98 protein-coding genes (2 of these 98 cut by a window edge) are annotated in these 113,604 nt (G+C 68.3%); 51 read left to right on the plus strand and 47 right to left on the minus strand.

Annotated features, from left to right (window positions below):
• Positions 1–770, plus strand: the 3' portion of a protein-coding gene (locus tag ASC95_RS09185; protein WP_057297441.1) for an OmpA family protein. 262 nt of this gene lie to the left of the window's left edge; 770 of the gene's 1,032 nt are visible here — the last part of the coding sequence; its start codon lies off the left edge, out of view; it ends in the stop codon at positions 768–770.
• Positions 771–790: 20 nt separating this feature from the next.
• On the plus strand, positions 791–1,819 hold the full coding sequence (locus ASC95_RS09190; RefSeq protein WP_057297442.1) for an OmpA family protein: 1,029 nt from the start codon (positions 791–793) through the stop codon (positions 1,817–1,819).
• Positions 1,820–1,841: 22 nt separating this feature from the next.
• On the opposite strand, the gene ASC95_RS09195 is transcribed toward ASC95_RS09190, so the two are convergent.
• Positions 1,842–7,541 (minus strand): MG2 domain-containing protein, encoded by a 5,700-nt coding sequence (locus tag ASC95_RS09195; protein WP_082567653.1) that lies wholly within the window; start codon positions 7,539–7,541, stop codon positions 1,842–1,844.
• A gap of 156 nt (positions 7,542–7,697) precedes the next feature.
• On the opposite strand from ASC95_RS09195, the gene arsA reads away from it, so the two are divergent.
• The 4 genes from arsA to ASC95_RS09215 all read left to right on the plus strand — a co-directional run bounded on the left by arsA (position 7,698) and on the right by ASC95_RS09215 (position 17,519).
• Positions 7,698–9,740 carry an arsenical pump-driving ATPase gene (gene arsA, locus ASC95_RS09200; RefSeq protein ID WP_200960114.1) on the plus strand — a complete coding sequence of 681 codons (2,043 nt, stop codon included), beginning with the start codon at positions 7,698–7,700 and terminating at the stop codon, positions 9,738–9,740.
• A gap of 107 nt (positions 9,741–9,847) precedes the next feature.
• The gene (locus ASC95_RS09205) at positions 9,848–12,088 is read left to right on the plus strand and encodes a beta-glucosidase (RefSeq protein ID WP_057297444.1); all 2,241 of its coding nucleotides are present in this window, start codon (positions 9,848–9,850) and stop codon (positions 12,086–12,088) included.
• A gap of 158 nt (positions 12,089–12,246) precedes the next feature.
• Positions 12,247–14,637 (plus strand): glycoside hydrolase family 3 N-terminal domain-containing protein, encoded by a 2,391-nt coding sequence (locus ASC95_RS09210; protein ID WP_057297445.1) that lies wholly within the window; start codon positions 12,247–12,249, stop codon positions 14,635–14,637.
• Positions 14,638–14,642: 5 nt separating this feature from the next.
• The gene (locus ASC95_RS09215) at positions 14,643–17,519 is read left to right on the plus strand and encodes a TIM-barrel domain-containing protein (RefSeq protein WP_057297446.1); all 2,877 of its coding nucleotides are present in this window, start codon (positions 14,643–14,645) and stop codon (positions 17,517–17,519) included.
• Positions 17,520–17,545: 26 nt separating this feature from the next.
• On the opposite strand, the gene truD is transcribed toward ASC95_RS09215, so the two are convergent.
• A complete protein-coding gene (gene truD / locus ASC95_RS09220) occupies positions 17,546–18,559 on the minus strand; it encodes a tRNA pseudouridine(13) synthase TruD (protein ID WP_057297447.1) in 1,014 nt (337 codons plus the stop codon).
• A gap of 227 nt (positions 18,560–18,786) precedes the next feature.
• Positions 18,787–19,239, minus strand: a complete 453-nt coding sequence (locus tag ASC95_RS30485; RefSeq protein ID WP_157256040.1) for a hypothetical protein — start codon at positions 19,237–19,239, stop codon at positions 18,787–18,789.
• Between the two features lie 341 nt (positions 19,240–19,580).
• On the opposite strand from ASC95_RS30485, the gene ASC95_RS09225 reads away from it, so the two are divergent.
• Entirely contained in the window at positions 19,581–20,090 is a 510-nt protein-coding gene (locus tag ASC95_RS09225; protein ID WP_235537851.1) for a hypothetical protein, read from the plus strand.
• 356 nt (positions 20,091–20,446) lie between these two features.
• On the plus strand, positions 20,447–21,289 hold the full coding sequence (locus ASC95_RS30490; RefSeq protein WP_157256041.1) for a hypothetical protein: 843 nt from the start codon (positions 20,447–20,449) through the stop codon (positions 21,287–21,289).
• A 333-nt stretch (positions 21,290–21,622) separates the two neighbouring features.
• On the opposite strand, the gene ASC95_RS09235 is transcribed toward ASC95_RS30490, so the two are convergent.
• The 3 genes from ASC95_RS09235 to argC form a co-directional block, all read right to left on the minus strand.
• Positions 21,623–22,972 (minus strand): triacylglycerol lipase, encoded by a 1,350-nt coding sequence (locus ASC95_RS09235; protein WP_057297450.1) that lies wholly within the window; start codon positions 22,970–22,972, stop codon positions 21,623–21,625.
• Positions 22,969–25,380, minus strand: a complete 2,412-nt coding sequence (locus tag ASC95_RS09240) for a hypothetical protein (protein WP_057297451.1) — start codon at positions 25,378–25,380, stop codon at positions 22,969–22,971. The genes ASC95_RS09235 and ASC95_RS09240 overlap by 4 nt, the downstream gene beginning before the upstream one ends.
• Positions 25,381–25,451: 71 nt before the next feature.
• The gene (argC, locus tag ASC95_RS09245) at positions 25,452–26,399 is read right to left on the minus strand and encodes an N-acetyl-gamma-glutamyl-phosphate reductase (RefSeq protein ID WP_057297452.1); all 948 of its coding nucleotides are present in this window, start codon (positions 26,397–26,399) and stop codon (positions 25,452–25,454) included.
• A 137-nt stretch (positions 26,400–26,536) separates the two neighbouring features.
• Between argC and ASC95_RS30495 the strand changes: the two genes are divergently transcribed.
• Genes ASC95_RS30495 through ASC95_RS09260 form a run of 3 tightly spaced genes read left to right on the plus strand, consistent with a single transcriptional unit; the run spans position 26,537 to position 27,965 of the window.
• Complete coding sequence (locus tag ASC95_RS30495) at positions 26,537–26,932, plus strand: hypothetical protein (RefSeq protein ID WP_200960115.1); 396 nt, start codon at positions 26,537–26,539, stop codon at positions 26,930–26,932.
• Complete coding sequence (locus ASC95_RS30500) at positions 26,929–27,369, plus strand: DUF2846 domain-containing protein (RefSeq protein ID WP_369820602.1); 441 nt, start codon at positions 26,929–26,931, stop codon at positions 27,367–27,369. Before ASC95_RS30495 ends, ASC95_RS30500 begins: the two co-directional genes overlap by 4 nt.
• A gap of 56 nt (positions 27,370–27,425) precedes the next feature.
• Complete coding sequence (locus tag ASC95_RS09260) at positions 27,426–27,965, plus strand: alpha/beta hydrolase (RefSeq protein ID WP_057297453.1); 540 nt, start codon at positions 27,426–27,428, stop codon at positions 27,963–27,965.
• On the opposite strand, the gene ASC95_RS09265 is transcribed toward ASC95_RS09260, so the two are convergent.
• Positions 27,962–29,122 (minus strand): SEL1-like repeat protein, encoded by a 1,161-nt coding sequence (locus ASC95_RS09265; RefSeq protein ID WP_082567655.1) that lies wholly within the window; start codon positions 29,120–29,122, stop codon positions 27,962–27,964. The two genes, ASC95_RS09260 and ASC95_RS09265, sit on opposite strands and share 4 nt — an antisense overlap.
• Before the next feature lie 60 nt (positions 29,123–29,182).
• On the opposite strand from ASC95_RS09265, the gene ASC95_RS09270 reads away from it, so the two are divergent.
• The 6 genes from ASC95_RS09270 to ASC95_RS09295 all read left to right on the plus strand — a co-directional run bounded on the left by ASC95_RS09270 (position 29,183) and on the right by ASC95_RS09295 (position 37,306).
• Positions 29,183–30,076: a ParB/RepB/Spo0J family partition protein gene (locus ASC95_RS09270; RefSeq protein ID WP_057297455.1), complete on the plus strand. Its 894-nt coding sequence runs from the start codon at positions 29,183–29,185 to the stop codon at positions 30,074–30,076.
• Between the two features lie 451 nt (positions 30,077–30,527).
• Positions 30,528–32,450: a PrkA family serine protein kinase gene (locus ASC95_RS09275; protein ID WP_057298302.1), complete on the plus strand. Its 1,923-nt coding sequence runs from the start codon at positions 30,528–30,530 to the stop codon at positions 32,448–32,450.
• Between the two features lie 19 nt (positions 32,451–32,469).
• Positions 32,470–33,750: a YeaH/YhbH family protein gene (locus ASC95_RS09280; protein ID WP_057297456.1), complete on the plus strand. Its 1,281-nt coding sequence runs from the start codon at positions 32,470–32,472 to the stop codon at positions 33,748–33,750.
• A complete protein-coding gene (locus ASC95_RS09285; RefSeq protein ID WP_057297457.1) occupies positions 33,747–35,348 on the plus strand; it encodes a SpoVR family protein in 1,602 nt (533 codons plus the stop codon). Before ASC95_RS09280 ends, ASC95_RS09285 begins: the two co-directional genes overlap by 4 nt.
• Before the next feature lie 353 nt (positions 35,349–35,701).
• On the plus strand, positions 35,702–36,385 hold the full coding sequence (locus ASC95_RS09290; RefSeq protein ID WP_057297458.1) for a PEP-CTERM sorting domain-containing protein: 684 nt from the start codon (positions 35,702–35,704) through the stop codon (positions 36,383–36,385).
• A 582-nt stretch (positions 36,386–36,967) separates the two neighbouring features.
• Entirely contained in the window at positions 36,968–37,306 is a 339-nt protein-coding gene (locus ASC95_RS09295; RefSeq protein ID WP_057297459.1) for a hypothetical protein, read from the plus strand.
• Here ASC95_RS09295 and ASC95_RS31135 read toward each other — a convergent pair.
• Genes ASC95_RS31135 through ASC95_RS09325 form a run of 6 tightly spaced genes read right to left on the minus strand, consistent with a single transcriptional unit; the run spans position 37,303 to position 39,965 of the window.
• Positions 37,303–37,683 carry a VOC family protein gene (locus tag ASC95_RS31135; protein WP_057297460.1) on the minus strand — a complete coding sequence of 127 codons (381 nt, stop codon included), beginning with the start codon at positions 37,681–37,683 and terminating at the stop codon, positions 37,303–37,305. The genes ASC95_RS09295 and ASC95_RS31135 overlap by 4 nt on opposite strands.
• On the minus strand, positions 37,662–38,072 hold the full coding sequence (locus ASC95_RS31140; protein WP_057297461.1) for a hypothetical protein: 411 nt from the start codon (positions 38,070–38,072) through the stop codon (positions 37,662–37,664). The genes ASC95_RS31135 and ASC95_RS31140 overlap by 22 nt, the downstream gene beginning before the upstream one ends.
• A gap of 12 nt (positions 38,073–38,084) precedes the next feature.
• Positions 38,085–38,639 (minus strand): hypothetical protein, encoded by a 555-nt coding sequence (locus ASC95_RS29875; protein ID WP_082567657.1) that lies wholly within the window; start codon positions 38,637–38,639, stop codon positions 38,085–38,087.
• Positions 38,640–38,644: 5 nt separating this feature from the next.
• The gene (locus tag ASC95_RS09315; RefSeq protein WP_057297463.1) at positions 38,645–39,340 is read right to left on the minus strand and encodes a helix-turn-helix transcriptional regulator; all 696 of its coding nucleotides are present in this window, start codon (positions 39,338–39,340) and stop codon (positions 38,645–38,647) included.
• On the minus strand, positions 39,337–39,660 hold the full coding sequence (locus ASC95_RS09320) for an antibiotic biosynthesis monooxygenase (RefSeq protein WP_057297464.1): 324 nt from the start codon (positions 39,658–39,660) through the stop codon (positions 39,337–39,339). The genes ASC95_RS09315 and ASC95_RS09320 overlap by 4 nt, the downstream gene beginning before the upstream one ends.
• Positions 39,657–39,965 carry an NIPSNAP family protein gene (locus ASC95_RS09325; protein WP_057297465.1) on the minus strand — a complete coding sequence of 103 codons (309 nt, stop codon included), beginning with the start codon at positions 39,963–39,965 and terminating at the stop codon, positions 39,657–39,659. Before ASC95_RS09325 ends, ASC95_RS09320 begins: the two co-directional genes overlap by 4 nt.
• 142 nt (positions 39,966–40,107) lie before the next feature.
• On the opposite strand from ASC95_RS09325, the gene ASC95_RS09330 reads away from it, so the two are divergent.
• The gene (locus tag ASC95_RS09330) at positions 40,108–41,046 is read left to right on the plus strand and encodes an MBL fold metallo-hydrolase (protein WP_235537853.1); all 939 of its coding nucleotides are present in this window, start codon (positions 40,108–40,110) and stop codon (positions 41,044–41,046) included.
• Between the two features lie 74 nt (positions 41,047–41,120).
• Positions 41,121–42,266, plus strand: coding sequence for a GGDEF domain-containing protein (locus ASC95_RS09335; protein ID WP_157256043.1), 1,146 nt, complete (start codon positions 41,121–41,123; stop codon positions 42,264–42,266).
• A gap of 163 nt (positions 42,267–42,429) precedes the next feature.
• On the opposite strand, the gene ASC95_RS09340 is transcribed toward ASC95_RS09335, so the two are convergent.
• The gene (locus ASC95_RS09340; protein ID WP_057297467.1) at positions 42,430–43,326 is read right to left on the minus strand and encodes a GyrI-like domain-containing protein; all 897 of its coding nucleotides are present in this window, start codon (positions 43,324–43,326) and stop codon (positions 42,430–42,432) included.
• Entirely contained in the window at positions 43,323–44,183 is an 861-nt protein-coding gene (bla, locus tag ASC95_RS09345) for a class A beta-lactamase (RefSeq protein ID WP_057297468.1), read from the minus strand. Before bla ends, ASC95_RS09340 begins: the two co-directional genes overlap by 4 nt.
• A 189-nt stretch (positions 44,184–44,372) precedes the next feature.
• Between bla and ASC95_RS09350 the strand changes: the two genes are divergently transcribed.
• Positions 44,373–46,577, plus strand: coding sequence for a TonB-dependent receptor (locus tag ASC95_RS09350; protein WP_057297469.1), 2,205 nt, complete (start codon positions 44,373–44,375; stop codon positions 46,575–46,577).
• Positions 46,578–46,643: 66 nt separating this feature from the next.
• Here ASC95_RS09350 and ASC95_RS09355 read toward each other — a convergent pair whose 3' ends face one another.
• The 7 genes from ASC95_RS09355 to ASC95_RS09380 all read right to left on the minus strand — a co-directional run bounded on the left by ASC95_RS09355 (position 46,644) and on the right by ASC95_RS09380 (position 54,819).
• On the minus strand, positions 46,644–47,042 hold the full coding sequence (locus ASC95_RS09355) for a VOC family protein (RefSeq protein WP_057297470.1): 399 nt from the start codon (positions 47,040–47,042) through the stop codon (positions 46,644–46,646).
• 93 nt (positions 47,043–47,135) lie between these two features.
• On the minus strand, positions 47,136–47,582 hold the full coding sequence (locus tag ASC95_RS09360) for a nuclear transport factor 2 family protein (RefSeq protein WP_057297471.1): 447 nt from the start codon (positions 47,580–47,582) through the stop codon (positions 47,136–47,138).
• Positions 47,583–47,608: 26 nt separating this feature from the next.
• Positions 47,609–48,529: an alpha/beta hydrolase gene (locus ASC95_RS09365; RefSeq protein WP_057297472.1), complete on the minus strand. Its 921-nt coding sequence runs from the start codon at positions 48,527–48,529 to the stop codon at positions 47,609–47,611.
• A 25-nt stretch (positions 48,530–48,554) separates the two neighbouring features.
• A complete protein-coding gene (locus tag ASC95_RS09370) occupies positions 48,555–51,176 on the minus strand; it encodes a glycoside hydrolase family 3 C-terminal domain-containing protein (RefSeq protein ID WP_157256045.1) in 2,622 nt (873 codons plus the stop codon).
• A 192-nt stretch (positions 51,177–51,368) separates the two neighbouring features.
• Entirely contained in the window at positions 51,369–52,811 is a 1,443-nt protein-coding gene (locus ASC95_RS09375) for a cytochrome P450 (protein WP_057297474.1), read from the minus strand.
• A 100-nt stretch (positions 52,812–52,911) separates the two neighbouring features.
• Positions 52,912–53,223 carry a hypothetical protein gene (locus ASC95_RS30505; protein ID WP_157256047.1) on the minus strand — a complete coding sequence of 104 codons (312 nt, stop codon included), beginning with the start codon at positions 53,221–53,223 and terminating at the stop codon, positions 52,912–52,914.
• Positions 53,224–53,409: 186 nt separating this feature from the next.
• Positions 53,410–54,819 carry an FAD-binding oxidoreductase gene (locus ASC95_RS09380; protein WP_057297475.1) on the minus strand — a complete coding sequence of 470 codons (1,410 nt, stop codon included), beginning with the start codon at positions 54,817–54,819 and terminating at the stop codon, positions 53,410–53,412.
• Positions 54,820–54,911: 92 nt separating this feature from the next.
• On the opposite strand from ASC95_RS09380, the gene ASC95_RS09385 reads away from it, so the two are divergent.
• The gene (locus ASC95_RS09385; protein WP_057297476.1) at positions 54,912–55,148 is read left to right on the plus strand and encodes a hypothetical protein; all 237 of its coding nucleotides are present in this window, start codon (positions 54,912–54,914) and stop codon (positions 55,146–55,148) included.
• Positions 55,149–55,188: 40 nt separating this feature from the next.
• Positions 55,189–57,144, plus strand: a complete 1,956-nt coding sequence (locus ASC95_RS32345) for a methyl-accepting chemotaxis protein (RefSeq protein WP_057297477.1) — start codon at positions 55,189–55,191, stop codon at positions 57,142–57,144.
• A gap of 9 nt (positions 57,145–57,153) precedes the next feature.
• Here ASC95_RS32345 and ASC95_RS09395 read toward each other — a convergent pair whose 3' ends face one another.
• Positions 57,154–57,801, minus strand: a complete 648-nt coding sequence (locus ASC95_RS09395) for a TetR family transcriptional regulator (protein ID WP_057297478.1) — start codon at positions 57,799–57,801, stop codon at positions 57,154–57,156.
• 144 nt (positions 57,802–57,945) lie between these two features.
• Here ASC95_RS09395 and ASC95_RS09400 point away from each other — a divergent pair, with 144 nt between their 5' ends.
• The 4 genes from ASC95_RS09400 to ASC95_RS09415 are packed head-to-tail and all read left to right on the plus strand — an operon-like array spanning position 57,946 to position 61,164.
• Complete coding sequence (locus ASC95_RS09400; RefSeq protein ID WP_057297479.1) at positions 57,946–59,034, plus strand: ferredoxin reductase; 1,089 nt, start codon at positions 57,946–57,948, stop codon at positions 59,032–59,034.
• 2 nt (positions 59,035–59,036) lie between these two features.
• Positions 59,037–60,098, plus strand: coding sequence for an acyl-CoA desaturase (locus tag ASC95_RS09405; RefSeq protein WP_057297480.1), 1,062 nt, complete (start codon positions 59,037–59,039; stop codon positions 60,096–60,098).
• 49 nt (positions 60,099–60,147) lie between these two features.
• The gene (locus tag ASC95_RS09410; protein WP_057297481.1) at positions 60,148–60,732 is read left to right on the plus strand and encodes a cob(I)yrinic acid a,c-diamide adenosyltransferase; all 585 of its coding nucleotides are present in this window, start codon (positions 60,148–60,150) and stop codon (positions 60,730–60,732) included.
• 15 nt (positions 60,733–60,747) lie between these two features.
• Positions 60,748–61,164, plus strand: coding sequence for a GFA family protein (locus tag ASC95_RS09415; RefSeq protein WP_057297482.1), 417 nt, complete (start codon positions 60,748–60,750; stop codon positions 61,162–61,164).
• On the opposite strand, the gene ASC95_RS09420 is transcribed toward ASC95_RS09415, so the two are convergent.
• The 4 genes from ASC95_RS09420 to ASC95_RS09435 form a co-directional block, all read right to left on the minus strand.
• Positions 61,161–61,466 (minus strand): hypothetical protein, encoded by a 306-nt coding sequence (locus ASC95_RS09420; protein WP_057297483.1) that lies wholly within the window; start codon positions 61,464–61,466, stop codon positions 61,161–61,163. The genes ASC95_RS09415 and ASC95_RS09420 overlap by 4 nt on opposite strands.
• A complete protein-coding gene (locus tag ASC95_RS09425) occupies positions 61,463–61,849 on the minus strand; it encodes a phage holin family protein (protein ID WP_057297484.1) in 387 nt (128 codons plus the stop codon). The genes ASC95_RS09420 and ASC95_RS09425 overlap by 4 nt, the downstream gene beginning before the upstream one ends.
• 10 nt (positions 61,850–61,859) lie before the next feature.
• Positions 61,860–62,168 carry a YqjD family protein gene (locus tag ASC95_RS09430; RefSeq protein WP_057297485.1) on the minus strand — a complete coding sequence of 103 codons (309 nt, stop codon included), beginning with the start codon at positions 62,166–62,168 and terminating at the stop codon, positions 61,860–61,862.
• A 91-nt stretch (positions 62,169–62,259) separates the two neighbouring features.
• Entirely contained in the window at positions 62,260–63,228 is a 969-nt protein-coding gene (locus ASC95_RS09435) for a YafY family protein (protein WP_057297486.1), read from the minus strand.
• A 124-nt stretch (positions 63,229–63,352) separates the two neighbouring features.
• Here ASC95_RS09435 and ASC95_RS09440 point away from each other — a divergent pair, with 124 nt between their 5' ends.
• Together ASC95_RS09440 and ASC95_RS09445 are read left to right on the plus strand one after the other, a co-directional pair.
• Complete coding sequence (locus ASC95_RS09440) at positions 63,353–64,414, plus strand: hypothetical protein (protein ID WP_057297487.1); 1,062 nt, start codon at positions 63,353–63,355, stop codon at positions 64,412–64,414.
• Between the two features lie 89 nt (positions 64,415–64,503).
• Entirely contained in the window at positions 64,504–65,259 is a 756-nt protein-coding gene (locus tag ASC95_RS09445; RefSeq protein WP_057297488.1) for a PEP-CTERM sorting domain-containing protein, read from the plus strand.
• A 62-nt stretch (positions 65,260–65,321) separates the two neighbouring features.
• Here the strand turns inward: ASC95_RS09445 and ASC95_RS09450 are convergent, their stop codons facing one another.
• From ASC95_RS09450 to ASC95_RS09460, 3 genes are all read right to left on the minus strand, one after another.
• Positions 65,322–65,840, minus strand: a complete 519-nt coding sequence (locus tag ASC95_RS09450) for a GNAT family N-acetyltransferase (protein WP_056875792.1) — start codon at positions 65,838–65,840, stop codon at positions 65,322–65,324.
• Positions 65,841–65,923: 83 nt separating this feature from the next.
• The gene (locus ASC95_RS09455; protein WP_057298304.1) at positions 65,924–66,589 is read right to left on the minus strand and encodes a PolC-type DNA polymerase III; all 666 of its coding nucleotides are present in this window, start codon (positions 66,587–66,589) and stop codon (positions 65,924–65,926) included.
• Between the two features lie 5 nt (positions 66,590–66,594).
• Positions 66,595–66,909: a nucleotide pyrophosphohydrolase gene (locus ASC95_RS09460; RefSeq protein WP_057297489.1), complete on the minus strand. Its 315-nt coding sequence runs from the start codon at positions 66,907–66,909 to the stop codon at positions 66,595–66,597.
• Positions 66,910–67,357: 448 nt separating this feature from the next.
• Between ASC95_RS09460 and ASC95_RS09465 the strand changes: the two genes are divergently transcribed.
• The 4 genes from ASC95_RS09465 to ASC95_RS09480 all read left to right on the plus strand — a co-directional run bounded on the left by ASC95_RS09465 (position 67,358) and on the right by ASC95_RS09480 (position 70,499).
• Positions 67,358–68,527 carry an SGNH/GDSL hydrolase family protein gene (locus tag ASC95_RS09465; protein ID WP_057297490.1) on the plus strand — a complete coding sequence of 390 codons (1,170 nt, stop codon included), beginning with the start codon at positions 67,358–67,360 and terminating at the stop codon, positions 68,525–68,527.
• Between the two features lie 30 nt (positions 68,528–68,557).
• A complete protein-coding gene (locus tag ASC95_RS09470; RefSeq protein ID WP_057297491.1) occupies positions 68,558–69,226 on the plus strand; it encodes an OmpW family protein in 669 nt (222 codons plus the stop codon).
• Positions 69,227–69,319: 93 nt separating this feature from the next.
• Entirely contained in the window at positions 69,320–70,036 is a 717-nt protein-coding gene (locus ASC95_RS09475; protein ID WP_162250748.1) for a thioredoxin family protein, read from the plus strand.
• Between the two features lie 76 nt (positions 70,037–70,112).
• Positions 70,113–70,499, plus strand: a complete 387-nt coding sequence (locus ASC95_RS09480) for a hypothetical protein (protein WP_082567660.1) — start codon at positions 70,113–70,115, stop codon at positions 70,497–70,499.
• Here the strand turns inward: ASC95_RS09480 and queE are convergent, their stop codons facing one another.
• Positions 70,500–71,129 carry a 7-carboxy-7-deazaguanine synthase gene (gene queE, locus ASC95_RS09485; protein WP_057297493.1) on the minus strand — a complete coding sequence of 210 codons (630 nt, stop codon included), beginning with the start codon at positions 71,127–71,129 and terminating at the stop codon, positions 70,500–70,502.
• Positions 71,126–72,220, minus strand: coding sequence for a 6-carboxytetrahydropterin synthase (locus tag ASC95_RS09490; RefSeq protein ID WP_057297494.1), 1,095 nt, complete (start codon positions 72,218–72,220; stop codon positions 71,126–71,128). Before ASC95_RS09490 ends, queE begins: the two co-directional genes overlap by 4 nt.
• 73 nt (positions 72,221–72,293) lie before the next feature.
• Between ASC95_RS09490 and ASC95_RS09495 the strand changes: the two genes are divergently transcribed.
• Positions 72,294–73,652, plus strand: coding sequence for an MFS transporter (locus ASC95_RS09495; RefSeq protein WP_057297495.1), 1,359 nt, complete (start codon positions 72,294–72,296; stop codon positions 73,650–73,652).
• 28 nt (positions 73,653–73,680) lie between these two features.
• Here the strand turns inward: ASC95_RS09495 and ASC95_RS09500 are convergent, their stop codons facing one another.
• From ASC95_RS09500 to ASC95_RS09515, 4 genes are all read right to left on the minus strand, one after another.
• Positions 73,681–74,409, minus strand: a complete 729-nt coding sequence (locus ASC95_RS09500; protein WP_057297496.1) for a two-component system response regulator — start codon at positions 74,407–74,409, stop codon at positions 73,681–73,683.
• A gap of 113 nt (positions 74,410–74,522) precedes the next feature.
• Entirely contained in the window at positions 74,523–75,749 is a 1,227-nt protein-coding gene (locus ASC95_RS09505; protein WP_057297497.1) for a glycerophosphodiester phosphodiesterase, read from the minus strand.
• A gap of 290 nt (positions 75,750–76,039) precedes the next feature.
• On the minus strand, positions 76,040–77,200 hold the full coding sequence (locus ASC95_RS09510) for a PAS domain-containing sensor histidine kinase (protein ID WP_082567661.1): 1,161 nt from the start codon (positions 77,198–77,200) through the stop codon (positions 76,040–76,042).
• Complete coding sequence (locus tag ASC95_RS09515; protein ID WP_235537854.1) at positions 77,190–78,482, minus strand: sigma-54 dependent transcriptional regulator; 1,293 nt, start codon at positions 78,480–78,482, stop codon at positions 77,190–77,192. The genes ASC95_RS09510 and ASC95_RS09515 overlap by 11 nt, the downstream gene beginning before the upstream one ends.
• Before the next feature lie 152 nt (positions 78,483–78,634).
• Here ASC95_RS09515 and ASC95_RS09520 point away from each other — a divergent pair, with 152 nt between their 5' ends.
• The 7 genes from ASC95_RS09520 to ASC95_RS09550 all read left to right on the plus strand — a co-directional run bounded on the left by ASC95_RS09520 (position 78,635) and on the right by ASC95_RS09550 (position 88,739).
• Positions 78,635–81,112 (plus strand): ABC transporter permease, encoded by a 2,478-nt coding sequence (locus tag ASC95_RS09520; RefSeq protein WP_057297500.1) that lies wholly within the window; start codon positions 78,635–78,637, stop codon positions 81,110–81,112.
• A gap of 73 nt (positions 81,113–81,185) precedes the next feature.
• Complete coding sequence (locus ASC95_RS09525) at positions 81,186–82,418, plus strand: efflux RND transporter periplasmic adaptor subunit (RefSeq protein WP_057297501.1); 1,233 nt, start codon at positions 81,186–81,188, stop codon at positions 82,416–82,418.
• Between the two features lie 3 nt (positions 82,419–82,421).
• On the plus strand, positions 82,422–83,105 hold the full coding sequence (locus tag ASC95_RS09530) for an ABC transporter ATP-binding protein (protein ID WP_057297502.1): 684 nt from the start codon (positions 82,422–82,424) through the stop codon (positions 83,103–83,105).
• Between the two features lie 29 nt (positions 83,106–83,134).
• Complete coding sequence (locus tag ASC95_RS09535) at positions 83,135–83,806, plus strand: hypothetical protein (protein ID WP_057297503.1); 672 nt, start codon at positions 83,135–83,137, stop codon at positions 83,804–83,806.
• Positions 83,803–84,549, plus strand: a complete 747-nt coding sequence (locus tag ASC95_RS09540) for an AAA family ATPase (protein WP_057297504.1) — start codon at positions 83,803–83,805, stop codon at positions 84,547–84,549. Before ASC95_RS09535 ends, ASC95_RS09540 begins: the two co-directional genes overlap by 4 nt.
• Before the next feature lie 138 nt (positions 84,550–84,687).
• Entirely contained in the window at positions 84,688–85,521 is an 834-nt protein-coding gene (locus ASC95_RS09545) for a CPBP family intramembrane glutamic endopeptidase (RefSeq protein WP_057297505.1), read from the plus strand.
• A 125-nt stretch (positions 85,522–85,646) separates the two neighbouring features.
• The gene (locus tag ASC95_RS09550) at positions 85,647–88,739 is read left to right on the plus strand and encodes a ligand-binding sensor domain-containing diguanylate cyclase (RefSeq protein WP_057297506.1); all 3,093 of its coding nucleotides are present in this window, start codon (positions 85,647–85,649) and stop codon (positions 88,737–88,739) included.
• On the opposite strand, the gene ASC95_RS09555 is transcribed toward ASC95_RS09550, so the two are convergent.
• The gene (locus tag ASC95_RS09555) at positions 88,726–89,565 is read right to left on the minus strand and encodes an alpha/beta hydrolase (protein ID WP_235537855.1); all 840 of its coding nucleotides are present in this window, start codon (positions 89,563–89,565) and stop codon (positions 88,726–88,728) included. The genes ASC95_RS09550 and ASC95_RS09555 overlap by 14 nt on opposite strands.
• Before the next feature lie 7 nt (positions 89,566–89,572).
• On the opposite strand from ASC95_RS09555, the gene ASC95_RS09560 reads away from it, so the two are divergent.
• The 4 genes from ASC95_RS09560 to ASC95_RS09575 all read left to right on the plus strand — a co-directional run bounded on the left by ASC95_RS09560 (position 89,573) and on the right by ASC95_RS09575 (position 95,284).
• Positions 89,573–90,874, plus strand: coding sequence for a M20/M25/M40 family metallo-hydrolase (locus ASC95_RS09560; protein ID WP_057297508.1), 1,302 nt, complete (start codon positions 89,573–89,575; stop codon positions 90,872–90,874).
• A gap of 74 nt (positions 90,875–90,948) precedes the next feature.
• The gene (locus tag ASC95_RS09565) at positions 90,949–93,771 is read left to right on the plus strand and encodes a xanthine dehydrogenase family protein molybdopterin-binding subunit (RefSeq protein ID WP_057297509.1); all 2,823 of its coding nucleotides are present in this window, start codon (positions 90,949–90,951) and stop codon (positions 93,769–93,771) included.
• On the plus strand, positions 93,768–94,295 hold the full coding sequence (locus ASC95_RS09570; RefSeq protein ID WP_057297510.1) for a (2Fe-2S)-binding protein: 528 nt from the start codon (positions 93,768–93,770) through the stop codon (positions 94,293–94,295). The genes ASC95_RS09565 and ASC95_RS09570 overlap by 4 nt, the downstream gene beginning before the upstream one ends.
• Positions 94,292–95,284 (plus strand): hypothetical protein, encoded by a 993-nt coding sequence (locus tag ASC95_RS09575; protein ID WP_057297511.1) that lies wholly within the window; start codon positions 94,292–94,294, stop codon positions 95,282–95,284. The genes ASC95_RS09570 and ASC95_RS09575 overlap by 4 nt, the downstream gene beginning before the upstream one ends.
• A 10-nt stretch (positions 95,285–95,294) precedes the next feature.
• Here the strand turns inward: ASC95_RS09575 and ASC95_RS09580 are convergent, their stop codons facing one another.
• The 3 genes from ASC95_RS09580 to ASC95_RS09590 form a co-directional block, all read right to left on the minus strand.
• Positions 95,295–95,975, minus strand: a complete 681-nt coding sequence (locus tag ASC95_RS09580) for a methyltransferase (protein ID WP_057297512.1) — start codon at positions 95,973–95,975, stop codon at positions 95,295–95,297.
• Between the two features lie 154 nt (positions 95,976–96,129).
• On the minus strand, positions 96,130–96,795 hold the full coding sequence (locus ASC95_RS09585) for a glutathione S-transferase family protein (protein WP_057297513.1): 666 nt from the start codon (positions 96,793–96,795) through the stop codon (positions 96,130–96,132).
• A 21-nt stretch (positions 96,796–96,816) separates the two neighbouring features.
• Complete coding sequence (locus ASC95_RS09590; protein ID WP_057297514.1) at positions 96,817–97,275, minus strand: hypothetical protein; 459 nt, start codon at positions 97,273–97,275, stop codon at positions 96,817–96,819.
• An 88-nt stretch (positions 97,276–97,363) separates the two neighbouring features.
• Between ASC95_RS09590 and ASC95_RS09595 the strand changes: the two genes are divergently transcribed.
• Entirely contained in the window at positions 97,364–97,942 is a 579-nt protein-coding gene (locus ASC95_RS09595; protein ID WP_057298306.1) for a hypothetical protein, read from the plus strand.
• A gap of 6 nt (positions 97,943–97,948) precedes the next feature.
• On the opposite strand, the gene ASC95_RS09600 is transcribed toward ASC95_RS09595, so the two are convergent.
• On the minus strand, positions 97,949–99,361 hold the full coding sequence (locus tag ASC95_RS09600; RefSeq protein ID WP_057297515.1) for a peptide MFS transporter: 1,413 nt from the start codon (positions 99,359–99,361) through the stop codon (positions 97,949–97,951).
• A gap of 133 nt (positions 99,362–99,494) precedes the next feature.
• Between ASC95_RS09600 and ASC95_RS09605 the strand changes: the two genes are divergently transcribed.
• Positions 99,495–100,517, plus strand: coding sequence for an NAD-dependent epimerase/dehydratase family protein (locus ASC95_RS09605; RefSeq protein ID WP_057297516.1), 1,023 nt, complete (start codon positions 99,495–99,497; stop codon positions 100,515–100,517).
• Here ASC95_RS09605 and ASC95_RS09610 read toward each other — a convergent pair.
• Both ASC95_RS09610 and ASC95_RS09615 read right to left on the minus strand, forming a co-directional pair.
• A complete protein-coding gene (locus ASC95_RS09610) occupies positions 100,514–101,104 on the minus strand; it encodes an imm11 family protein (protein WP_157256051.1) in 591 nt (196 codons plus the stop codon). The genes ASC95_RS09605 and ASC95_RS09610 overlap by 4 nt on opposite strands.
• A gap of 3 nt (positions 101,105–101,107) precedes the next feature.
• Entirely contained in the window at positions 101,108–103,339 is a 2,232-nt protein-coding gene (locus ASC95_RS09615; protein ID WP_057297518.1) for a helicase-related protein, read from the minus strand.
• 116 nt (positions 103,340–103,455) lie between these two features.
• Between ASC95_RS09615 and ASC95_RS09620 the strand changes: the two genes are divergently transcribed.
• Positions 103,456–103,872, plus strand: coding sequence for an SRPBCC family protein (locus tag ASC95_RS09620; RefSeq protein WP_157256053.1), 417 nt, complete (start codon positions 103,456–103,458; stop codon positions 103,870–103,872).
• A 15-nt stretch (positions 103,873–103,887) separates the two neighbouring features.
• Here ASC95_RS09620 and ASC95_RS30510 read toward each other — a convergent pair whose 3' ends face one another.
• The gene (locus ASC95_RS30510; RefSeq protein WP_157256055.1) at positions 103,888–104,364 is read right to left on the minus strand and encodes a hypothetical protein; all 477 of its coding nucleotides are present in this window, start codon (positions 104,362–104,364) and stop codon (positions 103,888–103,890) included.
• Between the two features lie 26 nt (positions 104,365–104,390).
• On the minus strand, positions 104,391–107,126 hold the full coding sequence (locus ASC95_RS09630; protein WP_057297521.1) for a polysaccharide deacetylase family protein: 2,736 nt from the start codon (positions 107,124–107,126) through the stop codon (positions 104,391–104,393).
• Positions 107,127–107,233: 107 nt separating this feature from the next.
• Here ASC95_RS09630 and ASC95_RS09635 point away from each other — a divergent pair, with 107 nt between their 5' ends.
• Positions 107,234–108,997, plus strand: coding sequence for a DUF885 family protein (locus ASC95_RS09635; protein WP_057297522.1), 1,764 nt, complete (start codon positions 107,234–107,236; stop codon positions 108,995–108,997).
• Positions 108,998–109,131: 134 nt separating this feature from the next.
• Positions 109,132–109,554: an arsenate reductase (glutaredoxin) gene (gene arsC / locus ASC95_RS09640; protein ID WP_057297523.1), complete on the plus strand. Its 423-nt coding sequence runs from the start codon at positions 109,132–109,134 to the stop codon at positions 109,552–109,554.
• 3 nt (positions 109,555–109,557) lie between these two features.
• Here arsC and ASC95_RS09645 read toward each other — a convergent pair whose 3' ends face one another.
• The gene (locus ASC95_RS09645) at positions 109,558–110,409 is read right to left on the minus strand and encodes an oxidoreductase (protein ID WP_057297524.1); all 852 of its coding nucleotides are present in this window, start codon (positions 110,407–110,409) and stop codon (positions 109,558–109,560) included.
• 117 nt (positions 110,410–110,526) lie between these two features.
• Between ASC95_RS09645 and ASC95_RS09650 the strand changes: the two genes are divergently transcribed.
• The gene (locus tag ASC95_RS09650) at positions 110,527–111,480 is read left to right on the plus strand and encodes a LysR family transcriptional regulator (RefSeq protein ID WP_057297525.1); all 954 of its coding nucleotides are present in this window, start codon (positions 110,527–110,529) and stop codon (positions 111,478–111,480) included.
• Between the two features lie 91 nt (positions 111,481–111,571).
• The gene (locus ASC95_RS09655; RefSeq protein WP_057297526.1) at positions 111,572–112,759 is read left to right on the plus strand and encodes a DUF4382 domain-containing protein; all 1,188 of its coding nucleotides are present in this window, start codon (positions 111,572–111,574) and stop codon (positions 112,757–112,759) included.
• Here the strand turns inward: ASC95_RS09655 and ASC95_RS09660 are convergent.
• Positions 112,756–113,604 carry the 3' portion of an SDR family oxidoreductase gene (locus ASC95_RS09660; protein WP_057297527.1) on the minus strand. Its footprint extends 51 nt past the window's final position, so 849 of the gene's 900 nt are visible here — the last part of the coding sequence; its start codon lies beyond the right edge, outside the window; its stop codon occupies positions 112,756–112,758. The two genes, ASC95_RS09655 and ASC95_RS09660, sit on opposite strands and share 4 nt — an antisense overlap.

The raw sequence follows: 113,604 nt of genomic DNA on the forward strand, positions 1-113,604 counted from the left end.
TGGCCCCGCTGGGCAAGAGCCCGCTGGAGGTCTACCGCAACTATCAGCAGGCGCTGATCGCCGCCGGCTTCAAGACCACCTGGCAGTGCGAGAGCGAGGCCCAGGGCTGCACCAAGGCCTACTTCGCACTCGACGGCTACGAGCGCGCCAAGGGCATGCAATGGGCCGAGGGCGACGTGCCTGCGGCCGGCAGCGAGCACCGCGGCAGCACTTGGCCACTGGCCATGTCGATCAGCTACGACGGCGCCCGCATGATGGTGGGCACGCTTGCCAGCGGTGGCCGCACGCTGAACCTGCTGCTGTTCACGTCCATGGCCGCCAACGAGCACACCAACCGCGCCGCCACCTACATCGAGATCGTCGAGCCCAAGGCCATGCCCACCGGCCAGGTCACGGTCGACGCCAAGGCCATCGGCCAGGGCCTGCAGGCTGAAGGGCGCATCGCGCTGTACGGCCTGTTCTTCGACACCGGCAAGACCGACATCAAGCCCGACAGCAACGCGCAGCTGGACCAGATGGCCGCCGTGCTCAAGGCCCAGCCGGCGCTGAAGGTGCTGATCGTCGGCCACACGGACAACGTCGGCAGCATCGACGCCAACCTCACCCTCAGCGAAGGCCGCGCCAAGGCGGTCGTCGCGGCGCTGACTCAGCGCGGCATTGCGGCCAACCGGCTGCAGGCCCGCGGCATCGCCAACTTCGCGCCTGTGGCGCCCAACACCAGCGACGACGGCCGCGCGAAGAACCGCCGCGTCGAGATGGTCCTGCAATAACCACCCGCAACGACGACGCCATGAACGCCACCCTCCGCTTCACCGCCGCCCTGCTCGCCGCTGCCGTCCACCTCAGCGCGCCGGCCGCCGACGCGCCCTACACCGACGTGCCCGGCGCCGCAGATCACCCCCTCATCAAGCGCTTCGCGGGCTCCTGGCTGGCCGGCCAACGCGTCTCCAACTGGGACGCCGCCGTGCTGCCCGCCAGCCCCGAGCTGTCCAAGGCGGACAAGCGGCAGTTCAAGGACCCAATGCTCAACCTCGAAGGCAAGGTCACGCAGACGGTCTACATCGCGCCGCGCGGCAAGGCCAACTTGGAGGTGTGGCGCAACTACGAGCAGGCGCTCAACGCCGCCGGCTTCAAGAAGCGCTTCTCGTGCGAGCGCGACTGCTTCGACCTCTACTTCGCCTGGCTCAAGCAGAGCGATCCGACCAAGGGCTTCAACTGGGCCAAGGGCACGGTCGACACCCCCAGCAGCGGCCGCTACAGCCTGACCTCGGCCCTGTCCGGCGACGAAGGCCGCATGCTCGTCGGCACCCTGGGCAAGCCTGGCCAGGAAGCCACCGTGCTGCTCTACAACTCCCTGGCCGCCAACGCCACGACCGGCCTGGTGGCCACCTATCTGCAGGTCGTCGAGCCCAAGGCCATGGAGACCGGCCAGGTCACCGTGGACCCGGCCGCGCTGCAGGCCGGTCTGGCCGCGGAAGGCAAGGTCACGCTGACCGGCCTGTTCTTCGACACCGGCAAGACCGAACTCAAGCCCGAGTCCAAGGCCCAGCTCGACGCGATGGCCGAGCTGCTGAAGAATCAGCCGACGCTGAAGGCCTGGATCGTCGGCCACACCGACAACGTCGGCGGCTTCGAGGCCAACCAGGCGCTGAGCATGGAGCGCGCCCGCGCCGTCGTGCTGGCCCTGACCGCGGCGCCATACAAGGTCGACGCCAAGCGCCTGAGCGCCAAGGGCCTGGCCAGCCTGGCACCGGTGGCGGGCAATGGCGACGAGGCGGGGCGGGCGAGGAACCGGCGCGTGGAGCTGGTGGCGCAGTAGCCCGGCGGCGCCAGAGCCTGCCTCACGGCTCGATGCCGAACACCGCGTTCGGCGCTTCGCCAAACACCTCCGGCGCGTACATCGCCTCCACGCGGGTGGGAGACAAGGTGAACTGGCCAGGGTTGTTGAGTCGGATCGTGTATTCCAGGCTGAAATCGCCGCGCGGCACATGGCGGTAGAAGGACTTGAACGACGTGAAGTCGCGGGCCTGGTACAGCGGCCAGGCGTTGCCCGTGCGTTGCTCGCCGGCCTGGGCCGCGGCGGAATCGCGGCCCAGGCCGTTGCCCAGGATGCTGGCGCCGGCTGGCACCGGGTCGTCCACCACGACCCAACTCATGTCGGCCTGGGCGCGGATGCTCAGGTGCACGCGCGCGATGTCGCCCACATGCCATTGCCCCGGCACCTTCTGCTGCACGGGGGTGATGCTGCGGCTGATGCCGTAGCCGGCTGAGCGGGGCGCCGTCAACGGCACGGCGGCGCGCACCTCCACCGAAGCCCAGGGAGCGCCTGCACCGTCGTGCTGGATGTGCAGCGCGTCGGTGGCCTTGCTCAGGGGAGCGTCGAAGGACTTGCTGCCGGGCTCCTTCCAGCTCAGCGTCTTGCGTTGCTGGCCCAGCGTGACACGCGTCTCGCCGGCCACGGGCACCGGCTCCAGCAGTCGGGCGAAGGCATCGACGGCCAGCGTGCCCCAGGCGTTGGCGTTGGTGGTGGCCCAGGCGCCGTTCGTTTGCTGGCGGCTCAGCAGCCCCGTCAGCAGGCGTGGCAGGTCGGCTTTCCAATCGGGCAGGTCGGCAACGGCAAGCAGCAGGCGCGCGGCGTCCACGTCGCCATGGCTCATCAGCCACCACCAGTAGTCGCGGGCCTCGGTGGAAAAGACTATCCGGCGCCCCTGGTAGGTCAGCCGCGCGCGCAGCGCGTTCGCGGCCGAACCTTGCAGGGCCGGCGGCGCATCGGTTCTCCTCAGCACGGTCAGCCAGTCGATCAGCATGCGGGTGGTCCACTCATCGGGGTCGACGCGGATGGCGTCGAGCTGCCCGGGCGCCAGCCGTTGGTAGCGCGCGAGCGTCGCCAGCGCGCCGATCCTGCGCGCCAGGGCGTCTTCCCGGGGGGCCCAGAACGCGCGCTGGATGCGCCCGGCGGCGAAGCCTTCCAGCCCGGCCAGCATGCGCTTGCGCTCGGCCACGGGAATGGGCCAGCCCGACGTGTCGGCCACATCCAGCAGATGGCTGGTCAGCGTGTCGCTGCCCAGCCGCGCGAGGGTGGACTCGGGCGGGAAGTAGTTGGCCAGCCCGTCTTCGTCGAGGTAGCGCGGCAGCTCCGCCATGGCCGCATCCCAAGCCTTGCGGTCGTGCATGCCGACGGCGCGCGACACGCTCTGCTCCAGGCAGCGGTAGGGGTAGCTGGCCAGCCAGGCCTGCACGCCGCCCAGTTGGCCGGCCAGCGAGGGCAGCAACTGCACGCTCACACGGGCGGTGCCGGCTACGGCCCCGGCGCCGTCGAAGCCGAACGCCGGCACGTCGAAGCTGCCGTTGACCTGGGCCAGCGTGGCCGCCTGCACGGTGACGGGCACGGTGGGTTCGACCTGCTGCGTGGTCTCCAGCACGTCTTGCCGGCCGGCAGCGCCGCGCTCCTTCGCGGCGAAGCGCCAGTTCAGGGCCTTTGCACCCGTGGGCACGCGAACCTCCCAACTGAGCTGACGCGCCTCGCCCGCGGCCAGGCGCAGCGCCTGGGCCGGCAGCGCGGCCTGGCCGGCAAGGCCGGCGCTGGCGTCCAGCGTGATGGGGCCCGCGGACGTGTTGCGCACCGTCACCAGCGCCGCAAACCGGTCGCCCTCGCGGACACGCGGCGGCAGGCCGGCGGTGAGCTGCAGGTCCTTCATCACGTCCAGATGCGCCGCGCCGGTGCCGAACTCCTCGCTGCCGGCGCTGACCACCGCCACCAGCCGGAAGCGGCTCAGCCCGTCCTTGATGGGAAAGCTCACGACGGCGTCGCCGTTGTCGTCGATGGGCACGTCGGCCTGCCAATACAGCAGGGAATCGAGCAGGGTGCGGGCCGGAGGCGACGGTGCGTCGGCGGGGCCTGTGCCGGGGACCTCGCCGCCCTGGGCTGTGAGCACACGTTGCAATACCTCGGGATACACGCCGTCGTTCTGCTTGATCTTCTGGGCACTCTGCAACGCACTCCGCTCCCCAATGACGGTCACAATCCCGGCGGCCTTGTCAGCCGAGATCTTGAGGATGTCCATGAGCACGCCCTCCGCCGAGCGCAGCATGGCCCGCTCGTCCACCGCGGGGTTCATGACCACGCCGCTGGTCGTGTGCACCTTGTGCAGGCGGGGGGCCTGCATGCTGGCCAGCAGCTGCCAGCTCGGGTTGTCCTTCAGGCTCAGCAGCGCCTCGTCCACCGCCACAAAGCTGAGCTTGCGGGCCGCCGGCAGAGGCTTGCCGTCCGCCATCGCGACGTGGATGCGCACCCGGGCGGTGTCGCCAGGCTGGTAGCGCGCGCGGTCGGGCGTGAGGCTGACCCGCAGCGCATGGGCCTCGGTGGACACCATCAGCTCGGTGATGCCCGTGGCCACGGCCGCCGGCAGCGCCCCCGCCTCGGCATCCAGCGCCAGCAGCGAGACCGCCACATTGCCCGCCCACTCGCGGCGAATGGGCAGCGGGATACGGGCCTGCGCCGCGTCCAGCGTGAGCACGCGGGAGTCCAGGACGCCCCGGCGCTCCATCGTCAGCCACACGCGCGACCGCTTGAAGGGGCTGGAGACCGCGATGCTGGCCGTTTCACCCTCGCGATACAGGGCCTTGTCGGCGTTCACAAAGAGCGGGGCGGCCGGCAAGCGCTGCGCATCAGAAACCGTGGACACGCTGTAGGCGGTGGCCACCCTGCCATCCGCGTCCGCTGCGGTCGACTCGAACCGGTACACGCCAGCCTTGCGGGGCACGAAGCCGCACACCAGCTCGCCCTTGTCATCGGTCAGGCCCTTGCAGACCTCGCCCAGGTCCTCGAGGGGGCCGGAGGCGTACGGAGCCCGCCACCTGGCGCTGATGCTGACGGGCTGCCGGCTGCGCCGCGCCCCGCTGTCGTCGAGCACCAGGCTTTGCACTTCCAGCGGCCGCTGGACCGCGACCGAGCCTCTCGTGCGCACGCCGACCGTCAGCAGGCTGGGCAGCACGTCAAAGCGCTGCGACACGGTCTGGGCCTCGCCGTTGGGGTCCTGATAGCTCAGTTCGGCACGCAGCACATAGGGCAGCGCGCGCCTGGGCAGCGCCGGCAGCGTCGCCCGCGCATGGCCCTGGGCATCGAGTTGCAGCGCTTGCGTGTCCAGCAGCAGCTGAGCCGGCTCCGGTTCAGCTGCGGTCAGATCCTCGTTGAGGAAGCCCAGGACGTGGTCCGCATAGCCATCGAGCAGATCGGGCCTGCGGTATCCCTGCGCCTGGGCATAGGCCCGCAGCGTGACGGGCCAGTGCCGCGCCGCGCCGCCATCGGCATGATGCAGGTCCAGCTGCAGCGTCGGTGCCGCGCCGAAGGTCAGCCGTGGCGCCTGGATGGCGCCCAGCATGCCAGGCAGGCGAAAGGCTTCGACGGTGAATTGGGCCGTGTCGTAGTCGGCAAAACCCAGGGGCGAATCCTCGTCGAGCCTCAGATACACCACGTAGCTGCCCAGGGGCGCATCACCGGGCAGCTCAAAGCGGGAGAGGCCTTCGCCGCGCGCGATCTCCTCCAGCGGGACGGTCCATTTCTTGGATGATCCGAGATGAACAATCGTCGCGCTGCGGGGAAGCTCGCCTGCGGCCAGCCCGGCGGTGTTTTCCCGCCGGACCACATGCCGCATCGACACCGTCTCGCCCGACTTGAACAGGCTGCGGTCCAGCACGGTATGCGCCCGGGTGAATGAGCTGCCCCAGGTTTGGTGGACGCCGTAGCTGGCGGCGTCGAGCAGGCCGGTCCAGCGGCTGTTGGCGACCGAGACATCGCGCTCGCCGTCGGGCCAGGTGTGCCGGGCGATGACCGTCACGCCGGTACCGAGGGGGTCGCTGCAACGGGCGAGCGCGCTGCGGTCGATGGACGCCACGCCGTCTGCATCGCTGCGGCCCTGCCAGACGAGCGTGCCGCGGCAGTCATAGGCCCGGAGGTCCACTGCAGCGACCGGGGCGCCGCCGTCCAGCTGCGTCACCCACACGGCGCTGTTGGCCTCGGCAACCTTCAAGTGCACGGCCAGCCGCGTCAGCAACACGGCCACGCTGTCGTACGCGGGGTCGGCATCGCCCTGCACAGCGAACGCCTGCAGTTCCAGCAGATGCAGGCCCGCGCCCTTGAGCGCCACCCCCCCACGGCGGGCCTCGGGAGAGACCGCAGCCTCCACGGCCTGCAGCGGGATGGCGGCGGCGTCGCCCAGAAGGGGCGGATGGATCTGCCCGCGCGGGCGCCAGGCGTCGGGCATCGAGAAGTAGTGGCGCGGGCCCTCACCGACGCCGAGCAACCCCATCCTCTGCAGGATGAGCTTGTCTGCCGCCTCACCGCCGTCTCCCGCGCCGATGAGTTTTTCGCGGATGACCGGCTGCGTGGCCGCCCCCTGGAGGAAGACCGGGACCATGTTGTCGGTCTGAAGCGGCCGGATGGACACCGTGGGCGCCGGAAAGTACGCCAGCCCCAGCGCAGGCAGCGTCTTGATGCGGGCGGGCCGGCGGTCACTCGCCAACTTGCGGCCCGCGTCGTCCACGAAGTCCTGGTCCGGCCAGCGGATCTGATACTCGGCTCGGGGCTGGAAACCGCCTTCGAAGGTGACCGTGCTGTCGGCGCCCGAAAAGAACCTAGTCGGCTGGACCGTCACCGTGCCAGCGCGCAAGCCCTGCCCCGTGTCCAGGCGGATCTCGCCAAGCAGGGCTTCAGGCATCGCTGCGTTGAACTCCAGAGCGATGGGGAAGTTGGCGGCACAGTCGCCATCGGGCTGCAGGCGCAGGCACGCCACGGTCACGGCCGGCAGCGAGCGGACCGTGAAGTTCATCACGTAGGGCTTCAAGGTCGGGCGCACCAGCCGCAGCGTGACGAAGCTGTCCGGCGCCAGAGGAAAGGGGCAGCGCACTGCTTCCAGGCGGTCGGGTTTGTCCCACAGCCAATCGGCCTGCGTCTTCAGCGCGTCGCGGGCCTCGACCGGCAGGTGGATGGCCGGCATCTCGGGCTGGCCCGGTGCCTCGCAGCGCAGGTCGGTCGGGGTGCCGCCCAGGGGATGGGTGTAGCGCAGCAGAAAGACCTGGTCTTCCTTGATCCGGGTCATGCCGGGCCGGGGGAAAACGCCCTCGACTTTGCGCTTCATCTCATCGGTCAACGCCGGCAGCTGGAAGCGGAACACCAGCGGCTCGCCCACGGCATGACCGGCCAGGGACTTCAGCGCGGGCTTGATGCGGAACTCGCAGGCCCGGCCGTCGCGCGCCTGATCTTTCAGATCCATCACCCAGGTGCGGTCATCCACCCAGTGCGCCGCCCCGGCCAGCCCGCAGTCCACGTCAAACGGCCCTGGCGCGGCCACCTTGCCCAGAGGCACCATCGGCTCGCTGAACGTGGCCCGGACCTGCTCCGCACCCGGAACCCGCCCCTGCGGGCTGAAGCTGAGCACCCGCGCGGCGGGCTCAGCCGCGCTGGCAAGCACAGAGGCTATTGCCAGCGCGCCGGCGGCGAACATCCGTGCGGAAAAGGGCTGTGCTACCCAGGTGTGAGGCATGCCGCGTCTCCCCGTAGTTAGTTATTGGCGGCAATTGTGGGGGCCAAAACCGAGCCGCCACGGCGCGCCTGGGCTCCTGAAAACCCGCCGGCGCCCGGCTGGACCGGGCTTGATGACGATCAAGGCCTGCGCGCCGCCGCGGCGCACAGTGCAGGCATGAACCATCCCCTGAACGTCCAGGTGCTCGGCAGCGGCTGCAGCAAGTGCCGGAGCACCATCGGCCTCGTCGAGCGCGCCGCCGAGGAGCTCGGCATCGAGGTCGCGATCATCAAGGTCGAGAACCCCGACGACATCCGCGCGCACGGTGTGCACGCCACGCCGGCTGTCGTCATCGACGGCCAGGTCGTGCACAGCGGCGGCCTGCCCTCGCATGCGGCGGTGCGCGCCTGGCTGCAGGCGGCAGGCATCGGCTTGCTGAGCCGGCCGACGCGCCACCTCTTCTTCACTGGCAAGGGCGGCGTCGGCAAGACCTCGCTGTCCACCGCCGCCGCGCTGACGCTGGCCGACGCCGGCAAGCGGGTGCTGCTGGTCAGCACCGACGCGGCCTCCAACCTCGACGAGATGCTGGGCGTGCCGCTGCGCAACACGCCGGTGCCGGTGCCCGGCGCACCGGGCCTGTCGGTGCTCAACATCGACCCCGACAACGCCGCCGAGTCCTACCGTCAGCGCGTGCTTGCTCAGATGGATGCCCAGGCCAGCGCCGACGAGCTCGCGACCGTGCGCGAGCAGCTTTCCGGCGCCTGCACGACCGAGATTGCCGCCTTCGACGAGTTCTCGTCGCTGCTGGCCGACCGCGCCCAGCCCTGGGACCACATCGTCTTCGACACCGCGCCCACCGGCCACACCCTGCGCCTGCTCAGCCTGCCCAAGGCCTGGACCGGCTTCCTGCAGGGCAACGACCGGGGCGCCTCGTGCCTGGGCCCGCATTCGGGGCTGAAGATGCAGGAGGACCGCTTCAAGGCCGCGCTGCAGACCCTGAGCGATCCGGCGCGGACCACCGTCGTCCTCGTCACCCGCCCCGACCGCGGCGCCATCGCCGAGGCCGCACGCACCTGCGCCGACCTGCACGCCCTCGGCCTGCACAACCAGCGCCTGGCGATCAACGGCGTCTTCCATGCCAGCGACCGCGGCGATGCCGTCGCCCGCGCCATCGAGGACCTCGGCCAGCAGGCCCTCGCCGACATGCCCGCCGCGCTGCGCGAGCTGCCGCAGGACCACGTGCCGCTGCGCGCCTTCGACACCGTCGGCCTGCTCGCGCTGCGCGCCCTGCTGGCCCCCGGCGCAGCCGCCATCACCATGCCCGCCACGGCTGTCACGGCTGCAGCGCCCGCGCCGGCCGGCCCGCCGCTGCCCGGCCTCGCGGCCCTGGCCGACGACCTGGCCGCCGCCGGCCACGGCCTGATCATGGTCATGGGCAAGGGTGGCGTCGGCAAGACCACCATCGCCGCGGCCCTGGCCCTGGGCCTGGTGGCGCGCGGCAAGACCGTGCACCTGAGCACCACCGACCCCGCGGCGCACCTCGCCCGCACGCTGGACGGCGAAGTGCCCGGGCTGCAGCTCAGCCGCATCGACCCCAAGGCCGAGACGCAGCACTACATCGACAAGATAATGGCCGCCCGCTCGCCCGGGCTGGACGCGCAGGAGCGGGCCCTGCTGCTCGAAGATCTGCAGTCGCCCTGCACCGAGGAGGTGGCCGTGTTCCACGCCTTCTCGCGCATCGTCAGCGAGGCGCGCAGCGCCTTCGTCGTGCTCGACACCGCGCCCACCGGCCACTCCATGCTGCTGATGGACGCCACCGGCGCCTACCACCGGCAGATGACGCGCGCCTTCGAGGGGCAGACCGCGGCACGCGTCATCACGCCGCTGATGCGGCTGCAGGATGCCAGCTACACCAAGATCATCCTCGTCACCCTGCCCGAGGTGACGCCGGTGTCACAGGCCTCGGCGCTGCAGGACGACCTGCGCCGCGCGGGCATCGAGCCGCATGCCTGGGTGCTCAACAAGAGCGTGCTGGCCGCCGGCACGCGCGACCCGCTGCTCGCGGCCCGGCTGGCTGGCGAGCGGCGCCAGATCGAGCGCATGTCCGCCGGCCTGGCGCGGCAGCTGTTCGCGCTGCCATGGCTGCCGGTGCCCCCCGTCGGCGTCGGCGAGTTGTCCCGGCTGACCCTCCCCGCGGTGGCCACACCGGGCGCAGCCTGATACCGGTGCTAACGCCGGCACGCGCCGGCATGGCGCGACGCCTGTAGAGTCCAGCCGCCTCTTCGATCCTCGAAGGGCCCGACTCGACCCCCTGCAGGCTCAGCCCCATGAAATCCCTGAACGCTTCCCTGATGACCACGGCGGTGTGGCTCGCGCTGTGCAGCGCCTGCCCGTCGGCGCACGCGGCCGACGCCATTGCGTCCAGGCCCTGGATGAACGGCAGCAAGACATCAGTCCAGCGCACCGAGCTGCTGCTCAAGGCCATGACGCTGGACGAGAAGCTGCTGCTGGTGTTTGGATACGCCTCGGGCGACCAGCTGGCGCAGGTGGACAGCGCCGTGATCCCCGGCGTCAACACCAAGGAAGTCATCGCCACGGTGATTCCGGGCTCGGCCGGCTACATCCCCGGCATCCCCCGGCTGGGTATCCCGGCCCAGCACCAGGCCGACGCCTCCATCGGCGTGCGCAACCCCAACCTGGAGCGCACCTCCCTGCCGTCGTCGCTGGCCACTGCCGCCAGCTGGGACCCGCGCGTGGCAGAGGCCGGCGGCAAGATGATCGGCCTGGAGGCCCGGCAATCGGGCTTCAACGTCATGCTCGCGGGCGGCGTCAACCTGGCGCGTGAGCCGCAGAACGGCCGCAACTTCGAGTACACCGGCGAGGACCCGCTGTTGGCCGCCGACATGGCCGCCGGGCTGATCCGCGGCGTGCAGTCCAACCACATCATCTCGACGATCAAGCACTACCTGATCAACGCGCAGGAGACCGGCCGCAACATCGTCAGCGCACAGGTCTCGCCCGCCGCGCTGCGCATGAGCGACGCGCTGGCCTTCGAGCTCGCCATCGAGAAGTCCAGCCCGGGCTCGGTGATGTGCTCGTACAACCGCATCAACGACGTCTACGCCTGCCAGAACGCCTTCTGGCAGAACCAGGTGCTCAAGGGCGACTGGGGCTACAAGGGCTATGTCATGTCCGACTGGGGCGCCGTGCACTCGACGGTGCTCGCCGCCACGGCCGGCCTCGACCAGCAGTCCGGCTTTCCCTTCGACAAGGCCCCGTACTTTGCCAAGCCGCTGAAGGAGGCCGTCGAGGACGGCTCGGTGCCGCAGTCCCGTGTCGACGACATGGCGCGGCGCATCCTGTGGGCGATGTTCGACAAGGGCGTGATGGACCACACCGTCAAGGCCGGCCCCATCGACTTCGCGGCCCACGCCAAGGTCTCGCAGTCGGCCGCGGAGCAGTCCCTGGTGCTGCTGAAGAACGAGGCCGGCGTGCTGCCGCTGGTCGCACCCAAGCGCGTGGCCCTGATTGGCTCGTATGCCGACAAGGCGGTGCTCGCCGGCGGCGGCTCGGCATCGGTCACGCCCATCGGCGGCAACGCGGTGCCGGGCCTCGGGCCGGGTGGCTGGCTGACCCAGGTGTGGCAGCCCTCGTCGCCGATGAAGGCCTTGCAGCAACGCATGCCGTCGACGCAGTTCAGCTTCGACGCGGGCACCGACGTGGCGTCGGCAGCCAAGGCCGCGGCGGCAGCGGACGTCGCCATCGTCTTCGTCCACCAATGGACGGCCGAGTCGCTGGACGCGTCGCTGACGCTCGAAGGCAACCAGAACGACATCGTCAGCGCGGCCGCCAAGGCCAACCCGAACACGGTCGTCGTCGTCGAGAGCGGCGGCGCGATCCTGATGCCCTGGCAGCCGGACGTGAAGGCGATCCTTGCGGCCTTCTACCCGGGCGCCGCCGGCGGCGAAGCCATCGCCCGCATCCTCACCGGCGAGGTCAACCCGTCCGGCCGCCTGCCCATTACCTTCCCTGCGAGCACCGACCAACTGGTGCGCCGGCAGATCGCCGGCAAGTCGGACGGCCCGCTGTTCACGGTCCGCTACACCGAGGGCGCGGCGGTCGGCTACAAGTGGTTCGACCTGCACGGCCACAAGCCGCTGTACGCCTTTGGCCACGGCCTGTCGTACACCAGCTTCGAGTTGGGTGGCCTGCAGGCGAGCCAGGCCAAGGCGCAGGTGACCGTCAAGTTCTCGATCCGCAACGCCGGCAGCCGCGCGGGCGACTCGGTCGGCCAGGTCTATGTGCGTGCACCGCAGAGCGCGCATTGGGAGGCGCCCCGGCGACTGGTCGGCTTTGACAAGCTCAAGCTCAAGCCCGGCGAGACCGGCACCAGCGCGGTCACGATCGATCCCCGGCTGCTGGCCACCTTCGACGAGGCGACCGGCGAATGGGTCATCGCGCCAGGCACCTATGAAGTGCAGCTCGGTGCGGGCTCGGACGACATCCGTGCCACTGCCAAATTGGCGCTGGCGGGCCGCAGGTTCACTTCCGCCCAGCTGAGGCGCTAGCAGCTTCGCTCAAGCCTGGGTTGGTGCAGGCCTCTTCGACCTGATGCGCGTCCGGGTCGGGCCGCATGCGGGTACGCCCCTTTCCCGTCAGTATCTGCCGCCATGCGCCGCCCTGCGTTAGGGTGTGCGCCCAGACTGAAACGCCCACGAAAGAGACCATGAGGAATACCGGTGTGACGCGTCGCAACTTTGTCCAAGGTGTCGGTGCCGTCGGGCTTGCCGCGGCGGGCCATGCGGTGGCGGCACCCTCCGATCAGCCGCTCTACAAGCAGACTTCCGCAGGCGTTGAACCGCGCGTGAACGACCTGCTTTCCCGCATGACGCTGGAGGAGAAGGTGGCCCAGATGATGTGCATCTGGATCGGCAAGAACCGCGTGCAGAACGAACGCGGTGACTTCGACGCGGTACGGGCTGCGCAGGCGCTGCCGCACGGCTTGGGCATGCTGGGCCGCCCGAGCGACCGCAAGGGCGTGGCCAACCAGAACGCCGGTGCCGATGCCAACATGGCCAACCGCGCGGCGGCCGAGACGGCGGCCTACGTCAATGCCGCCCAGGCCTGGGCCGTGCAACACACGCGGCTGGGCATCCCGCTGTTCATGCATGAGGAAAGCCTGCATGGCTATGCGGCGCGCGACGCGACCTGCTTCCCGCAGGCGATTGGCCTGGCGTCGTCCTTCGACCCGGCGCTGATCGAGCGGATCTTTTCTGTCTGCGCCCGGGAGATGCGGGCGCGGGGTGCCCACATGGCCTTGGCGCCGGTCGTCGATGTCTGCCGCGACCCGCGTTGGGGCCGCGTGGAGGAAACCCTCGGCGAAGACCCCTACCTGACGGGCGTGCTGGGCAAGGCCGCCGTGATTGGTTTTTCCGGCACCGAGCGCAAGCTGGCGCCAGCCAAGGTGCTGGCGACGCTCAAGCACATGACGGGGCATGGCCAGCCCGAGCGCGGCATCAACACCGCGCCCGCGCAGATCTCCGAGCGGGTGCTGCGCGAAGTCTTCTTCCCGCCATTCGAGAAGATCATCCGCGAGACGCCGATCGCGGCCGTCATGCCCTCGTACAACGAGATCGACGGCGTGCCCTCACATGCCAACCCGTGGCTGCTGAAGACCATCCTGCGCGGTGAATGGGGCTTCAAGGGCCTGACGGTGTCGGACTACTTCGCGATTGGGGATCTGGTGTCGCGCCACCGGCTGGTGCCGGACATGAAGGAGGCGGCCTATCGCGCCTTCAGCGCCGGGGTCGACATCGAAACGCCTGACACCGGCGGCTTCCCCGAGCTCGTCAACCTGGTGAAGGCCGGCCGCATCAAGGAGGCAGAGATCGACGTCGTCGTGCGTCGCATCCTGGAGCTGAAGTTCCTCGCCGGACTGTTCGAAGACCCCTACGTCGACGCCGCCAAGGCCGATGGCCTGACCGCCACACCGGACGCGGTGGCCCTGGCGCGCGAAGCGGCGGTGCGATCGGTTGTGCTGCTGAAGAACGACGGGGTGCTGCCGCTCGACGGCAAAAAGGTCGGCAAGCTGCTGCTGCTGGGCACGCATGCCAAGGACACGCCCATCGGCGGCTACTCCGACATCCCTCGCCATGTGGTGTCCATCCACGACGCACTGGCCAGCGAAGCGAAGTCGCAAGGCTTCGCCTTCGAGTACCGCGAAGCGGTTCGGCTGACCGAGAAGCGCGAGTGGACGGAAGACGAGGTGCGGTTCATCTCCCCGGCGGTCAATGCCCGCCTCATCGCCGAGGCGGTCGAAGCGGCCAAGGCGGCGGACACCATCGTCATGGTGCTGGGTGACAACGAGCAGACCACCCGCGAGGCCTGGTCGGACACCCATCTGGGCGACCGGGATTCGCTGGAACTGATCGGCCAGCAGAACGACCTGGCAGCCGCCATCTTTGCGTTGAACAAGCCGACGGTCGTCTTCCTCCTCAACGGCAAGCCGCTGGCGATCAACCTGCTGCAGGCCAAGGCCAGCGCCATCATCGAAGGCTGGTACCTCGGCCAGGAAACCGGCCATGCGGCCGCCGACATCCTGTTCGGGCGCGCCAACCCGGGCGGCAAGTTGCCGATCAGCTTCCCGCGCAACGCGGGGCAGCTGCCCGTCTACTACAACGCCAAGCCGACGGCCAACCGCGGCTACCTCGGGGCAGACAACACGCCGCTCTACCCCTTCGGCTTCGGTCTCAGCTACACGACGTTCGCCCTGTCGGAGCCGCGGCTGTCCAAGGCCACCATCGGGCCGGCGGACAGCGTGACCGTCTCCGTGGACGTCACCAACACAGGCAAGCGCCCGGGCGACGAGGTCGTGCAGCTCTACATCCGCGATGACGTTTCCTCCGTGACCCGCCCCGTCAAGGAACTCAAGGGCTTCGCCCGCGTGACGCTGGCGCCCGGCGAGAAGCGGACCGTGACCCTGACGATCACACCGGCAGAACTCCAGTTCTACGGCATGGACATGAAGCGCGTCGTCGAGCCCGGCAGCTTCACCCTCATGACCGGCTCCAGCAGCGTCGACCTGAAGACCACCACGCTGACGGTCACCGCGGCCTGAACGACATGACGCCCTCCTTCTCGCTTTCCCTGCTCGCCGCCACGTTGCTGGCGACGACGACTTCCTTCGCCGGTACCTACCAGCAAACGCCCACGGGCGTGGTGGTGAAGCCCGATACGGGCAGCGTGAAGGAGCTTCGCCTCGATGCCATCACCGAGACGATCATCCACGTCACCGGCGTCGACGATCCGGCGCGTCCGCAGCTCGAGTCGCTGATGGCCGTTGCGAAGCCGAGCGGGCGCTTCACGGTGAAGGCCAGCCCCGAGGCCGTGACCCTCGATGCAGGCAAGGCGTCGGCCCGGGTGTCGCTGAAGGACGGCCGGGTCACCTTCCTCGACGCCAAGGGTGTCGCCGTGTTGACGACGGAGCGCGCCGACCTCCCGCCGGTCGTTGTCGAGGGCCGGCCCTATGTCGCCCCTTCCGCCCAGTTCAACCGGGGCACGAGCGAGGCGTTCTTCGGCCTGGGGCAGCACCAGAATGCGCAGATGGATTTGAATGGCGAGGACATCGAGCTGCGCCAGCACAACATGGACATCGCCATCCCGTTCGTCGTGTCCGACCGGAACTACGGCGTGCTCTGGGACAACAACGCCGTCACGCGCTTCGGCAATCCGCAGCGCTTCGGGCTGGCCAGTCGTGACCTGAAGCTCACCGCGCTGGACGGCGCCAGCGGCCTGACTGCGAAGTATTACGTCGACGATCAACTGATCCTGACCCGCGTGGAGCCCGACATCCGCTATCAGTTCCTCAGCGACGTCCGCAGCTACTGGCCCACCGACGCCGCGCTGAGCAAAGCAGCCACTCGAAGCAAGAAGGTCAGGGTCGTCTGGGAGGGCACGGCCACTTCCGACAAGCCCGGGCTGCACAAGATGCGCCTGTTCGCTTCAGACTACGTGACGCTGAAGGTCGAAGGAAAGACCCTTTTCGACCATGGCATCTGGCGCGCGAACTGGAACGGCTGGTACAACAATTTCGAGCAGCCGTTCAGCCCGGGCAAGCCGGTCAGCCTGCATGTCGAATGGCGGCCGACGAGCGGTCTCATCTCGCTGCACCACTCCGACCCCGAGCCGGCCGCCGACAAGCATTCGCTGCGCTTTGCGTCCGAAGCCGGCACCGGCCTGAACTACTACTTCATCGGCGCCGACTCGATGCAAGGCGTCATTCGCGGCTATCACCAGGTCACCGGCATCCCGCCGATGATGCCGAAATGGGCCTACGGCTTCTGGCAGTCCCGGCAGCGCTACCGCACCCAGGCCGAGTTGCTCGGCGTGCTCAAGACCTACCGCGCCAACCGCTGGCCCATCGACAACATCGTGCAGGACTGGTTCTACTGGCCGGAGGACCAGTGGGGCAGCCATGGGTTTGATGCCACACGCTTCCCCGATCCCAAGGGCATGGTCGATGAAGTGCATCGCCAGCATGCCAGGATCATGATTTCGGTCTGGGGCAAGTTCTATCCGAACACCGCCAACTACAAGGAGCTGGACGCCAAGGGCTATATGTGGCGCCGCAATGTCGAGCTCGGCATGAAGGACTGGGTCGGCGCGGGCCATCTCAACAGCCACTTTTCGCCCTACAACCAGGAAGCGCGGGACATCTTCTATCGCCAGATGAAGAAGCCCCTGGTCGACCTCGGCTTCGATGCCTGGTGGATGGACAACACCGAACCGGACGTGCGCTCCAACGCCAGCCCCGAAGAGATAGCCGAACTGATCACGCCGACGCAGTTGGGGCCGGGCGCGCTGGTGACCAACGCCTACGCCACCATGGCCACCCAGGCCGTTCACGACGGCCTGCAGCGGGACCGGCCCGACGTGCGCCCATTCATCCTGACCCGCTCCGGCTTCGCGGGCGTGCAGCGCAACGCGGCGGCCGTGTGGTCGGGCGACGTCGTCGGCACCTGGGACAGCCTGTACAAGCAGATCTCCGCGGGCGTTCAGACAGGGTTCTCGGGCGTGCCCAACTGGTCGCACGACATCGGCGGCTATTCGCAGGAAGCCCGGTTCCAGGACAAGTCGGTCGCGGGGCTCCAGGAGAACCGCGTGGGAGGCGGCGTGCGTACCGCCGAAGACCTGAAGGAGTGGCAGGAGCTGAACCAGCGCTGGTGGCAGTTCGGCGCCTTCTCACCGTTGATGCGCAGCCACGGTGAAGGCGTGAAGCGCGAGATCCATGAAATCGCGCCCGAGGGCTCCGCCATGCGGGCCAACATGGTGTGGTTCCTGGAGCTGCGCTACCGGCTGATGCCCTATATCTACACGGCCGCCGCGGACAGCCACTACGAGGGCGCGCCCATCATGCGCGGCCTGGCTCTCGACTTCCCGGCAGACGCCAAGGCCAAGAAGATCGCCGACCAGTACCTGTTCGGCCAATCGATGCTGGTGGCGCCGGTGACGCGGTACGGCGCGACGTCCCGCACGGTCTACTTCCCTGGCACGTCGACCTGGTACGACTTCTGGACGGGTGAGGCGGTCAAGGGCGGCCAGGCGCGAACCATGGCCGCACCGCTGGACCGGATGCCGCTTTTCGTCAGAGCGGGCGCCATCGTGCCGATGGGGCCCATCACGCAATATGTGGACGAGAAACCCGACGCGCCGCTCACCCTCCATGTCTATACCGGCGCCGACGGCAGCTACAGCCTCTACGAAGACGACGGCGTTTCGAACTCGTACCAGGCCGGCCAGTACACGCGCATCCCGTTTGTCTATGACGACAAGCGCGCCGAAGTCACCATCGGGCCGCGCTTCGGGGCTTATTCCGGCATGGTGCGCAGCAGAACCTTCAACATCCGCTTCCTCAAGCCCGGCGACCGCACCGTCGACTTCGATGCGCCCGCTGTTCCCGTGACCTATTCAGGGGACCGTATCGTCGTCAAGGCGCCGTAAGGGCACCGCCGGCGGTGAGGCCCCTGTCAATCGACAGCCGCAGGCTCGTTCTCCGTGTGCCGGTCAGGCTCCGTGGTGCGCAGGATTTCGTTCAGAACGGAAGTGGCGTAAGTCCCGGCGGGCAAGGTGAACGTGAGCACCAGTTGATCGGCTTGCGGCCATTCCCATGACATGTCCGCCGGGCTCGCCACCAGGGTGCGGCGCTCCTGATCCAGGCCGGCGTGTTCCATGCCGTCGCACAAGGTGGCGTGACGTTCCGCCACGCCGTTTTCCACGGCCTGCGCTTGGTCTGTGGTGCTCACGCGGCCCCGTCCCCACAGCGGCCCGGTGGGCCGGCCCGCCTCGTCCATCACATCACCGGCCAGGGCCTTGCCCCAGAGTCCCTGTTGAATTCGCAGCGCCAGCACTTCATTGAAGACGAAGGAGCGCACCGCCGACAGGTAGATGCCCTTCTTCTTCGGGTTGCGCACGCGGATTTCGCGCGCCAGCATGGCGCGGCCCTGCTCGACGTTGCCACCGTCGTGGCCGAAACGCTGAGCGCCGAAGTAGTTGGGCACGCCATGTGACGCAACGGCCTTGAGATTGGCCTCCATCGCGTCGCGGTCGCCGGTCACGTCACGCAGCACGATGCGGAATCGGTTGCCCTGCAAGTCACCGCGGCGCAGCTTCTTCACGTGACGGCTCTGACCCAGCACTTTGAATTCCGGGTGCTGAAGCAGAGTCAGGTCGGGCGTCTCTCCCTTCGGTAGATAGATGCTGAACCACTGTCGCGTGATGGCGTAGCGGTCCTTGAGGCCGGCATAGCCCACATCCATTTCCTGCACGCCGGCGGCCTCGGCCAGCTGCTGGGCGACGAAGGCGGTGTTGGCACCGTTCTTTTGGATGTCCAGCCAGATGTGTTCGCCCTCACCGGAGGGCAGCTGCAGCGGCAGTTCGGTGACGATGAAATCCTCGTTGAGGAGTTTCAGGGTGGCGCTGGCGCCGCTGGCCGGATAAGCGTTGGGCCACTGCGGCAAGGTCGAGTATTGAGCGTGGGTCATGAGCGGTCTGGCGGCACCAGCTGTAGATAGGGGCAGGGTGTCTAGCCGACCAGGGGCAGTGATTCTCTCCCTACGAGCGTCAACAGACCCGATTCGATGGGAACCGTTGCGCGCTACGACAGGCGGCCTTCGGGCGGCGACGTCAACCCACGGACCCGGGCGGGACGGAAGTGCGTTGGGTAGTGGCCAATGACTGTGCAAGGCTGGATGCAGTCATCGGCCATCTCTCACCAGAGAAAATCTCGCATTGACGCAACATTGAATGTTCGTGCCACTCCGGCCAGCACCCGCCACGCCTCATACAACTGCATGTGACGGGCAATTGCTTCCGGATCATCCGTCTCTTTGGCGTCCAGTTTGGCGCCCTCATCGACCAAATACGTTCGCGCACGTTCTAGTTCAGCCTCCCCTAAAGGTCGCAAGGAAGCATCATCCACGGACTGCTCCAACAAGTTTGCGGCCACCAACACGTTTGCCATCGCAAGGTGTTCGCCACGCACGAGTCGCAAGTGTTCTAGTGACTTCTTGCGGTTAAGCCGAAATCTTCCGGACTTCGATCTGGCTCCAACATCCTCCATGTAAAGCGAACCCAGTTGAAAATTCGCCCAATCGCTTGCCGCTTGGGCGGACCGTTCAAGCAATTCGCCACCGCCATCAATATCGGGGCACTTCGCAATCATTTGAAGGGCCAACCGTACTAGCGCCGGCGTGTCTAGACCGCGCGGGGGCGGTCCGCCATTACAAATCGATGGGTCATGGGAGGGATTTTTTTGGTCGCCGCCCTCCATAGCGCCTGCAGAAGTTTTCAGAAGCGAAATGGCTAGTAAGCAACCCAGAAGAACACGGTGCCGCAGAACCGCACACCAAGGTGGCCGTGTCATAGCGCGAGTCTAGGGTCTGAAACGTCCGCTTGCTCACCCATATCTGTCCTTGGTCGGCCTGAGCATCTCGAGCTCGTAGGTTGGGGTGAAGGTACTGGACTCTTAGTGCGTGGCTGGAGCGCCAAATTGCTCCGCGCAACTTGGCAACGGAGTCGGCCCTGGCGATGGTCGAGCGCGGCCTGACAGTCGACGTTCCCTTGATGAACTCATTGGGCTTGCTCCACGGCGATGCGCACCACGGGAACATCCTGACTGACGGGCAACGCCTGTACTTTGCTGACCTCGGCCTGGCCACATCAGCACGCTTTGCGCTTTCGACGGACGAATTGAGCTACCTGCATCACAACGCGAGCCTGGACCGCGGCTACGCACTGGCCAAATGGGTCAATTGGTTGGTCAAAGCTTTCGCGCCAGCGGTAGACAGACCGCTAGATCGTTACGACTTGGTGCGGGCCGCCGCACAGGGTCAAGCGATGCATCAACTTGTCCCCGGTATTCCTTCCAACGTGGCTGCGATCGTTCACCGCCATGCGTCAGTCGCCACAGTCATCAATGACTTCTACGTCAAGCTGCACAGTGAAGACAGACGTACACCATATCCACGCGATCAACTCGAAGCCTTGCTTTGGGGGACCGCATCGGCGACGTAGCAGATGATGCGAGCTGCTGGCGACGTGGTCGTTTTGTGCTTTGAAGCTTGAGCTCGTAGGTTGGGGTGAAGGTACTGAACCCCAGTTGATGCGGTCGGCCTGATCATGTTGGGGTTCGCAACGCTCACCCCAACCTACCGGGCTGGTTGAAGTAGAGCATCGCCTCAGGCGGAAACCCGTCGGCGGGAGGAGGTAGTGCCATGCGTCGACTATCGACACGCCGCTGCCAAGATTCGCGACATTCTGGAGCGGTTGCTCATCAATCCCAAACATGAAGTCGTATCAGCCTTTGCCGCAACTGCGTCACTCCCGATAGATTTGCGAAGCCGCACTGTTGTGGCGTTAGGGAGAGCATCATGATCGACACCATTCCTTCACCGTTTCGTTGGGCCGGTATCTGGTCGGCGGGTTCCGACTACCAAGCCGCCGAGTTGGTCTGGGTCCCAGCTGTTCACGCGGACGGCGTTCCGCTGCCCGGAGGGTTCTACGTCAGCAACGGGTCAACGACAGCCAACGGCATGCCGCCGAATGCCGACGGGGCGCTTCACTTGGAGCGTGTGCGCAATTGGGGCCTGCGCCAAGGACGGCTGCCCTTCATTAACGGGTCGTGGACCCGCTTGCCAGAAGGCGCATTCACGATCTCGGTACCTCGTGAAGAGTCCAGTCCTTTGAACTGGCGAAGCGATTGGTCATCCACCGGGCTGTACTCGCCTGGCGACGTTGTTCGGATCAAAGGGCAATTGTTCGTTGCCAGAAAGCTTGTGGTGCCCTCCGAATACGAGCCGGCACAGGGCGATCACTGGGACCGCTTGACCTCCCAGCCACAGCTTCAATTTAGAGGAGACTGGAACGCTGATACCACTTATCAGTCGGCCGATATCGTGTCGTATAACAATAGCTGGTACTCCGCGCTCACTGACAGCGTCAGGCAGACTGTCCCGACAGACAGCTCCAAGTGGAAGCTAATCGCCGAGTTCAGCAGTGCTGACGCCATGGCATGGGCATCACTGGGTATCTCCTCTATTGCGCTGCTTACAAGTGGTATTGGCGCTGCCAAGGACATCATGGAGATCCGGCAGATGAGAGATCTCGCTACGAGGGCCGCGGATGCAACCCGGCTAGCCGCGCAAGAAGAGGTAGTCAGGCTGGCGCAAGAGGTCGTGAACGCGCAGAACAAGAACAAGGCCAGAACGCCATAGGACTGCCGCAGCGGCGGGCATGTCGGCCCCGTTTTCACCGTTTCAGTGGTCCACTTCTATGCACCTTTGGTTCGCAAAAATTAAGCACATACACCCTTGGGCAGGGATGAATCAGGGCGAAACCGCGTCGCAAGGGATCAACGGCAAAAGGTGCGGTCTTTGCCGCAACCGAACTGCCCATCAGGGCTGTCGTGGGCTCCGGCTAGGTGCCTAGGCGAAGGTCCGTTTTATCGAAGGCTTCATCTTGGATGGCTTATTCCGCCAGCCGCCACGGTATCACCGCTTGCTGACTGACCACTATCGCTGGCGGATTCAACCGGTCACTACGGCGGCTCACCGCAACCGACGATCCAGCCAGTTCAACACCCGCAAATCCTGGAAGTAGTTGGTGTGGTGCGTCTCGGCGCTGACGCCCAAATCCTCCCACTGCGGCGCCGCCAGCACCGTGTCGCCGAGGCGATTCATCGACGCGCTGTCCACGACCAGATCATTGGGCTGATCGAAGATCAGATCGGCGCCGTAGTACATCGCCTGGCCCTTGAGATGCGTCACGCGCTTCCACAGCTTCCACAGCGGCTCGTTGGCTTCGCTGGGCATGAAGCTGCCGCCGATGGCGCGCAGCTCGGCGCCGGTGGACAGCGGGTAGAGCTGGGCCAGTTCGAGGTTGTTGGTCACGCGTCCCTGCGCCAGCAGCCCGGGCACCAGGCCCACGGCGGCGTCGGTCAGCGGCGTGCGGGCGCCCAGCTCCAGCACCTTGCCCAGCACGCAAGCCAGGCCGCCCACGCCCAGGGCGAGCACGCCCAACCCGGGCGGTGCGACCGTGCCGGCGCGCGAGGCGACCTCGGCAACCGCATCGGCAAAGCTGGCCAGCGTGTCCAGCGCCTGGCGCAGTTTGTCGGGTGCGGCCAGCGAGGTGCCGGCCAGCGGCGAGCCGACGAACAAGGCCTGGCGGGCGCGCAGCGTCGGCGCCATGCGCAGCAGCCAGGAGATGACGAGGCCGCCGCGGCTGTGGCCAACGAAGTCGAACTCGGCAGTGCAAGGCGCCAGCGCATCGCGCAGGGCCAGCGCGTTCAGCCAGGGCGCGACGGAGAGGGTCGGATGGTCAAAGGCCAGCACCGCGGCATAAGTGCCGCTGGCGTCCGCGAGCCGCTGCAGCAGCGCTTCGCCATCCACGGTCGCGGTGAACTCCTTGGCGTACATCGCGCTGGCGCTGAAGGTGCCATGCACCAGCACCAGCACACGGCCCTGCAGGGCCGCCAGTTCGCCGGCCGCCAGCGCCACCCAGCCCGTGCCGTCCCAACGGCGCAGGCCTTCTGCAGGCGCGATCAGCTGGGCCAACGCCGGGTTGAGCCGCCGGTCAAGGCCCTGCAGCGCCTCGGTCAGCTGGTTGGGCGCCAGTTCCGGGAAGGCGATGCGCTGCACGGTCTCGCGCGACTCGGGGCTGAAGGCGCGCCAGCTGCGCCGGCCCTGCGTGCCGAGCTGGCGAACGGGCGGCTCGTAGACCCAGCGCAGCAGCCCATCGTCGCGCAGCAGACGCACAGCGGCGCGGCCGTCCGCGGCACTCGCATCGAAGCTGCGGCGGCGACGTTGCTGGATGGGCGCACGTGCCGCCTCACCGCCTGGCGAAGACACTTCGAGTTGGTCACCCACCTCGGCCCACAGCGTCTGGCTCGCCGCGCTCATTGGTCGTCCCTCAGCAAAGGCAGTGGCGTGATCTGCCGCTGCCGCGCCGTGATGATGTCCAGCATGGAGTCGTAGTCCGCGCGATCGGCCAGCGCCTCGACGCCGGCCTCGATGGCCTCGATGAAGCCGCAGTGCTCCGTCAGCCTGACGGTCTCGATGGGCACGAGCTTGCGGTCCAGGATGAGCTGGCGCACTTCGTCCCAGCTGGCGCGGCCGGCGTGCCAGGGCACGGCCTGCGCATTGGCGGCCGAGCTGCCGCTGGCGTCGGCCTGCACGGCGCCGCTGAAGTTGCCCTTCATCTGCATGTAGTCCTCGCGGAAGGACGGGTGGCGCCACCAGCCCGGCAGCGCATGGCCTTCGAGCAGGAAGACGACGGGGTAGATGTCCACCAGCTCCAGGCAGGCCGCGAACAGCAGGGCCAGGTCGATGCAGGTGCCGGCGCGGTCCGCCAGCACGGTGGACGGCATGCGCAGGCGCTGCGAATCGAGCTGCTTGCTGTAGCTGGGCGGCGGATTGATGTAGCCGAGCTGCCAGTCATGCAGCAGCGTCGCCCAGAGCGCCTCGACCTGGCGGTCCACGCCTTGCAGCAGTTCTTCGGCGACGCGACCGCCGGCCTGCACGGCGTTGTCTGGCACGCATTGGTAGCCTTCGAAGCCGGCCGTCGGGTCGTCGCGCAGCACGCGGTTGTAGCGCTGCGACTGCGACACCGCGCGCACGATGGCCGGGTCGCGCGGCAGCACGAAGGACGGCAGCCACTGGCCGTCGCGGCGGTTGTCGCGCCACTGGTCCACCGGCAGCAGGCGCAGCCGATGGCTGTCGTGGTACAGCACCTTGTCGCCCTGGCGCACCCGCACCTGCAGGCTGGTGTTGATGGCCTCGTGCACGCCGCGGGCGACGTCGGCCGTCAGCGGCACGTGGATGTCCTTGGTCAGGTTCTCGCGCTCGTGGCGCATGACGACACGCCGCTCGTAGCGCGCCTCCTCGTCGCCCAGGTGAACGGCCACCTCCACGTCCAGCGGCTCGGCACGCTCGGGCGCGTCGCAGCTGAGCACGAAGCGGCGGAACAGCGGCTGGGCGTTGTGCAGCACGGCGTAGTTCAGCTCGGGGAAGGGCTCGATCTCGCAGCGCACCTCGCGGGAGGCCGGCGCTGCCGCGGCCAGGGCGCGGCGCTGGGCCTCGTGGGCCGCGCGCGTGGCGTCGTCGACAAAGACCGGGCCGCCCAGCCACAGCGTCACGCCGGTGGCGTCCACCGACTCGGGCAGGGCCCTGACTTCTTCCCAGACCTTGGCGAAAGCGGCCGGCAGGTCGAAGCCGCCGGCAAACAGGTGCCGCAGCAGCTGGGTCAGCGCGTACTCGGCGAGCGAGTCGTCGAAGGCGTCCTGGAAGCCCAGCGCCGCCAGCGTGGCGCCCTCGGCGATCAGCATGGGCGCCAGGCGCGCGGCGCTGTTCCAGACGTTGAGGGTCGTCAGATAGGGCGGCGAGTCGCCTACCGCGCCCGCCACCGCCTCGGCCAGGGCCTGGGCATGCACGAGGCGGGGGTGGCCGCCGGCACCGCGCAGCAGCAGGCCGTCCAGCACCCGGCGCGAGTCGGCCAGCAGCTCTTCGATGGGCTGCACGCGGTCGGGTGCGCCGACGGCGTCCGACTCCGGCGCCTCGACCAGGGCGCCCTTGCCGACCACGATGCCCAGTTCGCGCAGGCCCTGGTGGCTGTCCATGCCGGCCACGTGGATCAAGTGCGGTGGCCGCGCGGCCAGCTCGGCCACCAGCTCCTCCAGGCTGGGGTAGTTCAGCACGCGCGGTGCCGGCACCTCGGCCGGCAGGGCAGCGGCGAGGTTCTTCAGCTCGGCGTCGACGCTCCAGCGCTCGCAGAGTTCCGTCGGCAGTGCGCTGATGATGAGCACGCGCAGGTCGCGCCAGGCCGGCAGCACGACGGGCTCGCGCGGCACCGGCTGCCATTCGCCCTCCACCTCGTGCTGCAGTTGGAGCTCGCGGATGACGGTCAGCGGCCGCAAACCCTGGGCCGCGCGGCGCTGCTCGCGCGTGGCCGCGGCCAGCACGTATTCCCACGGGAAGATGCGCCCCTCCCAGTACAACGCCTCGTGCTGGAAGGGCACGCGCACGACCAGCGTCGAGGCCTGGCCCAGCGCCTGCAGCGCGGCGGCGTCCAGGCCGAGGATCCTCAGCGTCTCGCGGGCGTCGATCTGGTGCTGCTCGCGCGCCTTGGCGTCGCGCACCCAGCGCTGGCGGGAGCGCAGCACATAGGTCCAGCGCAGTGCCTGCTGGGCCATGCTCTGGCGCGAGCGCGTGTCCACGCTGGCCAGCGGCAGGCCCAGGGCGTTGCTGGCACTGGCGATGCGCACGCCTTCGAGCAGGCGCTCATGCTCGGGCGGCAGTCCGGTCTTGCCCACGGGCAGTCCTCCTGTTCAGGGGACCGCAGTATCGCGACGCTGCGCACGCGCGCAACGCCCCGATTTCTGCTTCAGACCAAGCCTAGGCTCTCTTCCAGGCCCAGATGCACGTTCATCGACTGCACCGCCGCACCGCTGGCGCCCTTGCCAAGATTGTCCAGGCGGCTCATCAGCAGCACCTGCGTGTCCGACGCGAACACGAAGATGTCGACGCGATTCGTGTCGTTGCAGGCCTGCACGTCAAAGGCGCCCGCCTCCAGCGTGGCCGCGTCGCGCAGCGGCTTGACGTTGATGAAGCGCTCGCCTTCGTAGTGGGCGGCCAACGCGGCCTGCACCTGCTCGGGCGTCGTGCCGGCCTTGAGCTGGCTCAGGTGCAGCGGCACGCTCACCGCCAGGCCCTTGTAGAAGCCGCTGACGATGGGCATGAACACCGGCGGGTTCACCAGGCCAGTGTGGGCCGCCATCTCAGGCAGGTGCTTGTGCTTCAGGCCCAGCGCGTAGGGCCGCGGCGCCTGCAGATGGGCTGGCAGGGGCTGCTGCTCGTACTCGGCGATCATGGACTTGCCGCCGCCCGAATAACCCGTGATGGAGGTGGCGCTGACCGCTGCCTCGCGCGGCAGCAAGCCGGCGTCCACCAGCGGACGCACCGCCAGGATGAAGGCGCTGGCGTGGCAGCCGGGGTTGGCGATGCGCTTGCTGGCCTGGATAGCACCGCGCTGGCCCTTGGCGAGCTCGGGCAGGCCAAAGGCCCAGCCCGGCGCCGTGCGGTGGGCGGTGCTGGCGTCGATGAGGCAGGTGTTGGGATTGATGACCATGAAGGCCGCCTCGCGCGAGGCCACGTCGGGCAAGCACAGGAAGGCCACGTCGGCGGCATTCAGCAGGCGCGCGCGCTCGGCCGGATCCTTGCGCTTGTCGGCATCGATCTTCAGCACCTCAATGTCGCTGCGGGCCGCGAGGTATTCGTGAATGCGCAGGCCCGTCGTGCCTTCCTGGCCGTCAACAAACACTCGGTAAGTCATCGCATCTTCCTCACAGCAACGGGGCCACCCCCGGGAAAGCCCGAAGCATAGACGGTGCGGAATCACCATGCCCAGCGCCGAGTTGTCACAAGCCGGCGGCTATGCTCGCGGCCGAAAAAATATCAGGGAGGTTGATGATGTCGTTCCCACGCATGGGCTGGGCCACCGGCCTGGTCGCCATCGCGCTGCTCAGTGGCTGCGCGCATTCCGTGCCCACCGAGCCTACCCGGCTCAACGCAGCGATCGAGCAGCCCGCCAAGGTCATCCGGCTGGAGCGAGAGGCCCTCATCGTGCTGCCGACGGGCTACAAGCGCCAGCTCCGGGCCGACAGCAAGTGGCGCCTTGTCGGCAGCATCGCCCAAGGCCAGGTCTTCCGCCCTGTGGATTCGGTCCTCACCATCGAGGGCCGTCAAGTTCACGAGGCCTACCTCGTGATTTCAAGTGGCTTGCTGCGGGGCTTCTACCTGCCCGGCGAGTCGAACTACGCCCCCCTTCAAGCCCCTGTCCCACTCTCTATCGGAGAAATCTCTTGATTCGACGTTTCGTTCTCGCTGCCGCGATCGCCGGCACCGCCATCCTGACCGGCTGCGCGTCCGGCCCGAAGTTCGCGGAAATGTCTAAAACCATCCCGACCCTCAAGGCCGGCGAAGGCCGCGTCTACTTCTTCCGCGCCGACTCGATGCTCGGTGCTGCGATCCAGCCCGACATTCGCCTGAACAACGAGGTGGTCGGCTCGTCCAAGCCGGGCGGCTTCTTCTATGTCGACCGCCCCGCGGGCAGCTTCGCCGCTGCGGCATCGACGGAGACCGAGAAGACGGTGTCCTTCAGCCTCGACGCGGGCGAAACCAAATACGTTCGCAGCTCGCCAACCTTCGGCGTGCTGGTAGGCCGCATCGTGCTGCAGCTGGAAGAGCCGGCCAAGGCGCAGGCCGAGGTCGAAAAGCTGAGCTACGTGCCTCTCAAGAAGTAAGCCGCCACGCGAGCGGCGCCTGCGCAGGCGGTGTCACCCGCATCTAAAGTTGCAGGATGAACGCTGCGCGCATCCTGCTTCTCCCAGGCTGGCAAAACTCGGGCCCGGACCACTGGCAAAGCCGCTGGGAGCGGCTGCACGGCGACGAGCGCGTCGAGCAGCACGACTGGGACTGGCCTAAGCGCGGCGACTGGATGGCGCGGCTGGACGAGGTGCTGCTGCAGGATGACGCGCCGGCCCTGCTCGTCGCCCATTCCCTGGGTTGCCAGCTCGTCGCCGCCTGGGCCGAGCATTCCCAGCACGTCGGCCGCGTGAAAGGCGCCCTGCTCGTCGCCCCGCCCGACACCGAGCGTGCGGACATGCCGCCCCAGCTGCACAACTGGCGCCCCATCCGCCGCCCGCGCCTGCCCTTCCCCAGCATCACCGTCATCAGCAGCGACGACCCCTTTGGCGCCGCGGAGCGCAGCACGCAGATGGCGTCCGACTGGGGCAGCAGTGTCGTCATCGCGGGGCCGCGGGGTCATCTGAACGCCGAATCGGGCCTGGGCGACTGGCCTGAAGGCCGGGAGCTGCTGGAGGGGCTTCGGCAGCGCTAGCGCCCAGGCGTACCGGCGGCTGCGGACCGACCCATGGGCTGCCCGAGCTGCCATGCGCTGGCGAGCCGCCGGCCTTCGGCCAATTGCTCCGGCGTCAAGGTCTGCGCCACCCGGTCACGCTCGATCTCTACGCCTTGCGGGGGTCTGCTGCCGGCGGCAGAGAGGTGCAGCCAAACATAGGCTTGCACGGCATCCTCCGGCACCCCGTTGCCGTAGCGAAGCAATCGCGCCAGATTGCGCTGGGCCCGGCTGTGTCCCAGCCGGGCCGCTTGTTCGTACCAACGCGCGGCCTGCTCGACGTCCCGTCCCACGCCCGTGCCGAGCAAATAGCAGGTACCCAGATTGTCCATACCTGCGGCGCTGCCTTGTTCAGCCGCCTCACGGTACCAGCGCACCGCCTCGCTCTCATCCTTCTCGACCCCCTCGCCACGGCTCAACAACACGCCCAGGTTGACCTGGGCGTTGGCATTGCCTTGCTCGGCCGCCATGCGGTACCAGCGCACCGCCTCCGGGTAATCTCTCGCCACACCCTGGCCGTGCTCGAGCATCGCTCCGAGGATGGACTGCCCCTGGGGTTCGCCCTGCTCGGCGGCCCTGCGAAACCATTGCACCGCCTCTTCGGCGTTCCTGTTGACACCCTGCCCGTTGTTCAGCATCAGTCCCAGGTTGTATTGAGCCTTCGCGTAGCCCTGCTCGGCCGCTTTGCGGTACCAGAACAGCGCGTCCGATTCATTCTTGGCGAGCACTCGGCCAAAGGCGTGCCATGCGCCAAGGGTGAACTGTGCCGCCGCATGGCCCTGAGCGGCCGCCCTGCGGTACCAGCTCAACGCCTCGGTTTCGTTCTTTGCCACCCCCTGCCCCAACGCGAGCATCTGCCCGAGGTTGTACTGGGCGTCCGGGTTTCCCTGCTCTGCGGACTTTCGGTACCAGTGCATAGCCTCGCCCGCGTTTGCCGGACCGTCCACCCCATGCAAATGCATCCAGCCCAAGCGGAATTGGGCGAGGGCGTCGCCCGCCTGCGCGAAAGGTCTGAGCTTCCGCACCAGGCCTGAGTAGCGTTCCGCATCCACGGCTGCATCGATGTCCTTGGTTTGTGCGCAGGCCATTGGAGAAAGCAGCCCCACCAGCATCGCGACGGCAAGGCATCGGATTTGCATTTCTAGTGCTCCCAAGTCGGCCCGGCAGGATAGCCGCCTCCCACGCGCGAGAATTGCCCTATGGTCACCAAGAAACCCAAAGGCCTCGGCCTCGGCCTGGAAGCCCTGCTCGGCCCCAAGGTCAGCGAAGCGCCCGCCACCGACTTGCCCTCCACGCTGAAGCTTGAACAGCTGCAGGCCGGCAAATACCAGCCGCGCACGCGAATGGACGAGGGCTCGCTGTACGAGCTGGCCGAGTCGATCAAGGCGCAAGGGATCATGCAACCGATCCTGGTGCGCCCGATCTCGCCGAACGGGAGCGCAACCTACGAGATCATTGCCGGCGAGCGGCGCTTCCGTGCGGCAAAACTTGCCGGCCTGCGCGAGGTGCCGGTGCTCGTCAAGGCGGTGCCCGACGAGTCGGCCGCCGCGATGGCGCTGATCGAGAACATCCAGCGCGAGGACCTGAACCCGCTGGAAGAGGCGCAGGGCCTGAAACGACTCACCGACGAGTTCGGCCTGACGCATGAGCAGGCGGCCCAGGCGGTCGGCCGTTCGCGCAGTGCGGCCAGCAATCTGCTGCGGCTTTTGAACCTGAGCGCGCCGGTGCAGAACATGCTGATGGCGGGCGACCTCGACATGGGCCACGCCCGCGCACTGCTGCCGCTGGACGGCGCCACGCAGATCACGACGGCCACCGAGATCGCGGCCAAGAAGCTCAGCGTGCGTGAGGCCGAAAAGCTGGTGGCCAGGCACCAGGGCGCCGCCCGCCAGACGCCGCTGCTGCGCGTGAAGGGCGACAAGAGCCGTGACGTGCTGCGGCTGGAAGAAGAGTTGGCCGACGCTTTGGGCACGACCGTCGAGGTGCGCGTGAAGAAGGCCGCCAAGCGCGGTGGCCATAGCGGCGAACTGGCCATCCATTTCGACTCGCTGGACGCCCTGTCCGGCATTCTTGACAAGCTGCGCGGCGCCTGAGCAACGCAAGCGGCGATGCAATGCGGCGGCGTCTGACAAGGCGCTGCCGGCCGGCGCTCAACACTAGGTGCGCAACAAGGATGGTGATGCATCCGCGGCGCGTGCCACCCTCGCAACAGTTCTTCACCGACAGCTCTGTCTGCGGCCCGCCACAAGGCCCCCGGGTTCGTGTGGTTTGCCCGAAAAGTGCCAGGTCTTGCCCAAACAGCGGGCGTATGCTGGCCCGGCACCCTGTCAACGGAAAACCGTGTTGGTTTGTTGGTGGTCGTGTTGATGGGCAGATAGCGGCTTATTCTTGAGATTGACGAAAGGTCGGCGGCGCCAAGCTGCTGATCTAGCGAGTGGAGAGTTCTGATGACGCCTTGCTGTTGAGGCGCGATCAGAACCCCCCAGTCCCTCGGGCACGGATCGTGCCTGCGGCCCTGTGGAGTTCAAACCGCAGGAGGTCGGCATGGACGTCATCAGCCATTTCGCAGCGCGCTTCGAGCGCAGCAAGGTCGAGGAGCTCTCGCTGGAGGACTACCTCGCAGAGTGCAAGAAAAACCCACTGGCCTACGCCACGGCTGCCGAGCGCATGCTGCAGGCCATCGGCGAGCCGCAGATGCTGGACACGCGCAACGACCAGCGGTTGTCGCGCCTGTTCGCCAACAAGACGATCAAGATCTACCCGGCCTTCGCCGAGTTCTATGGCCTGGAAGAGGCCATCGAGCAGGTTGTTTCCTACTTCCGCCACGCCGCACAAGGCCTGGAAGAGAAGAAGCAGATCCTCTACCTGCTCGGGCCCGTGGGCGGCGGCAAGAGTTCCATCGCCGAGCGGCTCAAGCAGCTGATGGAGCACGTGCCCTTTTACGCGCTCGCCGGCTCGCCGGTGAATGAGTCGCCCCTCGGCCTCTTCGACCTCATCGAGGACGGCCCGCTGCTGGAGCGCGACTACGGCATCCCGCGCCGCTACCTGAACCGCGTCTTGAGCCCCTGGGCCGTCAAGCGCCTGGACGAGTTCGGCGGCGACATCCGCAAGTTCAAGGTCGTCAAGCGCTACCCCAGCGTGCTCAAGCAGCTCGGCGTGGCCAAGACCGAGCCGGGCGACGAGAACAACCAGGACATCAGCTCGCTGGTCGGCAAGGTCGACATCCGCAAGCTCGAGACCTATGCCCAGGACGACCCCGATGCCTACAGCTACTCCGGTGGCCTGTGCCTGGCCAACCAGGGCCTGCTGGAGTTCGTGGAAATGTTCAAGGCGCCGATCAAGGTGCTGCACCCGCTGCTGACCGCCACGCAGGAAGGCAACTACAAGGGCACCGAGGGCTTTGGTGCCATTCCCTTCGACGGCATCGTGCTCGCACACAGCAACGAGAGCGAGTGGAAGACCTTCCGCAACAACAAGAACAACGAGGCCTTCCTCGACCGCGTCTACATCGTCAAGGTGCCCTACTGCCTGCGCGTCAGCGAAGAGGTCAAGATCTACGAGAAGCTGATCCGCGGTTCGTCGCTGTCCGAGGCCAAGTGCGCCCCCGGCACGCTGAAGATGATGAGCCAGTTCGCGGTGCTCACGCGGCTGAAGGAGCCCGAGAACTCGTCGCTGTATTCCAAGATGCAGATCTACGACGGCGAGAACCTCAAGGACACCGACCCGCGCGCCAAGAGCTACCAGGAATACCGCGACTACGCCGGCGTTGACGAAGGCATGAGCGGCATCAGCACGCGCTTCGCCTACAAGATCCTGTCCAAGGTCTTCAACTTCGACTCGGCCGAGGTGGCTGCCAACCCGGTGCACCTGATGTATGTGCTGGAGCAGCAGATCGAGCGCGAGCAGTTCCCCAAGGAGCTCGAAGAGAAATACGTCGGCTTCATCAAGGAACAGCTGTCGCCTCGCTACGCCGAGTTCATCGGCAAGGAGATCCAGACCGCCTATCTGGAGAGCTACAGCGAATACGGCCAGAACATCTTTGACCGCTACGTGACCTATGCCGACTACTGGATCCAGGACCAGGAGTACCGCGACACCGACACCGGCGAGGTGTTCGACCGTGCGTCACTGAACGCCGAGCTTGAGAAGATCGAGAAGCCGGCCGGCATCTCCAACCCCAAGGACTTCCGCAACGAGATCGTCAACTTCGTGCTGCGCGCGCGCGCCAACAACGCGGGCAAGAACCCGCTGTGGACGAGCTACGAGAAGCTGCGCACCGTCATCGAGAAGAAGATGTTCTCCAACACCGAGGAGCTGCTGCCCGTCATCAGCTTCAACGCCAAGGCCAGCGCCGAGGACGCCAAGAAGCACGAGAACTTCGTGCAGCGCATGGTGGACAAGGGCTACACGGCCAAGCAGGTGCGGCTGTTGTGCGAGTGGTACTTGAGGGTGCGCAAGAGTTCTTGAACGCAACCGGCCACTGCTGATGTCGCTTCAACAGATCATCGACCGGCGCCTCTCCGGCAAGAACAAGTCGATTGGCAACCGCGAGCGCTTCCTGCGCCGCCACAAGGAGCAGATCCGCGAGGCGGTGAAACGCGCGGTCGATGGCCGTGGCATCCGTGACATGGAGCGCGGCGAGGATGTGCACATCCCGAAGAAGGACCTGAACGAACCCGTCTTCGGCCATGGCGACGGCGGCATCCGCGAGGTCGTGCGGCCGGGCAACCAGGAGTATGTGAAGGGCGATCGCATCGCCAAGCCCAAGGGCGGGCAGGGCGGTGGCGGCGGCGGCGGCGAAGCCAGCGACCAGGGCGAGGGGGAAGACGACTTCGTCTTTCACCTCAGCAAGGAAGAGTTCATGCAGGTCTTCTTCGAGGACCTGGCCCTGCCCAATCTCGCCCGCACGACGCTGGCCGACACCCCCGAGTGGCGCAGCCAGCGCGCTGGCTTCGTGTCCGACGGCACGCCAACCAACCTGCACGTCGTGCGCTCGATGCGCGGCGCTCTCGGCCGGCGCATCGCGCTGGGCATGGACAAGCGTCGCGAACTGCATGAGCTCGAAGCCCGCGAGCAGGAGCTGCTCAAGGAAGACCGCCCCGAGACGCCGCGCCTGCTGCTCGAAACCCGTGAGCGCATCCAGCATCTGCGCGAGCGCCTCAAGGCCATCCCTTTCCTCGACCCCATCGACCTGCGCTTTCGTGCCCGCGTGCGCATCCCGGTGCCGACGACGCGCGCCGTCATGTTCTGCCTGATGGACGTGTCCGGTTCCATGGACGAGGCCCGCAAGGACCTGGCCAAGCGCTTCTTCATCCTGCTCTATCTCTTCCTGACGCGGCACTACGAGAAGATCGACGTCGTCTTCATCCGCCACCACACGCAGGCGCAGGAGGTCGACGAGCAGAACTTCTTCCACGCCACCGAGACCGGCGGCACCGTCGTCTCCAGCGCCCTGGTGTTGATGGAGCAGATCATCAAGGAGCGCTACTCGCCGACCGAGTGGAACATCTACGGCGCCCAGGCCAGCGACGGCGACAACTGGCACCACGACAGCGGCCGCTGCCGCGAGCTGCTGGCCGACAAGCTGTTGCCGCTGTGCCGCTACTTCGCCTATGTGCAGGTGGCCGAGCCCGAGCAGAACCTCTGGGAGGAATACCAGAAGCTCAGCGAGGACGCCCGCCACTTCGCCATGCGCAAGGCCGTCGAGGCCTCGCAGATCTACCCCGTCTTCCGTGAGCTGTTCAAGAAGGAAGGGGCCTCCACATGAGCAGTAAAGAGGACCGCCGTCACCACGAGCGCCCGGCCAACCCGCCGGCCGGCATGCCCGACCGTCGCCAGCACCTGCCGCTGCGGCGCATGAAGCCGCTGGCAGAGCGCCCCAGCCAGCCGTTGCCTTCGCCCAATGACTGGAGCTTCGAGCTCATCGACGAGTACCACACCGTCATCAAGCACACCGCCGAGCGCTTCGGCCTGGACACCTATGCCAACCAGCTCGAGGTCATCACCGCCGAGCAGATGATGGACGCCTATGCCTCCGTGGGCATGCCGGTCAACTACCGGCACTGGAGCTATGGCAAGGAGTTCATCAGCACCGAGCGCAACTACAAGCGCGGCCAGATGGGCCTGGCCTATGAGATCGTCATCAACTCCGACCCGTGCATCGCCTACCTGATGGAGGAGAACACGCTGGCCATGCAGGCCCTGGTCATCGCCCATGCCTGCTACGGCCACAACAGCTTCTTCAAAGGGAACTACCTGTTCCGCATGTGGACGGATGCCTCGTCCATCATCGACTACCTCGTCTACGCGAAGAACTACGTCGCCGACTGCGAGGAGCGCTACGGCGTCGACGCTGTCGAGACCCTGCTCGACTCCTGCCACGCGCTGATGAACCACGGCGTGGACCGCTACCGCCGCCCCGCCAAGCTGTCGCTCGCCGAAGAGCGCGCACGGCTCAAAGACCGCGAGCAGCACGCACAGTCGCAGATCAACGACCTCTGGCGCACCCTGCCCAAGAAGGCCGACCGCCCCGACGAAGCCGCCGAGAGCCGCCGCTTTCCTGATGAGCCGCAGGAGAACCTGCTGTACTTCATCGAGAAAAACGCGCCGCTGCTGGAGCCCTGGCAGCGCGAGGTCGTGCGCATCGTGCGCAAGATTGCCCAGTACTTCTACCCGCAGCGCCAGACGCAGGTCATGAACGAAGGCTGGGCCACCTTCTGGCACCACCGCCTGCTCAACCAGATGTATGACGACGGGTATCTCTCCGACGGCATGATGATCGAGTGGCTCAAGTCACACACCAACGTCGTCTATCAGCATCCCAACGCCAACCTCAACCCGTATGCGTTGGGCTTTGCGATGTACACCGACATCAAGCGCATCTGCGAAAACCCGACGGATGAAGACCGCGACTGGTTCCCCGACATCGCCGGCAGCGACTGGCTGCCCACGCTTGACCACGCGATGCGCAACTTCAAGGACGAGAGCTTCATCGGCCAGTACCTGAGCCCGAAGATCATGCGCGACTTCCGCCTCTTCTCCATCATCGACGACGAGGCCAAGAGCGAGTACGAGATCTCCGCCATCCACGACGAAGGCGGCTACCGCCACGTGCGCCAGGCGCTGGCGCGCCAGTACGACCTGTCCACGCGCGAGCCCAACATCCAGGTGTGGAACGTCAACCTGCGCGGCGACCGGTCACTGACGCTGCGCCACGTGCAGCACCTGAACCGCCCGTTGCATGACAGCGCCCAGGAAGTGCTCAAGCATGTCGGCCGCCTCTGGGGCTTTGGCGTGCAGCTGGAAAGCGTCAACACGCGCGGCGACGTGACCAAGCGCTGGAGCGTGCCGGCTCAGGTGGGCTGAGGCGGGCACCCGCCGCGACAGGCGACCTGGCCACGCGGGCGGAGCGCCAACTCGGGCGACGACGGCAACCCGTGTTGCTGTCGAGAAAACTTACATCCTCGCCGCCCGCCAGGCGCGTCACGACGAAAGCCGACTCGCCCCCACCCATCGCCGCGACGGAAACTGGCGCGGGGGTCGAGCGGTCAGCGGGATTTCCCCCCGTGGTTCTGCCGGAGTACCGACCGGCGGCTCGGCCAGCACTTCTGTCGAGTGGCCGCACCTGTGCTCCTTGGCATGGAGGATGCGTCAAAGCCTGACGAGGGCCGCCGCAAGGCAATTTCGGCTCGCCCCATCAACGCCGCAGGAGAAACGCGATGCGTGAACTCAAGATATTGGCAAGCGCCATCGCCGCGCTGGCGATGTCATCAGGCGCGGCACCGGCGGCGGCGGCACCTCAGGTGGAGGTCGACTTCACGACGGGCTGCTCGCTATTTGGTGGCCAGGGCTTCAGCTCGGGTCGGCTCGGCTTCTTCAAAGCCATGGACACCCTGGGGCCCTGCGACGTGACGATTACCGTGTCGGGGATGGTGAAGGGCGGCTCATTTAATTTCGAGATCAGCGAGGGTGTTCGCAACAACTCTGCGTTCAACTGGCACGATTTCCACCACAGCCTGGGCTACCGCATGAACGGCGTTTTCAAGCGGTCGGGCACCACCGACGGTGTCTATTTTTCGGTCGACCCTCCGAAGACGGGTGAGAACTTCACACTGACTGGACAGGACGACCCCTCGCAAGCGAACTCGCTCGACTGGGTCGCGTCCGGGCCTGATTTCGCCAACGACGGCATTGGCGTCAACGACTTCCACTTCGGCCTGCACATCTCCGACGTCGACGAATCCGGCAACGCCGACAACGACGGCGTCACCACCTTCGTGCTGCGCCAGCAGGCCACCATCCCCGAACCCGGTGCCTTGTCCTTGTGGCTGCTGGTCAGCGGTGCGGGCCTGCTGGCCAGCCGGCGACGCCGCCAGACCGCTGCACCGACCTTTGCTCATTGATGCGCCGCACCTCGCAGAAACCGCTGGCATTGTCGCAAGCTCATCTCCACGCAGAAGCAGACCTGCAGGTGCTGCTGCAACAGCGGCCCATCCCAGCGCTCCTGCGCGTAGCCGCATTGGCAGGGCAAGCCCTGCAGATCAAGCCGAAGGCGCCGCGCGGTCTCCGATGAGACTCGCGACGGGCGGCCTCTCGGCCCCGCCAGCGGCGCGTGCTCCGCACCGCCCAGTGCGTCGGGGTCGTGGACGTAAGCCGTCACCCAGCGCTGAACGCTGCGTGTGCCATCGCCAAACCAGCTGGCCACTTCACGACAGCTGTGCCCCAAAGCCACCAGGTACACGCAATGCAGCCGATGCAATTCGTGCTGGGCTGGCGACCGGCAGGACTCGTGGCGCACGTCGGTACGAAGCTTTCGCAAGGCACGCGTTGATAGGTTGAGCATGGTCACCCCTGCAATCCGCCCGGCGGCGGTACGGCCACCGCACCTTACTGCAAAGCCGCCTGTCGCGGGCAGGGTCGATCGGGTCCTCGGGCGTGACAAAACGCTGGAGCGTGCCGGCTCGGGTGGGCTGATACTGGCCAGCATGTTCCGGCTGCTGCTGCCCACCCTTGTCGTCGCCACGGCCCTGCCCGCCCACGCGGTGGGCCTGACCGAACGCCAGGCCTGCCTGAAGCTGATCGGCACCGCCCGCGCCCTGCACCTCGCCGGCCCCAACAAGCGCGGCGACTACCGCTGCAAGCGCCACCCCACCGATGCCGATTTCGTCTTCACGCTGCGCTTCGACGGCCCCAGGGAGCCCAAGGACGCCAGCCATCTGCTGGGCTACTACGCCATCGACAAGGCCACGCGCGAGGTCTACGAATGGGATCTCATCACCCAGCAGCGCGGCGTGCCGCTCGTGCCGCCCAAGCGCAAGCGCTAAACCTCGTAGGTCCTGATCTCGATCAGGTGCTTGTTGGGATCGTTGAAGTACAGCGTCGGCCCTGGCCCGCGCGCACCGCCCTCGCTGCCCGGCCCCGTGTTCGTGCCCACCGAATCAAAAGTCGGCCCATAGCCCAGGCCTGCCGCCTTGATGCGCCCGAAGATGGCGTCGAACTCGCTGAGGGTCACCGCAAAGGCGTAATGCTCGAAGCCCGGCGTGCCCCAGGGCGCGAGCTGCAGCTGGCAGTCGGGACCGGCCTTGAGGACGGTGAATGGGCCGTCGCGGCCGGCATCGGTGAAGCCCAGTATGTCGGCGTAGAAGCGGACGCTGGCATCGCGGTCGTTGACCTTGAGGATCAGGTGGTCGAGCGTAGCCATGGCATCCCTTTCTTGGCGAGCCGCCTTGCAAACAGCACGGCCGACACCAGCAACAGCATCAGCCCCGTCGTTGCCTCGGCCCAGATCGTCAGGTTGGCCAGCAGCGTGTGCTGGGAACACAGGCCCAGGCGATAGTGCAGCAGGCCATCCAGGCCGAGGGCGCCGTAGACGCCGAGGGCCAGCAGGCCGAGCGTCGGCAGGCCCAGCCGGGCCAGCACCCAGGCCAGCAGGCCCACGCCGCAAATGGCAAACCAGCACAGCCACACAGTGCCCGGCGTCAACCAGGCTGGCATGCCGGGATAGAAGGCGATGTACTGGGCGTTGTGGCTGAAGTGAGCGAGGCTGGCGATGAAGTAGGCGGCGATCAGCAGAAGCAAGGCGCGAGGCATGGCGTGGTTGTACTACTTGAATGGCTGAATGACGTACGCCGCCTTCCGCCATGAAGCCCTGGACGCGTCGTACATGGTCATCAACGAATAGGTGCCTTGCGGTGCCCGAACGTCGAAGCGCGCCGTCACAGGGTCGCCTGGCTGAACAGCATCGGCCGACGGGCTGCTGACGACCACGCCTTGGGCTATCAAGCCATTGACGATCCGCGCAAGGTTGCGGCCCATGTCTTTCGAGTTGGCGTGCGACATGTACACAAAGCAACCCATCTCCGCCGTGTATTCAACAACGATCTTCACTTCATTCGCAGCAAGTCCCCAAAGCCCGACTTCGGCAGGCGTCGTCTGAGGCTCCATCCGTTTCAACGGTGTGGCTGAGATCAAGCGCAAGAACTCCGCGGGATTGCCTACAGAAGGCCGGCATACTTGATCGAACAGACGGGCGCCCGCTGTCAACGACAACTGCTCATCTGGCGATCGGCCCTGTGCGCTGGCCGCGCCGCAGACACCGATCGCAATGAGTGCCGACAGAAGACATTTGCGCATCGATTCTTTGAAAGACTTGACCATGCGATTCAGCTTAGCAGCCGCTCGGTCAAGCCCTGGCGACCCGGTGGTGTCAATCGCAGCTCACGCGAATCGGCCACGCGCCGCAGCCATCCTTTGTCCACCATTCCCTCCAGCCACGCCACCGCCAATGGCCCGGCGAAATGGTCGCGTCGCTCGGACCAGTCCACGCAGTCATAGAGCGCCCGCCCCGTTGCAACAAAGCCTTCGGGCGTCAGCTCAGCCAGCGCCTCCCGTCCCGCGTCGCTGAGCTCATACCGCCCATCCGCCGCCGCCTTTACCCAACCCTTGGCCAGCAGCGCCTCGCGCCAGCGCACGCCCAGTTCGCCGGCCAGGTGGCCATAGCAGCTGCGCGCATGCCTGAGCCCGCGCATCTCCGGCCGCTGCCAGCGCTTCAGGTCGGCCGCCGGTTCGTCGCCGCCATCACGGCGGTCCGCGACGCGCAGCAGTGCCTCCAGCGCATGCGCCACGTCGCCATCGGCCAGGCCGAAATAGCGATGTCGCCCTTGCGGCCGCACGCGGGCCAGGCCTTCGTCGACCAGCAGCTTCAGATGGGCCGACATCGTCGCCGCGCCCACGCCGGCATACGTGGCCAGCTCGCCCGCCGTGTGCAGGCGGCCATCGAGCAGCCGTGCCAATGTGCGTGCGCGAGTCGGGTCGGCGATGGCCGCGGCAATGCGCGCAAGGCGGGGTTCGGCGTTCATCGAGGGACTTGTTCGCGCTCATTCAAGCCGTAGTCGCGCACGACATGGGCCACCCGCAGCCGGTAGTCCTGGAACAGCCCACCGCGCCCGGCCGCCTGCGCCTCGCGGTGCCGCTCCACCTCGCGCCAGCCGCGCACAGCCTCCTCGTCGCGCCAGAAGGACAAAGACAAGAGCTTGTCCGGCTGCGTCAGGCTCTGGAAGCGCTCCACCGAGATGAAACCATCCATGCGCTCCAGCAGCGGCTTGAGTGCGGCGGCGTGGTCGAGATAGGCCTGGCGGCCCTCGTCGGTGGGCTGGACTTCGAAGATGACGGCGATCATGGCTGCACATCCTCACAGAAAGTGCGCTCCTCGCGCAGGATGAAGCGCTGCTTCTGCGCGAACTCGAAGTTGGCACGCGCCTCGGGGTCAGCCTTGAGGCGGGCGCGGTAGGCCTCGTAGGCGGCCAGCGAATCGAAACCAACCAGCCCCCAGGCCTCGTAGTTCGTGCCCTCGTGCGGCAGCCAGTAGCCCAGCAGCCGGCCGCCCAGGCGGGGAATGATGTGGCCCCACGCCTGAGCGTATTTGCGAAAGGACTCGCGCTGGAAAGGGTCAAGTTCGTAGCGGATGAAGCAGGTGATGGGCATGACAGAGTCCTCGTGTTGGGATGGCTGGCAGTTTGGGCGGCGGCGGGGGCGGGACGTTTCGGCGCGCAACGAAGCATTCGCCAGCGCCGGCCCCGGCTGGCGTAGGCTCAGCCGGACGCCACTCGCCCCGACGCCCATGCGCATGACACTCCGCCGCCCGCTGCTTGCGGGCCTGTTCCTGGGAATGCTCGCCAGCCTGGCGCCGGCCCAGACGCCGCCCGCCGAAACACCGCCGCCACTTGAGCTGGTCGTGCTCGGCTCCGGCGGCCCAGGCGCCACAGGGCGTGCGGGTTCGGCGCACGTGGTGCTGGTGGACGGCGTGGCGCGCGTGTTGGTGGATGCCGGCCCCGGCTCCTTCGCTCGGCTGGGCGAAGCGGCCCTGCCGCTGAACCGCCTCGACATCATCCTGCTGACCCATCTGCACGCCGACCACGCCGGTGAGCTGCCCGGCATCGTCAAGGCCCGCGCCGTGTCCGCCGGCCGGCCCGTCACGCTGCGCATCTTCGGGCCGGGTGGCCAGCGGGCGAAGCAGCGCGACGATGCCGACTTCCCGTCCACGCGCCGTTTCGTCGACCTGCTGTTCGGCAAGCAGGGCGCCTTTGGCTATCTGCGCGATTTCTCGGCGCCGCTGACGCTGCAGGCCACCAACATCGCGCCGACCCCGCAGCCCCGCGTGTTGCTGGACGAAGCGGGTCTGCGCATCACCGCGCTGCGCGGTCACCATCGCGACGCGCCGGCCGTCATCTACCGCGTCGAGCATGGCGGCAAGAGCATCGTCTTCAGCGGCGACATCGACGCCGGCGGCCATGCCGCGCTCAAGCGCCTGGCGCAGGGCTGCGACGCGCTGGTGTTCAACACCGTCGTGCTGGACCCCCCTGGCTCGCCCGAGGTGCTCTACACGCTGCACACCGCACCGTCACAGATCGGTGCAATCGCCGCGGCCGCGGGCGTGGGCAGGCTGCTGCTGGCCCACCTGGTGCCGGCCGTGGAGCGCGAGCGCGCTGCGGTCGACGCCTCCATCCGCACGCACTACGCGGGGTCGCTTAGCTGGGCAGAAGACGGGTTGCACCTGCGACCTTGACCCAGCCCGGTGCAGCTCGCAACCAACTGTTTCGGTTGCAACGGCGCCGTCACCCGCGGCTATCCTCGGCAATCGTGTCCAAACCCTTGCGCCCCGGCCCGTCGTCATCTTCCTCGCGCTGGGCCGGCTGGTTGCTCGGGCCAGCCGAGGCCGGGCAAGGTGCGGTCAAGCTGACGCTGCTGGCGTTGGTCGTCTACGGCCTGTTCGCGCTGAACGTGGCCGTGCAGGTGCACCTGGGCCTGATGGAGCGCGGGCCTGCGCTGTGGGTGAGCTGCCTGAGCCTGGCCGGCATCACGGGCTTTTACCTGCTGGTGCGCACCGGGCTGAGCCGGCACCTCGGGCGCGACCCGTCGCTGACGCTGCCGCAATCGGTCTTCGGCGCGCTGATCACGGCCTGGGGTTATGCCGTCGACCCGCCGCTACGCGGCGCCATCATCGCCATCATGCTGCTCAACCTGGTGTGGGGCATGTTCGTGCTGTCGCAGCGCCAGGCCTTCGGGCTCTATCTGTTCGGGCTGGCGTCGCTGGCCGTCGCGATGGTCTATGGCGCCACGACGGACCCGGCCAACTTTCCCGCGGCAGTCGAGTCCCTGCACTTCAGTTTCGCGGCCATCCTGATGACGGCCGTGTCGGTGCTGTCGGTCAACATGGCGCGGCTGCGCGCCAAGCTCAGCGCGCGCACCGCCGAGCTGCGCGCCGCACTGGGGCGCATCCAGTACCTCGCCCACCACGACGAGCTGACCCAGATCAGCAACCGCCGCCACCTGAGCGAGCGCCTCGCCGCCGAGCAGCTGAACCAGCGCCAGCATGGCCATGTGATGAGCCTGGTGCTGATCGACATCGACCACTTCAAGGCCGTCAACGACCGCCACGGTCACGGTGTGGGCGATGCGGTGCTGCGTCATTTCGCGGCCACCCTGCACGCCACGCTGCGCACCAGTGATTTCGCCGGGCGCTGGGGTGGCGAGGAGTTCCTCGTCGTCACGCCGCAGGCCAGCGCCGAGACGGCCGCGGCCCTGGTCGAGCGCCTGCGCGACGCGCTGGAGGCGGCCTCCTTTGACAGCATCGTGCCGGGCCTGCACGTCACCTTCTCCGCCGGCGTGGCCGAATGCGCGCCCGGTGAGGACCTGCACCTGGCCATCGACCGCGCCGATCGCGCCCTCTACCAGGCCAAGCAGACCGGGCGCGCCCGCACGGTCAGCGAGTTCGCGCAGTTATGACACCCCTCGCCCAGTCTCGCCGCGCTGAACGCGGGCGGGCCTGGTCGGTCCCCGGTGGGGACGGCGATGCTTGCGGCATCAAGCCGCAAGCACATCGCCCAACGCGGGCCGGCTAGGGAGCGGCCCGGCGCTCGGGCCCGCAAGAGCGTCCGGCAAGAGCAGGTCATAACGGCGCGACAGGGATGCAGAGCTCGCAGTCGAACACGCCGGTCTTGAAGTCGAATTTCGACTGCGGCCCGTAGTGCTCGAAGCAGGGCCGCGCATCCAGCTGCAGGCCGCTGCTCGGCAGCCACTGGCCCATCATGGCCGCCCAGGCGGCGCCGATCTCGGCGGCCGTGCCCTCGAAGTCCAGCGCTGCATAGCGGCCGCCGGGCAGTTCGGTGACGAGGGCGCCGCCATTGGGCACCCAGTCATCCGGCACGGCCACGCCGGTGTCGTAGCGGCATTGCTCGGGCGGCACGAGGCTCGGGTCGTCATGGCTGATGCCGAAGCGCGACACGGCGCCGAGGTTCTGCGTGGCCAGCCACGGATTGAAGGTCTCGGCCCAGAAGCGGCCAAGGGCAGGGCCATAGGCGCCCTGGTAGCGCAAATAGCCCATGCGCACAGGCGGGCGGTCGATGAGGCGGACGTTCACGGGATCTCCTTCGTCACGGTTGCGGGAGAAGCCATGCTCGTCGTCCAGCCCGGCGCCGGCTTGATCCAGATTGCTATCGGTCTGATCGAGATTGCGCCATTGCGCCGGTGGCAGACCGAAGCGCTGCTTGAAGGCGCGCGAGAAGGCCTCTGCCGAGCCATAGCCCACGCTGAGCGCGATGCTCAGCACGGTCGAATCTGGCTGACCGCGCAGCCGCTGCGCCGCCTTCTCCAGGCGGCGACGCGCCAAGTAGTCGCCCAGGGTCTGGCCCGTCCAGGCCAGGAAGAGGCGGTGGAAGTGGTAGGGCGAGAAGTGGGCCACGGCGGCCAGCGCTTCCAGGTCCAGCGGCGCGTCCAAATGCCGGTCGATGTAGGCCTGCACGCGGTGCATGCGGGCCTCGTACTGGCGCCGACTCGCGTTGTTCAAGCCCAGGCCCTCACCAGCCCGCGCATCGCGGCCGCATGCACGCCGGACAGCTCGTCGGTCGAGGCCTTGGAATCGGACTGAAAGGCGACGACCACCCAGGGCGAGCGGCTGCCCGGCGGGAACACCAGGGCCACGTCGTTGACCGCGCCACGGCCGCCGCTGCCGGTCTTGTCGATGACGCGCCAGCTCGCGTCCGGCACCCCGGCGCGCAGGCGCTGCAGGCCGGTGCGCGAGGCCTGCAGGTCGGCCCACAGCCGCGCCTGGTTGGCCCGCTTCAAGCCGGGCCCGAGCAGCAGGTGCTGCAGCGTCCTGGCAAAGGCGCGCGGCGTGCTGGTGTCCCGCGGGTCGCCCGGCGCGTTCTCGTTGAGTTCGGTCTCGAAACGGTCCAGCCGCGTGACCGCGTCGCCCTGCTGGCGCAGCCAGGCCGTCAGGCCGGAAGGGCTATCGCAGCAATGGCGCAGCAGCACGTTGGCGCAGGGGTTGTCGCTCTCGACGACGATGCCCTGCACCAGCTCGGCCAGCGTCGCTTGGCCCCGCGGCAACAAGCGGTCGAAGGCCGGCGAATGCGGCACCCGTTCACTCGCGCGCAGGGGCACGGCGTCGTTCCAGCCCCAGCGCCCGGCCTCCACACCCTGGGCCACGCGGGCGGCCAGCAGGATCTTGAAGGTCGACGCGGTTGCGAAGCGCTCGTCGGCACGGTGGGCCATCACGCGGCCGCTGCCGGTGTCGATGGCGAAGAAGCCGATTCGGCCCTGCACGCGGCGCTCCAGCGCGACAAAGTCAGTGGCAGTGGCGGCAAGGCTGCGGGTGGCCAGCGGCGCCAAAGCCAGGCCGGCAAGGAGGGGACGACGTTGCATGCGCCGCATTCTCGTGCGCCTGCGCACGGCCCCGGTGCAGGTGCACCAGCACCGCCCGTCCAGAAACTGACTACTCCGTCAGACTTGCGCAACAACGCTGTCATGACGGCCGCAAGCCGCTGCGGCGGTCCGCACAATCGCCGCCGGCCCTGCAGTTGGGGCCGCTTCCTTTTCTGGAGTCGTTGTTTGATGAACGCACCGCGCATGAGCCTCCTGGCCCTCGCCTTGAGCACCGCCATTCCCGCCCTGGCTCAAGAAGCCCCGGCCAAAGACCGCAGCCAGCTCGAAACCGTCGTCATCACGGCCGAGCGCCGCGCCGAGAACATCAAGGACGTGCCCAACGCCGTCTCCAAGATCAGCGGCGACAAGCTCGACGTGCTGGCCTCGGGCGGCCAGGACCTGCGCTTCCTGTCGGGCCGCGTGCCCAGCCTGAACATCGAGTCCAGCTTCGGCCGCGCCTTCCCGCGCTTTTACCTGCGCGGCTACGGCAACACCGACTTCCGCCTCAACGCCTCACAGCCGGTCAGCGTCATCGTCGACGACGTGATCCAGGAGAACCCCATCCTGAAGGGCTTCCCCATCTTCGACACCGCCGCGGTGGAAGTCGTTGCCGGCCCGCAGGGCACGCTGTTCGGCCGCAACACGCCGGCCGGCGTCGTCAAGTTCGACTCCGTCAAGCCCAGTCAGAAGCAGGACGGCTATGCCAGCGTCACCGTGGGCAACTACGGCACCCTCAACCTCGAAGGCGCCGCCAACCTGCCTTTGAGTGGCGACTGGGCCGCCCGCATCTCCGCGCAGAGCCAGCGCCGTGGCGACTGGGCCGAAAACACCGCCCCCGGCGCCGCCACGCCCAAGACCGAGGGCTACCGCGACAGCGCCGTGCGCGCCCAGGTGCTGTACGAGCCGCACAAGCAGTTCAGCGCCCTGCTCAATGTGCATGCGCGTGACCTCAACGGCAGCCCGCGCCTGTTCCGTGCCAACGCCATCAAGCGCGGCAGCAACGACCTGGCCGACGGCTTCGACGCCGAGAAGGCCGCCTTCAACGGCGTGAACGACCAGACGCTCAAGCAGACCGGCGGCAGCCTGCGCCTGAAGTGGTCCGTGCCCGGCCTGAACATCTACGCCATCAGCGGCTATGAGCATGTGAAGCCGCTGTCCCGCGGCGACATCGACGGCGGGATGCCCGGCGCGCCCGGCATCCCCTTCCAGTCCGAAACCGGCAGCGGCATGAACGGCCACCGCCAGCTGACGCAGGAAGTGCGCCTGGAGTCCAACACCGCCGGCCCCTTGAGCTGGCAGGCCGGCGTGTACCTCTTCGACGAGAAGTACACGATCGACAACATCACCTACAACACGACGACGCATGCCGACGTCGACCACATCTACAGCGCCCAGACCAACAAGGCTGGCGCGGTGTTCGGTTCGGTCAACTACGCCGTCAGCGACGAGCTCAAGCTGCGCGCCGGCCTGCGCTACACCAAGGACAAGAAGGACCTGTCCACCACCCACGCCGGCACGGGCCTGTTCAACACCTCCACCGGCACCAGCGCCAGTACCAACGACGGCAAGTGGAGCGGTGACGTGTCGGCAACCTACAAGCTCGACGCCGACACCAACCTCTACGCCCGCTACGCCAATGGCTTCCGCGCGTCGTCCATGCAGAACGCGTCGGCCTTCGCCGGCCAGTCCCAGGCCAGTCCGGAAACCGTCAACTCCTATGAAGTGGGCTTCAAGAGCGAACTGCTCAAGCGCACGCTGCGCCTGTCGGGTTCGCTGTTCAGCTACACCGTCAAGGACCTGCAGCTGACGGCCGTGGGCGGCAGCGTCAACGCCACGCGCCTGCTCAACGCCAAGAAGGCCACCGGCACCGGCGCCGAGATCAACCTCGAAGCGCTGATCACGCCCGACCTGATGGTCACCTTCGGCGGCTCGCTGAACAACACCAAGCTCAAGGACGCCGGCCTGGGCGTGCCTCCGGGCGGCTCGCTGAAGGTCAATGGCGCCTTCCCGACGGTGCAGGACCCCATCGTCGGTAACAACGCGATGGTCGACGGCAACTCGCTGCCCAACGCGCCCAAGTGGACCTACAACCTCACCGCGCGCTGGAGCATTCCTCTCGCCAGCGGCGACGAGGTCTACGTCTACACCGACTGGGCCTACCGCTCCAAGGTCAACTTCTTCCTGTACGAGGCCACCGAGTTCACGGGCAAGAGCCTGACCGAAGGCGGTGTGCGCGTGGGCTATCTGTGGGGCAACGGCAAGTACGAAGCCGCCGGCTTCGTGCGCAACGTGACCAACCAGATCCGCGTGACGGGTGCCATCGACTTCAACAACCTGACCGGCTTCATCAACGAGCCGCGCACGTATGGTGTGCAGTTCAAGGCGATGTTCTAAAGAGCGCTCGCCGAAGACAGGAACGCCGCCCTCGGGCGGCGTTTTTCATGGGCCTCGGTCGTCGGCTCAAGCCGTCTTGATGCGGTGGAGCGCGCAGAGCTTGTTGCCGTCCGGGTCGCGCACATAGGCCAGGTGCATCGCGCCGAGCGCCCCCTCGCGCAGGCCCGGCGGCTGCTCGATGGACTCTCCGCCGTGGGCCACCGCCACGTCGTGGAAAGCCTGCACCTGCTCGGGCGACGCGCACCCGAAGCCGATGGTGCCGCCATTGGCATGCGAGGCCGGCTCACCGTTGATCGGCTGGCTCATGCAGAACGTGCCGCCCGCATGGCGGTAGAACACCCGCTGGTGGCCCGAGGGCCCCTGGTTGCGAAAGCCCTCGGGCACGCCGAGCGTGCCGAGCACCGCGTCATAAAAGCGCTTGCTGCGCTCGATGTCGTTGGTACCGACCATCACGTGGCTGAACATGGGTATCTCCTCAAGAAAACGGCGAAAGCGCAGGATTGTGGTGCGCCGAGATGTTTGTGGACGCCCGACGCGAGGCGTCCTGATCACTCGGGACTAGGGCGGCATGCGGGTGACATGGCTGACCACGATCGACCAGCGGCCGTTGACCCGGACCAGCGTGTCCGTGAAGCGCACATCGACCGCGAAGGGCTTGCCGCCGGACCGGCCCTTCAGCGACGTGATGCCCTGCACCACCGCCGCGTCGCCATACACGCGCGCCGTCATGTCGTGGTTCTCGAAGCGCTCGTATTGCGGGTCGCCATCGCGGACTTCCTGGAGCGCCTGCGCCCGGCTCTGAACCTCGGCGCTGGTGCTGACGAGGTTGAACTCAGGTGCGAGCAGGCGTTCAAGCGCCGCCAGGTCGCGCAGGCGGAAGGCGTCGCACGCAGCCTGGGTCACTGCCATGGCTTCCTTCTCCGCGACCGAGGCGCCTGCTGCGGGGTTGATGAGCAGCGCGGCAGATGCCACGGCGACAAGGCATGGGATGCGGAAGGTGATCATGGCGAAGGTCTGGCGGCGGCGGCCCTCTACTTTGCCGCGCCGGCCTTCAGAAAGCCATTCACGTCGAGCCAGCGGACGAAGACCGGGAACCAGCCCTCGGCGGTCTTGCCCGGGTAGCCGAGCCCGAAACCATGGCCGCCGTTCTGGTAGAGATGGAATTCGACCGGCCGGCCGGCATCGAACCAGGACTTGACGACGCCGAACTGGCCGCGGAACAGGAAGTCGTCGCTGGCGATGACGTTGAACATCGGCGGCGCGTCCTTGGGCACGTCGACCGGACCCATGCCGCCGTAGATCGGCGCGATGAAGGCGAGCTTCATGGTCTTGGAGTTGAGCGTGCTGTGCATCGTCAGGCCCGCGCCGGCCGAGAAGCCCACCATGCCCAGCCGCCTGGTGTCGACGCCCCATTCCTTGGCGCGCGAGAGGATGAGGGCATGCGCCGCTTCGGCGTCGGCAAGCTGGTTGGCGAGGTCGGGCACCAGCGAGCGCGGGTTGCCGTCGCTCGATCCGGCCGCGGTGAACATGCGGTTCATCGAGTCCTTGAAGCCGTCGAGCGAGTCCGGCGTCGGCTGCAGCCGGTACTTGAGGACGAAGGCGGCAATGCCCTGGTCGGCCAGCGCCTGGGCCACCTTCCAGCCCTCGTTGTTGATCGACAGCCAGCGGAAGCCCCCGCCCGGCGCCACCAGCACTGCCGCGCCATTGCCCTTGCCCGGCGCGGGCAGGTAGGGCGTCAGCGTGGCGGTGGTGACGTTGCGCACCATCGGCTCGCCCCACTGGCGGAACCAGCTCTCGGCGGCCGGCTGCTTGTCGACGCCGCCGGTGCCAAGCGGGATGGCGCGTGGCTCGGCGGGCGCCTGCAGCGGGTGGATGGTGCCGTCCTGCGCGAGGGCGCATGTGGCAGCGGAGGCCAGCAGCAGGGCCAGCAAGGTGGAGAGAAGTGATCGCATGGTCGTTGTCCAACGAGTTGATGGGTTAATGCGGCAGCAGCACCTGCCGCGCCAGCGAGAAGGTCGCGCGTTCGACCGGCGCGCCGGTGTCCGGCTGGCCGCCGCCCACGCTGAGGCCATAGCTGCCGGGCATGACCTGGCGCACGCCGTCGCGGTCGACGAAGCTCAGGTCGCGGGCATCGAGCCGGTAGCTCAGCTCGCGCCGTTCGCCTGCCTTCAGATGCAGGCGCTGAAAACCGCGCAGCGCCAGGCGCGGCCCGCCCTCGAAGCGCGGCGGCGCCAGGTAGAGCTGGGCCACCTCGTCGCCATCGCGCGTGCTGGTGTTGGTGACGGCCGTGCGCACCACCAGGCCCACGTCCTTGCCGTCGTCCTGCACCTCGACCTTGGGCGCCTCGTAGCGGAATCTGGAATAGCTCAGGCCATGGCCGAACGGGTAGACCACCGGCTTGTCAAAGAAGCGGTAGGTGCGCCCGGCCATGCGGTAGTCGTCAAACGGCGGGAGGTCGCTCGCGCTGCGGTAGAAGGTCACCGGCAGCCGCCCGGCCGGGTTGGCCACACCGGTGAGCACCTGCGCGATGGCCTGGCCGCCGCCCTCGCCCGGGTACCAGGCCTGCAGCACCGCCGCCGCGTTCGCCTGCGCCCAGGACAGGTCGATGGCGCTGCCGCTCAGGTTCAGCACCACCAGTGGCTTGCCCCCCTGCGCCGCGGCCTGCAGATAGGCGCGCTGGTCGGCCGGCAGGTCCAGCGTCGTGCGATCACCGCCCTGGAAGCCCTCGATCTTGACGGGCATCTCCTCGCCTTCCAGGTCCGACGTCAGGCCGACGACGGCCACCACCACGTCAGCGCCCTGCACAGCGGCGCGCAGGTCGGCCAGCGGCTGGCGGGACACGCGCTTCCAGACCATGCCAGGCGGCGCCCCGGTGCCGGACTCGGCCTCGAACTGCATCGCATAGCGCTCGCCCTGCTTGAGGTCCACCTGCGTCAAGGCCACCGGCTCGGCCCATTGGGTCGGGCGCCTGGCCAGCGTCACATCACGGCCGGCGACGCGCACCTGGCCTTTGGCACCCGCAACGCCGAGCCGGTAGCTGCCCGTCTCGGGAGCGACGAAAAAGCCCGTCAAGACCACCCGCGTCACCTCGCCGGACTCGGGAAAGTCGCGCACGCGTGAGTCGAGCTGCGCCACGCCGTGGCTGGCGAAGGCCTTCTCCTGAAAACGCCGCTTTCCCGGCACCACCGGGGAGCCGGGCTGGAGCTTGAAATAGCTGGCACGCAGGCCCGGGCTGCCGTCGGGCGCGACGAAGGCGCTGGCGGGCACAGGGTCGCCGTCGGTGATCGACGGGCCGAAGGGCACGAGGCTCACCTGTGCGGCCGGGAACTGCTGGCGCAGGCCCTCGTAGACGGTCTGCGTCGGCCCGGTCTGGCCCGACGAGTAGTTGCCCCGCATCACGCGGCGGGCGTCCGCCAGGGGGCCGACGACGGCGACGCGGGCCGAGGCGCGCAGCGGCAGCACGCCGTCGTTCTTCAGCAGCACCAGGCTTTCGAGAGCGGCGCGAAGCGCCAGCGCACGCTGATCGAGCGAGTTGATCACCTCGGCCTTCGGGAAGCTGCGCTCACCCAGGCCGGCCAAGTCGCCATTGCGCAGCCGCGCGGCAAACAGGCGCACCAGCGCGTTGTCGATGTCGGCCGCGCGGATGTAGCCGCGCGCCAGCGCCTCCTTGTAGCGCTCGCCCAGGCCCGGCGTGTGCGACAGCGTGGCGCCATTGCACTCGTTGTCCACGCCAGCCTTGAGGGCGGCGGCGGCTCCGGCCGGGGCGTCGGGCGCGTACTTGTGGTGGGCATGGATGTCGACGACGGCGTCGCAATCCGACACCACGTAGCCGTTGAACTTCCAGTCCTGGCGCAGCGTCTTCACCAGCAGGCTGTGGCTGGCGCAGGCCGGCTCGCCGTTGACCCGGTTGTAGGCGCACATGATGGAGCCGGCCTGCGCGTCGACGATGGCAGCGCGGAAGGCGGGCAGGTAGGTGTCCTCCAGGTCCTGCGCCGAGACCCACACGTCTGCCGAATGCCGCGTCGACTCAGGGCCGCTGTGCACGGCGAAATGCTTGGGGCTGGCGATGACCTGCGGCAGCGCTGGATCGGGCCCCTGCATGCCGTGCACGAAGGCCTTGCCGAGCGTGGCGGTCAGGAAAGGGTCCTCGCCATAGGTCTCCTGGCCCCGCCCCCAGCGCGGGTCGCGAAAGATGTTGATGTTGGGCGACCAGGTGTCCAGTGCGCCGCCGATCTTGTTCGGGTTGGGTTTGCCACGCCCCAGCGCGTAGACGGCCCGCACTTCGGTGCTGATGCTGGCCGCCACGTCCTGCATCAGTCGGTCGTTGAAGCTGGCGGCCAGGCCGATGGGCTGCGGGAAGTTCGTCGTCGCTCCGGGGCCGAAGGCGCCGTGCAGCGATTCGGTCCACCAGTTGTAGGCCGGGATGTTCAAGCGCGGGATGGCCGGCGCGCCGTTGAGCAACTGCTCCGTCTTCTCGTCCAGCGTCAGCTTGGCGACGATCTGGCGGGCCTGGGCTTCGGCGTCCGTCTGCGGGTTGGCGACGCCCAGGCCGCTGAAGGCCAGGCCCCAGGCGAGGCAGGCGATGGAAAGGGTCTTCAACGGCGTCTCCGTTTTTGTCGTTGCGCCGGATTGTGTGGTAGCGCAATCAATGCGACACCTGTTTTTCCCTTATTGACGCCGCTGACACCCTAGAAAACCAAGTCACTCTGTCTATGAAAACTCGCTCACGTCCGCGGCGATGAATTCGACGATGTGATCGATACCAGAATCGTTATCTGGCGGATGTGGGTGTCACGCTGCGGCCGAGCGCCGAGCCAGCCGCATCGACAAGCCCACCGGGCCCATCGCCAGTTGCAGCAGCTCGCGTGGCGCCCGGCCGTCAGGCGTTTCGACCGTGGCGATGTCGAAGTGCCGCAGCAGCAGGGCACAAGCCAGCTTGATCTCCATCAGCGCGAGGTAGCGCCCCGGGCAGATGCGCGGCCCGGCGCCAAAGGGCATGGACAGGCGTTTGGCCGCGCCGGCCTGCTTGGCGTCGCGCAACCAGCGCGTGGGGTCGAAGGCGGCGGCGTTGGGCAGATGGCTTTCGCTGGTGGCATCGCGCCGCATGACGGCCATGACGATCATGCCCTGGCGGACCTCGACATCGCCCACCCGCGTGTCGCGCATGGCCTGCATGACGTTGATGGGCGCCACCGGCCGCAGCCGCATCGTCTCGTGCGCGCAGGCCTCGACGAAGTCCAGCGCGCCGAGTTGCTCCAGGGTCGGCAGCGCGGCCTCACCACAAACGCGGTCCACCTCGGCCCGAGCCTGGGCCAGCACGTCGGGGTGCTGCCACAGCAGCCAGATCATCCAGGCCAGCGTGTTGGCCGTCGTGTCCTCGCCGGCCAGCAGCATGGTCAGCACATTGCCAGCCACCTGCTCGTCGTCGATGCCGCTGCCGGGTTCGTCGGCCGCCACCAGCATGCCTTCGAGCAAGTTGCCGGGCTCCTCGCGCAGCCCCGGATTGGCGGCCATGCGGGCCCGTGCCTTGGCGACGAAGCCCTGCACCGCCACGTTCACCTCAGCCACGCTGTGCGTGAGTGCGCGGTCCTTGGCCGATGGCCACCAGCGCCACAGCGGCAGCGGCGCAAAGATGCGCTTGAACAGCATCGGGAAGATGCGGTTCAGGTGCTGCTGGATGACGTCCTCGTCGGACTGCAGCGTGTTGACGTCCTCGCCGAAGGCCAGGCCTGCCACCGCATCCACCGTGAAGCGCATCAGGTCGGCCTGTAGCTCAATGCGCCGGCCCTCGCGCGCGGCGATCTGCCAGCGGCCGACGAGGCGCTCGGCCACGCGCAGCAGGAAGGGGTAGTAGCGCTTCACATGCACCGGATCCAGCCCGGCCATGACCATGCGGCGCTGGCGCTTCCAGGCTTCGCCGTTGGAGCCGAACAGGCCGGCGTTCAGGCCCATCTCGCGGCCGATGTCCTCCAGCCGCTGCGTGCGCCGGAAGCCATCCGGCCGGTCGCGCAGCGCCGTGCTGATCAGCTCGTGGTCACCGACGATGACGAGGCGGCGCTTGCCCAGCCTGAGCTTGAAGATCGGCCCGAACTCCTCGCACCAGGCCTCGACCTGCTGATGCACCCGCGTCGAGTCGATCTGCAGCAGGTTGCCAAACACCGGCACGCCGCGCGGGCCGGGTAGGTCATCGAACTGGCGCAGCGCGCCAACGGGAGGGGCGGCAGTGGTGTTCATCGGGGCAGTTTAGGCCTGCTGGGAACCAGTTCATATCAACCACATCGGCAATCCACCGTCGCGAGCGAATACCGACGAAGTTCACAGATCAAACACCTATCTATTTGCAAATAAGGCAGATGTTGCTCAGGGCGACCAGCAGAAGCGAGACCGCAATGCCTATGAAGATGCTGATCCCAACGGAAATCTTGACGGCTATTTCCGAGCGGGAAAACACAAGCGTTATCGCAAGACCGATGAAAACCAATGCCGTTATACCGATAACACCTGATGAATTTGAAAAGGCTGCGAAAAACAGTGGCAGGCCAACAAGCCAAAAAGGCAAGCTTAAAAGATAGCGCCAAAATGCAATTGGCTGGCGTTCAGGTTCTGCGAGCGGTGGTGGCAGCGGTTTTTCATGCACCTCTTCCACGAGGTGCCACCTAACTGTTCCAGCAGTCTCTTTTCCATAGTAGGCGTTGCACTTTGAACACTGTGTGGATAACTCCTCCTGAGTCAATGAATTACCACACTGCCTACAAATCCATACCATCGCGTATCCAATCTCGGCTTCACAAACGGTGATTAACTCGCTTTGAATGAAAACTGAGGGCGAGAATTAGGCGGCAAAAATCTTCCCCGGGTTCATGATCCCCAACGGATCCAGCGCCTGCTTCACCGCTCGCATCAATGCGACGGCTTCTGATCCAGTCTCATCAAGCAAAAACCCCTGCTTGTGCAAGCCGATCCCGTGCTCACCCGTGCACGTGCCCTCCAGCGCAATCGCCCGCGCCACCATCTGCGCGCTGAGCCGCTCCGCCGTCGCCAGTTCCCCGGGGTCGACCGGGTCCAGCAGATAGGCCATGTGGAAGTTGCCGTCGCCCACATGGCCGACGATGAAGTAGGGCAGGCCGGCGGCCTCGACCTCGGCAATGCTCGCGTTGATGTTCTCCGCCAGGCGCGAGATGGGCACGCAGGTGTCCGTCGTCACCGCGCGGCAGCCGGGGCGCATCTGCAGGCCTGACAGATAGGCGTGATGCCGCGCCGTCCACAGCCGCGTGCGCGCCTCGGGCGTCGTGGCCCATTCGAAGGCTTCGCCGCCGAAGTCCGCCGCCACGTCCTGCACGGTGGCCGCCTGCTCGGCCACGCCGGCCTCGCTGCCGTGGAATTCCATCAGCAGCATGGGCGCTTCCTTCAGGCCGAGCTTGTCATGCGCATTGACGGCCTTGATGGCGTTGGCGTCCAGCAGCTCGCAGCGGGCGATGGGCACGCCGATCTGGATGATCTGCATGGCCGTGCGCACGGCCGCGTCGATGCTGGGGAAGAAGCAGACCGCCGCCGACACGGCTTCGGGCAGCGGGTGGACCTTGACGGTCAGCTCGGTGATGACGCCCAGCGTGCCTTCGCTGCCGATGACGAGGCGCGTCAGGTCGTAGCCGGCGCTGCTCTTCCTGGCGCGTGAGCCAGTGCGGATGATCTTGCCGTTAGCGGCCACAAAGCGCAGTGCCAGCACGTTCTCGCGCATCGTGCCGTAGCGCACCGCGTTCGTGCCGCTGGCGCGCGTGGCGGCCATGCCGCCCAGGCTGGCGTCGGCGCCGGGGTCGATGGGGAAGAACAGGCCCTCATGCTTGAGCGCCTCGTTGAGTGCCCTGCGCGTGACGCCGGGTTGCACGGTGACCGTCAGATCCTCGGCATCCACGCGAAGGATCTTGTTCATGCGCGACACATCCAGGCTGATGCCGCCGTGCACGGCCAGCAGATGGCCCTCCAGCGACGAGCCCGCACCGTAGGGAATGACCGGCACGCGGTGCTCGGCGCACAACGCAACGACGCGCGCCACCTCGGCCTCGCTCTCGGCGAAAACGACGGCCTGGGGCGGCGGCACGACGAAGACCGACTCATCGCGGCCATGCTGCTCGCGCACGGCCATCGCCGTTGAGCAGCGCTGCGTGAATTCGGCCTGCAAGGCGGCAAGCAGCGCAGCCGGCAGCGTCGGGGCAGGGGAGAAGGAGGATTCGGGCGCGTTCATGGCCAACTCCGGGGGGTCAGACAAGGATTGTGTTGCAGTGCACGCGCCATGGTGACAGCATGGGGCACACAGCGAACCCCCGGGAGATCTGCATGGACCCCAACCTGACCTGGCTGCTGCTCATTGCGGCCGTCGCCCTCATCGCCATCATTGCCTTCGGCGCGGTACGCTTGGATCTGCTGGCCGCGCAATGGCGCGAGGTCTTCGGCCAGCCACCACTGCCCCACGACGCCCCGCCCGCGCCGCGCCGCACGTCGGCCCCGGGTTTCACGCCGCATGAGGCACCCCTGCACAAACCGGCCTTCCACCGCAGCGGCCGCCGACACTGAATCGGCACCGCAGCAGGGCCTTGCCAATGAGGAGAACCCCATGAGCCCCACGACAAGCATGCCCGGCCTGAAGGGATTGACCATCAGCCGCAAGCTGCTGCTGCTGACATTGCTGGTGCTGGTGGCCATCAGCATCCCTTCGGCGTTCCAGGTGCGCCAGGCGCGTCAATTGGCTCAGGCCGCACAGGGCGAACTCGAAGGCCTGGCACCCGCCCGGCAGCTCGTGCGCCTGGCCCAACTGACTCAGCAGCATCGCGGCCTGTCGGCTGCCCTGCTGGGCGGCAACGACTCGGTGCAGCCGGCACGCTCGGCCAAGAACGCCGAGGTGGTCCAGCAGGTCGCCGCCGTTGACGCGCTGCTCAAGGGCGAGGGCGCCAGCGACGCGATGCGCCAGACCTGGCAGGACTCGCGCACCCGCTGGGACAGCCTATCCAGCCAAGTCGGTGCCAAGGCGCTGAAGGCGGGCGAGAGCAGCACCCTGCACGCCCAACTCATCGCCGTCTACTTCAAGCTGCTGGATCAGCTCGTCGACCAGTCCGGCCTGATCCTCGACCCCGAGGCCGACACCTACTTCCTCATCAGCGCCACGCTGGCGCGGCTGCCCATGGCCACCGAGGCCCTGGGTCAGGCGCGGGCGCGCGGCGCCGGCTTCCTGGCCGAAGGCAAGATCGGCCCGGAAGGCCGCACGCTGCTGGCCGGCCTCGTGCAGCAGGCTGCCGACCAGCACCAGGGCATGAGCATCGCCTTCGACAAGAGCTTCGCCGTCAACGCCGACCTCAAGAGTCGGCTGAGCAGCAAGATCGCCGCCCTGGACGAACAGGTGCGCGGCTCGCTGAAGCTGACCCGCGACGAGCTGATCGCCAAGGAGGAGCTGGCCTACCCGGCGCCCGCCTACATCGCCAGCTACACCCGCACCATTGATGCGATGTATATCGTCGCCGAGGACGCGATGAGCGCGCTGGACGCCATGCTCGTTGCGCGCGTGTTCAGCCTGCGCACCAGCAGCTGGGTCGTCTTCGGCCTGCTGGCCTTCATGCTGGGCGCGGTCTTCCTGCTCGCGCGCGGCATCTCGCGCAGCATCACCGTGCCGCTGCAGCATGCCGCGGGCCTGGCCCAGCAGATCGCCGAACGCGACCTCAGCGGCGACGTCGTCGTCAGCGCGCGCGACGAGATTGGCCAGCTGACGATGGCGCTGCTGGCCATGCGCGACAGCCTGTGCGGCGTCATCGGTGAAGTGCGCAGCAACGCCGGCGAGGTGGCGCAAGCCTCGCAGGAGCTGGCCTCCGGCAACCGCGACCTGTCGCAGCGCACCGAGCAGCAAGCCTCGGCGCTCGAAGAAACCGCCAGTTCCATGGAGGAACTGACCGCTACCGTGCGCAGCAATGCCGACCAGGCCGGCGACGCCAGCAGCCTGGCGCAGCGCGCCTGTTCGGTGGCCATCTCGGGTGGCACCGCGGTCGATCAGGTCGTCAGCACCATGGGCGCCATCGAGGCCAGCAGCCGGCGCATCGCCGAGATCATCTCGGTCATCGATGGCATCGCCTTCCAGACCAATATCCTGGCGCTGAACGCGGCGGTGGAGGCGGCGCGGGCGGGCGAGCAGGGGCGCGGCTTTGCCGTCGTCGCGTCGGAAGTGCGCGCGCTGGCCGGCCGCTCGGCGGAGGCCGCCAAGCAGATCAAGGAGCTCATCTCCACCAGCGTCGGCCAGGTCGAGAACGGTGCCCGCCTCGTGCAAGGTGCGGGCACGACGATGCGCGAGACGGTCGACGCCATCCAGTCGCTGGCGGCGCTGGTGACCAGCATCAGCCGCGCCTCCAGCGAGCAGAGCACGGGCATCGGCCAGATCAGCGAGGCCGTCTCGCACATGGACCAGCTCACGCAGCAGAACGCCGCGCTGGTGGAGGAAACCGCCGCAGCCGGCATGAGCCTGCAGCAACAGGCCGAGCAGCTGTCAGGCCTGGTCAACACCTTCCGCATGCCGACGGCCCAGCGGTGAGGGCGGGCCTCAGCCGGGGTTGACCCGCCAGGCCGCAGCGCCCAGCAGCACCACCTGCAGCTGCTGCACGAAGTTGTCCATCATCTCGGCCTCCAGCAGCGGCTGCTGGGGCGGCAGGTCGAGCATCTCGGGCGCCGCCGCCAGCATGGTGTTGACGATCAGTCCGCACACCATCTGCAGCGTGGCCGTGGGCATGTCGGGATAGGCGCCGATGGCGCGGAAGTCCTGCGCCATCTCGTTGGTGAAGTGACGCACCTCGTTGCGGATGGCCAGGCGCAGGATGCGGCTGCCGCCACCGCGCTCGCTGCTGATGAACAGGAACAGCAGCCGGTGCTGCTGCACATAGCTGCAGTAGACCTCGACCGACACCCGCACGCGGTCGGCCGGTGCCGCACCGCCCTGGCGCGCCTCGCGCAGCAGGCGGCGCAGGCTGATGCCCACCTCCTCCACCAGCGCCAGGCCCAGCTCGTCGGTGTTGCGGAAGTGCCGGTAGAACCCGTTGGGCACCATGCCCGCCTCGCGGGCGATCTCGCGGATGCCCAGGCTGGTGAAGCTGCGGCCCTCGCCCATCAGTGCCAGCGCGGCCTGGGTGAGGCTGGCGCGGGTCAGGTCCTTGCGCTCGGCACGGGACAGCTTGTCGGCGGCGGTGTCGGTCATGGCGGTCAGTTTGTGAACACTCGTATCGTAGCTGCATCGTGCTTTCCTGCCTATTTCAGCCGGAGAAGCACGCGCTCCGGCGTGAGCGGCTTGTTTGTTTGTGTACGAACGTACACAATACATTCATCGACACCGAAAGACCGCATGTCCCACGCTGACCTCCCCACCCGCGCCGAAAGGCTCGCCCGGCCGCTGCGCGCTGCGCTGCAGCACCCCTGGGTGGCGGCCATCGTGCGCGAGAGCGCGGTGGAGGACAGCCTGCAGGCCCTGCACCCGCTGCTGTCGCTGCATCAGGTGAAGGCGCGGGTCGTGAAGTGCATCGCCGAGACGGCCGACACCCGCACGCTGGTGCTGCGCCCCAACGCGATGTGGCGCGGCGCCCGCGCCGGGCAGTTCGTCGGCCTGACGGTCGAGATCAATGGCCGGCGTCACGAGCGCATGTACTCGCTGACCTCGCGCCCGGGCTCACGCCTGTTGGCAATCACGGTCAAGCGCCAGGGCCTGGTGTCCACGCATCTGCACGAGCAGGTGCGCGTGGGTGACGTTCTGACCCTCGGCCCTGCGATGGGCGGGTTCGTGCTGCCGGCCGTGTTGCCGGACAAGATCCTGCTGCTCAGCGCCGGCAGCGGCATCACGCCGGTGATGGCCCTGCTGCGCGAGCTGCAGGCGCGTGGCCAGACCCGCCGCGTGGTCTTCGTGCACGGCTGCCGCAGCCCGGCCGAACAGATCTTTGCCGCCGAGCTGGCGGCGATGCCCGGGCTGCGCTTGATTCAGCATTTCAGCGCCAGCGCCGGCCATCTGACGCCGGCCGCTTTGCAGGCGCAGGTGCCCGACTTCGCCGAACGCGCCACCTGGGTCTGCGGCCCGGCCGGGCTGATGGACGCCATGCATGCGCACTGGCAGGCCACCGGCATCACCGCGCCGCTGCACAGCGAGCGCTTTGCCGCCGCCCCGCTGGCCGCTGAGCCTCTGACCGCGCCCGTTCACATCACGCTGCTGCGCAGCGCCACCAGCTTCGCGTCGCTGGGCGCCGCCCCGCTGCTGAACCAGGCCGAGGCCGCGGGCCTGGCGCCCAAGCACGGCTGCCGCATCGGCATCTGCCGCTCCTGCCAATGCGTCAAGCGCAGCGGCACGGTGCAGCACCTGCACACGGGCGAGCTGTCCAGCGCGCCCAACGAATTGATCCGGCTGTGCGTCAGCGCCGCCCGCTCCGACCTCGAACTGGACCTTTGATCATGCATACCCTGACCCGCCCCCAGGTGGACGAGTTCCAAGCCGAACTCGACGCCATCCGTGCCCGCGTCATGAACTCGCTCGGCCAGGCCGATGTCGACCACATCCGCAAGATGATTGCGCTGTGCCGCGCCAGCGAAGTGGGCGGCCGCGCGCTGCTGCACTTCGGTGTCGGCCCCTTGAGCTGGATCGCCGGCGTGCTGGCGCTGGCCCACGCCAAGATCCTCGACAACATGGAGATCGGCCACAACGTCATGCACGGCCAGTACGACTGGACCGGCGACCCGGCGCTGAACTCCCAGACCTTCGAGTGGGACATCGCCTGCGACGGCGAGGCCTGGCGCCACTCCCACAACGTCACCCACCACACCTACACCAACATCCTTGGCAAGGACCGCGACCTGGGCTACTCGCTGCTGCGCATGACGCCCGAGCAGAAGTGGAAGCCGCGCCACTGGCTGCAGCCGCTGGCCAATCTGATGCTGGCCCTGGGCTTCCAGTACGGCGTCGGCTCGCACGACCTGGAACTGGGCCGCTACAAGCATGGCGCCATCCCCAAGCCAGTGTTCAAGGAGCGCCTGAACCGCTTCCTCGGCAAGGTGGGCAAGCAGTGGTTCAAGGACTACCTGCTGTTCCCGGCGCTGGCGCTGTGGAGCGCGCCGCGCGTGCTGGCCGGCAACTTCGCGGCCAACTTGATCCGCAACCTGTGGACCTATGTGGTGATCTTCTGCGGCCACTTCACCGAGCATGTGGCCATCTACCGTCAGGAAGACTGCCTGAACGAGAGCCGCGGCGACTGGTATGTGCGTCAGCTGGCCGGCTCCAGCAATCTCACCGGCGGGCGCTGGTTCCACATCCTCACCGGCCACCTGAGCCACCAGATCGAACACCACCTCTTCCCCGACATGCCCGCGCACCGCTACGTCGAGATCGCGCCGCAGGTGCAGGCGCTGTGCCGCAAATACGGCCTTCGCTACAACACCGGCAGCCTGTTCAGGCAGTACCTCGCCGTGATGAAGCGCATCCTCGTCAACACCCTGCCGCCGAAGGTTGCCGTGGCCTGAGCAGATTCAGGCAGGATGCGGGTCCGACCTACAGACCCGCACCGCCATCATGGGCAACCGACTCTCACAGATCGCCACGCGCACCGGCGACGACGGCACCACCGGGCTGTCCGACGGCAGCCGCGTGCCCAAGACCCATCTGCGCGTGCAGGCCATGGGCGACGTCGACGAGCTGAACTCCAACCTCGGCTTGCTGCTGGCCGAACCCCTGCCCGACGACGTTCGCGACCTCCTCATCACCATCCAGCACGAGCTGTTCAACCTCGGCGGCGAGCTGTCCTGGCCCGGTGGAGAACTGCTGAAGGACGCGGCCGTGCTGCGTCTGGACGAGGCGCTGGAGCACTACAACGAACACCTGCCGCGGCTGAAGGAATTCATCCTGCCGGCCGGCACGCGCAGCGCGGCGATTGCCCACGTCTGCCGCACCATTGCGCGCCGGTCCGAACGCGTCGTCATCTCGCTGGCCGCCACTGAACAGATCCGCGCCGCGCCGCGCCAGTACCTGAACCGCCTGTCTGACCTGCTCTTCGTGCTGGCCCGCGTGCTGAACCGCGCCAACCTGGACGGGCTGGGCGGAGATGATGTCTATTGGCAGAGCGAGCGCATGAAGCGCTTGGACGCCGCCGACAACTGAACCGAAGGAGGCCCTATGCACATCACCGGTCAATGCCATTGCGGCGCCATCCGTTTCACGGCGGACGCTGATCCCGCCAAGGTCTTTGCCTGCCACTGCGCCGACTGCCAGGTCATTTCCGGCGGCCCGTTCCGGGCCGTGGTTGCCATTCCCGCCGATCAGGTCGAGCTGCAGGGCTCGCCCAAGCAATACGTGAAGGTGGCCGCCAGCGGCAACCGGCGTGTGCAGGCCTTCTGCGGTGATTGCGGCACGCAGCTGTTTGCCACGGAAGCCGATGTGCCCAAGACCCTGAACATCCGCCTGGGCTGCGTGAACGAACGCGCGCAACTGAAGCCCACGGTGCAGGTCTGGCAAGACTCGGCCATGCCCTGGCTGCCCGAGCTGGCGGGCGTTCCCGCTCACTCGCGCGGGCGCGACAGTCCACTCGTCTAGCGCTTACGCCGGCCCCAGACCTTGTACGCCAGCCAAGCCCAGCGCAGGCCGCGCCAGAGCTTGCCGCGGCGGTCGGGCCCCGCACCGGCAAAGAAGGCCGCGCCGCTGCCGGCTGCCGCCAGCACGATGGGGTTGGACAGCAGGTCGCGCCAGGACAGGATGCGCCGCACCCAGGTGTCGGCACGCTGGCCGACATCGTCCACGGACAACGCAGCCTGGCCGCGCATCAGCTCGGAGGCGAGCAGCAGATTCGCCTTGCGCTCGCTGCGCTGAGCCGGGTCGGCCGGGATCCTGGGGATCATGACCCTGGCCGGCGCCGCAGTGCGTCGGCGTCTGCGCGCAGCTCACCGATGCTGGACTGGAACAGGCTGGCCGGCTGGTCGATCAGGCCTTTCACCTTGAGCACGGCGACGACAGCCGCCGCGATGAGTACCACGGTGCCGCCGCCCAGGGCCAGCAGGCGATAGCTGTCCCACAGCGCCACGGTGACGAGCACCAGCAGCATCAGCAGACCAAAGCCCGCCAGCAGCGCGGCCAGCACGGCCCACAACAGCAGGCTGGCGATGCGCTCCTTCTCCTCCTGGGCCTCGATGGCAAACAGCTCGAGCCGGATGCGGCCCAGCGTCAGCAGCGAGACCCCGAACCGCCGCAGCGGCGCGGAGACGGGTTCCTTGGCGTCGCTCAAGTGGCCGTGCTCAACGACGACCGATCAATACACCCAAGGCCAGGCCGACCGCCGCGGCGGCACCGATGGCCTGCCAGGGGTTGGCATGCACATAGTCGTCGGTGGCGACGGCGGCGTCCTTGGCGCGCTGGATGGCTTCATGCTGGGCATCCAGCATCTTCTCCTTGGCGCCGGAGAGGCGGTCCTGGATGCGGGCGCGCAAGGCCTTGACCTCGCCGTCGGCCTTGTTGGTCGTGGCCGTCATCAGCGCGTCGATGTCTTCCATCACAGCACGGAAATCGGATGCCAGCTTTTCCTTGGCCTGGGTGGTGTCGCTCATGGCATGTCCTTGGTGGGGGGTCGAGACGGTTCGAGCCTAACGCGATTGGTCGCGGACTGAAATGACCCAACTCAAATGACGCGCGGTTGTCCTACAAGACAGCGACAGCCTGCCTCAGCCGCGCCGCATAGGCCTCGCGCAGCGCCCCCGGCGCGACCACTTCGACCTGCCCCGCGTGGCGCAGCAAGTCCATCAGCAACTCGGTGTCATCCACATAGGGCAGGCGCAGCCGCCAGCGGCCGTCGGGCAGGAATTCGCTCTGCTGGGCCGGGTGCCATTCCTCGCGCGACACCCAGGCCGCCGTGCCGGCGCTGAAGACCAGTTCGGCCTCACGCGGCGTGCCACCGGCGAAGATGCCATAACCCTGGTCGAGTTCGGCTTCCAGCTCGGCCAGGGGCACAGGCCGGGCGTCGGCGTCGAGCAGCGTCGCCGCTTCGATGCCGTCCAGCGCAAAGCGGCGATAGGCGTCGCTGGCATGGCACCAAGCGTCCAGGTACCAGGCATGGCGGTGATGCACGAGACGCTGCGGCGAGACCTCGCGTTCGCTGCCTGCCCCATCGCGCTTCTTGCGATAGCGGATGGCCAGGCGCTTGCGCTTGACGACGGCACTGCCCACGGTCTCGAAGCTGTCGCTGGCCATGCGCCGGCGTGCCGTGCCGATCAGCCTGACGCGCCGCCGCAATTCATCGGCCTCGGCCGCGTCCACGCCCAGCATGCCGGTGATCTTGTCGAACATCGGCTGCAGGTGCCGGCCGACGACGCCTTGCTCGTCCAGGCCGGCCAGCATCTGCTGCATGGTCAAGAGGGCGTGCAGCTCGGCCTCGTTGAACCAGACGCCCGGCAGCTCGTGCTTGCCGCCACGCCACTGCTGGCCGAAACGGTAGCCGTTCTCGCCGGCGTCGTACTCGATGGGCGCGTCCAGCCGCTCGCGCAGGTAGGCGAGGTCGCGCTTGAGCGTGGCGGGCGACACCTCCAGCGCCTCGATCAGCTCGGCGAATGACACGCAGCCACGGGAGCGGATCAGCTGCTCGATCTTGTAGAAGCGTTCGGTGCGATCCATGCCGGCTCAGTCCTGAAAATATTTACAGTAGTTTTCCAGGTGGATCATCTCATGAGCTACCTCGCTCACAAACTGCTTGCAAGGCCCGCGATTCAAGGCGTGCCCCTCTCAACAGGAGCCTGACATGCAAGCCGTCCTCAGCACCCAGATCGCCACCCCCCTCAAGAGCAATGCGCTTGTCCAGTTCGATCTGGACATGGACGACGCTCCCGCCTCCGCACGTGAATTCAGTGCCCACGAGCGCACCGGCCTGGCCCTGGGCCGCGACTACGCCCTGCATGGCATCACGCCCCCCATCGCCCATCTCTACCCACAGTCGCCACTGCAGCGCGGCTGGCTGGCCTCGCGTGGCCGCCCGGTGCGCACGCCAGCCAGCCCCCACGTCGAGCGCTGGCTGGCCCTGCGCACCCACGCCTGGGCGCGCGGCCGCAGCTTCGAGGACATCCAGCTCACGCCCCATCACCTCGCCCAGCTGGAAACCCAGCACTGCCCCATCAGCCGCGAGCTGCTGGACGGCGAGAGCACCAGCATCGACCGTGTCCGCGACGACGCCGGCTATGCGGCCGGCAACCTGGCCATCATGAGCCGCCGCGCCAACCGGGCCAAGGGACATCGTGGCTACGCTGCGCTGGCCGACATGGCCACCAGCTGCGCCGCCGGCCCGATCACGCGCATTGGCGGCCTGGCCGAGGCTGAGTGGCAGCGCCTGGCCGTGCTGGCCAGCTTTGTCACGCCGCTGAGCCATGCTGAAGCCGCGCTGATTCCGCTGCACGTGCTGCCCCCCAACCGCTTGCGCCTGTTCAACCCCATCCAGGCTCTGCAGGCACTGGTCACGCGCCAGCTCGCCACGCCCGGCTGGAGCGCCCGCCTGAGCCGCCTCGAGGCGCTGCTGCCAACCGACACGCTGCGTACCGACTTCAACCGCTTCCTGCTCGCACTGGCCCCCCGGGTGCTGGCGGCTGCCGAGCTGCAGGAGTCGCATCAGATCCGCTGGGCGCTGGAAGATGCCTGGAGCCTGCCCCTGGTGCAAAAGCGCTGGGCCCGCTTCGCGCTGCAGCTGACGGCCGAGCAGGCGGAGAACCTCGTCGAACGGGCGGCCGCCAAGAAGCTCAGCCCCGTGCACATCCAGCGCCATGACGATGCTACCGACGGCTGGGCGCTCGCCACGGCCGGCTACGCGGCCTGAACGATCCCGCAGCCCGGGGGTGGGCTGTCATGGGCGGGTCACGGCCGGCAGACAGAGTCAGCTGACTCCGTCACCCTCTGAGATCCACTATGACAAAGACCCTTATCGCGCTGGCTGCGGCCGCCCTCACCCTGCCCTCGCATGCCGCGTTGACCGCGGCCGGTGACCTGACGTTCACCTCCTTCAATGCCGACGAAGACGGCTTCGCGATGGTGGCCCTGGCCTCCATCGCGCCCAACACCAAGGTCTGGTTCACCGACAACGAGTGGACCGGTTCGGCCTTCAACACCGGTGAGAGCTACTCGTCCTGGCTGTCCGGCGCGGGCACCATCGCCGCCGGCACCGTGATTCGCTTCAGCAAGGTCGACAGCGCCACGCTGCTGGCTGCGTCCATCGGCACGTTCAGCCGCGCAACGGTCTCCGGCAGCAGCAACTGGGGCATCAGCACCTCGGAAGACACCGTCTACGCCTACCTGGGCACCACCGCCACGGCCCCGACGCTGTTCCTGAGCGCCGTCACCACCGGTACCTACGGCACCGCTTCGGCTGGCTTCCTGACCGGCACCGGCCTGACTGCCATCAATGGCGCCATCACGCTGAGCAACGGCTCCGACTACGCTGAATACAGCGGCGTCCGCACGGGCCAGGCGACGTTTGCCGGCTACAAAGGCCTGGTCAGCAACGCTGCCAACTGGAACGACCTCGGCACGAACGCCGTCGCCGCCAATCTGGTCCCGAACACGACCGCTTTCACGGTCAGCGCCGTGCCGGAACCCCAGACCTATGCGCTGATGCTGTCAGGCCTGCTGGCCGTCGGCTTCATCGCACGCCGTCGTCGCGGCTGATCCACGCCCGATAGCGACAAAGCGCCCTGCGGGGCGCTTTTCTCCTGGTGCGAGCGAAAGGCTTAGACGAGCGAGCGATGCAGACGGATCTCTTCGACACGTGCACCACCGACTTCCGTCGTGCGGGCGCTGCCGAGTTCGCGCTTGAAGCCGGCCAGCTCAAAGAAGCGCAGCGCGCGCTCGTTGCGCAGATAGCACCACAGCGTGGCCTTGGTGCAGCCTTCTTCCTGCAGGCCGTCGCGTGTGGCATCCCACAGGGCCAGGCCGACGCCCTTGTCCCAGTGCACCGGGTCGGCGAACATGGCCCACACCTCACCGGTCGTGGCGGGCGTGCCCTTGTCGCGCGAACGGTCGAAGCCGGCGAAACCCATGATCTTGTTGTCCAGATGGGCAACGATGACCTGCGGCTCGCAGAGGTCGATGGCCTCACGCCAGAAGGCTTGGCGCTTTTGCACCGACATCGCATCCAGCGCGGCGGCGGGCAGGAGGGCCTTGTAGGCGTCCTGGCTGGCAGCGACATGGATCTCGGCGATGGCCTTGGCATCGCGCAGGGTGGCGGGGCGAACCTGGATCACGGACATGGAACTCTTGAGCAATGGCACGGGGCGAAAGGGCGCGATTGTCCTAGCCCGAATGCATGCTGCAGGGTCTTGACAGAGTTTTTTTAATGCGCTCGAGCCGGCAGGCAATGGGCTCGCCTGGCCTTCACATGGTCGACGAGGCCACGCCGCAGCCAGCGCAAGGGAGTGCGCTGCAGCTGCAGCATCAACGCATGGTCGACAGCCGCGTCGCCCAGGTCCAACGAAAAGCGGCGCGCAACTTCGTCTTGCACCTTCAGTAACAACTCCGCCGTCACGCGCGCGTCGGCCAAGGCTCGGTGGGCGCGTCCATCAAAGCGGATGCCGTGGAACTGCGTGATCGCACCCAGGCCATGGCTCTTGGCCTCGGGCCAGAGCCGGCGCGACAGGAGCACGGTGCAAGCGAACTCATGGGCCGGGTCGCGCGCCACACCGGCGCGCTCCATCTCGGCCTGCCAGAAGCCACGATCGAAGGAAGCGTTATGCGCGACGAGCGGGCAGCCCCGGGTGAAGCGGGCCAGCTCGTGCATGACCGTGGCCGAGTCCGGTGCGTCGGCCAGCATCTCGTTGCTGATGCCGGTCAGGGACTGAATAAAGGGCGGCACCCAGGCGCCGCTGTTCATCAGGCTGCTCCAGGCGTCGACGACCGCGCCGCCACGCACGAGCACGGCAGCGATCTCGGTGGCGCGCCCGCCACTGGTGGGCCCGAGGCCAGTCGTTTCGAAGTCCACGACAGCGATGGTTTCAGTCATCTTCGTCAAGACTTCTTCGGTGGATGCTTGATGGCGTTCATGGCCAGCTTGCGCTCGAGGGCGGCTTCCAGGTCCACGCCGCCATGGTCGGCGATCTGCACGAGGTACAGCAGCACGTCGGACAGCTCCTCGCCGAGATGGCAGCGTTGGTCGTCACTCAGGCTCAGGGATTGCTCGGGAGTCAACCACTGGAAGATCTCCAGCAGCTCGGCGGCCTCCACCGTCATGGCCATCGCGAGGTTCTTGGGCGTCTGGTAGGGCTGCCAGTCGCGGTCGCTGGCGAACTGGCGCAAGCGCTGCTGCAGGGTCGAAATGTCCATCAGGGGAGCGAGTGTGAGGGTTGGGGCGTCGCCGAAAGTGTCCCGTGTATTCCTAAACGGTATTCAAGATTTCAAAGGTAGTGGTCGTAGTAGTGGGCGGCCTGCGCTGTGGACAAGGGTAAAAAGTCCTTGGGCCACAAGCGCTTGGCAGCCGCACAAGCCTGTGCGCCGCAGCCTGATGGATTGGCTCGCGATTGGGAACAACTTCGCTGAAGGCCGTTGGCCTGTGGATATCTGCCCAGTTGTGCCAGATCCATCCACAGACTTGCCCAAGGCGCCCGGCCCCCGTGGATGGAGGGGCTGGCCCAGGCCTTCCTCAAGCCGTCGGCGTTGTTTCTTTACGCGGAATGAGGGGAAAAACGAACGACCGTTCTAAAAAGCTGCGGCTAGAGTTGCGCTCCCGAATTGAATGCACTGCGATGTTGCGGTGTCGCCCAGGAGACAACAAATGAAACCCTTCCTCACCCGGATCGCCGCCGCCTCGGTGGCGCTGTTGGGCAGCCTGCTGGTGGCCGGCTGCGGAGGCGGTGGCGCCTCGGCGGACACGACGCCCAAGGTCTCCTTCGCTTCGGTCAAGGTCTTCGGCGATAGCATCCAGGACAGCGGCACCTTCGGCTACAAGTTCACCGTCCAGAGCCCCGACAACCTGATCTATGTCGAACGCGTCGCGGCCAATTACGGCCAGACGCTGTGCAACTTCTTCGTCTTCACCGGCACCACCTTCGCCGCGAACACGGCCAAGACGGGCTGCACCAACTTCTCCATCGGCGGCGGCCGCATCACCTACACCGGTGCCGGCGGCGCGGCCAACCCGCTCAACGTGGGCACGCAGATGGCCACCTATGCGGCGGCCGGCAGCTACACGGCCAGCGACCTGGTCATCATCGACGGCGGCGGCAATGACGCGGCCGATCTCGTCGGCGCCTACCTGAGCATCCCCAAGGACGCCGCCAAGAGCTACTCGGCCCTGCTCGGCACGCTCCTGACGCCGACCCAGATCGGTGCCGCGTTGCAAGGCGGTGCCACGACGACGGCCCAGATCGGCGCCACCTACATGACGGCCCTGGCCGACAAGTTCGCCGCCCAGATCAAGGCCAGCGTGCTCGACAAGGGCGCCACCCACGTCGTGCTCATGAACATGCCCGACGTGAGCTACACGCCGCGCTTTCAGATGGTGCTTGACAGCATCGCCGCAGCCAGCGGTGGCGGCACGGCTGGCGCCACGGCGCGCGCCCAGTCGCAGGCCGTGTTCCAGGGCTGGATGACGGCTTTCAATACCCAGCTGGCCGCCAAGTTCGCCGGTAACGACAACGTCATCGTCATCGACTTCTTCAAGGCCTTCCAGGACCAGGTGGCCACGCCGGCCCAGTTCGGCCTGAGCAACGTCAAGACGCCGGCCTGCCCCGTCGTCGGCGTTGGCGGTGATGGCCTGCCGACCTACAACTTCCCGGCCTGCACGGCCGCGGCCCTGTCCGCCGCGCCGCCCGCCGGTGTCAGCGGCGGTGCCGACTGGTGGAAGAGCTACGCCTTCTCCGACAGCTTCCACCCCACGCCCTATGGCCATCAGTTGACCCAGCAGCTGATCGGCAAGGCCCTGGCCACCAAGGGTTGGCTGTAAAGCGCGGCTCAACAGACTCGGAGACAACCCATGAAAACCAAGTTCCTCCTCGGCGCCGCAGCCATCGTCCTGGTCAGCGGCAGTGCCTTCGCGCAGTCGGCGGGCAGCATCGTCGTCTACGGCGGCGCCGCCCAGATCGACCCCCATGTCGACAGCGGTGATCTGACCGCGCCCAGCCTTGTCGGCACCAAGGTCGACGTCAAGAAGGCCAGCTCCTTCGTCGGCGGCGTGACCTACTACTGGACCGACAACATCAGCATCGACCTGCCGATCGCGCTGCCGTTCAAGCACGATGTCGTCGGCGCCGGCGCCATCGAAGGCGTGGGCAAGCTAGGCACGGTCAAGTCGCTGCCAATGACGCTGCTGGCCCAGTACCGCTTCGGCGATGCCAACAGCAGCTTCCGTCCCTTCGTGGGCGCAGGCGTCACCTATGGCTACTTCTTCAAGCCGCGCGCCACGGCCGTGCTGTCCGGCATCACCGGCGGCACGCCGAGCAACCCGACCACCCTGTCCATGAAGAGCCGCTTCGGCACGACCATGGAAGTCGGTGGCGCTTTCAACATCACCAAGGACTGGTCCGCCAGCCTGTCGGTCACCAAGACCTTCATCAAGACGACGGGTAGCCTGTCCACGGGCCAGACCATCGAGACGACGCTGGACCCGGTGTCCGTCAAGTTCGGCATCGGTTATCGCTTCTGATCCGGTTCAATCCGGTCATCCAAAGGGAGCCTGCAGGCTCCCTTTGTCGTTATGGGCGTGTCAGGTTTGTCGGTCATGGTCGACTCATGCCCCATGAAGCTGACTGCCTTGCTCCTGGCCATGGCCACGCCGCTCGCCGGCGCCCAAAGCTGCCCTGCCACAACCATGCAAAGCGGCGCGACGGTGCCACGCGTCGTCGAGCTCTACACGTCGGAAGGATGTTCCTCCTGCCCGCCGGCCGATCGCTGGCTGAGTTCGCTGAAAAGCCAGCCCGGCGTCATCGCCGCGGCCTTTCATGTGGACTACTGGAATGGCTTGGGCTGGCCGGACCGCTTTTCCAGCCCGGCCTTCACCGAGCGACAGAAGCAGGGCGTGGGCGTCAATGGCTCGCGCTATGCCTACACCCCGCAGATCGTTGTCAACGGTCGGGACTGGCGCAGCGCCTCTTTGCCGGCGGCGAGCACTGAGCCGGCTCGCGTACGGCTGGTCTGGAGCCGCAGTGCCAGCGGTGAATTGAAGCTCAGTGCCGAGGCCTTGCCTGGCGCGCCTGCGCACATCCAGCTCTGGTGGGCACGCGTCGAGGACGGCCATCAGAGCCGCGTGCGCGCCGGCGAGAACCGAGGCGAGACGCTCAACCATGACAGCGTCGTGCGGGAATACGGGAAGCTGCCAGTCTGGGCCGGCCAGGACCGGGCGCAGTGGACCGTGCCGGTGAAGGCCGCTGAACCAGGCCACGCCAGCCGCTGGCTCGCGGTAGCCGTGGATGTGCGCGATGGCCGCACCCTGCAGGCAGTCGAGATCGGTTGCTGAAAACGGGAAGTCCTCCGACACGGAGCAACCCCGCGGGCGATCAGACTTGGCCATCCCCGCTGAATGCCGCTAGGCCATGCGAATCCAACCCCTTGTCATGCTGGCTGCCGGCGTGGCCGTGCTGAGCGCTTGCGGCAGGTCGGTCGACAGCCCCGCCGAGGCACCGGCATCGGCCGCTTCGACGGCCGTGGTCTCCAGCCCCTGGGTCGGCCGATGGCAAGGGCCGGAAGGCACCTATCTGGAGATTACCGGCGGCCCCGGAACCTACAGCGTCACGGTGCAGAACCTGGATGGCCCACGCAGCTTCAACGCCAAGGCGGGCACGGACACGCTGGTTTTTGAACGCGACGGCGTGCTCGAAACCATCCACGCCGGCAGCGGCCCCGAGACGGGCATGAAGTGGCTGGCCGACAAGCGCGATTGCCTGATCGTCAAGACCGGCGAAGGCTATTGCCGCGACTGATCAGGCGATTCCGACGACCTTGTGCATCTGCACCGACAGCCGCCACTGCGGGTGTTCCATGCAGTACCTCACCGCCGCCTTGGTGTGCTCGCGCTGCAGCACCGAATCCATGGGCTGCAGGAAGAAGTTCTGGAAGGCCAGATTCGCAAACCGTTCCGGCTGCGCCAGCGGCTGCGGATAAACCAGTTTCAGCTCATGGCCCGACGTCAGCACCAGCGGCGCATCGGCCTTGGGGCTGACGCAGATCCAGTCCAGCCCCGGCGGCGCAGGCTGGGTGCCGTTGGTCTCGACGGCCACCTCGAAGCCGCGCGCATGCAGGGCGTCGATCAGCGGCGTGTCCAGTTGCAGCAGCGGCTCGCCGCCGGTGCAGACGACGTACGGACGACCACCACCGGGCCATGCTTTGGCAACTGCATCGGCCAGCGCATCGGCAGTCACGAATTTGCCACCGCCCTCGCCATCCGTGCCGACGAAATCCGTGTCGCAGAAGGTGCAGACTGCCGTCGCGCGGTCCTGCTCGCGGCCAGTCCAGAGATTGCAGCCGGCAAAGCGGCAGAACACGGCTGCACGGCCGGCCTGGGCGCCCTCGCCCTGCAGTGTGTAGAACAGCTCTTTGACGGAATACGTCATACCGGGATCAATTCTTCAGAGTCAGCCCGGCTGACGATGGCGCCCGAGCCGCGCGTCTCGTACAGGTCCACGCGGTCGATCTGCGGCAGCACAGTGCCGCCCTCGCGCAGCACCCATGCGGCAATCGAAGCCGCGTCGCCATCGGGCAGGCCGGCAATCTCGAACAAGGGATGGTGGTCCAGCCCTTTGAAGATGGGATTGAAGAGCGACTTCACATCGCCAAAGTCCACCGTCCAGCCCATGACCTGGTCCAGCGGCGCGGCCAGATGCAGGCGCAGCGTGAAGGTGTGGCCATGGATGCCGGCCAGCGGATGGCCGTCGGGCGCGTGCTTCATGCGAACGGCGCTGTCCAGCGTCATCTCCTTCCAGATGCGGTAGCTCTGGCCATTGAAGTTGGCGCCGCTGGAGCCGGTCTCGTAGACGGTCACCCAGCTCAGCTCGGGCAGTTCGGGCTTCAGCCTGTCCCACAGCCAGGCCGAGATGTTCTCGCTGGTCGGGTTCTGCAGCCCCGCGATGTCGTTCAGACAGCGGTAGTTCAGCTCGAAGTGCAGTGGCGCCCAGACTTCGTCGAGGTGGTCGTAGTCAATGGACAGGTCGCGCTCGCCGAGGTCCGCATTCGCATGCAGGATGACCTCGAAGCCATGGCCGTGCATGCGGCCGCACTGGTGGCCCGTCGGTACGTTCGGCAGCTGGTGGGCAGCCTGGAAGCGGTAGCGCCGCCACACATGAGCGTGCCCTGCGCCGTCCAGGTCCACGCCGCTGTGTTGGGTGCTTTGCACGCCCACCTGCACGATGCCTGGCACGTCCAGCCGCCCGCGCACCCAGCGCGCAAGGTTCTCGTCGGTGGGTTCGGCCAGGTGGTCGTTCAGCAGGGCATGATCCAGCGGCGCCACGGTCTGCGTCATGCGTGCACGCAGCGCCTCGACCTCACCACCCTGGAACGCCGCCCAGCCAGCGGGCAGAGCCGTGCGGACGGTGGCGAAATAGCTGTGGCCATGCAGGCCGTGGCTGCGGTGCGAGGCGGGCAGGGCGGGAATGCGGCAGGCCGACTCGAAGCCGGCCGAGGCACAGTGCAACACGGAAACTGACATGCCCCGATTGTCGCGCGGGGCTCTTCGACCCCGCTTGACTTGAAGTGGGCTTGAGCTTTTAGTCTGCACCGCCATGAATCTCGCTGACCCCATCGACGCGGCCACCGTCGCGTCCGACAAACTCTTTGCCCCTGGCCGCAGCGCCGCCTGCATCGGCGCCATCGCGCTGATCTCCATGCTGGCCTTCGAGTCCATTGCCGTCGCCACCGCGATGCCGGCCGTGGCCGAGGCGCTGCAGGGCCTGCCCTATTACGCGCTGGCCTTCGGCGCAACGCTGGCCACCTCGGTGCTGGGCATGACGGCGGCCGGCCAGCTCTGCGACAAGCGCGGCCCCTATCGCGCCGCGCTGGCAGGCCTCGCCGCCTTCCTGGTCGGCCTGCTGCTGGCGGGTCTTGCGCCGTCCATGCCGGTGCTGGTGCTTGGCCGCGCGCTGCAGGGCCTGGGCAGCGGCGTGCTGGGCGTGACGCTGTATGTCGGCGTCGGTCAGGTCGTGCCGCAGCAACTGCACCCCAAGATGTTTGCGATGTTCGCGGGTGCCTGGGTCGTGCCCGGCCTGGTCGGGCCGGCGCTGGCGTCCTTCCTCGTGCAGTTCATCGGCTGGCGCTCCGTCTTCCTGGTCGTCGCGGCAGCCGTGCCGGTGGCGGCGTTGATGATCCTGCCGGCTCTCAAGCGCGTGGGCTCAGGCACCGGCGATGAGCTGCGCTGGGGCGCGATGCGCTGGGCCCTGCTGGCCAGTGCCGGCGCACTGACGTTGCACAGCGCCAGCCAGCAGTCCGGCGCCCGCTCGGCCCTGCTGTTCGCGGCCGGCCTGGTGGCCGCCGGCATCGCCGCCCGGCTGCTGCTGCCCGCCGGCACGCTGCGGGCGGCGCGCGGCCTGCCGACGGTCATCCTGCTGCGCGGCCTCATCGCCGCGACCTTTGCCAGCGCCGAGGCCTTTCTGCCGTTGATGCTGACGCAGCACTTCGGCTGGAGCCTGACCCAGGCCGGCGTCGCATTGAGCGCCGGTGCCGTGACCTGGAGCATTGGCAGCGCCTTGCAAGCGCGCGTGCAGCAGCCCGAGGCGCGGCGCCTGTTGCTGCCGGGTGGCTTCACGCTGACGGCGCTGGCGCTGACCCTCGTCATCGCGCCGCTGCTGTTCGCCCTGCCCTCCGCGCTGGTCTTTGCGGGCTGGACACTCGTCGGCCTGGGCATCGGCCTGTCCTTCCCCATCCTGTCGGTGCTGCTGCTCAAGCTGTCGCCGCCGGAGCAGCAGGGCAGCAATACCTCATCGCTGCAACTCTGTGATGCGCTCACCAGCAGTGCCGCGCTGGCCCTGGCCGGTCTGCTGTTCGACCCCGTCACGCGCCAGGTATTGCCGGTGCTGCTGCTGGCGCTGGGGCTGGTCACGGCGGCGGCCTTGATCAGCCCGCGAGCCCAAGCCACCTCGGCCTGAGCAGGGCCTTTCTGCGCGTTGGTGCGCTTCAGGCGCTCGGTGGCGCCCGCAGGTCGCTGACGCGGCGGCCACGCTTGCTGGCGGCGCTGCGCAGGTGCACCAGCGACTCCACGCGCTTGAGCAGCTCGCGGTCGTTCCAGGGCTTCTTGAAGATGCCGTAGACACCCTCGATCTGGCCGACGCGGCCGTGCAGCTCGTCGTGGCCGGTGATGGCGATGACGGGCAGGTCTTCGGTATTCAGGCTGCCATGCACATCGGCGATCAGCTCGAAACCGTCCTTGTTGGGCATCTCGAGGTCGGTGATCAGCACGGCGATCTCGGGCTTTTCGTCCAACTGGGCCATGGCCTCGTTGCCGTCGTTGACCTGGACGACAACGAAACCAGCACCTTCGAGCAGGCGCTTGAGCTTGGTGCGCACGACGGCCGAGTCGTCGGCGATCAGCACGGTGGGTGGACCCTCGGGCACCACGGGCGCGGGGGCGGCCGGCGGCTGCATCGGCGTGGGCGCCGTGACGAAGGCGCTGGCCATGGACGGGCCGGCAGTGGCTGAGCCTGGCAGCGGCGGCAATACCACCGGCGCGTTGGCGCGCTGGCTGCCTTGCGGCGGGCGTGGCGGCGGCGTGTATTCGCGTGGCGGACGGTAGTCGTCACGCTTGAAGGCGGCGATGAGCACGATGATGGCCAGCGGTATCGCGATCAATACCGGCATCAAGTAGGCGCCCAGCAACTCCTGCAGCTCGTGAAACATCGACTCCATCCCCGGGGTGTAACAGCGGGCAGCCTAACACCCGCCACACGGTCACACCACCGAGGAAATCAGGCATAAGTCGACGATTTGCCGCGACTTTGCACGCCTGCGGCAGTGCAACCTTAGTCGCGGCTTGTCACACAGCCGCGGCCGTTGACCAGGCAGCGGGCGTAGCCGGCGTCGTTCTTCAGCAGGAACATCGCCCGCGCCGCGAAGGCCGAGTCGGCGAAGTCGGCGAACACGCCGTCCACGCCCAGCTCGTAGAAGGCCAGGTATTCGTTGACCGGGCTGCCCTGGTAGTCGCTGGCCAAGCGCTTCTGTTCGTTGCGGAAGGTGTAGGGGTGCACCATCAGGCCGAGCTTGTGCGCGTTGGCGACGATGTCGCTGGCGGGCAGCAGCTTGCGGTCGCGTTCGTCGACCAGGCCGTCGCCATTGTTGTCCGCACAACCGCCACCGGCCGCCACCGTCTTGCAGGCGCTGGAGATCAGGTAGAGCTTCCACGGCCCGATGCCGTCGGCATAGGTCTTGACCTCGGCCAGGCCAGCTGGCGTCAGCAGGTCCTTGAACAGGCCGGCGCGGCCGGACACGACCCAGTCGTAGGGCTTGTCATAGGGCTTGTTGAAGGCCAGGCTGCCGTCGGCATTGACATCGTCGGCGTCCACCAGCTGCACCAGGCGCAGGCTGGACTTGCTGCGCAGGTACTTCAGGTTGGCCGTCTCGAAGGACTGAACGATGACCGGCGCGCCGCGGTGGTTCCAGCCGGCCTTGGTCAGCACGCGCAGCAGGCGGTCCTCCAGGGCCAGGCCGATACTCTGGTGGTAGGTCGGATGCTTGGTTTCCGGGTAGATGCCGATGCGCCGGCCTTCTTCGGCCGACTTACGCTTCACGAAGGCAATGACCTCCTCCAGCGTCGGGATCTCGAACTGGCCGTTGAAGGACGGGTCGCGGTCGGCGAGCGGCTGGATGGCGCGCAGCGTCTTGATCTCGGCCAGCGTGAAGTCGCTGGCGAAGAAGCCCGTCTCGGTCGCGCCGTCGATGATGGCGGTGCGCTTGCGCGAGGCGAACTGCGGCAGCGATGCGACGTTGGTCGTCGCGATCAGGTTGGGCTCGTGGCGCACGATGAGGTGGCCGTCCTTGGTGGCGACGAGGTCGGGCTCGACGTAGTCCGCACCCATGGCGATGCCCAGCGCGTAGTTCTCCAGCGTGTGGTCGGGCAGATACCCGGTCGCGCCGCCGCGGTGGCCGATGACCAGCGGCGCGTTTTCGGCGCGGCCGCGGTCGTGCGCGGTGGCCTGCAGCGAGGCGAGGGCGAGCAGGCACAGGCCGGCCCAGCGAAGGGGTTTGAACATCGTTGTCTCCAGGATGACCGAGCGGCGCAGGCTAGGCGCAAGCAGTGACGGCGCCGTGAACCCGCCCCCCCTAGAAACCTGTGGGCCGAGCGCCGGGCCGCTCCCAAGCCGGCCCACCTTGGCGATGTGCTTGCCGGTCGATCCGGCGAGCATCGCCGTTCCCTCGGGGGCTGAGGCCGGACTCATGACGCCCAGTGGGCGTCTTGTGCCTGCCGAAGGGCTGCGGCACTGTCCGCAGCGCGGTCTGCAAGACCGGCCAAGGTACTCCTTGGACGAGGGGCCTCAGGACGTCAAAAGGTCAGCACGAAGCAGGCGCCGCCGCCCGGCCGCTTGGCGTGGCGTACCGTGCCGCCCAGGCCGTGCACCAACTGGCGCACCACGGCCAGGCCGACGCCGCTGCCGCCTTCGCGCGTCGTGAAAAAGGGCGTGAAGATCCGGCTCTCCAGCCCCGGCACCACGCCCGGCCCGTTGTCGGCCACCGTCAGCCGCAGGCGCGCGCCGCGGCTCAGGCGCGCTTCGATCAGCAGTTCCGGCGTGGGGCGGCCGGCGCAGGCCTGCAGGGCGTTCTGCGCCAGGTTGATCAGCAGCTGCTCCAACTGCGCCGCATCCGTGCGCAGGGCCAGGCGTTCGGGTTCGACCACGATCCTGACCGCGCCGCCGGCGGCACCCCAGGCCGGCGCCAGCAGCCGCTGCACGGCCTGCAGCAGCGGCAGCAGCGCCGTGTCGGCCAGCGTCGGTGCCGGCGGTTGGCTGACGCTGCGGTAGCGCTCGACAAAGGCCTGCAGATGCGCCGCGCGACGCGCCAGTGTCGCCAGCGCCGCCTGCAGCTCCTCGTGCTCGCTGGCCTCCAGCAGGGCCGGCGCGCTGGTGGCCAGCGAGGCGATCGGCGTCAGCGAATTCATGATCTCGTGGGTCAACACCTGCACCAGCTGCCGCCAGGCCACCAGCGTCTCGGTCTCCAGCTCGGACTCGATGGGTGCAAGCGCCGCCAGCCGCCACGCCTGGCCCTGAACCGTCAGCGCCGACACCGCCAACACCGCGCGCTCCTGGCCGTGCTCGGTGGGCAGCGTGACGACGCGCCGGCCCGGGGCGGTGTCCAGCAGCGCGAGCAACGCCGCAGGTTCGGCGGCGCGGCCCGGGGCGATCAGGCGGCGCGCAGCAGCGTTCAGTGCCAGCGGCGGTGCGCCGGCCACAAGGCGCCACAGCGCGAGCGGGGCGTGCTCCAGGGCGGCGTCCAGGTCCGGTCTTGGCGCGGGCGGTGGGTCGGGTGGCAGCGGCGTCGGCCGGTGGGCCAGGCGGCTGAGCGCGACCCATCCGACGGCGGCCGCGAGCGCGCCGGCCAGCGCACAGGCGACCAGCAGGCGCGGCGAGTCCAGTGACGCGACCACACCGGCCGCCGCCGCGGCCAGCACCAGCGCAGCCGCCACGACACGGGCTCGTTCAAAGCCCATGCTTGTCCAGCTTGCGGTACAGCGCGGCGCGGCTGACGCCAAGCAGCCTGGCCGCCTGGCTGATGTTGCCGTCGGCCTGCGCCAGCGCGGCCTGCACGGCCTCGCGCTCTCGCTGGGCCAGGTCCAGTCCCGGCTCGGCAGCTGCGAGGGGCGCGGCGTGGAGGCCGAAATCGTCCCACGCGAACACCGGCCCGCGTGCCAACAGCGTTGCGCGCTCGCAGGCCTGGCGCAGCTCGCGCACATTGCCGGGCCAGCGGTAGGCGGTGAGGCGGGCCAGCGCATCCGGCGTCAGTTCCACGGAACGCTCCTTTGCGAACTGCGCGAGATAGTGGCGTAGCAGCAGCGCGATGTCGCCGGCACCGCGCTCGCGCAGCGACGGCACGCGCAGCACGACGGTGTTCAACCGGTACAGCAGGTCGGGCCGGAAGCGCCGCGCGTCGAACAGCTCGGCCTCGGGCGCATTGGTCGCGGCCAGCACGCGCACGTCGACCGGCACCGGCCGGTCGCTGCCCAGCGGCGTCACCTCGCGGCGTTCCAGCGCGGCCAGCAGCTTGGCCTGTTGCGCCAGCGGCAGGTTGCCTATCTCGTCGAGGAACAGCGTGCCACCGGCCGCCGCGACGAAGCGCCCGGGCCGCGATTCGCGCGCGTCCGTGAAGCTGCCGCGCTTGTGGCCGAAGAGCTCGCTCTCCACCAGCGCCTCGGGCAGCGAGCCCATGTCCACGGCCAGCAGCGGGCCGGTCGCGCGCTTGGATGCGCGGTGCAGCGCACGCGCCACCAGCTCCTTGCCGACGCCATTCTCGCCAAGGATGAGCACGCTGGCCTCGCTGGCACCCACCTGCGCGATCTGCGCGCGCAAGCCCTGCATCGCGGCAGACTCGCCCAGCAGCTCGCCGATGGCAGGCGCGGGGGCACGTCGGGCCAGCGCCGCCTGCACGCAGGCCACCAGCCGGTCGTTGGCCCAGGGCTTGGTGATGAAGTCCACTGCGCCGGCCTTGAGTGCCTGCACGGCCAGCTCCACCTCGGCGTAGGCGGTCATGACGACCACCGCCGGCGCATTGCGGAGCGACACCACCTCGCGCAGCAGCCCAAGGCCTGCGGCGCCGTCGCTGGCGCCGGGTGTGAAGTTCATGTCCAGCAGCAGCACGTCGGGCGCCATCTCGTCCAGCGCGGCGCTCAGCTCGCGCGGGTCGTTGCGCACGGCCACCACGCCCAGCCTGCGCAGGGCCAGCCGCGCGGCCAGCGCCACGTCGGGGTCGTCGTCGAGGATGAGGATGCCGGGCACGGGAGCGCGACTGTAGGGGGCGCGCATCCACGCCGGCAAGGCGGTGTCCGGAACCGGACACCCGAGGTGTCCGCAAGCGGACGATCCCAGCGGGTGTGGACCGTATTTCCCGGGCGAATGGCCCTGGCCTACCTCTTGCAGAAACAGCGGTCATGACCTTGCTCAGCTCCTCCCTCCTTTGGCGTGGCGCCTGGCGCCAGTTGCGCGGCGAACCGGGCCCCGCCATCCTCGTCATCGCCGGCCTGGCGGTCGGCCTGGCGCTGGCGCTGCTCAGCGCCAGCTTTCTGCAGGACCTGCTCTGGCCTGACGCCGACCTGCCGGAGCCGGACCGGCTCGCCACATTCGAGTGGCGGGTGCGCGGTCCAGGCGGCATCACCACCGAATGGCTCGGAGACATCCCTGCCGTGCCGCTGCATGCCGCGTTGCTCGCGGAGGGCGCGCCGGTCGAGGCCATGAGCCGCCTGCTCTACACCCAGCTGCTGTCGCGGGCCACCGATGAACACGGCGTGCAGCGCAGCACCCGGTTCGTCATCGGCTTGGCCGACGCCGACATCCAGGCCTTGTTCGGCCTGCGTCCGCTCGCCGGCGACCTGCAGGCGGCGCTCTCGTCGCCCGAGGCCGTCGCGCTGACCGCCAGCGCCGCGGAACGCCTCTTCGGCACAACCCAGGCGCTGGGCCGCACCTTCACCATATCGCTGCCGCCCGCGCCCGATGGCAGCGCACCGGCGCAGCAGGCGGCGCTGACGGTCAAGGCCGTCCTGCCTACTCCCAACCTGAACACGTCGCTGATCTTCGACGCGCTCACCGGCTTCCAGGCACCCGCTGCCAAGACCTACCTCAAGCTGTCCGACCAATGGAGTTTGGGCAACGGCCGGCTGTTCGCGCGCCTGAAGTCGGGCGCCACGGTGGCGCAAGTCGGCGCTCTGGCGCAGCGCCTGTTGGCGATGCAGCCGCCGCCACCGGGTCTGCCGGCGGACTTCCTCAAGGGTGGTGGCGACTGGGCTACCCTGCGCGCCCTGCGCGTGACCGACATCGGCCTGCACGGCGCCGGCAGCCCGCAGCGGCGGCTACAGCTCGGCAGCCTTTCGGCGGCTGCGGCTGGCGTGCTGGCGCTGGCGGTCATCAACTTCATCAACCTCTGGAGCGTGCGCACGCTCCGGCGGCAGCGCGAAATCGGCTTGCGAAAGTCGCTCGGTGCGGGTGCCGGGCAGCTGTCGGCGCAGTTCTTCGCCGAGGCGGCGGTCGTCGCGGGCGTGGCTGGCGTGCTCGGCCTGCTGCTGGCCTGGTGGGCGACGCCGGTCGCGGAGGTCCTGATGCAGCGGCAGTTCTACGCGCCGGTGCTGGCGCGGGGCATGGTGGCGTTGACGGCGCTGCTGTGCCTGGTGATTGCCGCAGTCAGCGCGTTGCCGCTGACCTTCATCTCGCTGCGGGTGAGACCTGCCGAGTCGCTGGCCGGGCGCAGCCACAGCGAGGGCGCTGCCAGCCGCTGGCTGCGCCAGCTGATGACGACGCTGCAGTTCGGTGCGGCCGCGGTGTTTTCCTCGCTGGCGCTGGCGGTGCTGTGGCAGGCCGAGCATGCGGGCGCGATGCCGCGTGGTTTCGAGGTGCAGGACCGGGTGGCGGTGGACCTGCCCTGGGAGGTGCAGCCTGCGCAGACGACCGCGCTGCTGGAGCAGGTGCGCCGCTGGCCCGAAGTGGTCGCCGCAGCCGCGGCGGACGACGTGCCGGGGCGCGACTTTTCCAGCTGGTACTCCGAGTTCCGCGGCCCCGGCGGCACGCCGGTGAACCTGCGGACCGGCGTGGACTTCACGCCCGGCTACCTTCAGACCTACGGCATGCGCATCGTCGCTGGCCGGCTGTCGGCCGACCATGTGGCCGAGGCTGCGCAGAACGCCGTCGTGCTGGACCGCAGTGCCGTGCGCGCCCTCGGGTTCGCCAGCCCCGAGGCTGCGGTCGGCCAGACGCTCGGCGTCTCGCCCGTCTACCGCGGCGGCCACCCGGCCACGGTGGCGGCGGTCATCGAGGACATCCGGCTGGAAGGCCCGCGGACACCTCAGCAACCGCATGCCATTGCCCCGGTGGTCGAGCGCAACGCCGGCGTCATCGGTGTGCACAGCCGTGATCCGCAGGCCACGCGGCGCCGGCTCGTCGAGTTGGTGAACGGCCGGTTCCCCGAGGCGCAGGCCGAAGCGCTGCCCGTGCGTGACATGCTGCTGCAGAAGGTGGCCGAAGACACGCGGCTCGGCCGGCTCGTCGGCATCGCCGGGCTGGTGGCCCTGGGCCTCGCGGCCGTGGGCATCTATGCGCTGGCGGCCTACACGCTGCGCCGGCGCGAGCGCGAGATCGTGCTGCGCAAGCTCCACGGCGCGGGTGCCGGCGCGGTGGCCGCCCTGCTCGCGCGCGAGTTCGCCGGCGTGCTCGCCGCCGCCTGCGTCGTGGCGCTGCCGGTGGCGGCGTGGCTCACGCAGCTTTACCTGATCGGCTTCGTCGAGCGTGCGCCGGTGGGGCCGGGCTCGTTGTGGGTGCTGCTGGCGTCGGTCGCCCTGCTCGCCTTGGTGACAGCCTTGGCCGTGGCCCGCCACCTGCACACCGCCCTGGCACTGCGGCCGCTGCAGGCCCTGCGTGGATGACACGATGAAGCCCCTCGTCCACGGCAGACCGTGGCCGGCCCCGCCCGCCGCGGCCGCGAATTCCGGCGCAGCGATGGACCGCCGCGTCGTGGTGCCGCGCCGCTACGGCCTCATGGTGCTGGCGTTGATGGCCGCGCTGGCGGGGGCCCTGCTGCTCATGCGCTACTGGCCGCGCGGCGTGCCCGTGTCGCGCGCCGACGTGGAGATCGCCACGGCAAAGACCGGCCCCTTCCGCGACGTCGTCGTCGGCCGCGCGACCGCGCAGCCGCTGCAGTCCGTGCTGCTCGACGCGACCGAGGACGGCCGCGTCGAGCAGGTGTTGGTGAAGGACGGCGCCAGCGTGGAGGCCGGCCAGTTGCTCGTCGTGCTCAGCAGCACCCAGCGAGCCCAAGAGTTGATGGCGCGTTCCAGCGAGGCGGCCCAGCAGCTCGCCAACTTCTCGACGCTGCGCGCCGCGTGGATGCAGGCCCAGGCCGTGCAGCGCCGCACGCTCACGGAGGGCCAGTTCGAGCTGGAGCGCGTGCGCCGCCTGCATCAGCGCAACCGCGAGCTGGCCGCCACTGGCTTCCTTTCACCGTCTGCACTGGAGGACTCGGCCGACAAGCTCGCCCTTGCGCAGCGCCTGTTCGCCCAGCAGCAGGCCGATGGCCGCGAGGAGCTGGCCGTGCGAGAGCAGTCCGTGCAGGCCATGCAGCGCGCTGTGACCGACCTCAACAAGCGGCTGGACGCCATGCGCACCGCCAGCGAAGGCCTGGCGGTGCGTGCACCGGTGGCCGGCCGCGTGACGGGCTTGACGCTGCAGGTCGGCGAGTCCGTGCGCAGCGGCAGCCGCATCGCGCGGCTGGACAGCCTGGGCCGCTTCAAGCTGGACCTGCGGCTGGACGAATTCCACCTCGGCCGCGTCCGCGAGGGCCTCGCCGCCGAGCTGCAGCATGAGAGCCGGCGCCATGCCCTGCACGTCGCGCGCATCGACCCTCAGGTCAAGGACGGCCGCTTCAGCGTCGAGCTCGCCTTCGACGGCGACCCGCCGCCGCTGCAGGTCGGCCAGGGCCTGGACGTGCGCCTGACGCTGGGCCAGGCGCAGGACGCGCTGCTGCTGCCCGACGGCGGCTTCTACGCCGACACGGGCGGCGCCTGGGCCTTTGTGCTCGACGCGGACGGCCGCCACGCCCAGCGCCGCCCGCTGCAACTGGGCCGCCGCGCCGACGGCGTCATCGAAGTGCTGGGCGGCCTGCAAGCCGGCGAGCAGGTCGTCGTCTCCCCTTACCGCGCCTTTGCCAGGGCCACCTCACTGCAACTGAACTGAACCATGTTCAAACTCCGCCACCTCACCAAGACCTTCCACACCGGCGACGTCGAGACCACGGCGCTGGACCGCATCGACCTCGACATCGAGGCCGGTGAATACCTCGCCATCACCGGCCCTTCGGGCTGCGGCAAGTCCACACTGCTCGGCATCCTCGGACTGCTCGACGCACCGAGCGGTGGCGAATACTGGTTCGACGGTCGAAACGTCGCCGGCTGGACCGAGAAGCAGCTCAACACACTGCGCCGCGGCCGCATAGGCTTCGTGTTCCAGAGCTTCAACCTCATCGACGACCTGAGCGTGGCCGAGAACATCGCGTTGGCGCTGGAGTACGGCGAGCTGCCTGCCAAGGCGCGCCGCGAACGTGTGGTGGAGGTGATGGAGCGGCTGGGCATTGCGCACCGCGCCGGCCACCGGCCGAGCCAGTTGAGCGGCGGCCAGCAGCAGCGCGTGGCCATTGCCCGCGCCATCGCCGCGCGGCCCGCCCTGCTGCTGGCCGACGAGCCCACCGGCAACCTCGACAGCGCCCACGGCGCCGAGGTCATGAGGCTGCTTCGCGAGCTCAATGCCGAGGGCACGACGCTGGTCATGGTGACCCACTCGCTGGAGCACGCGGCGCAGGCGTCGCGCACGCTGCGGCTGCTGGATGGGCGGGTGGTGGTGGATGCGGTGGCGGCGTTGGCATAGTCAGGCCCTCGCCACCACGCCGCCCGCCCATGTCCACTCGCCAAGCCCTGATCGGCCTTGCCGTCCTTGCCCTGTCGGGACCGGTGCTGGCGGCATGCACCGGCGACTGGGCGGCACCGACCGCGGAAACCATGGTCGTGAGCGATGGCACCGAGCTCCGCATCACACGGTTCGCCAACCTGGAGATGAAACTGGCGCTAGTCCAGGCTGGGCGGCCTGTCGAGTTCCTCGGTGCGCTTGGCATCGGCTATCTCGTCAAGGGCATCCCTGAGGCGGAATTGCAGAAGTTCGCGCAAGAGGCCCATTGGCTGCTGGCATTCAGCGCGCCGGCTTCGACCATCGTCTGGCGGGCGATCAGGGGCGACCCCTGCAAAGCCTCCGGTCCCTATGACATCGACATGGTGCCGTGGTCCGGCGGCGCTTCGCAAGCGCCAGACCACAAGTTGCTGCGAGCCAGGGGCCAGGCCGTTGCAGACGGTCAGGGCCTGATCCGCTACACCATCCGCTTCGACACAGAACCGGCGCTGCCGCCCGATCGGCCACTGACCTATGCCGGCACGCTGTCGTTCGTGAAACAGGGCGATGAGATGCCCGGCGACACCGATGTGGGCGGCTTCAACGTCATGCCCCAAGACAAGCCTGGCTTCGTTGCCGTGCCGGGCACGAAGCTGTCGCAGCTCCGCGCCATGCTCTCTCCGTGATTTCCACCCAATTCGTCTTCCACCTCGCCCTGCAGCGCGACAAGGTCGAGTCCTTCGAGCGCTATCCCTTCAACCTGCCGGCCGTGCGCACGCTGGAACGGCTGGAGATGCACCCCAAGGTCACCTTCCTGGTCGGCGAGAACGGCTCGGGCAAGTCGACGCTGCTGGAGGCGCTGGCCGTGTCGCTGGGCTTCAACGCCGAGGGCGGCAGCAAGAACTTCCGCTTCGGCACGCGGCTGTCGCATTCCGAGCTGCACGGGTACTTGCGGGTGGCCAAGGGCTACAAGCCGCCGCGCGACGGCTTCTTCCTGCGCGCCGAGAGCTTCTTCAACGTCGCGACCGAGATCGAGAACCTGGACGTGGGACCAGGCGGTTCACCGATCATCAGCGGCTATGGCGGCAAGTCGCTGCACGAGCAGTCGCACGGCGAATCCTTCCTCGCGCTGCTCAACGAGCGCTTTGGCGGCCGGGGCCTGTATCTTCTTGATGAACCCGAAGCGGCGCTGTCGCCGCAGCGCCAGCTCGCCGCGCTGGCTCGCGTTCACGAGCTGGTGAAGGCGAATTCACAGTTCATCATCGCCACGCACTCACCGCTGCTGATGGCCTATCCCGACGCCTGGATCTACCAGTGCACTGCCGACGGCGTGCGCCGCGTGGCCTACGAAGACACCGAGCATTACCGGGTCACCCGCGACTTCATGGCCGACCCGCAGCGCGTGCTGGGCGAACTGCTGGCGCGTTAAGCCCGGCGATCGCCGACAGCACTGCACATCTGCCCTGTGCGCGTTGACCCCAACGCAGGCTTCGCGAACGCTGCGGCTTCTGGATGGCAGGGTGGTGGTGGATGCGGTGAGCGCGGTAGGTTGATTAGAGTGTGGCCGATGCCGCACGTTGCCGACACCGCGCTGACAACCCCAGCCCGCCGTCGGCTGGCACTGCACAGCATGGCTTTCCTGCTGTGCGCCTTCCCGCTCGTGATCGTCGTCTACCAGGGCCTGCCGTTTCCGGTCGGCCCGCACAGGCCGATGTTGTACGGCCTGGTGATCGCGCTGTTGCTGGTTGCGCTTGCGCGTGCCCTGATGCGCCGCGAGGGCCGGTCGCTGGCCGACCTTGGCCTCACGGTGTCGGCCCGTGCCTTCGGCCACCTGGGCCTGGGACTGGTGGCGGGCCTGTTGCTTTTCGCCGCGGCGACGCTTGTCATGGCGCTGTGGCTGCCCGTTGAATGGCGGATGAAGGCGGCGCTGCTGCCGGCCTCGATCGGTGGCGCCCTGCTCTTTCACCTCGTGACCAATGCCTGCGAGGAACTGGCCTGGCGCGGCTATGCCTTCGACGGCCTGCTGCGCAGCGTTGGCCATTGGCCGGCGCAAATCATCGTGGCGCTCGTCGCGGCTGTCTTTCATGTGCTGTCCGGCTGGAGCTGGCAGGTTGCACTGGTCAGCACGACGGCCGGCTCGCTGCTGTTCGGTCTGGTCTTCATCCGCTGGCGCAGCGTGCCGGCCGCCATCGGCGTGCATGCAGGCTGGAACTGGGCGCGCGACCTGCTGATGTCGCCCGGTGGCGCCGCGGCCGTACTGGACGTGCGCGGCCCGCAGGTCTGGAGCATGGGCCAGTGGCAGGTGGCACAGGCCGTCTTTGTGGGGGTCACGCTGCTGGCCTGCGTTGCGCTGCTGCGGTCGCTGAACCGGCGGCCCCGTGCCGTGCTGACGTCGACATAGCCGCTGCATTGCGCGCGACCAGGGCGTGTCAAGTCGCTGATCGTCGACAGCACTGCACACCTCGCCCGCCCACGTTAGCTGCAACCTGACGGCGCCGTCAACCGCCGCCTTTAGGATGCCGGCCCATGCACCCCCTAATTCAAGGCCTGCTTGGCCTGATGCTGCTCGGGGCGGGTTGGGCCCGCGCCGATGCTGGCGTCGGGCCGCTGGAGGTGCAGTTCCGCAGCGTGACCGTGCCGCAGAACTCGGTGCCGGCGATCGCGCAGGACCGGGCCGGGTTCATGTGGATCGCCACCAACAAGGGCCTGACGCGCTACGACGGCTACCGGCTGCGGCCCATCGAGCAGGCCGGTGACACGACGGCCAAGCGCAGCCTGGGCTGGGTGCGGGCGCTCAGCGCCGCGGCCGACGGGCGCATGTGGATTGGGACGGAGTTCCAGGGCCTGGTGGCCTACGACCCCGAACAGGACCGCGTCGAAAGCCATGGCAGCGCGCAGGGCGGCCCAGGGCCGCAGCCGCCCATCCGCGCGCTGGCGGCAGCGCCGGACGGCGCCATCTGGGTCGGCACCCTGGGCCAGGGCCTGTACCGCTACGACTCGGCGGCCAAGCGATTCGAGGCCCACGAGCTGCGCTGGCGCGGTCAGGCCGAGAAGCGGGTGCTCGCCTTGCAAGTGGGTGCCGACGGCGTCGTCTGGGCCGGCCACTGGCGCGGCCTGAGCCGCTTCGTGGGCGGCGCCTGGGAGAACCTCGCCCTGCCCGGCCTGGAACAGGGCATGCCCGTGCCGGCCCTGGCCCAGGACCGTGGCGGGCGCGTCTGGCTGGGCACGCAGGACGGGCATCTGGGCGTCGTCGAGCAGGGCCAGGTGCGCTGGGTGCAGGCGCTGGGCATGCCGATCAACGCGCTGGCGGAAGCCCCGGACGGCCGCCTGTGGGTGGGCGCCAAGGTGGGGTTGTTCTGGATCAACCCGGCCAGCGGTGCCATCGAGGCCCGGCTGCGCCAGGACCCGCGCCGCGCCATGGGACTGGCGGGCAACGACATCAGCGGCCTGCTGCGCGACCGCAGCGGCGCCATGTGGGTCAGCGGCTATGGCCTGGGCGTGCAGCGCCATCTTTCCCACCCGGCCCTGGCGGTGCGCGGCCCCGATGCCGACCTGAACAGCCCGCTGGCCGAAGCCGATGTGCGTGCCGTGCTGGCGCTGAAGAACGGCGAGGTGCTGGCGCCGACGCAGACCGGCCACATCGCCCGCCTGGACGGCCGCCCGGGCCGCGACCTGGCGACGCTGGGCGAATGGCCCCGCGAGCGGCACAACGTCGTCGAGGTCATGACCGAGGCGGGCGACGGCAGCCTGTGGATGGCGGCTGCGGGCCGCCTGGAGCACCGCGCCGCCGATGGCCGCCTGCTGCGCGACTGGGCGCTGGACGGCGGCCGTGCCCAGCAGTTGCTGCTGCGCGCCGACGGCAGCATCTGGCTGGGCATGCAGGAGGGCCTTTACCGCCTCGCTGGCGAGGGCGCCGCTGCGCTGGAGCGCGTGCATCCGCTGGCCGGGCCGCTGCATGGCGGTGTCTATGTGCTGAGCGCCGCACCGGACGGGCGCCTCTGGGTGGGCGGCCAGCAGGGCCTGTTCCGCGAGAAAACCGCTGGCGAGGGCGGCCTGGAGGTGGTGCCACAGGCACCCGCGGAACCCCTGGCCAGCCCCATCGTCATGGGCCTGCTGTGGGGGCGCAATGGCACGCTCTGGGTCGACACGCCGGTCAGCGGATTGCACCGCCTCAAGGGCTGGGACGGCGAGGGCCGCGCGCGCTTCGAGCGCATCAGCGAGCGCCATGGCATGGAGGGCGTGTTCGGTGGCAATCTCCACGAGGACGGCCAGGGCCGCATCTGGAGCCAGCTCTATGTCTATGACCCGGCGGCCGACCGGCTCGACAGCTTCGGCAGCGCCGAGGGCGCCAACTTCGGCAGTTTCTGGTTCTTTGCCAGCACCGAGCTGCCCGGCGGCGGCCTGCTGTTCGGCGGCAGCCGTGGCCTGCTGCGCGTGCTGCCTGATGCCTACCGCGCGCAGCGCACCAGCCCGCCGCTGGTGGTCAGCGGCCTGCGTGTCAACGGCCAGCCCTGGCAGCAGCCGCGCAATCCTCGTGACGGCCTGAAGCTGCCGCCTGGCAAACGCAGCCTGTCCATCGAGTTCGCGGCGCTGGACTATGCCGACCCGTCACGGCTGCGCTATGAATATCGCCTGGAAGGCCTGGACAGCGACTGGACCCGGGTCGATGCCAGCGGACGCAACCCGAGCTTCGGCCCGCTCAGGCCCGGCCACTACACGCTGCAGGTGCGTGCCACGGCCCACCACAGCCTGTGGGGCACCGAGCAGCTGCAGCTGCCCATCACGCTGGAGCCGGCCTGGTGGGAGACCACGTCGGCCCGCATCGGCGGCGGGCTGCTGGCCCTGCTTGCCATCTGGGCCTGGATGCGCTGGCGCACGCGGCTGCTGCGCCGCCGCGAGGTCGAGCTCAAGGCCCTGGTGGACGAGCGCACCGCCGAGCTGCGCGAGCTGAGCCTGACCGATGCACTGACCGGCCTGCGCAACCGCCGCTACCTTGAGCTGCGGCTGGACGACGACCTGCGCCTGTGCCTGCGCCGCTTCGAGACCCCCGGCATTGAAGGAGCGGGCGAAGGTCCCGGCCCGGATGCCGACCTGCTGCTGATGCTGCTGGACCTGGACCATTTCAAGCGCGTCAACGACGTGCATGGCCACGCGGCCGGCGACGCGGTGCTGGTGCAGGTGGCCGAGCGGCTGCGCCAGGTCTTCCGCGAGACCGACTCGCTGGTGCGCTGGGGTGGTGAGGAAATCCTGGTGCTGGCCCGCGAGACGGATCGGCGCGATGCCGCCGAGCTGGCCGCGCGCGTTTGCGCCGCGGTGCGTGAGCAGCCCTTCGAGATCGGCCCCGGCGAGACCGTGCACGTCACGGTGTCCATCGGCTTTTGCGCCTTCCCGCTGGACCCGCGCCACCCGCGGCTGTGGGACTGGCGCGCCTGCCTGGCCCTGGCCGATTCGGCGTTGTACGCCACCAAGGCCCAGGGCCGTGACGGCTATATGGGCGCCATCCGCGCCAATGGCCTGTCGCCGCGCGAGGCGCCCGACGGACTGGCCGCCTGGCGTGGCGAAAAGCGGCTGCAGGTTGCGCGCAGCGCCGCCGTCGACGACGCCGTCAGCCCAGCCTGAACAGGGTTTTGAGCGCCGCCGGCAGCTCGGCGCGCCAGGCCGCCTCGTTGTGGCCGGCCTCGGCGGCGATGTGCAGGCTCAGCTGCTCGGGCGGCATTTGGCGCGCCAGCTGCTTGTGCATCTGGCGCGTCTGCCCCGCCATGCTGCCGCCTTCCCGGCCGCCACAGTAGAGGTGGATGCGCGTGTCGGCTGGCAGCCTTGCCGCGGCGGTTGCATCGAAGAGCTGGGGCGCCGCCCAATAGGACGGGCTGAACAGGCCGTAGCGGCCGAACACCTCGCCATGGCTGAGCAGGGCCGCATGGCTGATCAGGCCGCCCAGCGAGCTGCCGATCAGGGCCGTGTGCTCGCGCTCGGGCCGGGTGCGCCAGCCGTTGTCGATGAAGGGCTTGACGGTGTTGACGATGAAGTCGAGATAGGCCGGGCCCTCGGCCTTGCCGAGCTCCTTGTGGTCGTAGGGGGCCATCTCGCTGTTGCGCTTCTCGGCGCCGTTGTCGATGCCAACGACGAGGGCTTCGAACCCGGTCTCCTTCGCCAAGGCTGCCATCGTCTCGTCCACGCCCCATTCGCCGGCAAAGCTGGTGACTGCGTCGAACAGGTTCTGGCCATCGTGCATGTAGATGACCGGGTAGCGGCGCCCGGGCTCGCTGTCGTAGCTGGTCGGCAGGCACAGCCGCAGCGTGCGGCTGCGGGCCAGGCCCGGCATGGCCAGCGGCTCGGGCAGCACCTGCACGCTGGGCAGGGCCGTCGACGGGGCGGCCCGTGCCGGCAGACAGGACATTAGGGGCAGGGTCAGCAGCAGGCGGCGTTGCATGTGGGTGTTGGACACTCAAGGCATGAAGACCCCGCACGCTATCCGAACCGCCCTCGCCCTGCTGCTCGTCACGTCCTCGGCGATGGCCGCCGGCCTCGACGCCCGGGAGCAGCAGATCGTCGCCAACGTCAAGCGCCACACGCCCGATGCGCTGAAGCTGCTGGAGCGCAGCGTCCTCATCAACAGCGGCACGCTGAACCCGGCTGGCGTGCGCGAGGTGGGCGCCGTTTACGCCAAGGAGTTCGAGGCCATCGGCTTCAAGACGCGCTGGATCGAGATGCCGGCCGAGATGAAGCGCGCCGGCCATCTCGTCGCCGAGCGCGCTGGCGACAAGGGCAAGCGGGTGCTGATGATCGGCCACATGGACACCGTCTTCGAGAAGGACAGCCCGGTGCCGCCGTGGCAGAGCGACGGCAGCAAGGTGCGCGGCCAGGGCGTGTCCGACATGAAGGGCGGCGACGTCATCATCCTGCTCGCGCTGCGGGCGTTGAACGACGCCGGCGCGCTGGACGGCCGCACCGTGCGGGCCGTGTTCACCGGCGACGAGGAGCGCGTCGGCAGCCCCGCCGAGGTGGCACGGGCCGCCTTGATCGATGCGGCCAAGCAGAGCGACGTGGCCCTGGCCTTCGAGGGTGCGACCAAGGACGAGCAGGGCCGCGACGCCGCGACCATCGGCCGGCGTGCCTCGGGCGGCTGGCATCTCACCGTGACGGCGCGCACCGGCCATTCGGCGGGCGTGTTCGGCAAGGACGGCTACGGCGCCCTCTATGAGGCGGCGCGTGTGCTGAACGCCTTCCGCGAGCAGCTCATCGAGCCCGACCTGACCTTCAATGCCGCGACGATCGTGGCCGGCACCAGCGCCAAATGGGATGACGGCGAGAGCCAGGGCCAGGCCTTCGGCAAGACCAATGTCATCCCGCGCGACGCCCAGGTGCGTGGTGACCTGCGCTACCTGACCGCCGAGCAAGGGGCGAAGGCGCGCGAGCGCATGCAGGCCATCGTCTACCAAGCCCTGCCTGGCACCCGTTCGAAGATCAGCTTCCACGAAAGCTACCCGCCGATGTCGCCCACGCCCGGCAACCTCAAGCTGCTGGAGACCTATTCCCAGGCCAGCGCCGATGCCGGCCTGAATGCCATCGTGCCCTTCCCGCCGGGCCTGCGCGGCGCGGGCGACGTGCAGTTCGTCGCGCCGCTGGTCGACAGCCTGGACGGCCTTGGCGCCGGCGGTGGCGGCGCGCACACGCCCGACGAATGGCTGGAGATCGCGTCCATCGAGCGTGGTGCCATCCGTGCGGCCTTGCTGATCTATCGACTGACGCGCTGACTCAGGCAAAACCCCCGCCAGATCGAGCGGCTGGCGGCGCCAAACTCCCGCCATCGAACGGATGGGAGACAGGCGTGTCGCAGAACACAAACGGGCCATTCCAACTGACGCGGCGCCGCGTCATTGGCAGCGGCGCAGCCGCAGTGACGCTGCTGGTGCACGAGCTGGCCCTGGCCTTCAAGCCGCCCGCGCTGAAGAACCCCGGTGCCCGACCGCAGCCGGAAGGCACGCCCGTGCAACCCCATGCGCCACCCGGCGCGCCTGACTGGTCCGGCGGCCCTGGCAAGGCGCGCTTTCGCATCGACGGCCTGGCCAAGGTGACGGGTCAGAAGATCTATGCCCGCGACTTCCGCGCCGTCGACATGCCCGGCTGGCCGCAGAACGAGCGCATGGCGATGATCCTGCGCGCGACCGATCCCGGCCTCGCCTTCACGGGCTTGGATCTGTCCCGCCTGGACGCCGCCGATGCGCGGCCGCTCCTGACCATCACGCAGACGCCTCTGCCCGGCTACACCGGGCCACAGCGCGACCTGGCCTCCCTGAACCTTCAACTGCCCTTCTCCAGCGCAGGTGCCGATGGCGTCTACCAGTTGCTGGTGCCTGTAGGTACCGCACCGCAGTTCTACGGCCAGCCGGTGGCCATCCTGATCTTTGCCGACGGCAATACCTACCGTCGCGCCAAGCGCGCGCTGCAGTTCCAGCCCGGTGTCGTGCAGACCGGCGGCCTGGCCGCGCCTCCCGCCCAGCCCTGGGCGATGGCCTACAGCCCCGTCAACTACCTGACGCGCTATGAGGCGCCCGGCATCGAGCCGTTCTCGCAGGTGCAGGTGGGCTATGCGTCCGACCCCTACCAGCCCGACTCCAAGACCCAGCCTTACAACAGCACCGCCCGCCGGCTGCGCAGCCGTATCGACAACGCGCTGCAGGCGCCCAGCCCCGCCGTGCTGCAGCTCGGCGGCAGCTACAGCACCCAGGTGCTGGACCCGATGTTCATGGAGCCCGAGGCGGGCCTGGCCTGGCTGGACCGCGCCGGCACCGGCACGCTCAACCTGGTGCTCGGCACCCAGGCCACCAACGGCGACTCGGGCGACAGCCTGGCGCTGTTCAGCAAGGACTGCCCCGTCAAGGTCGGGACCGTGGTGCTGAACTCCTGCTACCCCGGCGGCGGCTTTGGCGGGCGCGACGTGTCGACCTTCCCGCCGTTGCTGGCCGTCACCGCGGCCCTGGCCGACGGCCCGGTGCGCATCGCGCAGGACCGCTACGAGCAGTTCCAGGGCGGCCTCAAGCAGCTGGCCAGCCGCATCACTCAGCGCATCGCGGTGGACACGAAGAGCGGCAAGTTCCTCGCCTTCGGCAGCAAGCAGGTGCTGCCCTCCGGCGGGCAGAACAACTACAGCCAGTTCGTCGCCATGCTGGCGGCCTATTGCGGCCTCAGCGGCTACGACATCAAGCAGGCCTATGTCGATGCCATCGCCCAGCCCAGCACCGGCGTCGTCGCCGGCTCCATGCGCGGCTTCGGCGGGCCGCAGGCCAGCTTCGCGGTGGAGACGCTGGTCGACGAGGTGGCCGTGGCGCTCAGGCGCGACCCGATTGCGCTGCGCGAGATCAATGCGCTGCGTGAGGGCGACCGCACCATCACCGGCGCGCCGCTGACCCAGGCGACGACGCTGCGCGAAATCTGCCGCCGCTCGCGCGAGCATGCGCTGTGGCGCGACCGCGAGGCCGTGAAGGCCCGCAAGGCACGCGAAGGCGTCCGCTACGGCGTCGGCTTTGCGCTGGCCAACCAGGCCTATGGCACGGGCAAGGACGGTGTCATGGCCGAGGTGGCAATGGATGCCGCGGGCCGACTGACCGTGCGCACCAACTGTGTCGACATGGGCAATGGCTCGGCGACAACGCTGGCGATCAGCACGGCCGCCTGGCTGGGCCACAACGCCCACGACATCGTCATGGGCGACGTCGGCAGCTTCAATGCGCTGGACGTCAGCACCTATCCGGGCGGCGACTGGAGCAAGCCCAACTGGACGGCGGGCTTCGCGATGTCCAGCAGCGCCTGCCTGACGGCGTTCCATCAAGTGCACGTGACCGAGCAGGCCAGCCAGGTGCTGTTCCAGGCCGGCCTGCTACCGGCCGCGGCGGCGCTCTGGGGCGTGCCGCTGGCGCAGCTGCAGGGCAAGACGAAGTGGGACAAGGGTCATCTCACCGCACCGGGCCTGGCGCCCTTGGCGCTGCGTGCGTTGGCCACCAAAGCCCACCAAATGGGCCTGACCTCGGCTGCCATGGTGCATGGGCTCTACGAAGGGTCCTGGGTGGTCGGCACCTACGCCGTGCCGGCCGGGCCGCCGCTGCAGCTGCCCATCGACGGCTTGTCGCTGCGCGCCGCGGGCCAGGCGAGCTGGACGCCGGTGCTGCGCCAGAACGTCATCCCGCCCAAGCCTGCGGCCGCGCTTTACGGTCGCAGCCTGTATGCGCCGTCGGGCGTGCTGGTGGCCGTCGAGATTGGGCCCAAGAGTTTTGCACCACGCGTCGTCGACGTGCAGCTGCTGGTGGATGCCGGCAAGGTGCTGCAACCCGACCTGCTGCTGGGCCAGGCCCAGGGCGGCATTGCCATGGGCATTGGCTATGCGTTGCTGGAGGACCTGCCACTGGAGGCGGGCGGTGCGGGCGACGGGCGCTGGAACCTCGACCGCTATCACGTGGCGTTGAGCGCCGACGTGCCGCTGGCGCGCATGAGCATCACGCCGCTGCCGACCACCGACACGACGGCCAAGGGCATTGCGGAGGCGGTGCTGTGTCCGATTGCGCCGGCGATCGGGAATGCGATTGCGCATGCCACGGGCAAGCGCTTTCGCGCGCTGCCCATCACCGCTGCGGACATTGAAAAGGCCCTGTCATGAGCGAACAACTCGTTCCCGTCCAGTTCCATGTCAACGGCCGGCCCGTCGACACGAAGGTGCCGACCGACCTGCCCCTGGTCGACTTCCTGCGCGAGGAGCTGGGCCTGTCCGGCACGCGGCTGTGCTGCGGCATCGGCGTCTGCAAGGCCTGCACCGTGGCCGCGCGGCGCGCGCCCACCAGCCAGGCGCAACCGATGCTCGCCTGCTCCACGCCGGTGGCGCTGCTGCAAGGCCAGAGCATCACGACGGTGGAGGGCACCGGCAGCATGGAAAAACCCAGCGCTGTGCAGCAAGCCTTCCTCGACCACTTCGCCTTCCAGTGCGGCTACTGCACGCCGGGCTTTGTCATGGCGACGGAGATGCTGCTGGGCCGGCTGCGCGTGCAACCAGTCCACCGCGACGGCCTCGACGCGGCGATTGAAGACGCCGTGGGCCAGCACATCTGCCGCTGCACCGGCTACGCCCGCTACCACCAGGCGATACGCGCCGTGGTGCTGGCGGAGAAAGGGCTGGTGGTCGCATGAGAGCCCTGTTGCTACTGCTGCTGGCCGGTGCCGCCCAGGCCGAGACCTTGTACGAATACGGCCGCCAATGCGCCGAGCAGATCAGCGAGATCCCGGCCTTCAACTGCATGGCCGGCGAGGAGATCCCGATCACCGTCGACGGCAAGCCCGTGCCTTCGCAACCCGCCCCACCGCGCTGCGACCGACCTTCGTTGCTGCCTCAACACGATGCCGGCAGCCAGGGACAATGCGTGCCCGGCAGCCGCGCCCTGGTGCTGCGCGACGACAAGACGGCGCAGATCAGCGCCGTCTGCCGCAAGCAGGTCGCGCGGCCCGCCGGCAGCCCGCTTTTCGACGAGATCAACGTCATCTCGCACAGCCTCAAAGACGGCAAGACCTGCTGGTTCACCGCCAAGGCCAAGGCGCCGTTGACAGAAGGTGCCGGCATCGACGGCCGCGCGGTGCCCTCGCCCAGTACACTTGCTCGCAAGGCCGCGGCTCCCGGCGCGCCGCCCGCCGACAAGGTCTGGCTCACGCCCGCCCAGGTCGCCGGCACCCAGCCCGCCTGCATCGGCTGCCACGACAGCGGCCCCTTCATGTACAGCCCCTACATCGCCCAGACGACCATGCTGCCCGGCGACCCGTTTGGCTACTACCAGCCCAAGGCCATCGGCGAGGACTTCAAGCGGGCCTGGGCGAAGTTGAACGCCTTCGGCATCACCACGCGCGGCAACACGTGCACGGCCTGCCATCGCATGGGCAATATGAATTCCTGCCAGGTGGCCATGCGGCAGTCGACAGGCAACGCGCTGCAGGAGGGCGGGGATGAGTGGTCCAAGCGCTTTCCGCAGTCACACTGGATGAGCCCGGGCAACCTGCACAGCAAGGCGCAGTGGGACGAACAGTTCAGCGAGAGCCTGAAGAAGCTGGCGGCCTGTTGCAAGAACCCGCAGGGCGCGGGGTGCAGGGTAGTGGACTATGGGCCGAAAGGAGCGCTGCCCAAGCGTTGAGGACGCTGCGTCAGCCGCGCATAAACCTCATCAACCGCCCGCGATAGTCCGACCTCTCCGCTGGCGCGCTCAGCAGCACCTCACTGAACCCAAACCCCAGCCCCGCCATCCGCTTGCCAAACGCGGCTCGGTTGCCGCGGTTGGGATCGACGATGAGAAGCTCGCACTGCGGCAGCGCATGCTTCTCGATGAACGCCGCCAGCCCGCCGCCATCGTCGCGCTCGTAGAGCACATCGCTGCCGATGATGAGGTCGAAGCGGCCCTGCACGCGCGGTGCGCCGCCGTCCGCAATGACCGCGTCCTCACTCCAGTCGCCATGGCAGTAACGCATCGGCGCGAGTTCGTTCAAGCGCAGGTTCTCGAGCAGGAAGGCACCCGCCAGCGGATGGACATCGCTGGCCGTCACCTCGGCACCGCGGCGGTGGCAGATGAGGCTGGCCAGGGCCAGGCCGCAGCCGATCTCCAGGATGCGTTCGCCGTCGGTCAGGGGCCGGATCGCCATCGCGGCGGCCAGGTGCAGCCCGGAGGGCCAGACCTGGCCGAACAACGGCCATTGCGCGGACGAGATGCCCAGGGCCTCGGCCGCACCCGCCGGGTCGGCGAACTGGTCGTTGTCCAGCAGCGAGCGGATCTGCAGATCCGCCGCGCCATCGATGGCGAGCGCGTGGACTTTGGTTTCATAGCCGGGCATGCGCCCTTTCGGTGACCTGCGTGGTGATCGCAATGCGACACGGGGAGGTCAGCGCCGCTGTTCGTTCACAGCGGCCGGGCGACAGGCCGGCGGGGCAAGACGGTGGCTGCGGGGCGCAGCCGGAAGGCAAGTGTAGGCGCGGGCCTTGACGGGCTCAGCTCATCAGGCTGTAGGGACCACCGCGTTCGAGTGCCTGCTTGTAGGCCGGCCGCGCCTGGATGCGGGCCAGGAAGTCGCGCAGCTTCGGGTAGGCGTCCATGCCTCCTCGGGCGGCGGCGGCCTCGACCGGAAAGCTCATCTGCACGTCGGCGGCCGAGAATTCGGCGCCAGCGAACCAGGGCCGCGCGGCAAGCTCGCCTTCCATGAAGGCGAGCTGCCGGTCGATGTTGGGCTGCACGAAGCTGGCGAGCACTTTGTCGGCAATGCCCTTGGCGATGGGCTTCACAAAGAAGGGCATGGGCGCGCGCTTGACCTTGTTGAAGACGAGCTTCATGACCAGCGGCGGCATCGCCGAGCCCTCGGCGAAGTGCATGAAGTAGCGGTAGTGCAGCAGGTCCTGCTCGCCCGTGGGCTTGAGCCGGCCCTGGCCGTAGCGGTCCACCAAGTACTCCAGGATGGCGCCGCTCTCGGCCACCGTCAGCCCGCCATCGGTGATGACGGGGCTCTTGCCCAGCGGGTGCACCTTGCGCAACTCCGGCGGCGCCAGACTGGTCTTGGCATCGCGCTGGTAGTGCTTGATCTCGTAGGGCAGACCCAGCTCTTCGAGCAGCCACAGCACGCGCTGCGAACGGGAGTTGTTGAGGTGATGGACGGTGATCATGGGCCGCAGTGTAGGCAGGCGCTACACGGCCGCCCGAGCGGCAAGCCGGCGCAGGCATTCCAGCTGCCAGTCGAACTCGGGCTGGAAGGACTCGCGCTGTTGCACGGCGCCATAGCCGCCCTCGCCGTAGACGCTGGCATACGCGGCGTACTCGGCGGCTTGCAGTGCCCGGCCGGCGAGGGCATTGGCGACGGCGTAGGAAGCCGACACTGCTGCATGGCCGACCCCGTCCAGCGAGCGCGAGCCGGGGTGTTGGTTGGCCAGCTGCGCCGCCTGGGCAGCCGCGGCGTCCAGCTCGGCCGGCGCCGCGCTGCCGTCCACAAAACGGATCAGCACGTCGAGGCAGACGATGACGGCGGCGTCTTCCAGCAGATGCCGCACGCGCTGCACGCACGCGAGGCCGAAGCGAAACCGCAGCGCCTCCTGCGCCGGGGCGTCCAGGGCGAGTCCGCGGGCCAGGTGGTCAAGGGCGTCGTTCATGGCCACCCAGTTTAGGCAGACGGGATTGCACCGCAAGGCCGCGGCCGGCTACTCTGCGGCGCGGCACGCCGTGCCGAAGGAGGGTCGCATGGCTCAATGGCCGACACTGGAAATCGCCAAGCTCATCGTCGGCGTGCTGACGCCGCTGTCGGTGGCCCTGCTGGGCTGGCTGTTCAGCCGCCAGCTCAAGCGCCTGGACCTCAGCAACTGGACCAACCAGAAGCTCATCGAGAAGCGACTGGCCATCTACGACGACATCGCGCCCAAGCTCAACCAGCTGCTGTGCTTCTTCACCTGGGTGGGCTACTGGAAGACCATTTCGCCGGCCGACGCCATCCACGCCAAGCGCGACCTCGACAGGATGCTGAACATCTACCGGCATGTGTTCGAGGCCGAGGTCTACGAGGCCTACCAGGACTACATCCACGTGCTGTTCGAGACCTACAACGACGCCGGGCAGGACGCCAAGCTGCGCGCGCTGGTCCGCAGCCCGGACGGCGACCGCCGCGCCCATGGCGGCTATGCGTGGAGCGAAGCCTGGGACGCCTGCTTCTCGGAGCCCGGCAACGCCGCGGACAAGCGCGAGGTGCGCGACAAGTACAAGGCGCTGATGGCGGCCCTGACGCGCTCGCTGGGCGTTGGCACGGCCCAGCACGCGCGGGCATGAGCCCGGTCAGGCCTGGGCCGGTGCCTCGTCCGGCGCCAGCAGGCGGCCAAACACCAGCTTGACCAACAGCAGCCCTGCGCCGGCCGCGGCCACCAGCATGGCATGCAGGCCCCAGAACTGCGTGCCCGGCATGGTCTCAAGCAGCCCGGCCAGCCAACCGACGAAGGTGTTGCCGAAGAACAGGTGCAGGTAGTAGATGCCGATCATGACCCCCTGCAGGCTGCGCGGCGCGGCGCGCGAGTACAGGGCCAGGCCGACCGGCATGATGTTGGCGAAGCCGATGTCGTTGACCAGCGTGTACGCAAACGTCCACAGGATGCTGATCTTGCCGCCGCCGGCTTCGATGGCGAAGGCCGGGAGCAGCAGCAGCAGCGGTGCGCCAGCCGCAACGAAGGAGCCGAGAGCCATCTTCGTGACCTCGTCGGGTTCGCGTCGCCGCGTGGCCCACCAGCGCCAGAAGGCGATCGAACCCAGCATCGTGATGAAGCTCACCGTGGCGTCCACGGCCTGCAGCCAGGTCACCGGCACCTGGAAGCTGCCGACCATCATGTCCATGTGCTGCTGCGACCACAACGGATAAGCGTTGTTGAACTGCTGGTTGCCGACGATGGACAGCATCAGCAGCGGCAGGATGGCCACCAGCAGGATCACACGTGCCCAGCCCGCGCGAGTCAGCGGCGGGCGGGCCTCGCGGGTGGCGTTTCGTGCGGGCTCGGGCGGCAGCCAGCGGCGGCCGGCCAGGTAGACGAACAGGCCGATCAGCATGCCCACGCCGGCCGAGCCGAAGCCCCAGTGCCAGCCCACGCGCTCGCCCAGCGTGCCGCAGACGATGGGGGCGGCGATGACGGCGATCTGCACCGCCAACATGAAGATTTGAAAGGCGCTGGCGCGGCGCTTGTCACCCGGCGCATAGAGATCGCCCACCTGGGCGGCGATATTGCCCTTGAAGCAGCCCACGCCCAGCAGCAGCGAGCCCAGGGCCGGCAGCAGCGCCGCCTCGAAGGCCATCAGGAAGTGGCCCGTGGCCATCAGCAGTGCGCCGATGACGATGGTGCGCGTGCGTCCCAGCAGCCGGTCGGCCAGCAGGCCGCCGAAGATGGGCGTCAGATAGACCAGGCCCACGTACAGGCCGAACACCGCGGAGGCCAGCTGCATCGGCGAGCGCGGCCCGGTGACGTTCTCGATGGCATGGCGCAGCGCATCCATGCCGGCCACATGGCCGATGTTGGCGGGCAGGAAGAGGTAGTTGCTGAGGTAGAGCACCAGCAGCGCCTGCATGCCGTAGTAGGAGAAGCGCTCCCACAGCTCGCAAAAGGACAGCCAGCCCAGGCCGGCTGGGTGGCCCAGGAAAGATCGGTCATGGCGGGCGCGTGCGTCGCTTGTGGCGTCGGCGGCCGCGGTCAGGGTGGCGGAGGTCAAGGGGGTGTCCCGGAAACTTGCAAAAGACGCGACTGTCCACGTCCGGGACCGGGCTGGCAATGCGCAGTCGCCCGCGGGTGACGAGGGTCATGGGTGCCACGGGTGTCATGCGCGACCGACACAATCGCGCAACATGAGCACCAGCCCGCCTCGCATCCTCGTCACCGGCGGCAGCGGCTATATCGCCGGCGTGCTGATCCGCCAATTGCTTGCCAACGGCTGGCAGGTCAACACCACAGTTCGCGACTTGAAGCGCGAGCCGGCGCTGCGCCAGCTGCTCGGCATTGGCGCGAGCGAACAGCTGCGCTGCTTCGCCGCCGACCTGATGGCCGACGCCGGTTGGGCCGAGGCCGCGGCTGGGTGCAGCCACATGGCTCACCTCGCGTCACCGCTGCCGGTGGGCGTGCCGCGCGATGCCAGCGAGCTGATCGTGCCCGCCCGCGATGGTGCTCTGCGCGCGCTGAAGGCCGCGCGGGACGCCGGCGTGCAGCGGGTCGTCATGACCTCGTCCGTCGCGGCTATTGCCTACGGCCATGGCCCCGGCGAGCACCATTTCACCGAGGACGACTGGACGCGCCTGGAGACGCCAGGCATCCCGCCCTACATCCAGTCCAAGACCATCGCCGAGCGCGCCGCACGAGATTGGGTGGCGCGCGAAGGTGGCGGGCTGGAGTTCTGCACGGTCAACCCCTCCGTCGTACTGGGCCCGGTCGCCAGCGCCGACTATTCGGCCAGCGTCGTCATCGTCAAGAGCCTGCTGCAGGGCAAGGTGCCGGCCCTGCCCAACATCGGCTTCGGCATCGTCGACGTGCGCGACGTAGCCGAACTGCATTGGCGCGCACTGACAGCCACCGGCATGGCCGACGAGCGATTCATCGCCTGCGGCGGCTTCCTGTGGCTGCGCGAGATCGCGGCCATCCTGCGTGCCGAGCTGGGCGAACAGGCCAGCCGCGTGCCGACGCTGCAGATGCCGGATTGGGCGGTGCGGTTGCTGGCCAAGTTCAGCCCGACCGTGCGCGCCGCCGCCAGCGAGCTGGGCACGTCACGGCACCAGGATGCGACGCATGCGCGTGAGAAGCTCGGTTGGGTGCCACGGCCACCAAGGAAGGCGATCTTGGCGACGGCGAAGGATTTGATGGCGCTGGGTGTTATTTAGCCGAGGCACAACCTGCTTGGTAGTGCGGACAGAGCAATGCCTGAGAAGCCAGAACTGATCAAGGCTTGCGCAAGGCCGCAATGGCAGAGCAGCATGATTTGCCAACCCTCGGCCCGAAAAATCGCTTGCCCGCCGTGCTGGTCGGCGCTCATCACAGGCGACATCACCATCCGAAGTTGTCCGATCTTGTCAGGACGACCATCATCCGGCCCCCACCGAGTCACGACGGTTTCAGGCTCGGCGATGCACGGAACGGCGGCGCAGACATTGAGAATCTGATACGTCGATGGCTCGCCATGAACCGACACCGGGACAAGCTGAATTTCGTCCTTAGCGTGCTGCAGCAAGAGAGCTGCAAGCCTGTCGGAGACGACCGGCATGTCAAAGTCTGCGAGGGTGAAGTCGAGCGGCTTTCCCTCACGACGTTTGGAAAGGTAGAGATCGCCGGCGATGTCAACTCGCTTACCTTGCGTGAAGAGGCGCGGATCGACTTCCTCTCCATGGCCCGTGGTCGGCGAAGCCAAGTACCAACGATCGAACGGCTGTTCAGCGCTTTCGAATCGAGAGAACGGCAGATGGCTCGACACGGGTCACCGCCCCCGCCTCTGCCACAACGGCTTCTTCCCCTTCAAGTGCCGCTCGATGCCGTCATTGAGCCGCGAACGCAGATCGATGACCGCCTCGACGTGCCCGAACACCTCGGGGAAGCGCAGGTCCAGCCACAGCCACAGCGTGCACTGGCGCAGCGCCTGCTCCATGCGGTCCAGGCGGCTGTGCTCGTCGACGTCGTCCAGGAACCAGGGCGTGCCGGCCTTGCCGGTGCGGGCGTGGCTGGCGGCCCAGGCCTGGAACTGCTCTACGACCTGGGGCAGGCGGTCGTCCACCGGCGCCTGCGCGTAGCGGAAGCGCTCCTGCAGCGACAACGCGCCCGCGTTGCGGTCCAGCATCTCGGCCAAGCCCAGCATCTGCTCCAGCTCGGCCACTTCGAAGTGGGCGTCGTCCAGGCGCAGCTGCTGCATGAAGACGGTCAGCACCTGGTGCAGGCTGTTCACGCCCAGGCGCTGCGAGATGGTCTGCACATGGCGCCAGTTGGGCGCCACCGGGCACTTGAAGTCGCGCGGCGCGCGTGGCTCCTTGGGTAGCAGCTCGCGCAGCGTCTTCATCGCGTCGGCCTCGGCCTCTTTCAGCACGCTGACGAAGCCCTCGTCGTGCATGCCATAGCGGCCCGCGCGGCCGGCGATCTGGTGCACCTCGCTGACGGTCAGCGCGCGGTCGCCGACGCCGTCGTACTTCTCCAGCGTCGAGAACAGCACGCGGCGGATCGGCAGGTTCAGGCCCATGCCGATGGCGTCCGTCGCGACCAGCACCTGGCTGGCACCGACGGCAAAGCGCTCGGCCTCGCGGCGTCGCACCTCGGGCGGCAGCGCGCCATAGATGACACTGACGACGTGGCCGTTCTGCGCGATCTGGTCGCGCAGCATCAGCACGTCGCGGCGGCTGAAGGCCACCACCGCGTCGCCCGCGTGCAGATGCGTCATCGGCACCGGCGCCGGCATCAGCTGCACATGCTGCTTGCGCTCGAAGACGCGGCGCTCGGGCTTTTCGCCGCACAGCTGCAACAGCCGCTCGATGGCCGGCGCCGCATAGGCCGACGCGATGATGATCAGCTCGCGTGCCGGCACGCCGACGATGGCCTGCGTCCAGGCCCAGCCGCGCGAGTCGTCGAAGATCATCTGCGCTTCGTCGATGACGGCCACGTCGATGGTGTCGCGCGTGTTGACCATCTCGATGGTGCTGCTCACCACGCGCGCGTCGTTGGCTGGCACGTTCTCCTCGCCGGTCAGCAGCGAGCAGGGCACGCCGCGGCCGACGAGGCGGTCGCGGCCCTCCAGTGCCAGCAGGCGCAGCGGTGCCAGGTAAGCGCCATCCAGCGCCTGCGCCAGCCGCTCGAAGGCGGCGTAGGTCTTGCCGCTGTTGGGCGGGCCTAGATACAGCGTGACCTTGCGGCCCAGCTTGCGAGCTGCGTCGAAGCTGTCCGGGTAGCCCTGGAAGGCCAGCTCGCGGCCCAGGCTGGCGAGCGTGTCCTGCTCCTCGACCTGTTGCTCCCAGCGGTCCTGGGCGCGGTTCAGCGCGGCCTTGAGGTCCTCGTAGGGCATGGGCACGCCGCACTCGGCCTGCAGACGCGGCAGCAGCGACGCCAGCTGGCTGGCATGGCCCATGGCTTCGCTGCGGGCAATGAGGTGGTTCAGGTGCAGGATCAGCTCGGCCGTGTACGAGTACTCGGGCGCCTGGCCGAGGTTGTGGCGCAGCGCGGCCGTGTCGCCGTCGCGGAAGAAGGCCCAGATGGGCTCTTCGGGCACTGGCACGCGGTGCGACAGGTCGATGCGCCAACCCTCGTGCGCGAGCGTGATCGGGTGCACGCACAGCCGCGTGAACACCAGGCCTTCGCGGCGCAGGCCCAGGCTTTCGAGCTGGTGCAGGCGCTGCTGCAGCTGCGGGCGCAGCGTGTTGGTCTGGGGCGTGGCCTCGAGCTGGGCCAGCGCGACGGGAATGTGTGCCGGCAGGATCCAGCGGCTCGGCCGGCCACCGCCAGCGGCCCGGGAGATCTGGATGCAGCCCAGGCGGTCCAGCGCGTCGTCGCTGCCGTCATCGAGATCGGCCGGCACCAGTACCTGGGGCAGCGCGTGGGCGGCCTGGCGGATGCGGGCCCAGTCTTCAGCCGTGAGGCCCGCGGGGAAGCGGGCGGCGTGGCCGGGTTGCGGGAGGGGAAAGGCGGGCGCGGGCGGCTTGGCCGGCTTGGGCGAGGAGACTTCGGAATTCACGGCGGAAGTGGAACACAGGCGAGCTGACTGCGTCCTCGCCACGAGGGCCGACGGGCGCGCGGTTTGCCGGTGCCCATTCCTTCGTGACAAGCTCTGCAACTGCTTTGGAGGCCCGCATGCCACGCGAAATCAAGATCGTCAGCGAAACCGTCGCTGCGCCGGCGCACGAGGTCTACGAATTCGCCAGCCAGCGCGAGAACCTGCACCTCTGGGCATCGGGCCTGGCGTCGGCCGACATCGAGCAGGAAGGCGACCACTGGGTGGTGACCGACTCACCCATGGGCCGCATCCAGATCAGGATGGCGCCGCGCAACGACTTCGGCGTGCTGGACCATGACGTGACGACACCCGATGGTGTGACCACGCACAACGCGTTTCGGGTCACGCCAGTGGATGAGGGCAGCGCACTGACGTTTGTGGTGCTGCGGATGGCGGGGGCGGGGGCGGGGGCGGGCGATGAGGACTTTGAGCGGGATGCGGCGCATGTGCGCAAGGATTTGAGGGCGTTGAAGGCGTTGATGGAGCGAGCTTGAACAGCTATTAGCTGCTCAGGGCGCCAGCACACTGCCGTTCAATTCGATGAGCCGTCCCTGACGCAAGCGAGCCCCGACGGTGTGTTCTTCATCCCAGCCGACTCGATACCCGATTTCGATGGTGAATTCGCGGCCCAGCGGCGTGACTTGAACAAACTCGATGGTCGCATGAGCCCAGACGTCGGTAGGCACGGTCAGTAGAGGCATGCCATCCTCGGGCGGGTCAGCATCCCCCGTTGAAACTGCATCTGCATACGGCTCGTAGTGCTCTAGCAGGGCTTGTGCGATTTGTGATTGCCAGCCGGGATAGCCATGCGAAAGACCGCGTGCGATTTCGAGTGCCTGGAGATCAGGCGCACCACGAGACCCGGACAGAGCCAACGGGACGCGCTCTCCGCGCATTGAAATGAAGCCGCGCCACAGTTTGCGCTTTCGCTGGAACTCGCCGAGTTCCGAATCAGAAAACGAAGGCGTTTTGAAGAAACCGAACATTCGAGAGGCCCTTCAGTCAATAAGGCTCACACCGGCTTCGGCCGCGTCCCTTCCGACGGATTCGCAATCCACGCCTGCAGCTCCGCCGCCCGCGCATGCCTGGGCGCCAGCTCCAGGAAGGTCTTGTACGCGGCCATGGCCTTGCCTTCGTCGCCCGCCAGCAGCCGCGCGTCGCCGAGATTGAGCCAGGCCAGGGAACGGCTGCCGTCCATCTCGACGGCCTTCTCGAACCAGACGGCCGCATCGGCCGGCTTGCCGCGCCGGTAGAGCACGAAGCCCAGGTTGTTGGCGGCCAGCGCGAACTTCGGCTGCAGTTGCAGTGCCTCCTTGAAAGCGGCCTCGGCTTCGTCGTAGCGCCGTTCGCGATACAGCTGCAGGCCGCGGTCGTTGGCGCGTTGGGCGGCCACGCGGGCGCCGGGGTCGACGCGGGCGGTCGTGGCGGCCAGGGCCTGGTCCCTGCCGTCCAGGCCCTTGATGGTCACCTGCACGCCGCTGGCCGCGCCACTTGCAGCAGCTGAGACCTGCCGGCCGGCACTGCTGGCCTCGTCGAGCTTGGCGGCGAACTGGCTGGCCTTGTCGTCGAGCTGGGCCACGGCGCCGCTCAGCGCTGGCTCCTGCGCCGTCGGCATTTCGAAGATGAACTCACCACCTTCCGAGCCCGGCAGGCTGCCGAAGGCCGGCGTCTGGTGGGCGATGGCCGACACGGCGGGCGCCACATACGCAGCGAGTTCGGTCGCCGTGATGAGGCCGTCGCCGTTCAGATCGGCTTTGCCGTTGAGCGCCTGCAGCAGCGTCCAGGTGAACACCGAATGGCCACCGGGGCCGTCGTCGGCGACCTGCTGGTCAGCGCCACCGGCCGTCATCATCTGACGGCCGACGCGGCGGGCATTGGTGCGGGCGAAGTTGCTATCCATGGCGCTTGATCCGCCACGGGTCAGACCCAGGCCCGAGTAGCAGGCGTCGATGACGAAGAGGGCGTGCTTGGCGGTGATGGCCTCGGCCACCTCCTGCAGTTGCGGCATGGCGATGGCGTCGGCTTGCAGGTCGTTCAGGCCCGCATCCACCGGCACGATGTAGCCGACCTCGCGACCGCTGGGCAGCTTGCGCGTGCTGCCATGGCCGGCGAAGAAGACAAAGACGCGGTCATCGCGCTTGACGCGCTTGGCGTCGCCGAAGCGCTCGTTGAGCGCCTTCAGGATGTTGGCGCGCGTGGCCTCGGCGTCGCTCAGCAGCGTCACGTTGTCGGCGCGAAAGCCGAAGCGCGTGACCAAGGACTCGCGCACCGCCTGGGCGTCGCGCACCGCATGCGACAGCTTGGGCCAGGCGGTGTATTGGTTGATGCCAATGACCAGCGCATGGCTGTCGCGGTACAGCTCGCCCGCCGTGGGAGGCGGCGCCGCGGCGCGCTCCGAGGAGACGACGAACTGCCCATCCTTGAAGCTCGCAAAGCGCCAACCCTCGGCAGCGAGCTGGTCCAGCACCAGCGGCAGGGCCTGCACGGTGCGGGCGTGGATGTCATGGAAAAGCACGATGCCGCGCTGCTGCTTGTCCAACTCGGCCATCACCCGCGCAGCGATGCTCTTGGGAATGGGGTCGCTCCAGTCCAGCGAGTCGACGTTCCACATCATCGAGCGCAGCTTCAGCGCCTCGATGGTGGTCAGCGCGCCGTCGTTGCGAGCGCCATAGGGGAAGCGAAACAACGCGTCGCCGTTGCGACCCGCCGCATCGAGCAGCGCCTCCGTGTTGGCGGCTTCTTCCTTGACCTTGACCAGCTCGAACTTGCTCATCAGCCCATGCGTGAAGCTGTGGTTGGCGAGTTGGTGGCCGGCGGCGAGCACCCGTTTGGCGACGGCACTGCCATTGCCCGGCTGCACCTTGCCGGTGGCGTCTACCTTGCCCAGGTTCTGGCCAAGCTGGAAGAACACGGCCGGCGCCTGGTAGCGCTTCAGGATCTCCAGGATCTCGTCCGTGTAGCGCGCATGCGGGCCGTCGTCGAAGGTCAGCAGCACGGTCTTGGGCGGCAGCTTGTCGCCGAAGACCTCGCGCTCCTTGGCGGCCACGCCGCGCATGGCGCCTGACGCGGCGGGCTCGGGTGCCAGGTCGACTGCGGCCGGCAGCTGGGCGCCGTGCTGCTTCATGACGGACTCGCGCGTGTGCAGGGCCTTCAGCTTGGCGACGTAATCGCTCCAGCGCTCGCGCTTCAACTCGATGCCGCGCTTGGCAAAGCCGCCGAACACTTCCTTCAGCTCCTGCTCATAGGCCTTCTCGACCTCGGCCAGCGTGTCCAGGTCCTCCTGGGCACGGCGCGCGAGCTTGATGCCGTCCAGCGTCTGGGCACTCTTCAGCCCGGTGGCGAGCTGGCCCAGCACCTCCTTGAAGGCCAGGCGGTCGGCGTCGTACCAGCCGGGCTCGCTTTCGATGCGCGTCAACAGCGCCCCCGTGGCTTCCAGCGATTCGGGTTTCAGCGCGAGGTCGGCCAGACCCTGCTGGCGCTGCAGCAGTTCGTGGAAGAGCTGTTGGCCCAGCGCCTGCACCTCGCGCCGTTGCGCGGCTGGCAGCGCCGCCTCGCCGTCCATCAGCACGACGATCTGGCGATGCAGGGCCAGCAGCCCGTCGCCCTCGTCACGAAGCTTGGTTGTCGCGCTGGTGTCCTGGGCTGCCGAGGCGGCAGGCAGCGCGGCGGGTACCTCGTTGAGACGCTTGTTGCAGCCGGTCAGGGCCAAGGCGGTGGTCAGCAGCAGGGCGAGTGAGATGAGGCGCATTGCGGGTGAGAAAAGTCAGCCGCGGGATTGTGGGGCTGCCCGCGCTGCTGACAGCGCCAGGCCGCGAGCGCCGACAGAATGCCGTCCTCCCAACAAGGACGATAACGATGAGACTGCTCGCCTTGACCCTGGCTCTTGCGTTCATGATCCCCAGCCAGGCCGCTACTCCCACAGAGCGCCTGGCCGACGTGGCGACGCGCTACTACGACGCCCGCGCCCGCTTCGACCCGCTCAACGCCACCGAGGCCGGCGACAACCGCTTCGACGACCAACTCGGCTTGGGACTTGCGCCGGCCGAGCGGGCCAAGCGTTTCGCCGCTTGGCGCGGCTTCCTGAAGGAACTGGCCGCCCTGCCCGCCGCCAGCCTGCCGCCCAACGAGCGCCTGAACCGCGAGCTGCTGGAGCAGCAACTGCGCGCCCAGCTCGCCTTTGAGCGCTATCCGGATCACCTGCTGCCTTTGCACCAGATGGGCGCCACGCCCTTCCAGCTGGCCTTCTTCTCCAGTGGCCAGGCCGGCCAGCCGCTGAAGACCGCGGCCCAGCTCGACGCCTATCTGAAGCGCGTCGCCGGCCTGCCGTCCTGGTGCGACCAGGCCATCACCAATATGCGCGAAGGCATCAAGCGCGGCGTTGTCCAGTCCCTGCCCGTCGTCCAGGCGGCGCTGCCACTGCTGCGGAACCTGGCCGAGGCCGACGCCGAGCGCAGCGCATACACCGCGCCGGTCCGCGCCCTGCCCGCTGATCTCGCTGCCGCTGACCGCACCCGCCTCACCGAGGCCTACCACCGCGAGCTGACCGAGCGCACGCAGCCCGCGCTGCGCCGGCTGCTCGCCTTTGTCGAGACCGACTACCTGCCCGCCGCGAAGCGCCGCGGCAGCATCGGCTGGGCGTCACTGCCCAACGGCCAGGCCTGGTACCGCCAATGGGTGCGCGAACAGACGACGACCGACCTGACGCCCGAGCAGATCCACGAGCTGGGCTTGAGGGAGGTCGCGCGTATCCAAGGCGAGATTACGCGCATCGCGCCGCAGCTCGGCTTCACGGGCGACCCGCTGAAGAACGGCGGCCTGCTGGCCTGGGCGCGCACCGATGCGCGCTTCCGGCCCTTCAAGACCGAGGCCGAGATCCTGGACGCCTACCGCGCCATCAACGTCCGCGTCGTGCCGCAACTGCCCAGGCTTTTTGGCAATCAGCCGCGCATGGCGCTGGACATCCGCGCCGAGCCGGAGCTGACGCGAGATACGGCTTCCGATCACTACACCCCCGGCCAGCCCGACGGCAGCGCGCCCGGCGTGTTCTGGGCCGTCATCAACGACCCCAAGGACTACTCCGTGTCGACGATGACGGCCCTCTTCCTGCATGAGGGCCAGCCCGGGCACCACTTCCACTTCGGCCAGCAGGTGGTGATGCCCATGCCCGAGTTCCGCCGCCGCATGTGGATCAATGCCTATGGCGAGGGCTGGGCGCTGTATGCCGAGACCCTGGGCCACGAGCTGGGCCTGTACTCAGACCCGGTGGCCTATGCCGGCGAGCTGCGCCTGGAGATCAGCCGCGCGGCCCGCCTGGTGGTCGACACCGGCCTGCACGCCAAGGGCTGGAGCCGCGAGCACGCGCTGAAGTACTGGATGGACGTGACGGGCGCCGGCGAGCAGCAGGCCGTCGCCCAGATCGACCGCTACCTCGCCTGGCCCGGCCAGGCCCTGGGCTACAAGATCGGGGCGCTGAAGATCCAGGAGCTGCGCCGCCGCGCCGAGCAGAAACTGGGCGCGAAGTTCAGCCTCGCCGCCTTCCACGACCAGGTGCTGGGCGAGGGCTCGCTGCCGCTGTCGGTGCTGGAGAAGCGCATCGATGCGTGGATTGCGGGACGTTGACCCCTCGGCCAAGGAGTACCTTGGCCGGTCCCCCGAGGGGACGGCGATGCTTGCGGCATCGAGCCGCAAGCACATCGCCAGCGCGGGCCGGCTAGGGAGCGGCCCGGCGCTCGGCCCGCAATGGAGAAAGCTGCATGACTGACATCACCATCTTCCACAACCCCAAGTGCGGCACTTCGCGCAATGTGCTGGCGCTGATCCGCCATGCAGGCTTGGAGCCGCGCATCGTCGAGTACATGCAAACGCCGCCGAGCCGCGACGAGATCCGCGCACTGGCGGCGGCTACCGGCCAGCCCTTGCGCGCGTTGCTGCGCAAGAAGGAGGCCGTCTTCACCGAGCTGGGCCTCGCCGATCCGGCTCTGAGCGATGACGCCCTGCTGGACGCGATCCAGCAGCATCCGGTGCTGCTGAACCGCCCCATCGTCGTGACGTCCCTGGGCACGGCGCTGTGCCGTCCGTCGGAGGCGGTGCTGGAGCTGCTGCCCGTCGGGCCGTTGCCGCCCTTCACCAAGTCTGACGGCGAAGTCGTGCACGACCACGGCCGTCGGCTCGGCTGAGGTTCAGGCCGGAAAGTCCGTCGACGCGGCCACCTCGCGCCACTCGGCCGTCTCGCGCTCGACAAAGGCATGCTTGTCGGCAATGGCCTGCAGCGTGTCCGTGCCCAGCGGCAGGCGCAGCGGCGGGGTCTTGGCATCGACCAGGGTCAGCATGGCTTGCGCCAGGCGCTCGGGGTCACCGGGCTGGTTGAGGCTGATGCGCTTGGCGGCCTCGCGCACCTGGCCGGCGCTGGCGGCGTAGTCGCCCAGCTCGCGCGGCGACGTGACCAGGGACTGGCCTTCGAGGAACTCAGTGCGGAAATAACCGGGCTCGACGACGGTGGCATGGATGCCCAGCGGCGCGAGCTCGGCATGCAGGGCCTCGGTGATGCCCTCGACGGCGAACTTGGTCGAGCAGTAGACGCCGAAGCCCGCGGCCGAGCGCACCCCGCCGAGCGACGAGATGTTGATGACATGGCCGCTGCGGCGCTCGCGCATCTGCGGCAGCACGGCACGGGTCACGTTGAGCAGGCCGAAGACATTGGTCTCGTAGAGCCGCCGCACTTCGTCGACGCTGGCTTCCTCGACGGCACCGAGCAGGCCGTAGCCAGCGTTGTTGACAAGGATGTCGATGCGACCGAAGCGGGCCAGCGCGGCGGCCGTGGCCCGAGCGGCCTGGGCTTCGTCGGTGACGTCCAGGGCCACGGCCAACAGGCCGGACTGGGTGCCCAAGCGCCTCTCGATGCTGGCGGCGTCACGGGCCGTAGCGACGACGGCGTCGCCATGGGCCAGGGCGGCTTCGGTAATGCGTGCGCCGATGCCGCGCGAGGCGCCGGTGATCAACCAGACGCGCTTGAAGGTGGGGATGGTGGTCATGTTGGGCTCCAGGGCTTGGGGTGATTGAGGTGTCGGCCGATGGAGCGAAATTTAGGCATTCGATTGCTGCTCAACTAGCCCAGAATTAATGCATTCATTAACAAGCAATTCGTGACAGTGGCCTTCAACGAACTGCGCGCCATCACCACCTTCACCAAGGCCGCCGAGCTGGGCAGCCTGCGCCAGGCTGCCGTGGCCCAGGGCATCACGCCGCAGGCGGCCAGCCAGGCGTTGACGCAGCTGGAGAGCTACCTCGGCGTACGCCTCTTCCACCGCACGACGCGACGGCTCAGCCTGACCGAGGAGGGCGAGCGTTTCCTCGGCGCCGCCGCACCCGGCCTGCAGGCCTTGCAGCGCGCATTGCACGGCGCGCGCCAGGGCCGAGACGTCATCGCCGGGCCGCTGCGTATCACGGCCTCGCGCTCGCTGATGCTGCCGGTGCTGTGGCCGGTGCTGGAGGAGTTCTGCGCCCGCCACCCCGACGTCGAGCCCGATGTGCAGTTGGACGACCGCATCGGCGACTGGGTGGCAGACCGCGTCGACGTGGGCTTTAGGGCCGGCACGCCGCCGGGCGAAGGCCTGATCGCCCGCCATCTGCTGCCGCTGCAGCTGATCGTCTGCGCCGCACCCGCCTATATCGCCCGGCATGGCGCGCCGCAGAGCATCGACGAGCTGGCCCAGCACCGCTGCAGCGGCTTTCGGCACCCGAGCACGGGCAAGCCCATGCCCTGGGAGTTCCTGGTTGGCGACGAGATCGTCGGGCACGACGTCGCTTCGGTCTTCATGACCAACGATGTCGAACTGGAGGCCAATGTCGTCGTGGCCGGCCAGTGCATCGGCCAGCTCGTCGGCGCCACCGCCGCCCCGCTGATCCGCAGCGGCCAGCTCGTGCCGCTGCTGACCCAGCATGTCTGCGCCCATCTTGGCCTGTACCTGTACTACGGCAGCCGCGTGGCCCAGCCGGCGCGGGTGCGGGCCTTCATCGACCTCGTCGTTGAGCGCGTGGTGGGCAACTCGGCCTGGGTGGTCAGCGCTCAGGAGCTGGCTGCGGCCGCTGGCGGGCGCCGCTGAGCGGATAACAACCCGACGCGATTCGTAAAGCCTGGGCACATCGCGAAAGCAAACACTGCAGAAGGGGAGGGCATCTGAATTGGAGGCTCTCATGAACTACAGAACCCGGAGCGTATGCGCGGCGGCCGTGGCCCTGGCGGCTTGCGGCGGTGGTGGCGGCGATGCTGGCACTCCTGTCACGACGCCCTCGAACAGCACCTCGGGCACGCTGGCTCTGAGCCTGACCGATGCGCCGGCCTGCGGCTTCGACCATGTCTATGTGACGGTGCAGAAGGTCCGCGTCAACGCCAGCGCCGACGCCGCCGAAGATGGCGCCGGCTGGACGGACCTGGTGGTGGGCCCGACACAGCGCTTTGACCTGCTGGCGCTGCAGAACGGCGTGCTCGCCAGCCTGGGCCAGGTGCCGCTCGCCGTGGGCCATTACGCGCAGCTGCGCCTAGTGCTGGCCGAGAACGGCGGCGCCACACCGCTGGCCAACTCGGTCGTTCCCACGGGCGGCAGCGAGGTCGCGCTGAAGACGCCCAGCGGCCAGCAGAGCGGCCTCAAGCTCAATGCCAGCATCGACATCGCGGCCAACCAGATGGCCGACTTCGTGCTGGATTTCGACGCCTGCAAGTCCGTCGTCACGGCCGGCAACTCGGGCCAATACCTGCTCAAGCCCGTCGTCGCCGTCGTGCCCAACTTGCTGTCGGGCGTCAGCGGCTATGTGGATGCGAGCGTCGCCTATGGCGGCACCCAGGTCAGCCTGCAACAGGGCGGCGTCGTGCTCAAGGCCACCGCGCCGGACAGCAGCGGCAAGTTCATGCTCACGCCGGTGGCACCGGGCAGCTACGACCTCGTCATCAAGTCCGCGGCCCGAGCCACCATGGTCGTGACCGGCGTGCCGGTGACGGCCAATACCGTGACGGCCGTCAGCACCAGCGTCGCGCCGCTGTCGCCCGCCCCGGCCATCGATGGCCAGACCATGGGCACGGTGATGGTGGATGGCGTTCCCAACACGGCGGCTGTCGCGGCGACGCAGAAGCTGGCCGGCGGCAGCATCGTGACCGTCGCCGAGACGATGTCGGACTCGACGACCGGCGCCTTCAAGCTGACCTTGCCCGCCGCGCCGCCCTGGGTGGCGCCCTATGCTGCGGCGCCGGCCAGCCTGGTATTTGCCGCGGACGCGACGGCCGGCCTGTCCTACTCCTTCAACGCCAGCCTCAACGGCACGGTCAAGGTCGTCGGCCCCTTGGCCGTCACGGCGGGTGGCACGCTGACGGTCAACTTCGGCTTCTAAACGGGAGTGGGCTTGAGCAGGTCCGCGATGCCGATGCGCGCGGCAAAGTCATCGCGCACCCGCTCGGCCACCTCGGTCACCGCCGCCGCGCCGTCGTCCATGAAGTCGACGACCGAGCGGAAGGGCCGCTCGCCATGCGCCAGGCCCACGACGCGCACGACCTCGTCGGCGACGGCCTGCGGGTCGGCTTCGGGCGGCATCAGCGCGGTCAGGCGGGCGCCGATCTGGTCCATCAGGCCGGCGTAACGGGCGTAGGCCGCGGCCTTGGCTTCGTCGGCTGGCTTGCCGGCGTTGGCGAAGTGGTCGGTGCCGCTGGTGAAGGCGCCGGGCACGACGATGCTGGTCTCGATGCCGAAGCGAGCCAGCTCGAAGCTCATGGTCACGGCCAGCGAGTCCATGGCCGCCTTGGCCGCGGCGTAGGGGCCGAGGAAGGGCGGGAAGCCGCCGCGCGTCGTCGTGCTGCCAATCCACAGTAGCAGGCCGCGCTGCTGTTCACGCAGCACCGGCAGGGCCGCGCGGTTGACGCGTTGGGCGCCGAGCACATTGGTGTCGAGGACGGCGCTGATCTCTTCCGGCGTGTAGGCCTCGGCCGGCCCGACGACGAGGTGGCCGGCGTTGTGCATGACGACGTCCAGGCGCCCCTGCTCGGCCACGATGGTGGCGACGGCCGCGTCGGCACTGTGCTGCGACAGCACGTCCAGCTCCACGACGCGCAGGTCCAGGCCGCGGGCAAAGCTCCAGTCACGCAGCTCGCGGGCCCTGGCCGAGTTCTTGGCCGCGACGCCGCGCATGCTGGCGTAGACGGTGTGGCCGGCGGTGGCCAGGGCAAGGGCGCTCAGCTTGCC

It is taken from the genome of Pelomonas sp. Root1217, from assembly GCF_001425705.1.
Taxonomy (GTDB): domain Bacteria; phylum Pseudomonadota; class Gammaproteobacteria; order Burkholderiales; family Burkholderiaceae_C; genus Pelomonas.

What these genes read in the sequence shown, in the direction of transcription:
- ASC95_RS09190 (WP_057297442.1), top strand. Translation starts at nt 791, where the DNA reads ATGAACGCCACCCTCCGCTTCACCGCCGCCCTGCTCGCCGCTGCCGTC.
- ASC95_RS09195 (WP_082567653.1), bottom strand. Translation starts at nt 7,541, where the DNA reads ATGCCTCACACCTGGGTAGCACAGCCCTTTTCCGCACGGATGTTCGCC.
- arsA (WP_200960114.1), top strand. Translation starts at nt 7,698, where the DNA reads ATGAACCATCCCCTGAACGTCCAGGTGCTCGGCAGCGGCTGCAGCAAG.
- ASC95_RS09205 (WP_057297444.1), top strand. Translation starts at nt 9,848, where the DNA reads ATGAAATCCCTGAACGCTTCCCTGATGACCACGGCGGTGTGGCTCGCG.
- ASC95_RS09210 (WP_057297445.1), top strand. Translation starts at nt 12,247, where the DNA reads ATGAGGAATACCGGTGTGACGCGTCGCAACTTTGTCCAAGGTGTCGGT.
- ASC95_RS09215 (WP_057297446.1), top strand. Translation starts at nt 14,643, where the DNA reads ATGACGCCCTCCTTCTCGCTTTCCCTGCTCGCCGCCACGTTGCTGGCG.
- truD (WP_057297447.1), bottom strand. Translation starts at nt 18,559, where the DNA reads ATGACCCACGCTCAATACTCGACCTTGCCGCAGTGGCCCAACGCTTAT.
- ASC95_RS30485 (WP_157256040.1), bottom strand. Translation starts at nt 19,239, where the DNA reads ATGATTGCGAAGTGCCCCGATATTGATGGCGGTGGCGAATTGCTTGAA.
- ASC95_RS30490 (WP_157256041.1), top strand. Translation starts at nt 20,447, where the DNA reads ATGATCGACACCATTCCTTCACCGTTTCGTTGGGCCGGTATCTGGTCG.
- ASC95_RS09235 (WP_057297450.1), bottom strand. Translation starts at nt 22,972, where the DNA reads ATGAGCGCGGCGAGCCAGACGCTGTGGGCCGAGGTGGGTGACCAACTC.
- argC (WP_057297452.1), bottom strand. Translation starts at nt 26,399, where the DNA reads ATGACTTACCGAGTGTTTGTTGACGGCCAGGAAGGCACGACGGGCCTG.
- ASC95_RS30495 (WP_200960115.1), top strand. Translation starts at nt 26,537, where the DNA reads ATGTCGTTCCCACGCATGGGCTGGGCCACCGGCCTGGTCGCCATCGCG.
- ASC95_RS09260 (WP_057297453.1), top strand. Translation starts at nt 27,426, where the DNA reads ATGAACGCTGCGCGCATCCTGCTTCTCCCAGGCTGGCAAAACTCGGGC.
- ASC95_RS09265 (WP_082567655.1), bottom strand. Translation starts at nt 29,122, where the DNA reads ATGCAAATCCGATGCCTTGCCGTCGCGATGCTGGTGGGGCTGCTTTCT.
- ASC95_RS09270 (WP_057297455.1), top strand. Translation starts at nt 29,183, where the DNA reads ATGGTCACCAAGAAACCCAAAGGCCTCGGCCTCGGCCTGGAAGCCCTG.
- ASC95_RS09275 (WP_057298302.1), top strand. Translation starts at nt 30,528, where the DNA reads ATGGACGTCATCAGCCATTTCGCAGCGCGCTTCGAGCGCAGCAAGGTC.
- ASC95_RS09280 (WP_057297456.1), top strand. Translation starts at nt 32,470, where the DNA reads ATGTCGCTTCAACAGATCATCGACCGGCGCCTCTCCGGCAAGAACAAG.
- ASC95_RS09285 (WP_057297457.1), top strand. Translation starts at nt 33,747, where the DNA reads ATGAGCAGTAAAGAGGACCGCCGTCACCACGAGCGCCCGGCCAACCCG.
- ASC95_RS09290 (WP_057297458.1), top strand. Translation starts at nt 35,702, where the DNA reads ATGCGTGAACTCAAGATATTGGCAAGCGCCATCGCCGCGCTGGCGATG.
- ASC95_RS09295 (WP_057297459.1), top strand. Translation starts at nt 36,968, where the DNA reads ATGTTCCGGCTGCTGCTGCCCACCCTTGTCGTCGCCACGGCCCTGCCC.
- ASC95_RS31135 (WP_057297460.1), bottom strand. Translation starts at nt 37,683, where the DNA reads ATGGCTACGCTCGACCACCTGATCCTCAAGGTCAACGACCGCGATGCC.
- ASC95_RS31140 (WP_057297461.1), bottom strand. Translation starts at nt 38,072, where the DNA reads ATGCCTCGCGCCTTGCTTCTGCTGATCGCCGCCTACTTCATCGCCAGC.
- ASC95_RS29875 (WP_082567657.1), bottom strand. Translation starts at nt 38,639, where the DNA reads ATGGTCAAGTCTTTCAAAGAATCGATGCGCAAATGTCTTCTGTCGGCA.
- ASC95_RS09315 (WP_057297463.1), bottom strand. Translation starts at nt 39,340, where the DNA reads ATGAACGCCGAACCCCGCCTTGCGCGCATTGCCGCGGCCATCGCCGAC.
- ASC95_RS09320 (WP_057297464.1), bottom strand. Translation starts at nt 39,660, where the DNA reads ATGATCGCCGTCATCTTCGAAGTCCAGCCCACCGACGAGGGCCGCCAG.
- ASC95_RS09325 (WP_057297465.1), bottom strand. Translation starts at nt 39,965, where the DNA reads ATGCCCATCACCTGCTTCATCCGCTACGAACTTGACCCTTTCCAGCGC.
- ASC95_RS09330 (WP_235537853.1), top strand. Translation starts at nt 40,108, where the DNA reads ATGACACTCCGCCGCCCGCTGCTTGCGGGCCTGTTCCTGGGAATGCTC.
- bla (WP_057297468.1), bottom strand. Translation starts at nt 44,183, where the DNA reads ATGCAACGTCGTCCCCTCCTTGCCGGCCTGGCTTTGGCGCCGCTGGCC.
- ASC95_RS09350 (WP_057297469.1), top strand. Translation starts at nt 44,373, where the DNA reads ATGAACGCACCGCGCATGAGCCTCCTGGCCCTCGCCTTGAGCACCGCC.
- ASC95_RS09355 (WP_057297470.1), bottom strand. Translation starts at nt 47,042, where the DNA reads ATGTTCAGCCACGTGATGGTCGGTACCAACGACATCGAGCGCAGCAAG.
- ASC95_RS09360 (WP_057297471.1), bottom strand. Translation starts at nt 47,582, where the DNA reads ATGATCACCTTCCGCATCCCATGCCTTGTCGCCGTGGCATCTGCCGCG.
- ASC95_RS09365 (WP_057297472.1), bottom strand. Translation starts at nt 48,529, where the DNA reads ATGCGATCACTTCTCTCCACCTTGCTGGCCCTGCTGCTGGCCTCCGCT.
- ASC95_RS09375 (WP_057297474.1), bottom strand. Translation starts at nt 52,811, where the DNA reads ATGAACACCACTGCCGCCCCTCCCGTTGGCGCGCTGCGCCAGTTCGAT.
- ASC95_RS09380 (WP_057297475.1), bottom strand. Translation starts at nt 54,819, where the DNA reads ATGAACGCGCCCGAATCCTCCTTCTCCCCTGCCCCGACGCTGCCGGCT.
- ASC95_RS09385 (WP_057297476.1), top strand. Translation starts at nt 54,912, where the DNA reads ATGGACCCCAACCTGACCTGGCTGCTGCTCATTGCGGCCGTCGCCCTC.
- ASC95_RS32345 (WP_057297477.1), top strand. Translation starts at nt 55,189, where the DNA reads ATGAGCCCCACGACAAGCATGCCCGGCCTGAAGGGATTGACCATCAGC.
- ASC95_RS09395 (WP_057297478.1), bottom strand. Translation starts at nt 57,801, where the DNA reads ATGACCGACACCGCCGCCGACAAGCTGTCCCGTGCCGAGCGCAAGGAC.
- ASC95_RS09400 (WP_057297479.1), top strand. Translation starts at nt 57,946, where the DNA reads ATGTCCCACGCTGACCTCCCCACCCGCGCCGAAAGGCTCGCCCGGCCG.
- ASC95_RS09405 (WP_057297480.1), top strand. Translation starts at nt 59,037, where the DNA reads ATGCATACCCTGACCCGCCCCCAGGTGGACGAGTTCCAAGCCGAACTC.
- ASC95_RS09410 (WP_057297481.1), top strand. Translation starts at nt 60,148, where the DNA reads ATGGGCAACCGACTCTCACAGATCGCCACGCGCACCGGCGACGACGGC.
- ASC95_RS09415 (WP_057297482.1), top strand. Translation starts at nt 60,748, where the DNA reads ATGCACATCACCGGTCAATGCCATTGCGGCGCCATCCGTTTCACGGCG.
- ASC95_RS09420 (WP_057297483.1), bottom strand. Translation starts at nt 61,466, where the DNA reads ATGATCCCCAGGATCCCGGCCGACCCGGCTCAGCGCAGCGAGCGCAAG.
- ASC95_RS09430 (WP_057297485.1), bottom strand. Translation starts at nt 62,168, where the DNA reads ATGAGCGACACCACCCAGGCCAAGGAAAAGCTGGCATCCGATTTCCGT.
- ASC95_RS09435 (WP_057297486.1), bottom strand. Translation starts at nt 63,228, where the DNA reads ATGGATCGCACCGAACGCTTCTACAAGATCGAGCAGCTGATCCGCTCC.
- ASC95_RS09440 (WP_057297487.1), top strand. Translation starts at nt 63,353, where the DNA reads ATGCAAGCCGTCCTCAGCACCCAGATCGCCACCCCCCTCAAGAGCAAT.
- ASC95_RS09445 (WP_057297488.1), top strand. Translation starts at nt 64,504, where the DNA reads ATGACAAAGACCCTTATCGCGCTGGCTGCGGCCGCCCTCACCCTGCCC.
- ASC95_RS09450 (WP_056875792.1), bottom strand. Translation starts at nt 65,840, where the DNA reads ATGTCCGTGATCCAGGTTCGCCCCGCCACCCTGCGCGATGCCAAGGCC.
- ASC95_RS09455 (WP_057298304.1), bottom strand. Translation starts at nt 66,589, where the DNA reads ATGACTGAAACCATCGCTGTCGTGGACTTCGAAACGACTGGCCTCGGG.
- ASC95_RS09460 (WP_057297489.1), bottom strand. Translation starts at nt 66,909, where the DNA reads ATGGACATTTCGACCCTGCAGCAGCGCTTGCGCCAGTTCGCCAGCGAC.
- ASC95_RS09465 (WP_057297490.1), top strand. Translation starts at nt 67,358, where the DNA reads ATGAAACCCTTCCTCACCCGGATCGCCGCCGCCTCGGTGGCGCTGTTG.
- ASC95_RS09470 (WP_057297491.1), top strand. Translation starts at nt 68,558, where the DNA reads ATGAAAACCAAGTTCCTCCTCGGCGCCGCAGCCATCGTCCTGGTCAGC.
- ASC95_RS09475 (WP_162250748.1), top strand. Translation starts at nt 69,320, where the DNA reads ATGAAGCTGACTGCCTTGCTCCTGGCCATGGCCACGCCGCTCGCCGGC.
- ASC95_RS09480 (WP_082567660.1), top strand. Translation starts at nt 70,113, where the DNA reads ATGCGAATCCAACCCCTTGTCATGCTGGCTGCCGGCGTGGCCGTGCTG.
- queE (WP_057297493.1), bottom strand. Translation starts at nt 71,129, where the DNA reads ATGACGTATTCCGTCAAAGAGCTGTTCTACACACTGCAGGGCGAGGGC.
- ASC95_RS09490 (WP_057297494.1), bottom strand. Translation starts at nt 72,220, where the DNA reads ATGTCAGTTTCCGTGTTGCACTGTGCCTCGGCCGGCTTCGAGTCGGCC.
- ASC95_RS09495 (WP_057297495.1), top strand. Translation starts at nt 72,294, where the DNA reads ATGAATCTCGCTGACCCCATCGACGCGGCCACCGTCGCGTCCGACAAA.
- ASC95_RS09500 (WP_057297496.1), bottom strand. Translation starts at nt 74,409, where the DNA reads ATGGAGTCGATGTTTCACGAGCTGCAGGAGTTGCTGGGCGCCTACTTG.
- ASC95_RS09505 (WP_057297497.1), bottom strand. Translation starts at nt 75,749, where the DNA reads ATGTTCAAACCCCTTCGCTGGGCCGGCCTGTGCCTGCTCGCCCTCGCC.
- ASC95_RS09510 (WP_082567661.1), bottom strand. Translation starts at nt 77,200, where the DNA reads ATGGGCTTTGAACGAGCCCGTGTCGTGGCGGCTGCGCTGGTGCTGGCC.
- ASC95_RS09520 (WP_057297500.1), top strand. Translation starts at nt 78,635, where the DNA reads ATGACCTTGCTCAGCTCCTCCCTCCTTTGGCGTGGCGCCTGGCGCCAG.
- ASC95_RS09525 (WP_057297501.1), top strand. Translation starts at nt 81,186, where the DNA reads ATGGACCGCCGCGTCGTGGTGCCGCGCCGCTACGGCCTCATGGTGCTG.
- ASC95_RS09530 (WP_057297502.1), top strand. Translation starts at nt 82,422, where the DNA reads ATGTTCAAACTCCGCCACCTCACCAAGACCTTCCACACCGGCGACGTC.
- ASC95_RS09535 (WP_057297503.1), top strand. Translation starts at nt 83,135, where the DNA reads ATGTCCACTCGCCAAGCCCTGATCGGCCTTGCCGTCCTTGCCCTGTCG.
- ASC95_RS09545 (WP_057297505.1), top strand. Translation starts at nt 84,688, where the DNA reads ATGCCGCACGTTGCCGACACCGCGCTGACAACCCCAGCCCGCCGTCGG.
- ASC95_RS09550 (WP_057297506.1), top strand. Translation starts at nt 85,647, where the DNA reads ATGCACCCCCTAATTCAAGGCCTGCTTGGCCTGATGCTGCTCGGGGCG.
- ASC95_RS09560 (WP_057297508.1), top strand. Translation starts at nt 89,573, where the DNA reads ATGAAGACCCCGCACGCTATCCGAACCGCCCTCGCCCTGCTGCTCGTC.
- ASC95_RS09570 (WP_057297510.1), top strand. Translation starts at nt 93,768, where the DNA reads ATGAGCGAACAACTCGTTCCCGTCCAGTTCCATGTCAACGGCCGGCCC.
- ASC95_RS09575 (WP_057297511.1), top strand. Translation starts at nt 94,292, where the DNA reads ATGAGAGCCCTGTTGCTACTGCTGCTGGCCGGTGCCGCCCAGGCCGAG.
- ASC95_RS09580 (WP_057297512.1), bottom strand. Translation starts at nt 95,975, where the DNA reads ATGCCCGGCTATGAAACCAAAGTCCACGCGCTCGCCATCGATGGCGCG.
- ASC95_RS09585 (WP_057297513.1), bottom strand. Translation starts at nt 96,795, where the DNA reads ATGATCACCGTCCATCACCTCAACAACTCCCGTTCGCAGCGCGTGCTG.
- ASC95_RS09590 (WP_057297514.1), bottom strand. Translation starts at nt 97,275, where the DNA reads ATGAACGACGCCCTTGACCACCTGGCCCGCGGACTCGCCCTGGACGCC.
- ASC95_RS09595 (WP_057298306.1), top strand. Translation starts at nt 97,364, where the DNA reads ATGGCTCAATGGCCGACACTGGAAATCGCCAAGCTCATCGTCGGCGTG.
- ASC95_RS09605 (WP_057297516.1), top strand. Translation starts at nt 99,495, where the DNA reads ATGAGCACCAGCCCGCCTCGCATCCTCGTCACCGGCGGCAGCGGCTAT.
- ASC95_RS09620 (WP_157256053.1), top strand. Translation starts at nt 103,456, where the DNA reads ATGCCACGCGAAATCAAGATCGTCAGCGAAACCGTCGCTGCGCCGGCG.
- ASC95_RS30510 (WP_157256055.1), bottom strand. Translation starts at nt 104,364, where the DNA reads ATGTTCGGTTTCTTCAAAACGCCTTCGTTTTCTGATTCGGAACTCGGC.
- ASC95_RS09630 (WP_057297521.1), bottom strand. Translation starts at nt 107,126, where the DNA reads ATGCGCCTCATCTCACTCGCCCTGCTGCTGACCACCGCCTTGGCCCTG.
- ASC95_RS09635 (WP_057297522.1), top strand. Translation starts at nt 107,234, where the DNA reads ATGAGACTGCTCGCCTTGACCCTGGCTCTTGCGTTCATGATCCCCAGC.
- arsC (WP_057297523.1), top strand. Translation starts at nt 109,132, where the DNA reads ATGACTGACATCACCATCTTCCACAACCCCAAGTGCGGCACTTCGCGC.
- ASC95_RS09645 (WP_057297524.1), bottom strand. Translation starts at nt 110,409, where the DNA reads ATGACCACCATCCCCACCTTCAAGCGCGTCTGGTTGATCACCGGCGCC.
- ASC95_RS09655 (WP_057297526.1), top strand. Translation starts at nt 111,572, where the DNA reads ATGAACTACAGAACCCGGAGCGTATGCGCGGCGGCCGTGGCCCTGGCG.